The organism is Streptomyces sp. NPDC001822 (assembly GCF_042892135.1).
Lineage (GTDB): Bacteria > Actinomycetota > Actinomycetes > Streptomycetales > Streptomycetaceae > Streptomyces.
The window spans coordinates 54,241-168,877 of the sequence record NZ_JBIATW010000009.1; the positions used below are offsets into that span (position 1 = coordinate 54,241).

General features: G+C 71.2%; 98 protein-coding genes, 3 pseudogenes and 1 riboswitch. Of the genes and pseudogenes, 39 read left to right on the forward strand and 62 right to left on the reverse strand.

All coding sequences use genetic code 11. From position 1 onward, the window contains the following. Positions 1-199 precede the first annotated feature (199 nt). From ACFYY2_RS21485 to ACFYY2_RS21515, 7 genes are all read left to right on the forward strand, one after another. Positions 200-1,459 carry an anion permease gene (locus ACFYY2_RS21485; RefSeq protein WP_388745206.1) on the forward strand — a complete coding sequence of 420 codons (1,260 nt, stop codon included), beginning with the start codon at positions 200-202 and terminating at the stop codon, positions 1,457-1,459. A 12-nt stretch (positions 1,460-1,471) separates the two neighbouring features. Then, positions 1,472-1,696, forward strand: a complete 225-nt coding sequence (locus tag ACFYY2_RS21490; protein WP_388745208.1) for a hypothetical protein — start codon at positions 1,472-1,474, stop codon at positions 1,694-1,696. A 104-nt stretch (positions 1,697-1,800) separates the two neighbouring features. Continuing rightward, positions 1,801-1,996, forward strand: a riboswitch (cobalamin riboswitch). A 107-nt stretch (positions 1,997-2,103) separates the two neighbouring features. Next, on the forward strand, positions 2,104-3,048 hold the full coding sequence (locus ACFYY2_RS21495; RefSeq protein ID WP_388745210.1) for a cobalamin biosynthesis protein: 945 nt from the start codon (positions 2,104-2,106) through the stop codon (positions 3,046-3,048). Next, complete coding sequence (locus ACFYY2_RS21500) at positions 3,045-4,655, forward strand: cobyric acid synthase (protein WP_388745212.1); 1,611 nt, start codon at positions 3,045-3,047, stop codon at positions 4,653-4,655. The genes ACFYY2_RS21495 and ACFYY2_RS21500 overlap by 4 nt, the downstream gene beginning before the upstream one ends. After that, positions 4,652-6,682 (forward strand): putative cobaltochelatase, encoded by a 2,031-nt coding sequence (locus ACFYY2_RS21505; RefSeq protein ID WP_388745214.1) that lies wholly within the window; start codon positions 4,652-4,654, stop codon positions 6,680-6,682. The genes ACFYY2_RS21500 and ACFYY2_RS21505 overlap by 4 nt, the downstream gene beginning before the upstream one ends. Further along, positions 6,682-7,281 carry a cob(I)yrinic acid a,c-diamide adenosyltransferase gene (gene cobO / locus ACFYY2_RS21510; RefSeq protein WP_388745216.1) on the forward strand — a complete coding sequence of 200 codons (600 nt, stop codon included), beginning with the start codon at positions 6,682-6,684 and terminating at the stop codon, positions 7,279-7,281. Before ACFYY2_RS21505 ends, cobO begins: the two co-directional genes overlap by 1 nt. Further along, positions 7,275-8,621, forward strand: a complete 1,347-nt coding sequence (locus tag ACFYY2_RS21515; protein WP_388745218.1) for a cobyrinate a,c-diamide synthase — start codon at positions 7,275-7,277, stop codon at positions 8,619-8,621. The genes cobO and ACFYY2_RS21515 overlap by 7 nt, the downstream gene beginning before the upstream one ends. A gap of 146 nt (positions 8,622-8,767) precedes the next feature. Here the strand turns inward: ACFYY2_RS21515 and ACFYY2_RS21520 are convergent, their stop codons facing one another. Next, on the reverse strand, positions 8,768-9,490 hold the full coding sequence (locus tag ACFYY2_RS21520) for a ZIP family metal transporter (protein WP_388745220.1): 723 nt from the start codon (positions 9,488-9,490) through the stop codon (positions 8,768-8,770). An 80-nt stretch (positions 9,491-9,570) separates the two neighbouring features. On the opposite strand from ACFYY2_RS21520, the gene cobC reads away from it, so the two are divergent. After that, positions 9,571-11,082: an Rv2231c family pyridoxal phosphate-dependent protein CobC gene (gene cobC, locus ACFYY2_RS21525; RefSeq protein ID WP_388745222.1), complete on the forward strand. Its 1,512-nt coding sequence runs from the start codon at positions 9,571-9,573 to the stop codon at positions 11,080-11,082. An 83-nt stretch (positions 11,083-11,165) separates the two neighbouring features. On the opposite strand, the gene ACFYY2_RS21530 is transcribed toward cobC, so the two are convergent. Both ACFYY2_RS21530 and ACFYY2_RS21535 read right to left on the reverse strand, forming a co-directional pair. After that, the gene (locus ACFYY2_RS21530; protein ID WP_388745224.1) at positions 11,166-12,338 is read right to left on the reverse strand and encodes an SCO1860 family LAETG-anchored protein; all 1,173 of its coding nucleotides are present in this window, start codon (positions 12,336-12,338) and stop codon (positions 11,166-11,168) included. A gap of 320 nt (positions 12,339-12,658) precedes the next feature. Then, the gene (locus ACFYY2_RS21535) at positions 12,659-13,759 is read right to left on the reverse strand and encodes an amidohydrolase family protein (protein WP_388745226.1); all 1,101 of its coding nucleotides are present in this window, start codon (positions 13,757-13,759) and stop codon (positions 12,659-12,661) included. 103 nt (positions 13,760-13,862) lie between these two features. Between ACFYY2_RS21535 and ACFYY2_RS21540 the strand changes: the two genes are divergently transcribed. The 6 genes from ACFYY2_RS21540 (at position 13,863) to ACFYY2_RS21565 (ending at position 19,707) form a co-directional block, all read left to right on the forward strand. Beyond that, positions 13,863-14,969: a pyridoxal-phosphate-dependent aminotransferase family protein gene (locus ACFYY2_RS21540; protein ID WP_388745227.1), complete on the forward strand. Its 1,107-nt coding sequence runs from the start codon at positions 13,863-13,865 to the stop codon at positions 14,967-14,969. 337 nt (positions 14,970-15,306) lie between these two features. Continuing rightward, positions 15,307-15,831, forward strand: coding sequence for a diaminobutyrate acetyltransferase (gene ectA, locus ACFYY2_RS21545; RefSeq protein WP_388745228.1), 525 nt, complete (start codon positions 15,307-15,309; stop codon positions 15,829-15,831). Between the two features lie 97 nt (positions 15,832-15,928). Continuing rightward, entirely contained in the window at positions 15,929-17,191 is a 1,263-nt protein-coding gene (gene ectB, locus ACFYY2_RS21550) for a diaminobutyrate--2-oxoglutarate transaminase (RefSeq protein WP_388745229.1), read from the forward strand. 65 nt (positions 17,192-17,256) lie between these two features. Continuing rightward, on the forward strand, positions 17,257-17,655 hold the full coding sequence (locus tag ACFYY2_RS21555; RefSeq protein ID WP_329036165.1) for an ectoine synthase: 399 nt from the start codon (positions 17,257-17,259) through the stop codon (positions 17,653-17,655). Between the two features lie 3 nt (positions 17,656-17,658). Beyond that, positions 17,659-18,552, forward strand: a complete 894-nt coding sequence (gene thpD / locus ACFYY2_RS21560; RefSeq protein WP_388745231.1) for an ectoine hydroxylase — start codon at positions 17,659-17,661, stop codon at positions 18,550-18,552. A gap of 147 nt (positions 18,553-18,699) precedes the next feature. Then, on the forward strand, positions 18,700-19,707 hold the full coding sequence (locus ACFYY2_RS21565; RefSeq protein WP_388745233.1) for a VOC family protein: 1,008 nt from the start codon (positions 18,700-18,702) through the stop codon (positions 19,705-19,707). Between the two features lie 47 nt (positions 19,708-19,754). Here ACFYY2_RS21565 and ACFYY2_RS21570 read toward each other — a convergent pair whose 3' ends face one another. Both ACFYY2_RS21570 and ACFYY2_RS21575 read right to left on the reverse strand, forming a co-directional pair. Continuing rightward, positions 19,755-20,216, reverse strand: coding sequence for a GNAT family N-acetyltransferase (locus tag ACFYY2_RS21570; RefSeq protein ID WP_388745571.1), 462 nt, complete (start codon positions 20,214-20,216; stop codon positions 19,755-19,757). A 145-nt stretch (positions 20,217-20,361) separates the two neighbouring features. Continuing rightward, complete coding sequence (locus ACFYY2_RS21575; RefSeq protein WP_388745235.1) at positions 20,362-21,432, reverse strand: alkene reductase; 1,071 nt, start codon at positions 21,430-21,432, stop codon at positions 20,362-20,364. Positions 21,433-21,577: 145 nt separating this feature from the next. On the opposite strand from ACFYY2_RS21575, the gene ACFYY2_RS21580 reads away from it, so the two are divergent. Next, positions 21,578-22,081, forward strand: coding sequence for a MarR family winged helix-turn-helix transcriptional regulator (locus ACFYY2_RS21580; protein WP_388745237.1), 504 nt, complete (start codon positions 21,578-21,580; stop codon positions 22,079-22,081). A gap of 12 nt (positions 22,082-22,093) precedes the next feature. Here ACFYY2_RS21580 and ACFYY2_RS21585 read toward each other — a convergent pair whose 3' ends face one another. Further along, complete coding sequence (locus ACFYY2_RS21585; RefSeq protein WP_388745239.1) at positions 22,094-23,155, reverse strand: aminotransferase class V-fold PLP-dependent enzyme; 1,062 nt, start codon at positions 23,153-23,155, stop codon at positions 22,094-22,096. A 69-nt stretch (positions 23,156-23,224) separates the two neighbouring features. After that, the gene (locus ACFYY2_RS21590; protein WP_388745241.1) at positions 23,225-23,953 is read right to left on the reverse strand and encodes a DsbA family oxidoreductase; all 729 of its coding nucleotides are present in this window, start codon (positions 23,951-23,953) and stop codon (positions 23,225-23,227) included. A 312-nt stretch (positions 23,954-24,265) separates the two neighbouring features. Here ACFYY2_RS21590 and ACFYY2_RS21595 point away from each other — a divergent pair. Both ACFYY2_RS21595 and ACFYY2_RS21600 read left to right on the forward strand, forming a co-directional pair. Further along, positions 24,266-24,637 (forward strand): annotated as a pseudogene (locus ACFYY2_RS21595) (GAF domain-containing protein); the annotation flags it as partial. 76 nt (positions 24,638-24,713) lie between these two features. Next, positions 24,714-25,097 (forward strand): annotated as a pseudogene (locus ACFYY2_RS21600) (PP2C family protein-serine/threonine phosphatase); the annotation flags it as partial. A 38-nt stretch (positions 25,098-25,135) separates the two neighbouring features. Here ACFYY2_RS21600 and ACFYY2_RS21605 read toward each other — a convergent pair. Then, positions 25,136-25,570: an ATP-binding protein gene (locus ACFYY2_RS21605; protein WP_388745242.1), complete on the reverse strand. Its 435-nt coding sequence runs from the start codon at positions 25,568-25,570 to the stop codon at positions 25,136-25,138. 100 nt (positions 25,571-25,670) lie between these two features. Between ACFYY2_RS21605 and ACFYY2_RS21610 the strand changes: the two genes are divergently transcribed. Beyond that, positions 25,671-26,531, forward strand: a complete 861-nt coding sequence (locus ACFYY2_RS21610) for a Scr1 family TA system antitoxin-like transcriptional regulator (RefSeq protein WP_388745244.1) — start codon at positions 25,671-25,673, stop codon at positions 26,529-26,531. Then, positions 26,528-26,725 (forward strand): DUF397 domain-containing protein, encoded by a 198-nt coding sequence (locus ACFYY2_RS21615; RefSeq protein ID WP_388745246.1) that lies wholly within the window; start codon positions 26,528-26,530, stop codon positions 26,723-26,725. The genes ACFYY2_RS21610 and ACFYY2_RS21615 overlap by 4 nt, the downstream gene beginning before the upstream one ends. An 85-nt stretch (positions 26,726-26,810) precedes the next feature. On the opposite strand, the gene ACFYY2_RS21620 is transcribed toward ACFYY2_RS21615, so the two are convergent. Both ACFYY2_RS21620 and ACFYY2_RS21625 read right to left on the reverse strand, forming a co-directional pair. Beyond that, positions 26,811-27,425, reverse strand: coding sequence for a DUF1349 domain-containing protein (locus ACFYY2_RS21620; RefSeq protein WP_388745248.1), 615 nt, complete (start codon positions 27,423-27,425; stop codon positions 26,811-26,813). After that, positions 27,422-28,942: an aldehyde dehydrogenase (NADP(+)) gene (locus ACFYY2_RS21625; RefSeq protein WP_388745250.1), complete on the reverse strand. Its 1,521-nt coding sequence runs from the start codon at positions 28,940-28,942 to the stop codon at positions 27,422-27,424. The genes ACFYY2_RS21620 and ACFYY2_RS21625 overlap by 4 nt, the downstream gene beginning before the upstream one ends. Before the next feature lie 168 nt (positions 28,943-29,110). Here ACFYY2_RS21625 and ACFYY2_RS21630 point away from each other — a divergent pair, with 168 nt between their 5' ends. The 3 genes and pseudogenes from ACFYY2_RS21630 to ACFYY2_RS21640 all read left to right on the forward strand — a co-directional run bounded on the left by ACFYY2_RS21630 (position 29,111) and on the right by ACFYY2_RS21640 (position 31,686). Continuing rightward, complete coding sequence (locus ACFYY2_RS21630; RefSeq protein WP_388745252.1) at positions 29,111-29,881, forward strand: IclR family transcriptional regulator; 771 nt, start codon at positions 29,111-29,113, stop codon at positions 29,879-29,881. A 4-nt stretch (positions 29,882-29,885) separates the two neighbouring features. Further along, positions 29,886-30,359, forward strand: coding sequence for a GNAT family N-acetyltransferase (locus tag ACFYY2_RS21635; RefSeq protein WP_388745254.1), 474 nt, complete (start codon positions 29,886-29,888; stop codon positions 30,357-30,359). A 99-nt stretch (positions 30,360-30,458) separates the two neighbouring features. Beyond that, positions 30,459-31,686: pseudogene (locus tag ACFYY2_RS21640) on the forward strand (penicillin-binding transpeptidase domain-containing protein). Between the two features lie 403 nt (positions 31,687-32,089). Here the strand turns inward: ACFYY2_RS21640 and ACFYY2_RS21645 are convergent. After that, positions 32,090-33,001 carry a ribosome-inactivating family protein gene (locus ACFYY2_RS21645; protein WP_388745256.1) on the reverse strand — a complete coding sequence of 304 codons (912 nt, stop codon included), beginning with the start codon at positions 32,999-33,001 and terminating at the stop codon, positions 32,090-32,092. Positions 33,002-33,840: 839 nt separating this feature from the next. Between ACFYY2_RS21645 and ACFYY2_RS21650 the strand changes: the two genes are divergently transcribed. Further along, positions 33,841-34,353 (forward strand): SigE family RNA polymerase sigma factor, encoded by a 513-nt coding sequence (locus ACFYY2_RS21650; RefSeq protein WP_388745258.1) that lies wholly within the window; start codon positions 33,841-33,843, stop codon positions 34,351-34,353. 59 nt (positions 34,354-34,412) lie between these two features. On the opposite strand, the gene ACFYY2_RS21655 is transcribed toward ACFYY2_RS21650, so the two are convergent. The 13 genes from ACFYY2_RS21655 to ACFYY2_RS21715 all read right to left on the reverse strand — a co-directional run bounded on the left by ACFYY2_RS21655 (position 34,413) and on the right by ACFYY2_RS21715 (position 50,077). After that, positions 34,413-35,531 (reverse strand): dienelactone hydrolase family protein, encoded by a 1,119-nt coding sequence (locus tag ACFYY2_RS21655; protein ID WP_388745260.1) that lies wholly within the window; start codon positions 35,529-35,531, stop codon positions 34,413-34,415. Positions 35,532-35,650: 119 nt separating this feature from the next. Next, on the reverse strand, positions 35,651-36,973 hold the full coding sequence (locus ACFYY2_RS21660; protein ID WP_388745262.1) for a polysaccharide lyase family 1 protein: 1,323 nt from the start codon (positions 36,971-36,973) through the stop codon (positions 35,651-35,653). A 120-nt stretch (positions 36,974-37,093) separates the two neighbouring features. Beyond that, the gene (locus ACFYY2_RS21665) at positions 37,094-38,428 is read right to left on the reverse strand and encodes an ABC transporter substrate-binding protein (RefSeq protein ID WP_388745264.1); all 1,335 of its coding nucleotides are present in this window, start codon (positions 38,426-38,428) and stop codon (positions 37,094-37,096) included. Positions 38,429-38,717: 289 nt separating this feature from the next. Next, positions 38,718-40,340, reverse strand: a complete 1,623-nt coding sequence (locus ACFYY2_RS21670; RefSeq protein ID WP_388745266.1) for a glycoside hydrolase 43 family protein — start codon at positions 40,338-40,340, stop codon at positions 38,718-38,720. Further along, entirely contained in the window at positions 40,337-41,164 is an 828-nt protein-coding gene (locus ACFYY2_RS21675) for a PmoA family protein (RefSeq protein WP_388745268.1), read from the reverse strand. Before ACFYY2_RS21675 ends, ACFYY2_RS21670 begins: the two co-directional genes overlap by 4 nt. Continuing rightward, positions 41,161-42,333 (reverse strand): Gfo/Idh/MocA family protein, encoded by a 1,173-nt coding sequence (locus ACFYY2_RS21680; RefSeq protein ID WP_388745270.1) that lies wholly within the window; start codon positions 42,331-42,333, stop codon positions 41,161-41,163. The genes ACFYY2_RS21675 and ACFYY2_RS21680 overlap by 4 nt, the downstream gene beginning before the upstream one ends. Positions 42,334-42,376: 43 nt before the next feature. After that, positions 42,377-43,294: a carbohydrate ABC transporter permease gene (locus tag ACFYY2_RS21685; protein WP_388745272.1), complete on the reverse strand. Its 918-nt coding sequence runs from the start codon at positions 43,292-43,294 to the stop codon at positions 42,377-42,379. Further along, entirely contained in the window at positions 43,291-44,229 is a 939-nt protein-coding gene (locus ACFYY2_RS21690) for a carbohydrate ABC transporter permease (protein WP_388745273.1), read from the reverse strand. The genes ACFYY2_RS21685 and ACFYY2_RS21690 overlap by 4 nt, the downstream gene beginning before the upstream one ends. A gap of 123 nt (positions 44,230-44,352) precedes the next feature. Continuing rightward, positions 44,353-46,098, reverse strand: coding sequence for an L-arabinonate dehydratase (gene araD / locus ACFYY2_RS21695; RefSeq protein ID WP_388745275.1), 1,746 nt, complete (start codon positions 46,096-46,098; stop codon positions 44,353-44,355). Continuing rightward, positions 46,095-46,997 carry a dihydrodipicolinate synthase family protein gene (locus ACFYY2_RS21700; RefSeq protein WP_388745573.1) on the reverse strand — a complete coding sequence of 301 codons (903 nt, stop codon included), beginning with the start codon at positions 46,995-46,997 and terminating at the stop codon, positions 46,095-46,097. The genes araD and ACFYY2_RS21700 overlap by 4 nt, the downstream gene beginning before the upstream one ends. A gap of 50 nt (positions 46,998-47,047) precedes the next feature. Beyond that, a complete protein-coding gene (locus ACFYY2_RS21705) occupies positions 47,048-47,704 on the reverse strand; it encodes a GntR family transcriptional regulator (protein ID WP_388745277.1) in 657 nt (218 codons plus the stop codon). 232 nt (positions 47,705-47,936) lie between these two features. Continuing rightward, a complete protein-coding gene (locus ACFYY2_RS21710; RefSeq protein WP_388745279.1) occupies positions 47,937-49,121 on the reverse strand; it encodes a hypothetical protein in 1,185 nt (394 codons plus the stop codon). Next, positions 49,118-50,077: a 5-dehydro-4-deoxyglucarate dehydratase gene (locus tag ACFYY2_RS21715; RefSeq protein WP_388745281.1), complete on the reverse strand. Its 960-nt coding sequence runs from the start codon at positions 50,075-50,077 to the stop codon at positions 49,118-49,120. The genes ACFYY2_RS21710 and ACFYY2_RS21715 overlap by 4 nt, the downstream gene beginning before the upstream one ends. Before the next feature lie 330 nt (positions 50,078-50,407). On the opposite strand from ACFYY2_RS21715, the gene ACFYY2_RS21720 reads away from it, so the two are divergent. From ACFYY2_RS21720 to ACFYY2_RS21730, 3 genes are all read left to right on the forward strand, one after another. Continuing rightward, a complete protein-coding gene (locus ACFYY2_RS21720) occupies positions 50,408-51,217 on the forward strand; it encodes an NAD-dependent epimerase/dehydratase family protein (protein WP_388745283.1) in 810 nt (269 codons plus the stop codon). Positions 51,218-51,540: 323 nt separating this feature from the next. Beyond that, positions 51,541-51,774, forward strand: a complete 234-nt coding sequence (locus tag ACFYY2_RS21725; RefSeq protein ID WP_388745285.1) for a hypothetical protein — start codon at positions 51,541-51,543, stop codon at positions 51,772-51,774. Positions 51,775-51,838: 64 nt separating this feature from the next. Then, the gene (locus ACFYY2_RS21730; protein ID WP_388745287.1) at positions 51,839-53,047 is read left to right on the forward strand and encodes a TerD family protein; all 1,209 of its coding nucleotides are present in this window, start codon (positions 51,839-51,841) and stop codon (positions 53,045-53,047) included. Between the two features lie 138 nt (positions 53,048-53,185). Here the strand turns inward: ACFYY2_RS21730 and ACFYY2_RS21735 are convergent, their stop codons facing one another. From ACFYY2_RS21735 to ACFYY2_RS21765, 7 genes are all read right to left on the reverse strand, one after another. Next, positions 53,186-53,416 (reverse strand): hypothetical protein, encoded by a 231-nt coding sequence (locus ACFYY2_RS21735; RefSeq protein ID WP_014156926.1) that lies wholly within the window; start codon positions 53,414-53,416, stop codon positions 53,186-53,188. A gap of 390 nt (positions 53,417-53,806) precedes the next feature. Beyond that, positions 53,807-55,291, reverse strand: coding sequence for an alkaline phosphatase PhoX (locus ACFYY2_RS21740; protein WP_388745289.1), 1,485 nt, complete (start codon positions 55,289-55,291; stop codon positions 53,807-53,809). A 165-nt stretch (positions 55,292-55,456) separates the two neighbouring features. Beyond that, the gene (locus tag ACFYY2_RS21745) at positions 55,457-56,923 is read right to left on the reverse strand and encodes a hypothetical protein (protein WP_388745291.1); all 1,467 of its coding nucleotides are present in this window, start codon (positions 56,921-56,923) and stop codon (positions 55,457-55,459) included. 275 nt (positions 56,924-57,198) lie between these two features. Next, positions 57,199-58,152 carry an NmrA/HSCARG family protein gene (locus ACFYY2_RS21750; RefSeq protein WP_388745293.1) on the reverse strand — a complete coding sequence of 318 codons (954 nt, stop codon included), beginning with the start codon at positions 58,150-58,152 and terminating at the stop codon, positions 57,199-57,201. Between the two features lie 300 nt (positions 58,153-58,452). Beyond that, positions 58,453-63,075, reverse strand: coding sequence for an NPP1 family protein (locus tag ACFYY2_RS21755; protein WP_388745295.1), 4,623 nt, complete (start codon positions 63,073-63,075; stop codon positions 58,453-58,455). Positions 63,076-63,688: 613 nt separating this feature from the next. Continuing rightward, a complete protein-coding gene (gene dapD, locus ACFYY2_RS21760; protein ID WP_388745297.1) occupies positions 63,689-64,687 on the reverse strand; it encodes a 2,3,4,5-tetrahydropyridine-2,6-dicarboxylate N-succinyltransferase in 999 nt (332 codons plus the stop codon). Then, positions 64,684-65,910 carry an MFS transporter gene (locus tag ACFYY2_RS21765; protein ID WP_388745299.1) on the reverse strand — a complete coding sequence of 409 codons (1,227 nt, stop codon included), beginning with the start codon at positions 65,908-65,910 and terminating at the stop codon, positions 64,684-64,686. The genes dapD and ACFYY2_RS21765 overlap by 4 nt, the downstream gene beginning before the upstream one ends. Before the next feature lie 88 nt (positions 65,911-65,998). Between ACFYY2_RS21765 and ACFYY2_RS21770 the strand changes: the two genes are divergently transcribed. Further along, positions 65,999-66,877 carry a winged helix-turn-helix transcriptional regulator gene (locus ACFYY2_RS21770; RefSeq protein ID WP_388745301.1) on the forward strand — a complete coding sequence of 293 codons (879 nt, stop codon included), beginning with the start codon at positions 65,999-66,001 and terminating at the stop codon, positions 66,875-66,877. 6 nt (positions 66,878-66,883) lie between these two features. Here ACFYY2_RS21770 and ACFYY2_RS21775 read toward each other — a convergent pair whose 3' ends face one another. Next, a complete protein-coding gene (locus tag ACFYY2_RS21775) occupies positions 66,884-67,432 on the reverse strand; it encodes a TetR/AcrR family transcriptional regulator (protein ID WP_388745303.1) in 549 nt (182 codons plus the stop codon). Then, positions 67,432-67,752, reverse strand: coding sequence for a DMT family transporter (locus ACFYY2_RS21780; RefSeq protein WP_388745305.1), 321 nt, complete (start codon positions 67,750-67,752; stop codon positions 67,432-67,434). Before ACFYY2_RS21780 ends, ACFYY2_RS21775 begins: the two co-directional genes overlap by 1 nt. A gap of 161 nt (positions 67,753-67,913) precedes the next feature. On the opposite strand from ACFYY2_RS21780, the gene ACFYY2_RS21785 reads away from it, so the two are divergent. Then, positions 67,914-69,071, forward strand: coding sequence for a hypothetical protein (locus tag ACFYY2_RS21785; RefSeq protein WP_388745307.1), 1,158 nt, complete (start codon positions 67,914-67,916; stop codon positions 69,069-69,071). 48 nt (positions 69,072-69,119) lie between these two features. Here the strand turns inward: ACFYY2_RS21785 and ACFYY2_RS21790 are convergent, their stop codons facing one another. From ACFYY2_RS21790 to ACFYY2_RS21835, 10 genes are all read right to left on the reverse strand, one after another. Next, positions 69,120-69,485, reverse strand: a complete 366-nt coding sequence (locus ACFYY2_RS21790) for a VOC family protein (protein ID WP_388745309.1) — start codon at positions 69,483-69,485, stop codon at positions 69,120-69,122. 95 nt (positions 69,486-69,580) lie between these two features. Further along, positions 69,581-70,975: a hypothetical protein gene (locus tag ACFYY2_RS21795; RefSeq protein WP_388745311.1), complete on the reverse strand. Its 1,395-nt coding sequence runs from the start codon at positions 70,973-70,975 to the stop codon at positions 69,581-69,583. A gap of 157 nt (positions 70,976-71,132) precedes the next feature. Then, positions 71,133-71,471: a metal-sulfur cluster assembly factor gene (locus tag ACFYY2_RS21800; RefSeq protein ID WP_014156915.1), complete on the reverse strand. Its 339-nt coding sequence runs from the start codon at positions 71,469-71,471 to the stop codon at positions 71,133-71,135. Continuing rightward, positions 71,468-71,923 (reverse strand): Fe-S cluster assembly sulfur transfer protein SufU, encoded by a 456-nt coding sequence (sufU, locus tag ACFYY2_RS21805; protein WP_327119797.1) that lies wholly within the window; start codon positions 71,921-71,923, stop codon positions 71,468-71,470. Before sufU ends, ACFYY2_RS21800 begins: the two co-directional genes overlap by 4 nt. Positions 71,924-71,945: 22 nt before the next feature. Further along, positions 71,946-73,214, reverse strand: coding sequence for a cysteine desulfurase (locus ACFYY2_RS21810; protein ID WP_388745314.1), 1,269 nt, complete (start codon positions 73,212-73,214; stop codon positions 71,946-71,948). Continuing rightward, positions 73,211-73,975: a Fe-S cluster assembly ATPase SufC gene (gene sufC, locus ACFYY2_RS21815; protein WP_388745316.1), complete on the reverse strand. Its 765-nt coding sequence runs from the start codon at positions 73,973-73,975 to the stop codon at positions 73,211-73,213. Before sufC ends, ACFYY2_RS21810 begins: the two co-directional genes overlap by 4 nt. Positions 73,976-73,982: 7 nt before the next feature. Continuing rightward, complete coding sequence (locus ACFYY2_RS21820) at positions 73,983-74,300, reverse strand: bifunctional 3-phenylpropionate/cinnamic acid dioxygenase ferredoxin subunit (RefSeq protein ID WP_097867842.1); 318 nt, start codon at positions 74,298-74,300, stop codon at positions 73,983-73,985. Between the two features lies 1 nt (position 74,301). Continuing rightward, positions 74,302-75,483, reverse strand: coding sequence for a Fe-S cluster assembly protein SufD (sufD, locus tag ACFYY2_RS21825; RefSeq protein ID WP_388745318.1), 1,182 nt, complete (start codon positions 75,481-75,483; stop codon positions 74,302-74,304). Positions 75,484-75,550: 67 nt separating this feature from the next. After that, a complete protein-coding gene (sufB, locus tag ACFYY2_RS21830; RefSeq protein ID WP_327119774.1) occupies positions 75,551-76,972 on the reverse strand; it encodes a Fe-S cluster assembly protein SufB in 1,422 nt (473 codons plus the stop codon). Beyond that, a complete protein-coding gene (locus tag ACFYY2_RS21835) occupies positions 76,969-77,718 on the reverse strand; it encodes a helix-turn-helix transcriptional regulator (RefSeq protein ID WP_388745320.1) in 750 nt (249 codons plus the stop codon). The genes sufB and ACFYY2_RS21835 overlap by 4 nt, the downstream gene beginning before the upstream one ends. Positions 77,719-77,952: 234 nt before the next feature. On the opposite strand from ACFYY2_RS21835, the gene ACFYY2_RS21840 reads away from it, so the two are divergent. The 3 genes from ACFYY2_RS21840 (at position 77,953) to ACFYY2_RS21850 (ending at position 80,708) form a co-directional block, all read left to right on the forward strand. Continuing rightward, a complete protein-coding gene (locus ACFYY2_RS21840) occupies positions 77,953-78,879 on the forward strand; it encodes an ABC transporter ATP-binding protein (RefSeq protein WP_388745322.1) in 927 nt (308 codons plus the stop codon). Next, complete coding sequence (locus tag ACFYY2_RS21845; protein ID WP_388745324.1) at positions 78,876-79,643, forward strand: ABC transporter permease; 768 nt, start codon at positions 78,876-78,878, stop codon at positions 79,641-79,643. The genes ACFYY2_RS21840 and ACFYY2_RS21845 overlap by 4 nt, the downstream gene beginning before the upstream one ends. 81 nt (positions 79,644-79,724) lie before the next feature. Beyond that, positions 79,725-80,708, forward strand: a complete 984-nt coding sequence (locus ACFYY2_RS21850) for a heme A synthase (protein WP_388745326.1) — start codon at positions 79,725-79,727, stop codon at positions 80,706-80,708. A 92-nt stretch (positions 80,709-80,800) separates the two neighbouring features. On the opposite strand, the gene ACFYY2_RS21855 is transcribed toward ACFYY2_RS21850, so the two are convergent. Then, a complete protein-coding gene (locus ACFYY2_RS21855; protein WP_388745328.1) occupies positions 80,801-81,166 on the reverse strand; it encodes a hypothetical protein in 366 nt (121 codons plus the stop codon). Positions 81,167-81,261: 95 nt separating this feature from the next. Further along, the gene (locus ACFYY2_RS21860; protein ID WP_388745330.1) at positions 81,262-82,215 is read right to left on the reverse strand and encodes a heme o synthase; all 954 of its coding nucleotides are present in this window, start codon (positions 82,213-82,215) and stop codon (positions 81,262-81,264) included. Positions 82,216-82,526: 311 nt separating this feature from the next. Here ACFYY2_RS21860 and tkt point away from each other — a divergent pair, with 311 nt between their 5' ends. From tkt to ACFYY2_RS21890, 6 genes are all read left to right on the forward strand, one after another. Continuing rightward, on the forward strand, positions 82,527-84,614 hold the full coding sequence (gene tkt / locus ACFYY2_RS21865; protein ID WP_388745332.1) for a transketolase: 2,088 nt from the start codon (positions 82,527-82,529) through the stop codon (positions 84,612-84,614). A 34-nt stretch (positions 84,615-84,648) separates the two neighbouring features. Beyond that, the gene (gene tal, locus ACFYY2_RS21870) at positions 84,649-85,767 is read left to right on the forward strand and encodes a transaldolase (RefSeq protein ID WP_388745334.1); all 1,119 of its coding nucleotides are present in this window, start codon (positions 84,649-84,651) and stop codon (positions 85,765-85,767) included. Positions 85,768-85,772: 5 nt separating this feature from the next. Continuing rightward, positions 85,773-87,305 carry a glucose-6-phosphate dehydrogenase gene (zwf, locus tag ACFYY2_RS21875; protein ID WP_388745336.1) on the forward strand — a complete coding sequence of 511 codons (1,533 nt, stop codon included), beginning with the start codon at positions 85,773-85,775 and terminating at the stop codon, positions 87,303-87,305. Further along, a complete protein-coding gene (opcA, locus tag ACFYY2_RS21880) occupies positions 87,302-88,333 on the forward strand; it encodes a glucose-6-phosphate dehydrogenase assembly protein OpcA (RefSeq protein WP_388745338.1) in 1,032 nt (343 codons plus the stop codon). Before zwf ends, opcA begins: the two co-directional genes overlap by 4 nt. After that, positions 88,330-89,112, forward strand: coding sequence for a 6-phosphogluconolactonase (gene pgl / locus ACFYY2_RS21885; RefSeq protein WP_388745340.1), 783 nt, complete (start codon positions 88,330-88,332; stop codon positions 89,110-89,112). Before opcA ends, pgl begins: the two co-directional genes overlap by 4 nt. A 212-nt stretch (positions 89,113-89,324) precedes the next feature. Beyond that, the gene (locus tag ACFYY2_RS21890) at positions 89,325-90,377 is read left to right on the forward strand and encodes an aldo/keto reductase (protein ID WP_388745342.1); all 1,053 of its coding nucleotides are present in this window, start codon (positions 89,325-89,327) and stop codon (positions 90,375-90,377) included. 53 nt (positions 90,378-90,430) lie between these two features. Here the strand turns inward: ACFYY2_RS21890 and pgi are convergent, their stop codons facing one another. From pgi to uvrA, 12 genes are all read right to left on the reverse strand, one after another. Beyond that, on the reverse strand, positions 90,431-92,083 hold the full coding sequence (gene pgi / locus ACFYY2_RS21895; RefSeq protein ID WP_388745344.1) for a glucose-6-phosphate isomerase: 1,653 nt from the start codon (positions 92,081-92,083) through the stop codon (positions 90,431-90,433). Between the two features lie 155 nt (positions 92,084-92,238). Next, positions 92,239-92,574, reverse strand: a complete 336-nt coding sequence (locus tag ACFYY2_RS21900) for an RNA polymerase-binding protein RbpA (protein WP_078598194.1) — start codon at positions 92,572-92,574, stop codon at positions 92,239-92,241. Between the two features lie 109 nt (positions 92,575-92,683). Next, a complete protein-coding gene (secG, locus tag ACFYY2_RS21905; RefSeq protein ID WP_327119744.1) occupies positions 92,684-92,920 on the reverse strand; it encodes a preprotein translocase subunit SecG in 237 nt (78 codons plus the stop codon). 137 nt (positions 92,921-93,057) lie between these two features. Further along, positions 93,058-93,846 (reverse strand): triose-phosphate isomerase, encoded by a 789-nt coding sequence (tpiA, locus tag ACFYY2_RS21910; RefSeq protein ID WP_388745347.1) that lies wholly within the window; start codon positions 93,844-93,846, stop codon positions 93,058-93,060. A 6-nt stretch (positions 93,847-93,852) separates the two neighbouring features. Continuing rightward, complete coding sequence (locus tag ACFYY2_RS21915; RefSeq protein WP_388745349.1) at positions 93,853-95,064, reverse strand: phosphoglycerate kinase; 1,212 nt, start codon at positions 95,062-95,064, stop codon at positions 93,853-93,855. Positions 95,065-95,175: 111 nt separating this feature from the next. Continuing rightward, positions 95,176-96,186 (reverse strand): type I glyceraldehyde-3-phosphate dehydrogenase, encoded by a 1,011-nt coding sequence (gap, locus tag ACFYY2_RS21920; protein ID WP_104789935.1) that lies wholly within the window; start codon positions 96,184-96,186, stop codon positions 95,176-95,178. A gap of 800 nt (positions 96,187-96,986) precedes the next feature. Then, on the reverse strand, positions 96,987-97,976 hold the full coding sequence (gene whiA / locus ACFYY2_RS21925) for a DNA-binding protein WhiA (RefSeq protein ID WP_327119736.1): 990 nt from the start codon (positions 97,974-97,976) through the stop codon (positions 96,987-96,989). After that, on the reverse strand, positions 97,967-99,001 hold the full coding sequence (yvcK, locus tag ACFYY2_RS21930) for a uridine diphosphate-N-acetylglucosamine-binding protein YvcK (RefSeq protein WP_388745352.1): 1,035 nt from the start codon (positions 98,999-99,001) through the stop codon (positions 97,967-97,969). Before yvcK ends, whiA begins: the two co-directional genes overlap by 10 nt. Beyond that, positions 99,001-99,972, reverse strand: coding sequence for an RNase adapter RapZ (gene rapZ, locus ACFYY2_RS21935; RefSeq protein WP_388745354.1), 972 nt, complete (start codon positions 99,970-99,972; stop codon positions 99,001-99,003). Before rapZ ends, yvcK begins: the two co-directional genes overlap by 1 nt. Further along, on the reverse strand, positions 99,969-102,023 hold the full coding sequence (uvrC, locus tag ACFYY2_RS21940) for an excinuclease ABC subunit UvrC (RefSeq protein WP_388745356.1): 2,055 nt from the start codon (positions 102,021-102,023) through the stop codon (positions 99,969-99,971). Before uvrC ends, rapZ begins: the two co-directional genes overlap by 4 nt. Positions 102,024-102,138: 115 nt before the next feature. Beyond that, complete coding sequence (locus tag ACFYY2_RS21945) at positions 102,139-102,567, reverse strand: Rieske (2Fe-2S) protein (protein WP_388745358.1); 429 nt, start codon at positions 102,565-102,567, stop codon at positions 102,139-102,141. 238 nt (positions 102,568-102,805) lie between these two features. After that, a complete protein-coding gene (uvrA, locus tag ACFYY2_RS21950) occupies positions 102,806-105,826 on the reverse strand; it encodes an excinuclease ABC subunit UvrA (RefSeq protein WP_388745360.1) in 3,021 nt (1,006 codons plus the stop codon). Positions 105,827-106,001: 175 nt separating this feature from the next. On the opposite strand from uvrA, the gene ACFYY2_RS21955 reads away from it, so the two are divergent. Next, a complete protein-coding gene (locus ACFYY2_RS21955; protein ID WP_388745362.1) occupies positions 106,002-106,691 on the forward strand; it encodes a maleylpyruvate isomerase family mycothiol-dependent enzyme in 690 nt (229 codons plus the stop codon). Between the two features lie 10 nt (positions 106,692-106,701). After that, positions 106,702-107,358, forward strand: coding sequence for an MBL fold metallo-hydrolase (locus ACFYY2_RS21960; protein WP_388745364.1), 657 nt, complete (start codon positions 106,702-106,704; stop codon positions 107,356-107,358). Positions 107,359-107,424: 66 nt separating this feature from the next. Here ACFYY2_RS21960 and ACFYY2_RS21965 read toward each other — a convergent pair whose 3' ends face one another. The 5 genes from ACFYY2_RS21965 to ACFYY2_RS21985 all read right to left on the reverse strand — a co-directional run bounded on the left by ACFYY2_RS21965 (position 107,425) and on the right by ACFYY2_RS21985 (position 114,485). Beyond that, positions 107,425-108,423 carry a TerC family protein gene (locus tag ACFYY2_RS21965; RefSeq protein ID WP_388745366.1) on the reverse strand — a complete coding sequence of 333 codons (999 nt, stop codon included), beginning with the start codon at positions 108,421-108,423 and terminating at the stop codon, positions 107,425-107,427. Between the two features lie 265 nt (positions 108,424-108,688). Next, a complete protein-coding gene (locus ACFYY2_RS21970) occupies positions 108,689-110,635 on the reverse strand; it encodes a TerD family protein (RefSeq protein ID WP_388745368.1) in 1,947 nt (648 codons plus the stop codon). 106 nt (positions 110,636-110,741) lie between these two features. Continuing rightward, positions 110,742-111,320: a TerD family protein gene (locus ACFYY2_RS21975; protein ID WP_329036306.1), complete on the reverse strand. Its 579-nt coding sequence runs from the start codon at positions 111,318-111,320 to the stop codon at positions 110,742-110,744. Positions 111,321-111,452: 132 nt separating this feature from the next. Continuing rightward, complete coding sequence (gene uvrB / locus ACFYY2_RS21980; RefSeq protein WP_388745371.1) at positions 111,453-113,573, reverse strand: excinuclease ABC subunit UvrB; 2,121 nt, start codon at positions 113,571-113,573, stop codon at positions 111,453-111,455. Between the two features lie 39 nt (positions 113,574-113,612). After that, a complete protein-coding gene (locus ACFYY2_RS21985) occupies positions 113,613-114,485 on the reverse strand; it encodes an MHYT domain-containing protein (RefSeq protein ID WP_388745373.1) in 873 nt (290 codons plus the stop codon). Positions 114,486-114,637 lie beyond the last annotated feature (152 nt).

The following is a 114,637-nucleotide window of genomic DNA, read 5'->3' on the forward strand; positions in this document are numbered from 1 at the left end:
CCGGGCGTTACGGGATCATCCGAACCGGCCGGAGGCCGGGCGCCGCAACGGCGACGGCCGCTCGGCCCGCCTCGCACGCACACAAGCGGAACCGCCGCGCACGCTTGGGGTCACCACGCCGCCCTGCCCAGTTCACCTTCCGTTCACCAAGGTTGCTTACGTTCCACGTGCCAATGACGTCGAACGATTGCCTGGGTAAATGGAACACATCACGCTGCTGCTCGCGATTGTGATCGTGACAGCTCTCGTGTTCGATTTCACGAACGGTTTCCACGACACCGCCAACGCGATGGCCACGACCATCTCGACCGGCGCCCTCAAGCCCAAGACAGCGGTGGCCATGTCCGCCGTTCTCAACCTCGTCGGCGCGTTCCTCTCGGTGGAGGTCGCCAAGACGATCTCCGGCGGGATCGTCAGCGAGGACGGCCTCAGAACCGAGGTCATCTTCGCCGCGCTCGTCGGCGCCATCCTGTGGAATCTGCTGACCTGGCTGGTCGGCCTGCCCTCCAGTTCCTCCCACGCACTCTTCGGCGGCCTCATCGGCGCCGCGGTGACGTCGGCCGGCTGGTCCTCGATCAACGGCGGCACCGTCGTCACGAAGGTCCTGCTGCCCGCGGTCGCCGCGCCGCTCGTCGCCGGTATCGCCGCGCTGCTGGCGACGAAGCTGACGTACCGCCTCAACCGGAAGATCACCGACGAGGCACAGCTGAAGTCGACCGCCAAGGGATACCGGGCCGGGCAGATCGCCTCCGCCGGTCTGGTCTCGCTCGCCCACGGCACCAACGACGCGCAGAAGACCATGGGCATCATCACCCTGGCCCTGGTCACCGGCGGCGTCCTCGCCCCCGGTTCGAACCCCCCGGTCTGGGTCATCACCGCGGCCGGTATCGCCATCGCCCTGGGCACCTACCTCGGCGGCTGGCGCATCATCCGCACCATGGGCAGCGGACTCACCCAGCTCCGGCCGCCGCAGGGCTTCGCCGCCCAGACCAGCGCGGCCACGGTCATCCTGGCCTCCTCGCACCTCGGGTTCTCCCTCTCCACCACGCAGTCCGTCTCCGGTGCGGTCATGGGTGCGGGGCTCGGACGCAAGGGGGGTGTGGTCCGCTGGTCCACCGCCACCCGGATGTTCGTCGCCTGGGGCCTGACCCTGCCGGCCGCCGGTGTGGTCGGCGCGGGCGCCGAGCTGCTGACCAAGCAGGGCTCCTGGGGAGTCGCCGTGACGGCCGCCCTGCTGGTCGCGGGTTCCGGCGCGATCTGGATGCTCTCGCGGCGCAAGCCGGTCGACCACACCAACGTCAACGCGGCCGACGAGGCCGCCGAGGAGCCCGCCGGTGTCGTCACGACGGCCATCGCGGCCGTCACCCCGCCGCCCGCGGGTGTGCCCGTCCCGGAACTCAAGACCACCATCCCCGCCCCGGACACCCAGGCCGACCCGGCCCGGCCGGCCACGGTGTAAGGACGCATCCGCATGAAAATCGACTGGGCGGCTCTCGCCTCCGTCTTCGGGATCAGCCTCGTGGTCACCGTCGCGCTCGTCGGCCTCTTCACCCTCGGCATCACCGGCCTGGCCAAGCAGGTGCGGACGGGCCAGGGCGGCGGCGGTTCCCACGCCCTGGCGCGCACCGGCGCGTACGCCTGCTTCGCCGTGTGCGCGGCGGCGGTCGCGTACGGGATCTACCTGATCGTCGCCTGACCCCCTCGGGCACCCCTCCGGGCCGGACACACCGTGTGTGTGTCCGGCCCGGTGTGCGTCCGGCCACACTGAAGCCTCGCAGGTCAACAGCAGGTTGACGGGCCTTCACGGGGCGTGGTGGACTGCCGGAGCCATTTACGGCGGCAGAAGAGGAAGCCGGTGCGAATCCGGCGCGGTCCCGCCACTGTCACCGGGGAGCAGTCCTCCACACGGAAGTCACGGCCCGCCACCGCGGGCTGGAAGGCCGGAGGACCCGCGGATCCGGAAGCCAGGAGACTCTCGTCGCCGGTCACGTCGAACCAGGGCGCGGACCCTGAGTGAGGACATCTGCCATGCCCGGCCGCCGTGCGTCCCTGCCCGCACCACCCGTGACGACGTCCCTCCGAGGCGCGACGGACCTCTGATCCGTGCGAGCCGACCGCATCTTCGCGTACGGCGCCGCCGCGGGGCTGATCGGCGACCTGCTGCTCGGTGACCCCCGGCGCGGCCACCCGGTGGCCGCCTTCGGGCGGGCCGCCGCGGGCGCCGAGCACCGCCTGTGGCGCGACCACCGGGGCTGGGGGGCCCTGCACACGCTCGTCTGCGCGGGCGGTGCCACGGCCGCCGCCGGGCTGGCGGCCCGCGCCGTGCGGAACCGTCCCGCGGCCGCCGTGGCACTGACCGCCGCCGCCACCTGGTCCGTCGTCGGGGGCACGTCGCTGGGCCGTGAGGCCCGGGCCATCGGCGGAGCACTGGAGGCCGGGGACATCGAGCTCGCCCGGGAGCGGCTGCCGCATCTGTGCGGCCGCGACCCGCAGGCGCTCGACGGGCCGCAGATCGCCCGGGCGGTCGTCGAGTCCGTCGCCGAGAACACCTCCGACGCCGTCGTGGGGGCCCTGGTGTGGGGCGCGCTCGGCGGGGTGCCCGGACTGATCGGTTTCCGGGCCGTGAACACCCTCGACGCCATGGTGGGGCACAAGTCGCCCCGCTACCGGCGCTACGGCTGGGCGTCGGCCCGGCTCGACGACCTCGCGGGCTGGCCCGGGGCCCGGCTCACCGCCGCGCTCGCGGTGGCCGCCGGGGGCCGTCCGCGCGAGGCCGTCCGTGCCTGGCGCTCGGACGCGGGCAGGCACCCGAGCCCCAACGCGGGCCCGGTGGAGGCCGCGTTCGCGGGGGCGCTCGGCGTACGCCTGGGCGGAACCCTCGCCTACGGCGGGCGGGTCGAGCACCGGCCGGTGCTCAACGGGGAGGCCGGCCGCGAGGTGCGGGTCACCGACATCGAACGTGCGGTGCGGCTGTCGCGCCGGGTGAGTGTGCTGGCCCTCGGCGTGTGTGCGGCGGCGCGGGCGGCCATGGGACGGAGGGGCGTATGAGCGGCGGACTGCTGGTCGCGGGCACCACCTCGGACGCGGGCAAGAGCGTCGTCACGGCGGGGATCTGCCGGTGGCTGGTGCGCCGGGGGGTGAAGGTCGCACCGTTCAAGGCGCAGAACATGTCGCTGAACTCCTTCGTCACCCGGGAGGGTGCGGAGATCGGCCGCGCCCAGGCGATGCAGGCGCAGGCCGCCCGGGTGGAGCCGTCGGCCCTGATGAACCCGGTGCTGCTGAAGCCGGGCGGCGACCGCTCCAGCCAGGTGGTCCTGATGGGCAGGCCGGTCGGCGAGATGAGCGCCCGCGGCTACCACGGCGGTCGGCAGGAAGCCCTGCTGGGCACCGTCGTGGACTGCCTGGAGCAGCTGCGGAGCACCTACGACGCCGTGATCTGCGAGGGGGCGGGCAGCCCCGCCGAGATCAACCTGCGGCGCACGGACATCGTCAACATGGGCATCGCGCGGGCCGCGCGCTTCCCGGTGGTGGTGGTCGGGGACATCGACCGGGGAGGCGTGTTCGCCTCGTTCTTCGGTACGACGGCGCTCCTGAGCGCCGAGGACCAGTCGCTGGTCGCCGGTTACCTCGTGAACAAGTTCCGCGGTGACGTGTCGCTGCTGGAGCCCGGCCTCGACATGCTGCACGGGCTCACGGGGCGGCGGACCTTCGGCGTGCTGCCGTACGCCCACGGGCTGGGCATCGACGAGGAGGACGGCCTGCGGGTCTCGATGCGCGGCACCGTGCGCGAGTCGGTCGTGGCGCCGCCGCACGGCGAGGACGTGCTGCGGGTCGCGGTGTGCGCCGTACCGCTGATGTCGAACTTCACCGACGTGGACGCGCTGGCGGCCGAGCCCGGTGTGGTGGTGCGGTTCGTGGACCGCGCGGAGGAACTGGCCGACGCGGACCTCGTGATCGTGCCCGGCACTCGGGGCACCGTGAGGGCGCTGGCGTGGCTGCGCGAGCGCGGGCTGGCGGACGCCCTGAAGCGGCGGGCCGCCGAGGGGCGGCCCGTGCTGGGGATCTGCGGCGGTTTCCAGGTGCTGGGCGAGCGCATCGAGGACGACGTGGAGTCGCGGGCCGGTGTGGTGGACGGGCTGGGGCTGCTGCCGGTACGGGTCCGCTTCGGCCGGGAGAAGGTGCTGGACCGGCCGGCCGGGTCGGCACTGGGTGAGCCCGTCGAGGGGTACGAGATCCATCACGGGGTCGCCGACGTGCGCGGCGGCGAGCCGTTCCTGGACGGCTGCCGGGTGGGCGCGGTGTGGGGGACGCACTGGCACGGCTCGCTGGAGAGCGACGCCTTCAGACGCGCGTTCCTCGGCGAGGTCGCCCGGGCGGCCGGACGGCGGTTCACCGCGGCCCCGGACACGAGTTTCGCGGCGCTGCGGGAGGAACAGCTCGACCGGCTGGGGGATCTGATCGAGGAGCACGCGGACACGGACGCGTTGTGGCGGCTCATCGAGGAGGGGGCTCCGGCAGGACTGCCCTTCGTGCCGCCGGGCGCGCCCGCGCCGGTCGCCGCCCGCACTCCGGCGGCGGGGCCGCACTCCCCCGGGGACGCCCCGGCCCCGCCGCACGCCCGGACCGAAGTACATGTGACCGAGGAGGCCCTGTGAGTACGCCGTATCCCTTCACCGCCATCGTCGGGCAGGACGATCTACGGCTCGGTCTGCTGCTCAACGCCGTCAGTCCCGCCGTGGGCGGGGTGCTCGTCCGGGGGGAGAAGGGCACCGCGAAGTCGACCGCCGTGCGCGCGCTCGCCGCGCTCGTGCCGGAGGTCCCGGTGGTCGCCGGGTGCCGGTTCTCGTGCGACCCGGGAGCGCCCGATCCGGCGTGTCCGGACGGCCCGCACGGGGCGGGGACCGGCGTGTCGCGTCCCGCGCGGACCGTGGAGCTGCCGGTCGGCGCGTCGGAGGACCGGCTCGTCGGGGCGCTCGACATCGAACGGGCCCTCTCCGAGGGCGTGAAGGCGTTCGAGCCGGGACTCCTCGCCGACGCGCACCGCGGGATCCTGTACGTCGACGAGGTCAACCTCCTGCACGACCACCTGGTGGACCTGCTGCTCGACGCGGCGGCCATGGGCGCGTCGTACGTCGAACGCGAGGGCGTGTCCGTGCGGCACGCGGCGCGTTTCCTGCTGGTCGGGACGATGAACCCCGAGGAGGGCGAGCTCCGGCCGCAGTTGCTGGACCGCTTCGGGCTCACCGTCGAGGTGGCCGCGTCGCGCGAGACGGACGTGCGGGTCGAGGTCGTGCGCAGGCGGCTGGCGTACGACGACGACCCGGCGGGCTTCGCCGCGCGGTGGGCGGGTGAGGAGACCGCCCTGCGGGAGCGGATCGCCGCCGCGCGCGCCCTGCTCCCCCGGGTGGTGCTCGGGGACGGCGCGCTGCGCCAGATCGCGGCCACGTGCGCGGCGTTCGAGGTGGACGGGATGCGGGCGGACATCGTCATGGCCCGTACCGCCACCGCGCTGGCCGCGTGGGCCGGCCGCGAGGAGGTCGTGGCGGACGACGTGCGCCAGGCCGCGCTGCTGGCGCTCCCCCACCGGCGGCGCCGCAATCCCTTCGACGCGCCGGGCCTGGACGAGGACAAACTGGACGACACGCTCCGGGACGCGGACCCCGGCACGGACGGGCACGACGACGACCCGGACCCGGACGGACCCGGCGGCGGCGTGCCCCCGCAGGGCGGCGGCCCGGACGGCGGGGGTGCTGACGGCGGGGACGCCGACGGTGGCGGTTCCGACGCGACGGGCCCGGAGGAGGCGGACGGCGGAAGGGCGCCCGCGCCCGCCGGGGGTGGCGGGGAGCAGCGGCCGGTGCGGTCGGGCGAGCCGTTCCGCACGAAGATGCTGAGCGTTCCCGGGCTGGGCGAGGGCGCGGCCGGGCGGCGTTCCCGGGCGCGTACCGAGCACGGGCGCACCACCGGGTCGCGGCGGCCCGAGGGCGCCCTGACGAAGCTGCACCTGGCGGCCACCGTGCAGGCGGCCGCGCCGCACCAGCGGGCGCGGGGGCGGTCGGGGCGCGGGCTGATCGTGCGCCGGGACGATCTGCGGCAGGCGGCACGGGAGGGCCGGGAGGGCAATCTCGTGCTCTTCGTCGTGGACGCCTCCGGGTCGATGGCGGCCCGGCAGCGGATGGGCGCCGTGAAGGGCGCGGTGATGTCGCTGCTGCTGGACGCCTACCAGCGCCGGGACAAGGTCGGTCTGGTCACCTTCCGGGGCAGGGACGCCGAGGTGGCGCTGCCGCCGACCTCGTCGGTGGACGCGGCGGCAGCGCGGCTGGAGTCGCTGCCCACCGGCGGGCGCACCCCGCTGGCGGCCGGGCTGCTGAAGGCGCACGACGTGCTGCGGGTGGAGCGGCTGCGCGACCCGTCGCGGCGGCCGCTGCTCGTCGTGGTGACGGACGGCCGGGCGACCGGCGGCGTCGACCCGCTGGCACTGGCGGCGCGGGCCGGGCGGCTGCACGCCTCCGAGGGCACCGCGTCGGTCGTCGTGGACTGCGAGGCCGGGTTCGTGCGCCTCGGTCTCGCCGCACAGCTCGCCCGGGATCTGGGAGGCAGCGCGGTCACGCTCGACGAGCTGCGGGCCGACTCGATCGCCGGGCTGGTCAAGGACATCACTGCTGCCGGGAGGGCCGCGTAATGCCACAGGGACAGCCGGTATCGGTACCGGACGACGGACTGACGACTCGTCAGCGACGCAACCGTCCGCTGCTGTTCGTCCACACGGGCGTCGGCAAGGGGAAGTCGACCGCCGCCTTCGGGCTGGCGCTGCGGGCGTGGAACCAGGGCTGGCCGATCGGGGTGTTCCAGTTCGTGAAGTCGGCGAAGTGGAAGGTCGGCGAGGAGAACGCGCTGAAGGTGCTCGGAGCGAGCGGCGAGGGCGGCAGCGTCGACTGGCACAAGATGGGCGAGGGCTGGTCGTGGGTCCAGCGGGACAATCAGCTGGACAACGAGGAGAAGGCCCGCGAGGGCTGGGAGCAGGTCAAGCGCGACCTGGCCGCCGAGACGTACAAGCTCTACGTGCTCGACGAGTTCGCCTACCCGATGCACTGGGGCTGGATCGACACCGACGAGGTCGTCGAGGTGATGCGCGACCGCCCGGGGACGCAGCACGTGGTGATCACCGGGCGCAACGCCCCGCAGAAGCTGATCGACGCCGCCGACCTGGTGACCGACATGTCGAAGGTCAAGCACCCGATGGACGCCGGCCAGAAGGGCCAGAGAGGCATCGAGTGGTGAGTGTTCCTCGTCTGGTCATAGCCGCGCCCTCCTCGGGCAGCGGCAAGACCACGGTCGCCACGGGTCTGATGGCCGCCTTCGCGGAGCGCGGCCTCGCCGTGTCCCCGCACAAGGTGGGGCCCGACTACATCGATCCGGGCTACCACGCGCTGGCGACCGGCCGCCCGGGTCGCAACCTCGACGCCTACATGTGCGGACCGGATCTGATCGGCCCGCTGTTCGCCCATGGGGCGAGCGGCTGCGACCTGGCCGTGGTCGAAGGCGTGATGGGTCTGTACGACGGGGCGTCCGGGCAGGGCGAGCTGGCTTCGACCGCCCAGGTGTCCAAACTCCTGCGGGCTCCCGTCGTCCTGGTCGTCGACGCGTCCTCGCAGTCCCGCTCCGTCGCCGCCCTGGTCCACGGTTTCGCCTCCTGGGACCCGGAGGTGCGGATCGGCGGGGTGATCCTCAACAAGGTGGCGTCCGACCGTCACGAGGCGCTGCTGCGCGAGGCGCTCGACGAGTCGGGGCTGCCGGTGCTCGGAGTGCTGCGGCGGGCTCCACAGGTGGCGACGCCGTCCCGCCACCTGGGGCTCGTCCCGGTGGCCGAGCGCCGGACCGACGCGCTCGACGCCGTACGGGCCATGGGCGAGCGGGTGCGCGAGGGCTGCGACCTGGACGCCCTGATGGCGCTGGCCCGTACGGCGCCCGCCCTGCCGGGTGAGGCGTGGGAGCCGCAGGCGCACCCGGCGCCGCTCACCCGCCCGGTGGTGGCCGTCGCGGGCGGGGCGGCGTTCACGTTCGCCTACGCGGAGCACGCCGAGCTCCTGACGGCCGCGGGCGCGGAGGTCGTCGCCTTCGATCCGCTGCACGACGAGAAGCTGCCCGCGGGCACGGCGGGGCTGGTCATCGGGGGCGGCTTCCCCGAGATGTACGCGCCGGAGCTGTCGGCCAACGAGCCCCTGCGCCGGGCGGTCACCGCACTCGCGGCGTCCGGTGCCCCTGTGGCGGCCGAGTGCGCGGGCCTGCTCTATCTCGCACGCGAACTGGACGGGCGCCCGATGTGCGGGGTGCTGGACGCCTCGGCCCGGATGTCCGAGAGGCTGACGCTCGGCTACCGGCAGGCGGTCGCGGTGTCCGACAGCGTGCTGACCGCGGCCGGGACCCGGATGCGGGGCCACGAGTTCCACCGGACGGTGCTGGAGCCCGGGTCCGGGGAGAACCCGGCCTGGGGGCTGCTCCAGCCGGAGCGGCGAGTCGAGGGCTTCGTGCAGGGCGGCGTGCACGCGAGCTACCTGCACACGCACTGGGCGGCGGAGCCCGGTGTCGCCCGGCGCTTCGTGGAGCGGTGCGGGGGGTGAGTCCGGCCGGTCGCCGCCGCGAAGCGGCAGGGGAGGTGAGCCGGGCGGGCCGCCGCCGCCGGGGAGCGGTGCCGGGGGCGAGCCCCGCCGGTCGCCTTCGCCTTCGCCGTCGACGCCGGGGAGCGGCGTCGGAGGGGGCGGCGGGGTCACTCCGCGATGCCGACCACCAGCCAGATGAAGCCCACTCCCGCGACGGTGCACAGCAGCGTGGAGCGGGCCGGGTGGTCGTGGTGCGCCTCGGGGAGGATCTCGGCCGCCGCGAGGTAGAGGAGCACTCCGCCGAAGAAGCCGAGATAGCAGCCGAGCAGTTCCGCCGGAAGGGTGAACAGCAAGGTCGTCGCGGCCCCCAGGATCGGGGCGAGGGCGTCCGCGAACAGCATCAGGAGCGCCTTGCGGCGGTCGTTCCCGTAGAGGCTGGTGATCGTGTACGTGTTGAAGCCGTCGGCGAAGTCGTGGGTGATGACGGCGAGCGCGACGGCCGCCCCGATCCCGCCGCCGATCTGGAAGGCGGCGCCGAGCGCGATGCCGTCCATCAGGCTGTGACCCACCAGCGCGGCCGCCGCCGTGAGACCGACCTGCGGTACCCGTTCCTCGCTCGCCCCGTGTGCCGCCTGGCGTACGGCCAGGGACCGCTCGACGACATGGGCCGTCAGGAACCCGCCCACGAAGAGCAGGAGCGCCGCGGGAACCCCGAAGACGTGCTCTCCCGCGGCCTCGATCGCCTCGGGCAGCAGATCGAGTCCGACCACCCCGAGCATCAGCCCGCCGGCGAAGCCGAGCACGAGGTGGCGGCGGTCGCTGACGCGCTGCGCGACCCAGCCGCCCGCCAGGGTCATCAGGAACGCGCCGAGCGCGACGAATACCGCCATGGGCCCTTGCTAGCGGATCGACCCCGTCCTCCGCACCTCAGGCTCCCCTCACCCGTGTCTCCCGGGAAGGGCGCCCTCCGGTGAACCGGTCCGCGCTCGTCGTGGGGGTCGGTGCCCGCCGGGGCGCCTCTGCCGAGGAGGTGGCCGGGCTGATCCGCGGGACGCTGGAGGCGGCCGGTCTCGCGGCCGAGGACGTGGCAGAGCTGGCGACGCTGGACACCAGGGCGGCCGATGCGGGGGTCGCCGGCGCCGCGGCACGGCTGGGTGTACCGCTGCGGTCGTACTCGGCGCGGGAGCTGGCCGCGGTCGCGGTGCCGAATCCCTCGGCCGCACCGCGTGCCGCCGTGGCCACCGGTTCGGTCGCCGAGGCCGCCGCTCTCATGACCGGCGGGGAACTGCTCGTCCCCAAGCGGAAGTCGGCGTCGGTGACCTGTGCGGTGGCCCGCCGGAACCCGATGTCCGGAACCCGGGCATCGACGAATGGCGCCCGGCCGTCCACCATGGCTGCCATGCTCCCCCCCACGAAGCACGTCGAGAACACCGGCCCCGATCTGAGGCACCACGGTGACGCGGAGATACGCGGTCAGGATCTGACCGACCTGGCCGTGAACGTACGGACCGGCACACCCCCGGACTGGCTGCGCGAGCGCATCGCCGCGTCGCTCGGTTCCCTGGCCGGCTATCCGGACGGGCGGCAGGCCCGTGCGGCGGTGGCCGCACGCCACGGTCTGCCCGAGCAGCGGGTCCTGCTCACGGCGGGCGCGGCCGAGGCGTTCGTGCTGATCGCCCGGGCCCTTCCGGCCCGCCGGCCGGTCGTGGTGCATCCGCAGTTCACCGAGCCCGAGGCGGCCCTGCGCGCGGCGGGTCACGAGGTGGGGCGGGTGCTGCTGCGCCCGGAGGACGGCTTCCGGCTCGATCCGGCGGCCGTGCCCGAGGACGCGGACCTCGTGGTGGTCGGCAATCCGACGAACCCGACGTCCGTGCTCCATCCGGCCGCGGTGCTGGAGGAACTGGCCCGGCCCGGGCGGACGCTGGTCGTCGACGAGGCGTTCATGGACGTCGTCCCGGGTGAGCGGGAGGCCCTGTGCGCGCGCCAGGACATCCCCGGCCTCGTGGTGCTGCGGAGCCTGACCAAGACGTGGGGCCTGGCGGGCCTGAGGATCGGTTACGTGCTGGCGGATCCCGCGACGACCGCCCTGCTGCAGGAGGCCCAGCCGCTGTGGCCGGTGTCCTCGCCGGCGCTGGCGGCCGCCGAGGCGTGCATGGAACCGCGCGCGCTGGTGGAGGCGGCGGACGCGGCGGACCGGATCACGGTGGACCGGGCACACCTGCTGGCCGGGCTCGCGGAGTTCAGCGAGGTGACGGTCGTTGAGCCGGCCGCGGGGCCGTTCGTGCTGCTGCGACTGGAGCGCGCGGACGAGGTGCGTGAGCTGCTGCGCTCGCGGGGCTTCGCGGCGCGGCGCGGGGACACCTTCCCGGGGCTGGGCAGCGAGTGGCTGCGGCTCGCCGTGCGCGACCGCGTGACGACCAACCGGTTCCTGCAGGCCTTCGACCTGGCCCTGCAGGGCCTGCCCCGAAGAGCGGCGGGCTGACGGGCGACCCCGGCGGGGAGAGCGGTGTTCCGTCGCGCGGACACCGCTCTCCCCTGGGGGGCTCCCGGTGGGCCGGGGACCTGTCAGCCCCGGGCGCGCCTGCGCGCGATGACCGTCGCCCCGGCCCCGGCCGCCAGCAGGACGGCGGCGCCGCCCGCGATGTACGGCGTCGAGGAACTGGAGCCGGTCTCGGCGAGATCGCCGGTGCCGGCAGCCCGGACCGGCTCGGCGCCGGTCTGCGGCTTCACGTCGACCGGCGCTTCCTGGCCGCCCGTGCCGCTCCCTCCCGTACCGCCCGTACCGCCCGTGTCACCGGAACCCCCCGTGCCGCCCGAGCCTCCGGTGGAGCCGCTGGTCGAACCGCTCGTCGAACCGCTCGTGGAGCCGGCGGTGCCGCCGGTGCCGCCGGTTTCGCCGTCATCGGGGCCGCCGTTCTCCGAGCCTTCGTCCTCGCCCCCGTCGTCCGGTCCCCCGTTGCCGGACCCGCCGTTGTGCTGGCCCCCGTTGTCCTGGCCCCCGTTGTGCGACCCGCCGCCCCTCGGCGTCTCGCACGTCGCCTCGGCGAGCGTGATCTCCCCCTCGACCTCGGCGACGTTCAGCTTCAGCGGGTTCACCGAGACCCGCAGCCGCAGCGCGGTCGCGGCCGCCGTACGCGACGTGGTCGCGGTCTTCGACAGCTCCAGAGTCACCTCGCCGACCCCCGGCACCTCGACCTCCGTGGTGCCGCCGGAGGTCAGCCGGATCCGCTTGCCGAGCACCGACACGTGCCCGAGGACGTTGGACTCCGCGACCGGCTTCCTGCCCACCCGGCAGGTCGCCTTCGAGGTGACCTTCTCGACCTCGATCAGGGACAGCAGCGGGAGTCCCGGCAGGTGGACGCGGGCCTCGGCGACGTTCGTGTATCCCTGGGCCCCGCGCGCGTCCACCGTGGCGTCCGCCGTGGCCACGTCCGCCCTCAGCAGGCGGACGGGGCGGCCCCTCTCGGCGCCGTCGACCTCCACGCTGAGGGCGGTCTTCTCGGCGCTCGCCGGTGCGTGCACCTCGTTGAGGCTGGTCCGGAGCGGCACGTGGACCGACTTGTTCACGAGCGAGACGTCCAGCGCGGCGCGCAGGACGACCGCGCTCGCCTTTCCGTGGCCGCCTCCCGGTGTGGCCGGGGCCGTCGCGGTGGCTGCCTGCGCGGGGACGGCGACAAGCAGGGCGACGGGAGCCGCGGCGACGGCCAGGGCGGCCAGGCGGAAGGTGTTGCTGTTCAAGATGGTGGAACCCCCACATGAGACATGGAGCCGCCGGCGCCGTCCAATGGGGGACATCGCGGGCACCGGTGGCCTCGACTCCGTGAATACTTACGCACGGAGAGTGAACTGGCGGATACCTGAAGCCGGTTCACTCCAAAGGGGGGTTTCCGTGTGCGCATTCGAATCCAACGGCACAGGAGTTCCTCGCCGTCACTCTTCCGACGGCCCGGGCCGCCCGCCGGCCGGCCCGCCGACCACGGGGACGAGATACTTCAACGAGCGGCGGGGCCAGGGGTCACCGCTGGTCAACACGGCGCCCCGCGCGGAGTCAACCCGCGTCAGCCCGTCACCCTTCCATTGAGCACCACCCGGCGCGGGGCCGACAGCACCCTCACGTCCTTCCTCGGATCCTCGTCGTACAGCACCAGGTCGGCGGGGGCGCCCTCCTCCAGCACCGGGCGCCCGAGCCACCGCCGTGCGCCCCAGGCCGTGGCGGAGAGGGCGTCCACCGGCGGGATGCCCGCCTTCACCAGCTCGGCGACCTCGTCCGCGATCAGCCCGTGGGCCAGCGAGCCGCCGGCGTCCGTCCCGGCGAACACCGGGATCCCCGCGTCGTACGCCGCGCGCACCGTCTCGTAGCGGCGGGCGTGCAGCCGGCGCATGTGCGCGGACCAGCGCGGGAACTTGGCCTCGCCGCCCGCCGCGAGGTCGGGGAACGTGGCGATGTTGACCAGGGTGGGCACGATCGCCACACCCCGCTCGGCGAAGAGCGGCACGGTGTCCTCGGTCAGCCCCGTCGCGTGCTCGATGCAGTCGATGCCGGCCTCCACCAGGTCGCGCAGGGCCGCCTCGGCGAAGCAGTGCGCCGTGACCCTGGCGCCGAGCCGGTGCGCCTCGGCGATCGCGGCCTCGACCTCTCCGCGGGGCCAGCACGCCGTCAGGTCCCCGGCGTCCCGGTCGATCCAGTCGCCCACGAGCTTCACCCAGCCGTCGCCGCGCCGCGCCTCCCGGGCGACGTAGGCGACCAGGTCGCCGGGCTCGATCTCATGGGCGTAGTTTCGGATGTAGCGGCGGGTCCTGGCGATGTGCCGGCCCGCCCTGATGATCTTCGGCAGGTCCTCGCGCTCGTCCACCCACCGGGTGTCGGACGGAGATCCCGCGTCCCGGACGAGCAGCGTGCCGGCCTCCCGGTCGGCGAGGGCCTGCTTCTCGCTGGTCGCCGCGTCGACGGGCCCCTGGTGGTCGAGGCCGATGTGGCAGTGCGCGTCGACCAGTCCGGGCAGCGCCCATCCCGTGAGCGTCACGGCGTCGTCCGCGCCCGGCGGCCGCTCGTAGGTGACGCGCCCGTCGACGGCCCAGAGCCCGTCCCTCACCTCGTCGGGCCCGACGAGCACCCGCCCCTCGATCCGCAGCACCGGCGCCACCTCGTGATCACTCATGCACAGCACTGTACGAGGCGGTCCCGACGGGGCCCGGGGAGGTGCTGGGTACCCTCGACGCAGGCGCTGACCGCGCACCGGCCGACCCGAAGAGAGCACCACCGTGACGCACCCGTTCCTCGACCTCGCCCCGCTCACCGCCTCACGTTTCGCGGAGATCGAGCGGCGGGTGGCCGGCCTCCTCGACACCGAGCAGGACGTCGTCATCATGCAGGGCGAGGCGCTGCTGCCCCTCGAGGGCTGCATCCGGGGCGGCGCCCGTCCCGGCTCGACCGCGCTGAACGTCGTCACCGGTCCGTACGGCCAGACCTTCGGCAACTGGCTGCGCGACTGCGGTGCCGAAGTCGTCGACCTCGCGGTCCCGTTCCACTCCGCGGTCACCGCCGAGCAGGTCGAGCGGGCGCTGGCCGAGCACCCGGAGATCGACTTCGTGTCGCTGGTGCACGCCGAGGCCGCGACCGGGAACACCAATCCGGTCGCCGAGATCGGTGAGGCCGTCCGCGCGCACGGCGCGCTGTTCATGCTGGACGCCGTCGCGTCGGCCGGCGCCGAGCCGCTGCTGCCGGACGCCTGGGGCGTGGACCTGTGCGTCATCGGCGCGCAGAAGGCGATGGGCGGGCCGGCCGGCGTCTCCGCCGTGTCCGTGAGCGCGCGGGCCTGGGAGCGGATGGCCGCGAACCCGCGGGCCCCGCGCCAGTCCTACCTCTCGCTGCTCGACTGGAAGGCGCGCTGGATCGACGGCGGCCGTGCGGCGCTGCCGCACGCCCCCGCGCAGCTGGAGATGCTCGCGCTGGAGGCCTGCCTGGAGCGGATCGAGGCGGACGGTCTGGAGAACGTGATCGCCCGGCACGCCTCCGCGGCGGCGGCGACCCGCGCGGGCGCCACGGCGCTCGGCGGCGGGCTGGAGCCGTACGTCCACGAGGCCCGGGACGCGGCACCGGTGGCCACGACGCTGCGCGCCCCGGCCGGTGTCGACGCCTCGGCGCTGGTCGCCCGTGCCCTGGCGGCCGACCCCTCGGTGCCGCTGATCGCGGGCGGCGGGGCGCTCGCCAAGGAGATGATCCGGGTCAACCACTACGGCGCGGAGGCGACCCGTGACGCGGTGGTGTCCTCGCTGGCCGCCCTGGGAGCCGCGCTGGCGGACGCGGGCCGGGAGACCGACCTCGATGCTGCCCGCGAAGCCGTGAAGGAAACCTGGCCCGGCGAATGAATTGCACCGGGTCACCCGTTCGGCCCAATTGACCCATATAAAAGGGGAGCTGCTTTTTCCGGAGCAGCTCCCCGCATTCATCTTCCCGCTCTTCGTATTCCTAAACGCGGGAGTTCGTACGGGGTGGAACCATGCGATCCGGCCGCGTGTCATGGGGGTTACAACGATGTGACCGACCCCACACCAGTTCCGTTATGACCGATAAATTTAGGACAAATGCATTCAAATTTTCACCCAATCCACAGCGGCCCGCGCCCGGGTGATAACACAGCCTCCCTGCTGACCCAACCCCTTCCGGCGATGCAATTTTGATTTTTGCTGGGTAAATTCAATTCGCATGACCGCCGCACCAGCAGATCTTGCCCGTGCCCGAAGCGAATTCCTCAGAATCGACACCCCACGAGTGGAGGACGGAGCCGCGCTCTGGCGCATCGCCCGCGACTCCGAGGTACTCGACCTGAACTCCTCGTACAGCTACCTGCTGTGGTGCCGTGACTTCGCGGCGACCTCCGTGGTCGCCCGCGGCGAGAACGGCGACCCGATCGCCTTCGTGACCGGGTACATCCGCCCCGAACGCCCCGAGACGCTCGTCGTCTGGCAGGTGGCCGTCGACCGCGCCCACCGCGGCAAGGGACTGGCGGCGGCACTGCTGGACGCGCTGACGGCCCGCGTCGCCGCCGAGCAGGGCCTGGCCTCGGTCGAGACGACCATCACGCCGGACAACTCCGCATCCGACCGCCTGTTCACCTCCTTCGCTCAGCGGCACGACGCGCCGCTGGAGCACGAGGTGCTGTTCGACGGCGCGCTGTTCCCCGAGGGAACGCACCTGCCGGAAGTGCTGTACCGCATCGGTCCGTTCTAGGGCCCCCCACCGCCCCTCCGCGCCCCGCCCGGGCGCGGATTCCCGGGGCACCCCCGACCCGCCGCCCGTCACACCCCCCTCGAGCAGGAGATCCGCTGTGACCATCACCCCGCCCGCACTGAGTGTCTTCGAGAGCCTTGAGTCGGAAGTACGCAGCTACTGCCGCAGCTGGCCCGCGGTCTTCGACCGCGCGCAGGGCGCCCGGCTCACGGACGAGGACGGCCACTCCTACCTGGACTTCTTCGCCGGTGCCGGATCGCTCAACTACGGCCACAACAACCCGGTGCTGAAACGCGCGCTGATCGACTACATCGAGCGCGACGGCATCACCCACGGCCTGGACATGGCGACGACGGCCAAACGGGCCTTCCTGGAGACGTTCGAGAACGTCGTCCTGCGCCCCCGCGACCTGCCCTACAAGGTGATGTTCCCCGGCCCGACCGGCACGAACGCCGTCGAGTCGGCGCTGAAGCTCGCCCGCAAGGTCAAGGGCCGCGAGTCCGTCGTGTCCTTCACCAACGCCTTCCACGGCATGTCGCTCGGCTCGCTCGCCGTGACCGGCAACGCCTTCAAGCGCGCCGGCGCCGGCATCCCGCTGGTCCACGGCACCCCGATGCCGTTCGACAACTACTTCGACGGCCAGGTGCCCGACTTCCTCTGGTTCGAGCGTCTTCTGGAGGACCAGGGCTCCGGGCTCAACAAGCCCGCCGCCGTGATCGTGGAGACCGTGCAGGGCGAGGGCGGCATCAACGTCGCCCGCGCCGAGTGGCTCCGCGCGCTGCAGGACCTCTGCCACCGCCAGGACATGCTCCTGATCGTCGACGACATCCAGATGGGCTGCGGCCGTACCGGCGGCTTCTTCTCCTTCGAGGAGGCCGGCATCGTCCCGGACATCGTCACCCTGTCGAAGTCGATCAGCGGCTACGGCCTGCCCATGTCGCTCTGCCTCTTCAAGGGCGAGCTGGACATCTGGGAGCCGGGCGAGCACAACGGCACCTTCCGCGGCAACAACCCGGCCTTCGTCACCGCCGCCGCCACGCTCGACGCCTACTGGGCCGACGGGCAGATGGAGAAGCAGACCCTGGCCCGTGGCCAGCAGGTCGAGCAGACGCTGCTCGCCATCTGCGGCGAGGACGCCACCGCGCAGTTCCGCGGCCGCGGTCTGGTGTGGGGCCTGGAGTTCACCGACCCCGCGCGCGCCTCGGCCGTTTGCGCACGCGCCTTCGAGCTGGGTCTGCTGCTGGAGACCTCGGGCCCGCAGTCCGAGGTCGTGAAGCTGCTGCCGCCGCTCACCATCACCCCGGAGGAGCTGGACGAGGGCCTGCGCACGCTCGCCCGGTCCGTCCGTGAGACCGCCTGAGCGGGGTACACGCTCCCCCGGAAGGCACCACTGAGCAGGACAGAAGAGAAAGGCACCATCCCACCGTGATCGTCCGATCTTTCAGCGACATCGAGAACACCGACCGGCACATCAAGTCCGCTTCAGGTACCTGGGAGAGCAAGCGCATCGTGCTCGCCAAGGAGAAGGTCGGCTTCTCGCTGCACGAGACCGTGCTGTACGCCGGCACGGAGACGTCGATGTGGTACGCCAACCACATCGAGGCCGTCCTGTGCACCGAGGGCGAGGCCGAGCTCACCAACGAGGAGACCGGCGAGACGCACTGGATCTCCCCCGGGACGATGTACCTGCTGGACGGACACGAGCGCCACACGCTGCGGCCCAAGACCGACTTCCGCTGCGTGTGCGTCTTCAATCCCCCCGTCACCGGACGGGAGGACCACGACGAGAACGGTGTATACCCGCTGCTGACAGAGGAGGGCTGAACCATGACCACCGACGTACGCACCGACCTGTACCCCTCGCGGGGCGCCGCCGAGATGACCACTCCCCGCCAGGACCCGGTCATCTGGTCCGCGCCGGGCGCGCCGGGGCCCGTCTCCGCCAAGGACCTCCAGGGCTTCGAGGAGAACGGGTTCCTCACCGTCGACCAGATCGTCACCCCCGGCGAGCTGAGCGTCTACCAGGCGGAGCTGGAGCGTCTCATCTCCGACCCGGCGGTCCGCGCCGACGAGCGCTCGATCATCGAGCCGAAGTCGCAGAGCGTGCGGTCGGTGTTCGAGGTGCACAGGCTCAGCGAGGTCTTCGCGAAGCTCGTCAGTGACGAGCGCGTGGTGGGCCGGGCCCGCCAGATCCTCGGTTCCGACGTGTACGTCCACCAGTCGCGGATCAACGTCAAGCCGGGCTTCGGGGCGTCGGGCTTCTACTGGCACTCGGACTTCGAGACCTGGCACGCCGAGGACGGCCTGCCGAACATGCGGACCGTGTCCGTCTCGATCGCGCTGACCGAGAACTTCGACACCAACGGCGGGCTGATGATCATGCCCGGCTCCCACAAGTCGTTCGTCGGCTGTGCGGGCGAGACGCCGAAGGACAACTACAAGAAGTCCCTCCAGATGCAGGACGCCGGCATCCCGTCCGACGAATCGCTGACGAGGCTGGCCGACCGGCACGGCATCAGGCTCTTCACGGGCAAGGCCGGTTCGGCGACCTGGTTCGACTGCAACTGCATGCACGGCTCGGGGGACAACATCACCCCGTACGCGCGCAGCAACGTCTTCATCGTGTTCAACAGCGTGGACAACACCGCGCAGGAGCCCTTCGCGGCTCCGGTCCGCCGGCCCGAGTTCATCGGGGCGCGCGACTTCACGCCGGTGAGGTAGACGGCAGGACGCTTCGGAGGGGCGGGACGCACCGTGTGCGTCCCGCCCCTCCGCCGTGCGTCCGCCCCGACGGCCTCCACCGGTCCTCCGGGGCGCGGTGCCTTCAACTCGCTGGACCCAAGGGCCCGGTGCCGGGAGGGTGGGCCCATGACCTCACTCGTACAGCACATCACCGTCGACTGTGCCGACGCCTACAAGCTCGCGGGTTTCTGGGCCACGGTGCTCGGTTCCTCCGTGTCCGACGACGACGAGCCCGGTGACCCCGAGGCGCTCGTCGAGACGCCGGGGGCCGCGCTGCTGTTCATCACGGTGCCCGAGACGAAGAGCACGAAGAACCGCATCCACCTCGATCTGCGCCCCGAGGGTCGGACCCGCGACGAGGAGGTCGAACGGCTTCTGGCGCTGGGGGCCACGCTCGTGGGCGACCATCGCAGGCCCGACGGCAGGGGTTGGGTGACGCTGGCCGATCCCGAGGGCAACGAGTTCTGCGTGGAGCTCGGTGCGCCGGAGCGCGCCGCGCTGACCGGAGCCCGGCCGCCGGTCACCGCCGACGACGTGGCGCTGGCGGTGCGGCTCGCGGTCGACACGCTCGTCCGTTCCCCGGCGGACGACTGGCGCGTCCCGGCGGGGACGCTGGAGTGGGACTGCTGGGAGACCGTGGAGCATCTGAGCGACGACCTCTTCGCCTACGCCGTCCAGTTGGGTGGGCGCACGCCTCCGCGGGACCGTGAGGTGCCGTACCGCTACGCGGCCCAGCGCGAGGGGGGTCCCCGGAACTCGGTCTTCGCGAACCCGGAGGCGGGGATCCCCGGGCTGCTCCAGACGCTGGAGACGAGCGGCGCCCTGCTCACCGCGATGGTGCGGACGACCCCCTCGCACGTGCGGTCCCACCACGTGTTCGGGCTCTCCGATCCTGAGGGCTTCGCCGCGATGGGAGTCGTCGAGACGCTGGTGCACACCCACGACGTCGCGGCCGGTCTGTCGCTCGCCTGGTCCCCGCCCCAGGACCTCTGCGACCGGGTGCTCGCCCGGCTCTTCCCGGACGCCCCGGACGACGAGGACCGGTGGGCCGTGCTGCTCTGGTCCACCGGCCGTGCCGGCCTGCCGGGCCGTGACCGTGTCACCTCGTGGAGGTGGCACGGCGCACCCCTCTAGCCGTCGGCGGTGCGGGCCCCGCGGCCCCGCTCGCACGCCGGACCGTCTCAGCGGACCCGCAGGGCCAGCACCTGCCCCGGCCAGGTTCCGGCCAGGAAGGTGTCGGTGGGCACGAAGCCGTTGCGCTCGTAGTACGCCACCAGTTCCCCGCCCCCGCCCGCCCAGCAGTCGACGCGCAGCAGCCCGACGGCGGCCCGCCGGGTCTCCTCCACGGCGTGGGCCAGCAGGGCCGCCCCGATCCCCCGACCCGCGTGCCGCCGGTCGCTGACCAGCAGGCGTACGTAGAGCTCCGGCTCCCCGGCGGCCGCGATCGGCGTCTGCGGGCTCGGCCCGGAGTCCAACACCAGGGCCCCGGCGGGTACGCCGTCGAGTTCGGCGACGTACGGCCGGCTCAGGGTCGTGTAGCCCTCCACCCGCTCGGGGCCGCCGGGTATCCGCGAATACGGGGTCGTGCCCCACTGTTCGGTGTTGCCGCGGGCGTTCATCCAGGCCACCGCGGAGTCGAGCATGTCCAGGATGGCCGGTGCGTCCGCCGGGCCGCCCGGCCTGATCCGTATGCCGTGCTCCGTGCGGCCCGTCGTGCCCCGCCCCGCGTCCTGCGTCGAGTCGTCGTCCACGGCCGCAGTCTGCCACGGGGGGCCGGGGCGGTTTCCGTCAGACGGCGTCCAGTGCCGGGTAGTCGGTGTAGCCCTTGGCGTCGCCCCCGAAGAACGTCGAGGGGTCCGGGGTGTTGAAGGGGCCGCCGGACTTCAGCCGGGCCGGCAGGTCCGGATTGGCGAGGAACAGGGCGCCGTAGGAGATGAGGTCGGCGATGCCGTCGTCGATGACCGTGTGGTGCTCGGGTCCGGTGGGTCCGCCGGAGAACACGTTGATGACGAGCGTGCCCGTGTAGCGCTTGCGCAGCGCGAGCGTCAGTTCGCGGATGTCGGTCTGCTCGAGCAGGTGGAGGTAGGCGAGTCCGAGCGGTTCGAGTTCGGCGACGAGCGCGGTGTAGACGGTGTCGGGCTCCGGCTCCTCGATGCCGTTGTAGGGGTTTCCCGGGGAGATGCGCAGCGCGGTCCGCCCGGCCCCGATCTCGGCGACGACCGCCTTGACGACCTCGACGGCGAATCGGAGGCGGGCCTGCTCGGACCCGCCCCACTCGTCGGTGCGCAGGTTCGTGTTGGGCGCCAGGAACTGGTGGATCAGGTAGCCGTTGGCACCGTGCAGTTCGACGCCGTCGAAGCCGGCGTCGATCGCGTTGCGCGAAGCGGTGACGAAGTCGCCGATGGTGGCGCGGATCTCGGCGTCGGTCAGTTCGCGCGGCTCCACGAAGTCCTTCGGGCCGTCCTGTGTGTAGAGCTGACCGGGCGCCGTCACCGGGGATGGGCCGACCGGCGTCAGCCCGTCCGGCAGGAGTACGGGGTGTCCGATCCGGCCCGCGTGCATGATCTGGGCGAAGATCCGGCCGCCCGCGGCGTGCACGGAGTCGGTGACCTTGCGCCAGGAGGCGACCTGCTCCGCGCTGTGCAGGCCGGGAGTGGCCGGGTAGCCCTGCCCGACGGCGGAGGGCTGGATCCCCTCGGTGATGAGGAGGCCCGCGGAGGCCCGCTGGGTGTAGTAGTCGGCCGTGAGGTCGGTCGCCGTAGCGCCCGCACCGGCCCTGCTCCGAGTCATCGGGGCGAGCACGATCCGGTTGGAGAGGTGCGTTCCGGACAGGTCGACGGGATCGAACACGGTGGTCATGGAAGCCTCCGGGGAATTTATATGGTCGGCCAAGTAATCGACCGTGCGCCACTGTAGCCGATTGATTGGCCGACCAAGGTAAAGTTCACACAGAAGCCACGGGACCGGCATGGAACCGGCGGCGGCACCCTCAGGAGGAGTCCCGATGACGGCCGAACAGACAGCCCCCGCCGACCCCGCCTGTACCGGGGGGCTGCCGGGCGCGGCCCTCGGCGGCCCGGTCAGCCACGCGGTCTCGCGCATCGCCCGGCTGCACCGGACGACGGCGGGCAGGCTGCTCAGGGGGATCGGCCTCTACCCGGGGCAGGAGTTCGTGATGATGCACCTGTGGGACAACGGGGCCGTCCGCCAGTCCGATTTGATCAAGGCCGTGGAACTCGACCCGTCCACCGTGACGAAGATGCTCCAGCGCCTCGAACAGGCCGGGCACGTGAGCCGGCGCCCCGACCCCGACGACCGGCGGGCCGTACTGGTCGAGGCGACGGACGCGAGCTGCGGGCTGCACCACGCGGTGCGGGACGCCTGGTCGGATCTGGAGGAGCGCACCCTCGCCGGGCTCGGCGCGGACGAGCGCGTCGAGCTGACGCGGCTGCTCGCCAAGGTGGAGGCGAACCTCTGCGGGGACGACGGGGACTGCCGGACTCCGTGACCCCGCCCGGCGTCAGCCGGAGAGCACGTCCAGCGCGCGGTCGACGTCGGCCTCGGTGTTGTAGAGGTGGAACGAGGCCCGCAGATTCCCCGCCCTGGCCGAGATCATGACGCCCGCCGCGGCGAGCTCCGGTTCCCGGTGGCCCAGACCGGGCACCGCGACGACGGCGGAAGCGCCGGGCACGGCCTCGTGCCCGATCGACGCCAGCCCTTCGCGGAACCGGGCGGCGAGCCCGGTCGCACGGGCGTACAGCGCCTCCGACCCGATCTCGTGCAGCAGGCCCAGCGACTGCTCGGCTCCGTGGTAAGCGAAGAACGCCACCGCCGCGTCGAAACGCCGCGCGTCGACGGCGAGCCGCCCGACCGGCCCGTAGGTGCTGTTCCAGCGGTCCTCGGCGGCCACCCAGCCCGCGTAGAGCGAGGGGAGGGCCGGCTGCGCCTCCTCGGTCACGGTCAGGAACGACGTGCCCCGGGGACACAGCAGGAACTTGAAGCCGCCGGTGACGGTGTAGTCGTACGCCGCCGCGTCCAGCGGCAGCCAGCCCGCCGACTGGCTCGCGTCGAGGAGCGTCCGGGCCCCGCAGGCGGCGGCCGCGGCACGGACCGCGTCCAGATCGGCGATCCGGCCGTCCGCCGACTGGACGGACGAAAAGGTGACGAGCGCGGTGCCGGGGCGCACCGCGTCGGCCAGCTCCTCCAGCGGGACGTACCGCATCTTCAGATCGCCGCGCACCGCGAACGGGCTGACGACGGAGCTGAACTCCCCTTCCGGGGCCAGGACTTCCGCCCCCGAGGGCAGCGACGCCGCGACGATCCCCACATGGGCGGCGACGGAACCGCCGACGGCCACCCGGTCGGGGCCGACACCGGCGAGCCGGGCGAACCCGGACCTGGCCGCGTCCACCGCCTCGAAACTGCCCGCACCGGCCGGACGGCCCGCCGCGTTGTCCTCGGCCAGCGCCAGGACGGCCGCGACGGTCCGGCGCGGCAGGATCCCGCAGCTGGAGGTGTTGAGGTAGGTGGTCTCGGGGGCGAACTCGGCGGCTGTGACCTGGTCGATCGCGGGAGTCTCCATGACTCCAGCCTGACCGCCGCCCAATCCGGCGTCAATCACGTCGGGTTGGGCGGCGGTTCCAAGAAGTGCTTATGCCTGGGCGCCGCGCGCGGGGACCTCGCACGCGCCGTCCGTGTCACAGACGGCGCCGTCCTCGCCGAGCGGGATGAGGGCGCTGACCTCGCGGTCCTTCCACGCCTGCTCCAGCGCCCGCGCGAAGACCTCGGACGGCTGGCCCCCGGAGATCCCGTAACGGCGGTCGAGGACGAAGAAGGGCACGGCGTTGGCACCGAGCTCGGCCGCCTCGCGCTCGTCCGCGCGCACGTCGTCGGCATACGCCTCGGGGTCGGCCAGCACGGCGCGCACCTCGTCGGCGTCGAGACCCGCCTCGACGGCCAGGCCGGCCAGCACCGTGTCGTCGAAGACCGACCGCTCCTCGGCGAAGTTCGCCCGGTAGGCCAGGCTCAGCAGCTCGTCCTGGCGCCCCCGGGCCTTGGCGAGGTGCAGCAGCCGGTGGATGTCGAAGGTGTTGCCGGTGTCGCGCCCCTCGGTGCGGTAGCCGAGCCCCTCGGCCTGGGCGTTGGCGGCGACGTTGGCCTCCATGCCCCGCGCCTCCTCGGGGGTGCGCCCGTACTTCTGGGCCAGCATGTCGATCACCTGCTCGGTGTCGCCCTTGGCGCGGCCGGGGTCGAGCTCGAAGGAACGGTGCACCACCTCGACCTCGTCGCGGTGGGCGAACCCGGCCAGGCCCTTCTCGAAGCGGGCCTTGCCGATGTAGCACCACGGGCAGGCTATGTCGCTCCAGATCTCGACGCGCATGACTCTTACTCTCCAGCTCTGCTGTGACCGGTGCGGAGGCCGCCTCCGCCGCCGGTCCAACGTCTGCCCCGGCCTGCTGATTCCCGGGCGCTCCGGTGCCCGGCAGGCGGGCCGGCAGCCACGGCTGTGCGAATTCAGCGTGTCCGTTCCGCTGCGTCGCGCGCGGCGCAGCGGGAGTGGTGAGAGGAATAGATCCTGACGGAAGAGGAGAAGGCGAGACGTGCGCTGGTCGCGGAGATGCGCCTGCGCCTGGAGAAATTCCCCCGCGCCGAGGACCGCAGGCTCGGCAGGTTGGTGGAGGACCTCCTCGCGATGAGTGCCGATCTGGACAGGGCCACGGTGCTGCAGCGCGTGGTGGAGGCGGCTGCCCGAGCGGTCGACGCCAGGTACGGCTCGCTGGGGGTGCTCGACGAGGGGGGCACCTTCACGGAGCTGTACACCGCGGGCGCAGAGCCCGGCATGCGCGCCGCCGTGGGGCACCTGCCGCACGGTGAGGGTCTTCTGGGTCACCTGGTGCGCGAGCCCTCGCCGATCCGGGTGCCGAACGTGGCCGCTGATCCGCGCAGCGCCGGATTTCCCCCGGGCCATCCGATCATGCACAGCCTCCTCGGTGGCCCCATCCGCATCCGGGACACCGTCTACGGCAACCTCTATCTCACTGATCGCCGGGACGGACAGCCCTTCAGCAAGGCGGACGAGGACCTGCTGACCGCGCTGGCCAACGTCGCGGGGGCCGTGATCGAAGGGCTCCTGGCGGCCGCGCTGGACCAACGCGGGTCGCCCTACGCCACTCGTGCTCACCCCTGCTGGGAAAGCGGCCTACCTGGATCCGAGCGAAGCCCAGGGAATCATGAGCGGCGTCGACCCCGATCAGGCCCAGCCCGAGCACACCCACACCCTCGAACCCGGCACCACCCTGCTGCTCTACACCGACGGGCTGATCGAGGACCCCCTCGGCCCCCTGACCGAGTGCCTGGACTCACTCGCGAGCCTTGCGGAGTCACTGGCCGGCGTACCTCTGGACCGGCTGTGCGACAGGATCATCAACGCGCGGCCCGCCGGCCCGCACCGCGATGACGCCGCCCTCCTGGTCCTTCGTATCCCGGCGGCCCCTCGAGCCTCGGCGAGAACCAGTGGTCTCTGACTCCCGGGCACCCGGAACGAGACTGAACGGCGTCGGGGTCAGGGCCCGCCCACGGAGATCTCGGCCCACACCGTCTTCCCGGACGGCGGGAAGGGCCGCACGCCCCAGTCAGCCGCGAGCTCGTCCACCACCAGCATCCCGAGGCCGTCCCCCGAGCGGACGGGCAGGCGCTCCCCGCGCGGATCGGTGACCTCGATCCTGATCCCGCCGCTCGGCAGCCGCACGAGCGCGAGCCGGAAGCCCCGCCCCTCCAGGCGCCCGTGCCGTACGGCATTCGAGGCCAGCTCCGCGACCACGAGGGAGGCGGAGTGGGTGGCTTCGTCGTCCCGGAACCATCCCCACGCGACGAGCTGCTCCACCGCCAGCAGGCGCCCGAGCCGGGCACCTCGCCGGGTGGCGCTGAGCAACTGCGTGAACTGCGGGGCCCGGGCCACTGTCTGTTGCATGCCGAGGTGTACGGATTCACTCTTCACGCCACTCAGCGTGGCCCCGTGACCGTACGCTTACCAGGGGTGATCGCGGTACGTGACGAGCGTGTACCGGTACCCACGACGACGGGTACCGGAGGTACCGGTGGTTCTGGAGAGCACGGTCCGCGACGACGACGGACCGGACGAAGCGGCGTCGGACCTGTTCCGGGTCGTCGGCCGCCAGATCCGGCTGCTCAGGGAGCGGGCGGACCTCACCCAGCGGGAGCTGGGTGAGCGGCTGGGATACAGCGAGGACCTGATCCGCTCCCTGGAGCGGGGCCGGCGCACGGCTCAGCCGGAGTTCCTGGACGCGGCGGACGAGTTGCTCGGGGCGGGCGGGCTGCTGCGCGCGGCCAAGGAGGACGTCACCCGGGCGAAGGCACGGGCGCGGGTGAGGCATCCGGCGTGGTTCCGGGACTACGCGCGACTGGAGGCGGACGCGGTGGAGATCAGCTTCTTCAGCACGCTGACCTACCCGGGCCTCCTTCAGACGGAGGGGTATGCGCGCACCACGTTCATGTCACGCCAGCCTCTGCTGGACGAGGCGACCATCGAACAGCGGGTGAGTGCGCGGCTGGCACGCCAGGAAACGCTCACCAGGTGGCCTTCACCGATGGTCAGTGCGGTCATCGACGAATCCGTACTGCGCAGATCGGTCGGTGGACACGAGGTCCGCACCGGTCAGCTCACGCACATGCGGTACCTCGCCGGGCTTCGCAGCACGACGATCCAGGTGCTCCCCATGGGCTGCGAGGACCATCCCGCCCTGGAGGGACCGTTCGTCCTGCTCACACCCAAGGGAGGGCAGCCGCTCGCGTATCTGGAGGTGCAGAGTACGAACAGACTGGTCACCGACGCGGAGGAGGTACGTATTCTGGCCGCACGATACGGAAGCATTCGCGGCCAGGCTCTGAGTCCTCGCGAATCCCTGGCGCTGATCGAGGAGTTGGCGGGAGAGAGATGAGCGGCGAACTCAAGGCGGCCACCGAGCCGGTCTGGTCCAGGAGCAGCTACAGCGCCGGCGACGGCGGCGAGTGCGTCGAGGTCGCCTCCACCGGGCACGCCGTCCTCGTCCGCGACTCCAAGGACGTCACCCGCCCCCACCTGACCGTCTCCCCCGCCCGCTGGGCGCACTTCGTGCGGTACGCAGCCCGCTGACCGGGCGTGGCGGGGCTTGCGGCCGGGGCCCGGAGTCCGTTCGGAACTCCGGGCCCCGGCCGCACGCCGTACCGCGTACCGCGGGTCAGCTGCCGTCGCGCTGGCCGGCGGGGCCGGTGGGCCGGTAGGCGATCCGGTCGAACGACACCGCGCAGCCCTCGCCCGTGGGCGACTGGACGAGGAAGCCGACGCGGGCCGCGGCGCGCTCCTGCTCCGTCCCGAGGGTGAAGACCCGGACGAAGGTCCAGTGTTCGCCGTCCTCGGAGGCGTGGAAGGCGAACGCGCCGCCGGTGCGGCTGAGACGCAGCCAGTGCGTGTCCCCGTCCACGACCGCGGAGTTGACGTCGTCGGACTGGCCGCGGGTGACGACGGTGCAGACCGTGGGGCGCTCCGGCGAGAGTTCCAGGCAGAGCTTCGCCCACTCCCGCTCGCCGACGTGGAGGTAGAGCACGCCCGCGTCGAACGCCGCGGCAAAGCCGACGCGCACCCGCGCGATGAGCTGGAAGTCGCCCTCCGGCACCGCGCCCAGCAGGCGCGGCGCGTCGGAGGCGGATTCCAGCGCTTCCCCGCCCGGCGGGACGAATCGGTCCTGCTTCGCGCCCGCCGTGCCGCTCAGCACGCCGTTCTCGTACGTCCAGCCGCCGTCGGGGCCGTGGGGCTCCAGGCCGAAGGGCAGTTCGGGGATCGTGACGGTCGTCATGCGCTCCGCCCGTCCACCCGGCGCGGCAGGCCCTGCGGGTTGTCCTCGCGCAGCTCCGGCGGCAGCAGTGCCTCGGGCGTCGACTGGTAGCTGACCGGACGCAGCCAGCGCTCGATGGCGGTGGCGCCGACCGAGGTGGAGGTGGACGTGGTGGCCGGGTAGGGGCCGCCGTGGTGCTGGGCGGGGGCGACGGCGACGCCGGTCGGCCAGCCGTTGACCAGGACGCGCCCGGCCAGCGGGGTGAGCTCGGCCAGCAGCCCGGCGGCGCTCCCGTCGGCCTCCTCCGTGGCGATGTGGAGGGTGGCCGTGAGGTTGCCGGGCAGCCGGGAGAGCACGGCGGTGATCTCATCGGCCGAGTCGTAGCGCGCGACGACGGTGACCGGGCCGAAGCACTCCTCCAGCAGCGCGTCGTGCGGGCCCTCCTGGGCGAGCCGCTGCGCCGGGACGGTGAGGAAGCCCGGGGAGACGGTGTGTTCGCCGCCCGCGCCGGGGGTGACCGGGGCCTCGACGTCCGGGAGGGCGGCCCGCTCGGCCACACCCTGGACGAAGGCGTCGCGCATCCGGTGGTCGAGCATGACTCCGGCGCCGGTGCCGCTGACGGTCTCGGTCAGGGACTTGAGCAGCTGGTCGCCCGCCGCTCCGGACGGTGCGAACACGAAGCCGGGCTTGGTGCAGAACTGCCCCGCGCCCATGGTCATCGAGCCGCCGAGGCCGGCACCGATCTGCTCCGCGCGCTCGGCGGCGGCGGCCTCGGTGACGACGACGGGGTTGAGCGAGCCGAGCTCCCCGTGGAAGGGGATGGGCGCGGGGCGGGCCGCGGCCGCGTCGAAGAGGGCCCGGCCGCCCCGGATGGAGCCGGTGAAGCCGGCGGCGGAGACGAGCGGGTGCTTGACCAGCTCGACGCCCGCGTCGAAGCCGTGCACCACGGTCAGGACGTCCTCGGGCAGGCCGTGGTGTGCCGCCGCCCTGCGCAGGATCGAGGCGCAGAGTTCGGAGGTGGCCGGGTGGTCGGGGTGCGCCTTGACGACGACCGGGCAGCCCGCGGCGAGGGCGCTCGCGGTGTCACCGCCGGGGACGGAGAAGGCGAGCGGGAAGTTGCTGGCCGCGTAGACGGCGACGACGCCGAGCGGGATCTTGTAGCGGCGCAGGTCCGGCCAGGGCGGGGTCCTGCTGCCGTCCTCGTGGTCGATGTGGATGTCGAGGAAGGCACCTTCGTCGACGACCTCCGCGAAGGCGCGCAACTGGGCTACGGTGCGGGCGAGTTCGCCGGTGAGCCGGGCCGGTCCGAGCGCGGTCTCCGCGTCGGCGGCCTCGACGACGTGCTCCTGGGCCTCGGCGAGGAGGTCCGCGGCGGTACGCAGGAACGCGGCGCGCACGGTGCGGTCGGCCAGCGCGCCGCGCACGGCGTGCGCCGCCCGGACGGCACGGTCGACCTCCTCCGCTGTAGCCTCCACCGCGACCTGCTCACGCGGGTTCCCCGTACGGGGGTCGACGCTCCAGACTGGTGCTGCTGCCACCGTGTTTCCTTCCGGTCCACTGCCACACGAGGGAAGTTGTTCGGTATTCTGAACAGCGTTCCTGATCGTGAATACACGGGAACTCTATTTCCGGGTCTTCGGTGTTGGCAAGAAGTCGCAGGGTCGTACAAGCGGGGTCGTACAGGACGGCTGGAAGGGGCAAGAGGCATGTCGGTTGCCGAGTCTGGTGGAGCGCAGGTCAAGTCCGCTGTGCGGACGGTGGAGCTCCTCGAATACTTCGCGGGACGGCCCGGTATGCACTCGCTGGCCGCCGTGCAGGAGGCCGTGGGCTATCCCAAGTCCAGCCTTTACATGCTCCTGCGCACGCTCGTGGAGCTCGGCTGGGTGGAGACCGACGCGACGGGCACGCGGTACGGCATCGGTGTACGCGCGCTGCTCGTGGGGACCTCCTACATCGACGGTGACGAGGTCGTCGCCGCAGCCCGCCCCACTCTGGACCGGCTCTCCGACGACACCACGGAGACCATCCACCTGGCCCGGCTGGACGGGACGAACGTCGTCTACCTCGCCACCCGGCAGTCCCAGCACTACCTGCGCCCCTTCACCCGCGTCGGCCGCCGGCTGCCCGCCCACTCCACCTCGCTCGGCAAGGCCCTGCTGGCCACCCACAGCGACGAGCAGGTCCGCAAGATGCTCCCCGAGACGCTTCCCGCCCTGACCGAGCACACCATCACGGACCGCGAGAAGCTGATCGAGGAGCTGCACGCCGTCCGCGAGCAGGGCTATGCGGTGGACCGCGAGGAGAACACCCTGGGGTTGCGCTGCTTCGGCGTCGCGATCCCCTACCGCACCCCCGCGCGCGACGCGATCAGCTGCTCGGTGCCGGTCGCCCGTCTCACCCCCGCACACGAGCAGATGGTCAAGGACGCCCTGTTCGACGCCCGCGACCGCCTCACCCTGGCGACCCGGAGACTCTGAGGACATGCACGTCACCCTGCGCGAGGTACGGGACGGCGACCTGCCCCTGTTCTTCGAGTTCACCAGCGACCCGGAGGCGGTCAGGATGGCCGCCTTCACCAGTGCCGACCCGTCGGACCGGGCGATGTTCAACGCCCACTGGCAGCGCATCCGGTCTGCCGACACCGTGACCATACGCACCGTGCTCGCCGACGGAGCGGTGGTGGGCAGCGCCGGCGTGTACGGGACGCCGGACGAGCGCGAGGTCACCTTCTGGATCGACCGGGCGCACTGGGGCCGCGGGCTCGCAAGCGCCGCGCTGCGGGCGCTGCTCGACGCCGTACCGGAGCGTCCGCTGCACGCGCGGGCCGCGGCCGACAACGCGGGGTCCCTGCGGGTCCTGCGGAAGTGCGGGTTCGTCGTGACCGGTACGGACCGGGGGTATGCCGAGGCCAGGGGCGAGGACACGGACGAGGTGCTCCTGCGGCTCGACGCCTGAGCGCACGTCCCGGACCCCCGGGGGCCGGAGCGTGAGAAAGCGGTGAGAAGGGACACGAACGGGAACGGCGCCGGAGGTCCCGTTCGTCTCCCGAGCGGGATGAACAAGACGATCAGGCGCGCCTCGGCCTTCTGCCTGCTCATGGTTCTCGCACTGCTGGTGCGGGCGACCTGGGTGCAGGGGTACGAGGCCAAGGCGCTCGCAGACGACGAACACAACCGGCGGAACACGATCGCGCAGTACGCGCAGCCGCTCGGGGACATCATCGTGGCCGGCTCCCCGGTCACCGGTTCGAAGGAGACCCGCGGCGACGACCTCCGTTACAAGCGCACCTACGACGACGGCGGGCTGTACGCGTCGGTCACCGGTTACAGCTCGCAGGCGTACGGCGCGACGCAGCTGGAGGGCATCTACAGCCATGTGCTCGACGGCACCGACGACCGGCTCAAGAACCCCACCGACCTGATCACCGGGAAGCAGACCTCCCCCGGAGACGTGGTGACCACCATCGACCCCGCCGTGCAGAAGGCCGCCGCGAAGGCGCTGGGCGACGACCGCGGCGCCGCCGTCGCCATGGACCCGGAGACCGGGCGGATCCTCGGGATGGTCTCCTCACCCTCGTACGACCCCTCCGACATCAGCGGCACGTCGGACGGCGACGCCTGGCAGAAGCTGCTGGCCGACAAGGACAAGCCCCTGGTCAACCGGGCGCTGCGGCAGCCGCTGGCCCCCGGGTCGACGTTCAAGCTGGTGGTGGCCGCGGCGGCGCTGGAGAACGGACTGTACGACTCGGTGGACCGGCCGACGGACAGCCCGAACCCCTACACCCTGCCGGGCACGTCCACGGTCCTGAGGAACGAGAGCGCCTCCGCCCCCTGCGAGAACGCGACGCTGCGGACGGCCCTCCAGTACTCCTGCAACAACGTCTTCGCGAAGGCCGCGGCCGACCTCGGCCAGGACAAGGTGAAGGCGATGGCGGACGCGTTCGGCTTCGACACCGAGAAGCTGGACGTGCCCGTACGGGCGGCGCAGAGCGTGTACCCGGCCGGCATGGACAAGGCGCAGACGGCGCTGACCGGCATCGGCCAGTTCGAGGTGACCGCGACCCCGATGCAGATGGCGATGGTCTCGGCTGCCCTGGCCGACGGCGGCGAGCTGGCCGCGCCGCACATGGTCTCCAAGGTGACGGACTCCGACGGTTCCACCGGCAGGCAGGTCCGTGGCGGTGGTCGTGGAGGACTCGGGTTCGGCCCGCTCCGAGGTCAGCGGCAACGGCCTGGCCGCCCCGATCGCGCAGAAGATGATGAAGGCGGCCCTGAAGGACTGATCCCCGCCGCAGCCAGTGGCCCTTCGCGGCCGTCGACGGGTTCATGCTCGCCGCGTGGTCGGCGAGCCGGCGAGCATGGGCTACCGGTACGGGGAGTACGACCGGGCGGACAGGTGCAGGACGGCCATGAGCGACGCCGGTCGGCGTACGTGAGCAAGCGGCCCGGGGTGGCTAGGCCGTCCCGGGCCGCTTGCTGTCGTCGCGTTCGACGGTGCACCCTGAGTGCCTCCGCCGGCGCCGCTCTTGTCTCTGAGTCGAATGCCAGGGCCGAGTTCCGGGCGAGCTGTTCTCCACCCGGGCCGGACAGCCCTTGACTCTTCCGCTCGGAAGCGGGTGTGAACGGTGTGCGACGCGGTACTTCAGCGGCGAGACGCGGACCGATCAGAGCGGTATCCGATCCGGTTCAGAGTTCGTCGTGCGACCACTGCCCGCTGTTGCCGGCATCCGGGATGGCAGTGATCCTGAAGAGCATGATGGCGATGCGGGAAGCTACATCGGCCCAGTTGTTCCAAGCCACCTGGCCGGTCGTAACGATTCCCGGTGTCTGTGCATTGTTTGTCACGGACCACCCGAAAGCCGAAGCCTGACCCCATCCGTTTTCAAGGTTCGACTGGTAGGCAGTGATGCCGGCAGGGCGGTCGGCGTTCACCATTGCGCTCCTGAACACACCGGTGATGTCGTAGAAGCGTGCCGCCTCGGACGTCATCTGAATCATGAGGAACAAGGAGCGGGCAGTGTAGGTCTGCTGACTTCCGTTGTTCTGGCCGCCGGTGGGGTTCGTCACCCGCGCCAACTGCCTCACGGATCCGACGATGTCTGCCCAGTTGTGCTGGAAGGTGCCACGGTCCCTGCCGGCAGAGGCGGTGAGGCTGGTATAGCCCCCTCCGAAGTAGAGGGTTTGGACGGCACCATTGGACTGGTATCCCGACGCACTGAGCCGATCGGCAAGGCTGAACCGGTTGTCATTGAACTGCCAAGTCTGGTTGGCGTTGTTCGTGAACCCCAGAACATACAGATTCTGAGGATCGATCCACAGGCTGATCTCCTGCTGCTCGTCGGTCAGGCGGAGACTGAGACGGATCAAGCCCTGGTTGTTGTACTGGGAGAGGTAGGTGTTGCCGCGGAAGTGGCTGCCACCGCCGTCTGAAGCCGCCACGCGGAGACTGTCGATCAACGCTTGGTACTGGTTCTGTTGGCCGGAGTTCGGCGTCCCGAGGTTCATGTACAAGTGAGTGATCTGATTCTGCCCGACGGCCGCTGAGGCTGTTGCCGCCCCTGCCGTGACCGAGACACCGGCTGCCAGAATCGTTGCCACGATGAGTGAGACAAGCAGCTTGACTCTGCGGCTTATTCGCGCGCGGATTTGCATTTCTGCGAAACCAATTTCTGTTCGTGGATCTGCATGCCTCACGAGGAAAGGCATGCAATGCGTCCGGAGACTGTCCGGAATAGAGCTGGCACCTCGAAACTCCAGTCGGGCTCTGCCGCTGGCAGGGATTTCCCGACACGGCCACCTGCCGCCGCTCACTCAACCTTGCCCTCACTGGCCTACAGGGGGCGCCGCCACAGAGGGGCTACAGGCCCTAATTCGACCAACCCGGGCACACAGGTGTCGTCACCCGGAAGTTCGCCGAACTAGTTGCTCGGTAAATAACCTAGCATCTGGATTGTTGTCGTAAGCCAGATCTCGATGTTGTGTCGACCACACCGGCCCCAGGGAGGGAATGCGGACCTTCGGGCCCAAGTGGCCCTCGCCTAGATGCAGAACAGAACATGATCCTTTTGCCCAGGTCCTGCCGCGGCAGGCCGGCGCCGTACTCGGACGGAAGGCGGCCGACCATCTTCACCGCGATTACCGGCCGGAGAGGGAAGTCAGCCCTGCAACCAGTCCGGATCAAATGATCTCCGGGAGGTGGTTGCCGACGACTATGACCGGCAGGGCTCTCCTCGTAGCGTGACGATCCCCGGATGGGTAACCGGATTGTTCACCCGTCACGGGGGTTCAGGTTTTCGCGGTGTTGCGCCTTACTGGGAGCCGCACCCGCGTCGAAGTGCTTCCGCGGTGCGCGTCGGCACGATCCCGCCCCGCGGACCGAGCCGGGAACGTACACAGCCCTTCGAGCGCCCAGGCTCCAGTGCAGGAAAGAGGTACCCGTGGGCAAGGTCGTGGACGACGGCGCTTCCGCCGAGTTCCAGGCGTTCTTCGAGGCGTACTACGTCGAACTCGCCCGGCTCGCGCACCTGCTGACGGGTGATGCCGATGGCGCGGACGATCTGGCCGCCGACGCGCTGATGGCGCTCTGGCACCGCTGGGAGCGGGTCAGAGGAGCCGACCACCCGGCGGCCTACGCCCGGGGGGTCGTCGCCAACCTGGCCCGCTCCCGCGTCCGCGGCGCGGTGCGGGAGCGGCGGCGGATCGCGCTGTTCTGGGCACCGCTCGGCGCGGGCGACGGCCACGCGACGGACGGACCCGACGTCCCGGCCGTGGTGGACGTGCGGGAGGCGCTGCGCCGGCTGCCGTTCCGCAAGCGGGCGTGCGTGGTCCTGCGCCATGCCTTCGACCTGTCCGAACGGGACACCGCCCTGGTGCTCGGCGTCTCGCTGGGCACGGTGAAGAGCCAGACGTCCCGGGGCGCGGCGGAACTCCAGCGCCTGCTCGGGCCGTAGTCCCCGGCGGGCCGCGGGCCGGCGGACCGGAGGAGGACCGTGACGGACGCGTCCTTCGCCTACTCGGGGGGTCGCGACGCCGGACCGGACGGGTCCGCGGCCCGGAGCCAGGTGTCCAGCCACGCGTGCACCGCGTCCTGCATGGCCCCGGTGAAGACGTGGCCGGTGTCCGGCCACACCGTGGTGGTGAGCCGGTCACCCGCCCCCTGGGACTCCCAGACGGCCCGCAGCTTCGCGTACGCCGCGGCCACCCCGGCGGCCGGGAACAGGGCGTCCAGGGCGCCGGAGTGGAAGAGCGCGGGCTTGGGGGCGGCCAGGGAGGCCACGTCCGGGATGTCGAGGTGGCGGTGCAGGCCGGGGTGGAGCATGAAGTACGCCGACTGCCCGCGCAGGGTGTTGTTCCCCGGAACCATCATGTCCTTGAGCCCCGTCATCCAGCAGACCGCCGCCGCCGCCCGCACCCCGTCGTAGAGGGCGGACAGCTGCCAGGCCCGGTAGCCGCCCATGGAGAAGCCCAGTGCGCCGACCCGGTGTTCGTCCACCTGGGGCAGCGAGGCGAGGAACGCGGCGGCGCGGATGTCCTCGTGCGCGGCGAGCCCCGCGAGCGAGGTCCCCAGCTGGAACAGGTTGGCGGCCAGCGCCTGCTGGTCCTCGTGGGCGAGCGGGCCCCTGTCGCCCCAGCCGAGGGTGTCCACGGCGAGTACCGCGTAGCCCCGGGCGGCCAGGTCGTCGCCGATGAACCTGCCGTCGTAGTACCGCTCCACCCAGGCGGTGGCCCGGGCCAGGCGCTCCGGGCGGGAGCGCGGCCGCACGGTCTTCTCCCGGCCGATCGCGAACTCCGCCCCGTGGTCGTGCAGGAGCAGCACGGCCGGGAAGGGCCCCGTCCCGTGGGGCACCAGCAGCGAGCCGCGGGCCCGTGCGTGGCGGCTGAGGGCGAACTCCACGGTGCGCCCGGTGTACGAGCCGGCGGAGTACGCGTCGTACGTCACCGGGTCGAACGGGGTGGTTCCCGGGCCGGGCGGCTCCAGCAGCGCCTCCCCGGCCCTGGCCCGGGCCGCCGCGCGCCAGGCGGGGAAGTCGTCGGCCCCCGCCCTCTCCCAGGACAGGGGGAAGGTCAGTTCGTCCTTGAGCCGCCCGTGGAAGGCGGGGAGCACCCGGTGGGCGATTCCGGGGATCACGCGGTCAGGGGCTGGGGTCTGCTGGGCACGGCTGAGCTCCTCGCGTCGGAGTGCGGGCCGGAGCGGCGCCTTCCGGGGTGGTGGAAGGGTGCGGTGCCGCTCCGGCCGGCCTGGGTGGGTCAGTGGCTCAGCGGCTTGCCGGCTCCGGCGGCGAGACCCACCAGCACGGGGACGGCGAGCGGGTGGTCGGTCCGCGTGCGGAGCGTCGGCGTCCAGCCGGCGCCCTCGGTGAGCTGCTCGGCGGGCACGCCCGCGTTGTGCACGGCGATCAGGTCGGTGCGCCGGCCGTTGACGTAGTTGTCGCCGGCGGTCAGCGAGGACTCGGACCACTTCTTCAGGATGGTCGCCCTGTCCAGGCCGGCGGGCACGGTGAAGGCGTTGTGCTCCGCGACGAGCTTCGACTCCGCGCCGATGCCGTAGGAGTAGCCGTAGGGGGCACCCGGGCTCACCACGAAGTGGTTGTTGTACGAGTCGACCTGGCCGAACCGGACGCGGGGCGCGCGCTCCTTCACGTCCTTGAAGAGGTTGTGGTGCAGGGTGACGCGGAGCCTGCCCCGGTCGGTGGCCCCGGCACCGTCGCTGTTGCCGATGAGCATCGTCTTGTCGTGGTCCTTGAGGACGTTCCAGGACACAGTGACCAGGTCGGCGCCGCGCACGATGTCGAAGAGTCCGTCGTGCTGCTGGAACACCTGCCCGAAGTAGTGGGGCTGGCCGGCGTCGGGGCGGTCTCCGTCGCCGAAGGTGTTGTGGTCCACCCAGACGTGGCGGGAGCCGTACACGACGAGGTTGTCGTACTCGCTGTTCCAGGCGCCGTGGTCCCCGTCGGTGGGGTCCCACTGGGGGAAGCAGTCGTAGGTGTCCTCGAAGGTGATGTTGCGGATGATCACGTTGGAGACGTTCTTCACCTGGAGACTGGCTCCGACGATCGTGGCGCCCCTGCCGACGCCGACGAGCGTGGTGTTGGAGGGGACGTCGACGTTGACCGCGGCGGCCTGCAGCTTCGCGGAGGCGGCTCGGGCGTCCTCCAGCGGGCCCGCCGGGACCTCGTCGGTGCCCCACACCGCGGGGTCGTAGGCGGCGAGGTACTTCTCCAGCGTGTAGCCGTCCTGCTGGTAGGCCTCGCAGCCGATCGGGGTGCCGTCGGCGTCGGAGTTGCCGTGGACCGTGCCGGCGATCCTGACGATCTTGGGCGCGTCCCCGGCGTCCTCGAAGGCGGCGACGAGCTCCGCCCGGTCGGTCACGGTGTAGACGTGTTCGGGGGTGGCCTGCGAGCCGCCCGTGGTGGAGCCCTCGGCGGCGGCCCAGCCGTCGCCGGCGGGGAGGACGGCTCGCTCGATTCCCTTGTGGGAGGCGGCCTGGGCGGGGACGGTGACGGCGAGGGCGAGCGACGCGGCGCCCATCGCGACGGCGAGGGCTCGGACGTGTCTCCTGCGTGCGGGCATGGCGGATCCTTCACTGTCGTAGGGGGAGGAAGAGGGCGCGGAAAGGGGACCGGCGGGGGCGGGTGGCCCGGGCCGCCGCCGGTCCCCGGTCGCCGGGGTGCCGGGCGAAGGGGCCGTGGCTCAGCCTTCGCCCCGCTCCTTCCACTCCTTCTGGGCGGCGTTCAGCTCGTCGGCCATCGTGTCCAGGAACGCCTTGGCCGTGATCTTGCCGAGGAGCAGCTTCTGGAACTCCGGCTCGTTGTCGGCCTTGCTGATGTTGTTCCAGTCCGGGAGGTAGTAGGGCAGGTCGACGATGGTGGTGGAGCCGTCGGTGAGGGCCTTCGCGGCGAGCGCGGTCGGTTCGGCCTCGGAGATCCACGGGTCCTTCGCCGCGTCGGTGTTGGCGGGGATGGCCCCGGCGGACTCGTTCCACGTGCTGTTCGCCTCGTGCGACGCGGCGAACTCGATGAACTTCCAGGCCGCGTTCTTGTTCTTGCTCGACCGGAAAAGACCCAGCCCGTCGACGGGGTTGGACACCTGGACGCGCTTGCCGCCGTCTCCGACGGGTGCGGGTATCCCGGCGAACTTGCCCTCGCCCAGCGCCTTCAGGTGGTCCTGGTAGGAGCCGAGGTTGTGGCTGAGCATGCCGATGGTGCCGGTGTCCCACTGCGCGACCATCTTGATGAAGTCGTTGTTGACGTCGGCCGAGGGTGTGGTCCTCTTGAACAGCGCGGCGTACTTCTCCAGGGCGGCGATGTTCTTCGGGTCGTTCAGGGTGGTGGTGTCGCCGTCCCAGAAGTCCGTGATGCCGGTCTGCCCGTAGATCGCGTCCAGGGCCTGGGCGATGGAGCCCGCGCCGCCGCGGATGGTGTAGCCGAACTTGTTGTTCTTCGCGTCGGTGAGCTTGTCGGCGGCCTCGTAGAACCTGGGCCAGGTGGTGGGCGCCTCCAGACCCGCCTGTTCGAAGAGGTCGGTGCGATACCAGAGGGCGCCGTTGTTCGCGGAGGTCGGCACGGAGTACAGGTCGTCGCCCCGGCCGGCCGCGTTCCTGACGCTCTCGGTCATCCCCTCGACGAGCTTGCCCTTCAGCGGTGACTTCTCCAGCCGGTCACCGATCGGCTCCAGGGCGTCCTGCGAAACGATGTTGGCGAGGTAGGCGGTGCTGACGCCGCCCACGTCGGGCAGCCCGCCGCCGGCGATGGCCGTGTCGTACTTCGACTGGACGTCGGCGATCGGGATGGGGACGTACTTCACCTCGATGTCCGGGTTCTTCTTCTCGAACTCCTTGATGATCTCGGTCCAGACGGCGGTACGGGGACCGCCGTTGTTGTCCCAGAAGGTGATCTCACCCTTTCCGCTGCCCTCCGTGCCCGAGCTGCTTCCGTCGTCGCCGCAGCCGGTGGCCGCGAGGGCGAGCACCGCCGTGAGGGAGACCGCGGTCGCGGTACGCCCCCGGAGCGTCTTCGAGATGGTCATGTCGGCTCTTCTCTCTCGGATCTCTCGGAATGTGTGCCGGTGCGTGGGGGGTGTCGGTAGCGCGTGTGGTACGGCGCGGCACGGGGCTGTTCGCCCGGCGCCGCGTCCCGGTCACGGACTCCGTCACGTCGGTCGCCGGATCCGGTGAGCAGGGGGATGCGCCGCCGCTCCGCCCGGTGCGGCGGGCCGGTGACGGCCCATGGCGGCGTCGAAGGCCGCGATCGGTGTTCTCGCTCCGGTGCGCTCGGTACGGAGATGCGTCATTGCGGCTCCTCTACGGCGGTGCGGGTCAGGAGGTGCGAGGTCTTCCAGTGGTGCGAGGCCCTTCGGTGGTACGCGGTCCTCCGGTGGTACGCGGTCCTCCGGTGGTGCGCGGTCCTCCGGTGGTGCGGAACGCGGTGAAGCCGGCCGTCCCGGACGGCCCCGTGCCGGCCGGTGCCGTGGCGAAGAGCCCCAGCAGCGCGCCGACCCAGCGCCACGGCGTGGCGGCGAAGACCTGGCCGGACGGCCGGAATCCGGAGCCGTCGCGGGTGTCTGCGAAGAAGCGGCAGCGCGCGCCCCGGGACACCTCGATGCGGACCTGGACGGTGGCGCCGGGCGCGGGGCGGGAGTACTCGGCGTCCCGTTCGTGCTCGGCGACGGATTCGGCGTAGCGGTGCACGAGCCGCGGTGTCCCGTCCGGCCCCGCCTCCAGGCCGATCCAGGAGAAGGCGTCCCCGAGCACGGCGAGTCCGGCCTTGGCGCCCGGCTCGCGGGTGTTCAGGGTGATGCCCGTCGTGACGGTGAACTCCTCGGCGGGCAGGCGTTGCACCAGGACGTTGGGCAGGGCCCGCAGATCGTGCGCGTACGCGGTCCGCACGCAGCTGAGACGCAGCCCGTCGCCGGAGTGGCCGACCGTCCAGCCGGGGCGGGGGTTGGCGGTCCACTGCCACTGGCGGCCGTAGCGCCCGCCGGGGAAGTCGTCGCTCGACGCCGGGGCCTCGACCGGCTGTTCCGGGGCCTCGGGCCGGGGGTGGGTGCGCACGGGTTCGCCGTCGCGGCCGATGACCGGCCAGCCCTCCCCGTCCCAGCGCATGGGCTGGAGGTGGACGACGCGGCCGTACGCGCCGCGGGACTGGAAGTGCAGGAACCAGTCCTCGCCCCCGGCGGTCCTGACCCAGCCTCCCTGGTGCGGCCCGTTGGTCTCGGTGTCTCCCTGCGCGAGGACGACCCGTTCCTCGTACGGGCCGGTGAACGAGCGGCTGCGGAAGGCGCCCTGCCAGCCGGTCTCCACTCCCCCGGCGGGAGCGAGGATCCAGAACCAGCCGTCGTGCCGGTGGAGCTTGGGACCCTCCAGGGTGAACCAGCCAGGGATCGTGTCGGCGTCGACCAGGGTGGTGCCCTCATCGAGGAGTTCGCGGCCGTCCGGGCTCATCCGGTGACCGGTGAGCCGGTTCTTGACACCGGACCGGGACTTGGCCCAGGCGTGGACCAGATAGGCCTCGCCGGTCTCCTCGTCCCACAGCGGGCAGGCGTCGATCAGCCCGCGGCCCGCCTTCAGGAGGTGCGGGGTGCTCCACGGGCCGCGGACGTCCTCGGCGTTGATCTGCTGGATGCCGTGGTCGGGGTCTCCCCAGAAGATCCAGAAGCGGCCGGCGTGGTGGCGCAGCGAGGGTGCCCACACCCCGCGGTCGTGGCGGGGCACCGCGAAGTCGGCCTCGGGTTCGAGCCGTTCCAAGGCGTGCCCGACGAGGCTCCAGTTGACCAGGTCGCGGGAGCGGAGCAGGGGCAGCCCGGGGACGCGGCCGAAGCTGGACGCCGTGAGGTAGAAGTCGTCCCCGACGCGCACGACGTCCGGGTCGGACCAGTCGGCGTTCAGGACCGGGTTGCGGTAGGTGCCGTTCCCGAGGTCCGCCGTCCAGGGTCTGCTCACGCGGTCGTCGCCGCCCTGCGCACGTGGGCGGCCGCGGCGTCCCGGTCGAGGCGGCCGTCGGCGACGACGGTGACGACCCGGCGTACGACGGTGGCTCCGGCGGGGACCTGGAGGCGGTGGTGGGCGGCGAGGGAGGAGCCGACCCCTGGGTACTGGGCGGTGCGCACGAACCACGGGTCGCGGCGGGTCTCCTCGGTCACCCCCGCGAAGACGAGCGTCCAGCCGTCCCCCGCGAGGGCCAGCCAGTCGGCGGTCCTGCCGTGCACCGCCTCCTCGCCCTCGTGGGTTGCGCTGAACACGGCCGGCGGCTCGGCCTCCTTGGGGGCGCGCCAGAAGAATCCGCCGTATCCGGCACCCGGGCGGCCGTTGGTCGCGGGGCTGCCGAGGGAGATGTCGGTGCCGCTCCGGTTGGTGAGCGAGAAGGAGAAGTCCAGGGCCCAGGCGGTGGCGGAGAGTGCGCTCACGGCGACGGTGCGGTGCTCACGCAGGAGTTCGGCGCCGTCGGCCTCCCAGCTGAGTTCCTCCACGAAGCCGTCCGGGTCGCGCAGCTTCCACCCGAGGTGGCGCTGCGCCCCGTGGTTGTCGAGCTCGGTCGGGCCCCGGTCCCTGACGAAGGTGCGCCCGCCCCAGAAGTTGTGACCGGCGACGTCGGGGACGGCGACGGACGCGCCGAGGTGGTGGACGTGGTCGGCCGGGCGCACCTCGGTGACGGGGGTCCCGGCGAGGGTGGTGACGGGGTGGAGGTACGGGCGGCTGTCCGCTCCCGGCCCGTAACCGTAACGGCCCACGGTGCGTCCGGCGCACTGGAGCAGTGCGGTGGTCATGAAGTGCTCACCTCGCTGGGTCGCGCCCAGGGGGCGCCTAGTTCGGAGAAGAGGCTGAGGGTGTCGGCCGCTGCGGCGACCGTCCGGTCGATGCCGCGCACGATGCGCCGTACGCCGTCGCCCGTGCCGGAGGGCTCGGTGCGCCAGGCGCCGGAGGGCAGGGCGACCGGCTCGGGGGCGGTGCGCACGGCTTCGAGGACCCGCATGAACGCGCCGGTGCGTTCGGGGGGCACAAGCAGGGGGGTGTCCCGCAGGAGGTGGTCGACCAGGTTCTCCAGGAGGTCGGTCCGCCCGTGCACGGCCTCCTCGGGGCCGTGTCCGGCGCGCTGCACGAGGACCCGGTCCTGCTTGTACCAGAAGGTGACGCGGCCCCGGTCGCCGTGGACGATGACGTACGGTTCCCCGGCCTCCTCGGCGCAGAGGGTGACCGCGACGGTCACCGGCAGCCCCGCGGCCGTGGCGACGCGGACGCAGCTGGTGTCGTCGGACTCGATGTCATGGGCCCGGAACAGCTCGGTCTCGATGGACGCCACGTCCTCGGCGGCACCTGCGCCCGCGAGTTCGAGCGCGGTGGCGACGGCGTGCGCGAGCGGGTTGGTGAGCACCCCGTCGACGACGTCGGTGCCGCCCATCCTGCGGCGCCCGGCCCAGGGGGCCCGCCGGAAGTAGGCGTCGTCGCGCACCCAGGCGCCGGCGGCGCCGACGCCGCGGACGGTGCCGATCGCCCCGGACCGTACGAGCTCCTTGACGGCGGGCACGGCGTGCGAGCCGAGGGACTGGAAGCCCACCTGGCAGGCGATTCCGGCCTCGCGCACGCCTGCGGCCATGCGCGCGTAGTCGGCCCAGGTCGCGGCGGGCGGCTTCTCCAGGAGGAGGTGTACGCCCCGGCCCGCGGCGGTCAGGGCCAGCGCGGTGTGCGTGGGGATGGGGGTGCAGATGACGGCGGCGGCGGCCCCGGTGGAGTCCAGGAGCGCCCCGAAGTCGGTGGACTGCTCGGGCATCTCGCCCGCGAACGCGTCGAGTTCGCCGCCGGTCAGCGGGTTCAGTTCGCAGATCCCGGCCAGTCTGACGATGCCCTGGTGCTGGAGCCTGCGGATGTTGGCGAGGTGCCAGCGGCCGTGGCCGCGGGCTCCGGCCAGGACGACGGGGAGCGGTGTCGTCGGGCTCATCGTCCGCCCTCCCCGCTCCGGTGCGGCTTCGAGGTCATGTCCGTCATCCCTTCACGGCGCCGGCGCTGAATCCGGTGATGAGCCACTTCTGGATGAAGGCGAAGACGATCACCACGGGCACCGCCGCGATGACACCGCCCGCGGCCAGCGCGCCCAGGTCGACGCTGTCGGCGCCGATCAGGGTGTTGAGGCCGACCGGGATCGTCTGCTTGTCCTGCTCGCTGAGGAACATCAGGGCGAACAGGAAGTGGTTCCAGCTGTGGACGAAGGCGAACGAGCCGACGGCGATGAGACCGGGGCGCAGCAGCGGCAGGACGACCGCGCGGAACGCCTTGAAGCGCGAGCAGCCGTCGACCCAGGCGGCCTCCTCCAGCGAGACCGGCACGTTCTTGATGAATCCGCTGATCAGGATGATCGAGAGGGGGAGCTGGAAGACGGTCTCCGCGATGACCACGCTCCCGAGAGAGTTGATCATCCGGAGGTTCTTGAAGATCTCGAAGAGCGGCACGAGCATCAGGGCGCCCGGGATGAACTGCGAACAGAGCAGGGCCAGCATGAAGGCGCCCTTGATCCTGAAGTCGAACCGGGCCAGGGCGTAGCCGCCGGCCAGCGCGACCAGGGTCGTGGCGATCAGGGTCGCGACGCCGACGATCATGCTGTTCTGGAAGAAGAGGGCGAAGCTGCGCTCGTTCCAGACCTTGGAGAAGTGGGCCCCCGTCATCGGCCAGGGCACCAGCGAGGTGGAGCCGGCGGGCCGTACGGCGAAGAGGAACATCCAGTAGAACGGGACGAGCGTGAAGAGCAGGTAGACGCCGAGCGGCAGGTAGATCTGCCAGCGCGGTACGTCGTCGAAGGCGCGCTCGCGCCCGGTGCGGCGATTGGCGGAGGGCGGCGGGGTGTCGTCCCCGGCGGCCGGTCCGGGGGTGCGGGTGCGGTTCTTCTCCGCGAGTGCGGCAGTCACTTGTGGTCGCCTCCGAACTTGCTCAGGCGCAGATAGACGATCGAGCAGAAGAGGAGGATCACGAAGGCGACGGTGGTCAGCGCGGAGGCGTATCCGAAGTCGTGGCCCTCGATGCCGGTGTTGGCGACGTAGAGCGGCAGGGTGGTGGTCTCGCCCGCGGGTCCGCCGCCGGTGAGGGTGTAGAGGAGGTCGACGTTGTTGAACTCCCAGACGCCGCGCAGCAGGGTGGCGAGGATGATCGCGTCGCGCAGGTGGGGAAGCGTGATGTGGAAGAACTGCCGCATCCGGCCCGCGCCGTCGACGGACGCCGCCTCGTACAGCTCCTTGGAGACGGACTGCAGGTCGGCGAGGATGAGGATGGCGAAGAAGGGCACTCCGCGCCAGAGTTCGGAGACCGTGGCCGCCCAGAAGACGGTGCCGGTGTCGGAGAGCACTGAGGTGCCGTACTCGCCTATCCCGGCGTCCGCGAGGTAGCGGCTGAAGCCCGTCGAGGAGTTGTAGAGCAGGATCCAGATGGTGCTCGTCAGCACACCGGACACGGCCCAGGGCGAGAAGACCATCGCGCGGGAGACGCCGCGCCCGATGAAGCTCTGGTTGACGATCAGGGCGAGCGCGAGGCCGAGGGCGAGCTGCAGGGTGACCTGGGTGACGACCCACTGGGCGCTGAACCCGAGCGTCGGCCAGAACTGGTCGTCCTCGGTGAAGATCCGGGTGAAGTTGTCGAAGCCCGCGAAGCCGTTCCGCCACGGCTTGGTGACGTTGTAGTTCTGCAGGCTGTAGTAGAAGACGCTGATCACCGGGTAGGCGATGAAGCCCAGCATGAGCAGGCCCGCGGGCGCGATCAGCAGGTACGGCAGGCGGCGCGGGCTCGCCGGACGGCGCTTGGGCCCTTTCGCCTCGGGGGGCGGTGTGGCCACGGCTGCGACTTGGGCCATGACACGTCTCCGATCTGTGGGAAGTGCTGGATGTGCCGTACGTTCGGTGCATGGTGCAAGCGCTTACCGCATGCCGTTCGGTATCCCGGACGAGGCGGTGCGCGGAATTCTCTGCGGCCTGTCTCAGCCGGCGTACGGGTCGGGCACGTCTCCCTGCCGGGCCAGGAACGCGAAGTCGCAGCCGGTGTCGGCCTGGGTGATCTGGTCCTGGTAGAGCGCCCCGTAACCGCGCCCGTACCGCGCGGGCGGCTCGGTCCATCCGGACCTGCGCGACGCCAGCTCCTCGTCGGTCACGTCGAGGTGGAGCAGCCGCGCCTCGACGTCCAGGGTGATGAGGTCACCGGTGCGGACCAGGGCGAGCGGTCCGCCGACGAAGGACTCGGGCGCGATGTGCAGGACGCAGGCCCCGTAACTGGTGCCGCTCATGCGGGCGTCGGAGAGCCGCACCATGTCCCGGACCCCTTGCTTCAGCAGGTAGTCCGGGATCGGCAGCATGCCGTACTCGGGCATGCCGGGGCCGCCCTTCGGCCCGGCGTTGCGGAGCACCAGCACGTGGTCGGGGGTGAGCGCCAGGGCCGGGTCGTTGATGGTGCGCTGCATCTCCCGGTAGTCGTCGAAGACGACCGCGGGGCCGGTGTGGCGCAGCAGGTGCGGTTCGGCGGCGATGTGCTTGATGACGGCGCCGTCCGGGCAGAGGTTGCCGCGCAGGACCGCGACTCCGCCCTCCTGCGCCAGCGGGTTGCCGCGCTCCCGGATGACGTCGGCGTTGTGGACGAGCGCCCCGTCGAGCTGTTCGCGCAGGGTGGCGTGGGCGACGGTGGGGCGGTCCAGGTGGAGCACGTCGGTGAGCCGCGCCAGGAATCCGGGCAGTCCCCCGGCGAAGTGGAAGTCCTCCATCAGGTATTTCCCGCCGGGGCGGAGGTTCGCGAGGACGGGGACGGTGCGGGCGATGCGGTCGAAGTCGTCCAGGGTGAGCTTCACCCCGGAACGGCCGGCCATCGCGATCAGGTGGATGACGGCGTTGGTGGAGCCGCCGAGTGCCAGGACCGTGGCGACGGCGTCCTCGTAGGCCTCCGCCGTCAGGATCTTCGACAACGTGAGCTGCTGCCACACCAGTTCGACGATCCGGAGGCCGGAGTGCGCGGCCATCCGGTCGTGACCGGAGTCCACGGCCGGGATGGACGAGGCACCCGGCATCGTGACGCCGAGTGCCTCGGCGGCGGCCGTCAGGGTCGAGGCGGTGCCCATCGTCATGCAGTGGCCGGGCGACCGGGCGAGCCCGCTCTCCAGTTCGGCCATCTCGCAGTCGCCGATGAGCCCGGCCCGCTTGTCGTCCCAGTACTTCCACATGTCCGTGCCGGAGCCGAGGACCGCGTTGCGCCAGTGGCCCGGCAGCATCGGCCCGGCGGGCACGAACACGGTCGGCAGGTCGACGGACGCGGCGCCCATGAGCAGCGCCGGGGTGGACTTGTCGCAGCCGCCCAGGAGCACGGCCCCGTCGACGGGGTAGGAGCGCAGCAGCTCCTCCGTCTCCATCGCCAGCATGTTGCGGTAGAGCATCGGGGTGGGCTTCTGGAAGGTCTCCGAGAGTGTGGAGACCGGGAACTCCAGGGGGAAACCGCCCGCCTGCCAGACGCCGCGCTTCACCGCCTGGGCGCGCTCGCGCAGGTGCACGTGGCAGGGGTTGATGTCGGACCAGGTGTTCAGGATCGCGATGACCGGCTTGCCCAGGTGCTCCTCGGGGAGGTAGCCGAGCTGCCGGGTGCGGGCGCGATGACTGAACGAGCGCAGCCCGTCCGTGCCGTACCACTGGTGGCTGCGCAGCGCCTCGGGGGCGATCCTGCTCTCCCGGGCGCCGGTGCCGGTCATATCGACCACCCGGCGGCCAGACCGGCGACCTCGGCGCGCCGGTCTTCGGGCAGGACCCGGCTCGGGGCGCGGACGTCGCGGCGGCAGAGCCCGAGCGACGCCAGGGCCTCCTTCACGACGGTCACGTTGTCGGCGGACTGCCGGTCGGCGCGCAGGTCCTCGAAGCGGCGGATCTGTTCCCACACCTTCATGGCCGCGAGGTAGTCGCCCGCGCGCAGCGCCTCCAGCATCGCCAGCGAGACGCCGGGCGCGACGTTGACGAGTCCGGAGGTGAACCCGGTCGCGCCGGTGGCGAAGTAGGAGGGTGCGTACAGCTCGGCGAGCCCGGCGATCCAGACGAACCGTTCCAGACCGGCGTCCCGCGCGAAGGCGCCGAACCGGGCGGCGTCGGGGACGGCGTACTTGACGCCGATGACGTTGGGGCAGCTCTCGGCGAGCTCGGCGAGCCGTTCACCGGCGAGCAGCGGGTTGCGGATGTACGGCACGACCCCGAGCTCCGGCACGGCCTCCGCGACGGCCCGGTGGTAGTCGACCCAGCCGTCCTGCGAGATGTACGGGTGCACCGGCTGGTGCACCATGACCATCTCCGCCCCGGTGTCCCGGGCGTGCCGGGCGGCGGCGACGGCCGTGGGCACGTCGTGGCCGACGCCCGCCAGGACGGTGGCGCGCCCCCTCGCCTCCTCGGCGGTGAGCTCGGTGACGGCGCGCCGCTCGTCGGGGGTGAGCGCGTAGAACTCACCGGTGTTGCCGTTCGGGGTGACGATGCGGACGCCGCCGTCGAGGAGCCGTCTCAGCAGCGCGCGGTGCGCCGGGACGTCGATGGTCCCGTCCTCGGCGAACGGGGTCACCGGGATCGCAACGACGTCTGCGAGGGCCGCCTTCAGCGGGGAGAAGTCCATGCGGACCGGCCTTTCGTCGAGGTGCTGGTGTGTCTGGTCCAGCGGGTGGTTCACGCCGCGTCGCCCCCGTCCTCGTCGTCGGGGAAGGCGCGGCGCACGAACGATGCGATGTGGTCGTGCAGTGCGCCGGCCGCGGCCGGCGCGTCGTCGGCGAGGGCGAGCCGGAGGATCTCCCGGTGCTCGGCCGCCTCCCGCTCCCAGGACGGGACGGCCGACCAGGCCACGGTCGACACCAGGGCGGCCTGGTCACGGATCTCGTCGAGCATCCGGCCGAGCAGCGGGTTGCCGCAGGGCAGGTACAGAGCCCGGTGGAAGTCCCGGTTGGCCAGGGACCTGTCGGCCTTGTCGATCGCCGAGTCGGCCCGCTCCAGCGCCTCCTGGGCGGCCTCCAGCGAGGCCTTGCGAAGCACCGTGCGGCGCAGCGCCTCGGGCTCCAGCAGCAGGCGTACGTCGTAGACCTCGCGGGCCATGGCCGCGTCCACGAGCCGCACGGTGGCACCCTTGTACTGGCTCATGACGACGAGCCCGGTGCCGGCGAGCGTCTTGAGGGCCTCGCGCACGGGAGTCTTCGACACCCCGAACTGGGCGGCGAGTTCGGTCTCCACGAGCGCCTGTCCCGGGCTCAGCTGCGCGGTGAGGATCGCGTGCTTGATCGCCTCGAGCACGTACTGGGTCCTGGACGGAATCGGGGCGGGCGCAAAGGTCATGGGCAGGAAGCTCTCACATCTCGCGTATCGCGTCTCATATATGACGTACGAAGTACGACGCGATGAAGCTAGAGCGGTGCGCATGTTTCGTCAACGCTTCTGACAGAAGAAGTTGCGCGAGGACCTGTGCGGGCGGGTTCCCGGATCTCCCGGGCCCGCCCGGAGAACGGCGCGGCGCAGGACCCGGCCGCTCGCCGGGTCCTGCGCCTGGGGTGGGTGTGCCGGAAGGGGATCAGCCGCCGCGGATCACCGACAGGGCCCCGGCCACGGCCTCCAGGTCCGGGCCGGAGGCGAGGCCCGCGTGGTAGAGGCGCAGTTCGGTCGCGCCGAGCGAGGCCGCGTGGGCGGCGTCGGCGGCCAGCGTGCCGGGGCTGCCGCCCATGCCCGTGACCACGTTGAAGTTCGCGGCCAGCACGCCCGCCATCCCCTTGAAGGGTCCGAGGACCGCTTCGCGGGCCGCGTCGCCTCCGGCGCAGGGCAGCACGACACCGTCCGCCGCGGCCAGGATGTGCGAGGGTTCCACGCCGACGTTGGCGCCGGTGCGGTACGGCGCCGGGTCGGCGTGCAGCAGGACCTGGAAGCCCGGCCCGGGGGCGGCGTCCCGCACCGCCCGGACGGCGGCCTCCTGGAGGCCGCGGGCGACCCGGCCGCGCCACCGGAGCGTGGCGTCGGCGAGGGCGGGGCCGAGCAGTTCCCCGACCGCCGCCCAGCCGGACCCGCCGTCGCCCGCGCCGGCCCAGACGGGTTCCATGGCCCGGTGCACGGCGGCGCGCAGCTCGGCGGCGTCCACTCCGGCGGAGCCGTATCCGATCCGGCAGTCGTCGCAGAAGCAGAGGGACATCAGGTACTGCGCGGCGTCGCCGAGGCCGACCCCGGCGGTCTTGTCGTGCGCGTGCAGGTGCGCGAAGCCGTACCAGCCGCAGGACTCGAGTTCGGTGCCCGACGTGCCGGGGCGGACAGCGGCCTCGGCCGCCAGCTCCACCAGGTAGTCGCGGACGGCGGGCCGGGCGATGCAGGGGGCCCAGGGGTAGCGGTCCCCGTAGGCGTTGACCACCGAGGTGCCGGGGTGCTCGGCCCCCAGTCGCGAGTTGTGGGCGAGGACCACCCAGGAGTGGACCCGCAGCCCGGCGTCGGCCAGGGCTTCGGCCGCCTCGGCGTACGGGTCGTCCCCCGGCACCCACGACTGCGGGAACGGGCGCAGCCCGCGTCCCGCCCAGCGCGCCGCGTCGGGCGGGTAGAGCACCGCCGCGTGCTCGGCCGTGACGATCCTCCGGCCGGGGTGCCGCGGCGTCAGGGCCCGGGTGGAGTGGTAGGCGGAGGCGAGTGTCACCTGCTCGACCCCGAGCGCGGCCAGCCGGTGGGCGGCGCCGGGGTCCCCGACGACGTCCCAGGGGTACACGAAGGCGGAGGCCCTCACCTCGCCTCCCTCGCGACGTACTTCTCCAACAGGGCACGGCCGTTCGCGATGATCGCGCCCAGCTCCTCGACGTGCGCGGCCGGGGGTTCGGTGAGCGGGGTGCGGACGGGCCCGGCGTCCAGGCCCTCCAGCCGGACCCCCGCCTTCACGAGGGACACCGCGTAACCGTGGCCCTTGGCGCGCAGTTCGACCAGCGGCCGGTAGAAGTGGTCGAGCAGCGCGCCGGCCAGGTCGTCGTCCCCGGACTCCAGCGCCCGGTAGAAGGCGAGGGCGATGTCGGGGGCGAAGGCGAAGACGGCGGAGGAGTAGAGGGTGACGCCGATGCCCCGGTAGGCGAGGCCGGTCAGTTCGGCGGTGGGCAGCCCGTTGAAGTAGAGGAAGGCCTCGCCCGGCAGCTCCGTGCGTACGGCGCTGACGATGCGCTGCATGAGGTCGAGGTCGCCGTGCCCGTCCTTGAGGCCGATGATCCCGGGGGTCCCGGCCAGGGCGACGACGGTCTCCGGGGTGAAGACCGCGTTGTCCCGCTGGTAGACGATCGTCTCCAGGGAGGTGGCGGCCGCGAGCGCGGCGTAGTGCGCCAGCAGCCCCTCCTGACCGGCGACGACGAGGTAGGGGGGCATGGCGAGGAGTCCGTCGGCGCCGGCCTCCTCGGCGAGGCGCGCGTAGCGGACGGCGAGCGCCGTCCCGTAGCCGGCCCCCGCGACGACGGGCACCCGTCCGGCGGTCTCCTCCACGGCCGCCGCGACGACGAGCCGGAACTCCTCGGGGGTCAGCGCGTGGAACTCGCCCGTGCCGCAGCAGGCGAAGACGGCCGCCGCACCGGCGTCGACACCCCGGCGCACGTGGGCACGGAACACGTCGAGGTCGACGGAGCCGTCCGGTCCGTATGCGGTGACGGGGAAGAAGAGCGGCCCGGCGGCGTCGGTGAGCCGGGCGGCGAGGGGGGCTGAGGTCACGGGCGCTCCCTGAGCAGATTCAGGCGTGCACAATTATGATCGACGTACATATTTCTGAACACTGCCACGCTAAGCCAGCCGCTCGGCGCGGGTCAAGACGAGAACACCCAACCCCGGGGCTGAGCAGTGGAGTCGGCGCGACACTTGACGCGATCGCCCACGACTTCCTAGCGTGTCCACGCATGTGAATGCCGTCCATGGACCGGACACTCTCGGGCAGTTGCCTCATGCCCGCGCGCCACGGCGCACCCCGTTGCCCGCACACCGGGCGGCACAGGCCCGCGCCCCGTCCGCCCGCGCGCACCGCGCCCGCACCGAGGAGATGCCCGTATGCCAGCTCCCCGCACCGTCCTGCTCACCGGCGCCGCAGGCGGCCTCGGCACCCTGATGCGCGGGCTGCTCCCCGCATACGGCTACGACCTCCGGCTCTTCGACCTCACGCCGATCGAGGGCGAACCCGGCGCCGTCACCGCCGATCTCGGCGACAGGGACGCGCTCCGGGAGGCCGTGCGGGGTGTCGACGCGGTCATCCATCTGGCGGGCATCTCCCTCGAAGCGTCGTTCGACAGGATTCTGCACGCGAACATCGAGGGGACCTACAACCTCTACGAGGCGGCGCGCGAGGAGGGCGTCCGGCGCATCGTGTTCGCCTCGTCCAACCACGCCGTCGGATACACCCCGCGCCCGGCCCCGGGGGACCCGCTGATCCCCGTCGGGACCCCGCGCCGCCCCGACACGTTCTACGGCCTCTCGAAGTCCTTCGGCGAGGACCTCGCCCAGTTCTACTGGGACAAGCACGGCGTGGAGACCGTGTCGGTGCGCATCGGCTCCTGCTTCATGGAACCGACCTCGGTGCGGATGCTGTCGGTGTGGATGAGCCCGGGCGACGGGGCGCGCCTCTTCCACGCCGCTCTGACCGCCGAGGACGTGGGGCACACCGTGGTCTACGGCTCGTCGGCCAACACCCGCCTGTGGTGGGACCTGTCGACGGCCCGCGCCCTCGGCTACGAGCCGCAGGACGACTCCGAGCAGTACGCCGCCGGGCTCGTCGCCGAGCACGGCGAGCTGGACCCGGACAACCCCGAGCACGCCCGCGTCGGCGGCCACTTCGTGACGAATCCTCCGCTCTGGCCCCATTGAGCCGCGTTCCCGGTGGGTGCGGCAAAAGCGCCGGGCCACGCCGCACCTCCGGACGCGCGGACGTACAACCCGATCACCTATGTGGACAAGTCGACCACGCACTACGTGCACCCGGCGGCTCCCGACAGTGCGGAGCGCTGCTTCTGGCTCGACGCCGTGGACACCAGCGGCAACTCCCACTGGCAGTGGACCAGGGAGGCAGAAGCGCGGGGCGGGGACCGACAGGCTCCCCGCCCCGCCCGTCCGACGCGGGCGGGCGGGGGCGCCACCGGGGCTCGTAAAACGACGCGACGGGCCGCGGCCCGGGCGGGCACCATACGGCCATGCCGAAACCCTCCGGATTCCAGTACGAGCAGCACGGCGACGCGAGCGTCACCATCACCCACCACGGACGTGCCGCAGGCACCCTGCGGGGCGCCCGGGCGGAGAAGTTCCTGGCCGAAGTGGCCTCGGGGGACGCCCAGCTGGTCATGGCGCGCTGGACGGGCGCGTACAGGCACGGCAACGAACGCACCGCCCGCGACCACCCGCGCAACCGTGCCCGCGGCGGCCGCTGAGCCGTACGGAGCAAACGGCCGAAGGTAAGGGAACGGCAAAGCCGGGTCGTTCGTTACCTCGGTCATGACCGCAATGACCCCCGGCTCGAACATCCCTCTCTCCGCCGTCCGCGTGGCGGTGGACGTCGCCGCCCCCGCGCGGCTCGACGTCTCGGGCCTGCTGCTCACCGCCGACGGCAAGGTGCGCTCCGACGACGACTTCATCTTCTACAACCAGCCCTCGGGCCCCGGTGTGACCTACCGCTCCGGCGGGGGTTCGGCACCGGACGCGATCGTGGTGGACACCACGGCGGTCCCCCCGGGCATCGAGAAGATCGTCGTGACGGCGAGCCCCGACGCGGCGGGCCAGACCTTCCGGGGCGTGGAGCCCACGGCCACCGTGCGCAACGCCGACGACGGCAGTGTGATCGCCACCTTCACCCCGCCGCAGCTGGGCGACGAGACGGCGCTGGTGGTCATCGAGGTCTACCTGCGCAACGGCGCCTGGAAGGCCCGCGCGGTCGGCCAGGGGTATGCGAACGGCCTGGCCGGCATCGCGACGGACTTCGGCGTCACGGTGGAGGAGCCCGCGGCCGCGGCGCCGCCGGCCCCGGTGGCGGCGCCCCCGGCACCGCCGACGGCCGCTCCCCTGGACCCCCGGATCGCTCCCCCGGTACCCGCGGCACCGTCCGCGCCGCCCGCGCCCGCGGCCTCCGGCAGGATCAACCTGGACAAGGGCCGGATCAGCCTCCAGAAGAACCAGACGGTGTCCCTGGTCAAGGGCGGGAAGCCGCTGCTGTCCCGGGTCAAGATGGGCCTCGGCTGGGAGCCGGCGTTCCGCGGCAAGGACATCGACCTCGACGCCTCGGTGATCGCCTACGGCCCTGACCGCAAGCACCTGGACAGCTGCTACTTCGGCAAGCTCTCCATCCTGAACGGCGCGATCAAGCACTCCGGCGACAACCTCACGGGCGAGGGCGCGGGCGACGACGAGGTGATCGTCGTGGACCTCGGCCGGATCCCCGCCGAGGCGACCGGCCTGGTCTTCACGGTCAACTCGTTCACCGGGCAGAAGTTCAGCGAGGTCGCGAAGGCTTATTGCCGGCTGATCGACGCGGCCACCGACGAGGAGCTGGTCCGCTTCGACCTGACCGGCGCGGAGCCGCAGACCGGCGTGATGATGGCCAAGCTGATCAAGCAGTTCTCCGGTGAGTGGGAGATGACCGCCATGGGCGAGTTCGTGAAGTCGCGGACCGTCCGGGGCATGGTCAAACCGGCGGCCAAGGCCCTGTAGCCCCAGCCCGTCACCCGGCGCCGGGACGGCGCCTCGGGTGCCCCGGAAACGGCTTCCGGGGCACCCGACGGGTTTCCCCTCAGGTGCCCCGGATCCGGAGAGTCTCCGGTCGGACGCGTTGCGTGCTCGTCCTCCTCCTCAGAGCTTGGTCAGCTTGGAGTACGGGCTCAGGATCCTCCCCTGTCGCCCCGAGAAGTCGATGAGCACTGCGTCGTTGTCGCCCTCGACAGCGAGGACTCGTCCGAGTCCGAACTGGTCGTGCGACACCCTGTCGCCCACATCGAAGCATTCGACCGGTGGGGCCGCCTGGGCCGGGCGGTTGAAGGGACTGGAAGGCAGGTGACGCCGGGAACCGGCTGACTGTTTCATTACGGTCGAGTATGCGCCCTGTAAGCCCCCGACGCCATGCCCGACCGCTCCGGAGCGGTCAGTAGTGCCGGATTCGTAATCAGCGGTTCCGGGCCGGGCCCGGGTCCCGGCGGGCCTGCGGCCGGGGGGAGCGCGCGGGACGCCGCACCGCGAAGACCCCCGAAGGTGTGGCTGCTCACGCCCGGCGCAGGCCGGTGCCGGACCACCCCGCCGCGCGCGTCCGGCCCGGCACGCGGGCCCCCGCCCGCGAGGCCGTGGACGGACTCGGACGGCCGGCCCCTCCGCCACCCGCCCGGCCCCCGGCTTCGCGCCGGCCCGTACGCGAGGCGGAGCACCGGCCGTGGGCGGCGCGCCGGGGACCCGTCACGCGCCGCCCACGGCCGTGACGGGTCAGTGCTTGTGGGGCTGGCGCTTCCACGGGCCGGTGATGGCGAGCATGATGCCCGGCGTCTGGATGTTGGCGAAGAGCGTCTTTCCGTCCGGCGAGAAGGTGACCCCGGTGAACTCGCTGTACGACGGCTCCTGCTCCGTGCCGGCGTTCAGCTCGTTGCGGGCGATCGGGTAGGTGCGGCCGCTCTCGGTCGCGCCGAAGAGGTGCTGGACGCCCTCCCCGTCCTCGGCGATGACGAGACCGCCGTAGGGCGACACGGTGATGTTGTCGGGACCGTCGAGCGCGCCGTCCTTCGACGGGTCCGCGTTGACGCCGAGGAGCACCTTCAGGGTCAGCGTGCGGCGCTTGGGGTCGTAGAACCAGACCTGGCCGTCGTGCGCGACCGGGCTCTCGTCGCGGGCGAACGAGGAGACGATGTAGGTGCCGCCGTCGCCCCACCACATGCCCTCGAGCTTGCGGGCACGCGTCACCTGGCCCTCGGAGAACTGCTTGCGCACGGAGACGGTCTTCGCGTCACGGTCGGGTACGTCGACCCAGTCCACCCCGTAGACCGTGCCGGTCTTCGTGGCGCGGGACAGGTCGTCGACGAAGGTGCCGTTCTTGTCGAAGCACCGGGTGGCCTGCAGGACGCCCGCGTCGTCGGCGAGGGTGCGCAGCTTGCCGCGGCCGTGCGTGAAGCCGTGCGGCGGCACCCAGCGGTAGAGCAGTCCGTTGGGACCCGACGCGTCCTCGGTGAGGTAGGCGTGTCCGAGCCTGGGGTCGATGACGACGGCTTCGTGGGCGTACCGGCCGAACGCCTTGACGGGGCGCGGGTCGCGGTTGGCCCGCTTGTCGTAGGGGTCGACCTCGAAGACGTATCCGTGGTCCTTGAGCAGGCCGTTCTTGCCGGCCTTGTCCTCGGTCTCCTCACAGGTCAGCCAGGTGCCCCACGGCGTGCTGCCGCCCGCGCAGTTGGTCGAGGTGCCCGCGATGCCGACCCACTCGGCGGTGCGGCCGTCACGGCGGGTCTCCACGACGGTGCAGCCGCCGGCGGCGACGGGGTCGTAGACGAGGCCCTCGGTGAGCGGCACGGGGTGCTCCCAGCCGGCCCGGGTACCGCTCAGCTCGTGGTTGTTGACCAGGAGGGTGACACCGCGGGCACCCTCGAAGGCGGCGGTGCCGTCGTGGTTGGAGGGGGTCGGCTCCCCCGTCTCCAGCTTCGTGACCCCGCTGTGGGTGATGACGCGGTACGAGAATCCGGCCGGCAGCGCGAGGAGGCCCTTCGGGTCGGGCAGCAGCGGACCGTAACCGAGCTTCCCGCCGTGGTCGTGGCCGTGCCCGCCATGGCCGTGATCGTCATGACCGTGATCGTCGTGGCCGTGGCGCTCGTCCTCGGCCGCCAGGGCGCCCGGCGCGGTGGCCAGCGCGCCCACCGCGCCGGTCAGGGCGATACCGGCGCCGGTCAGAGCGGACTGTCTGGTGAATTCCCTGCGGGTGAACGACATCGACGACTCCTGTTGCACGACCGGGTGAGCTGGCGCGTACACGCTCCACCCGTCGCACCAACAGGAGTTGAACGGCGCACGACGCCGGGCGGACCTGTACGCCAAGCCGAACCGCGTTTGCGTACAAAGCGGTTGGGCCCGCCCGGCCCGAAATCGCCCCGCAGCTCAGCCGTTGCCGCGCGAGCGGGCCTTGAACGCCGCCTTGCGGGCGTCCTTCGCGCTCTTGCGGTCGCGGTGCAGCCGTCCCATCGCCTCCAGCACCTCGGCCGTCGCGGGGTGGTCCACCCGCCACGCCTCGTCGAAGAACCCGCTGTGCTGGCCCGAGAGACCCTCGACGAGCTCCTGGAGCTCGTCCATGTCGCCCTCGGCGTCGAGCTGCGCGGCGATCGTGTCGACGGCGAGCCAGAAGATCATCGGCTCCGGGGGTGCGGGCACGTCGGCCGCACCGCGTTCCGCCAGCCAGACCCGCGCGAGGCCGCCGAGCTCGGGGTCGTCGAGCACCGCCCGGACCGCGGGCTCCGCCCCGGCACCGGCGAGGGCGAGCGCCTGCTGGCAGTGGAGCCTGCGCAGCGGGGCGCGCCGGTCGGCGCCGCGCGCCGCGTCCAGGAGCTCCGCCGCGGCGACCCGCGCTCCGTCGGCCCCGCGACGGTCGAGCCACAGCCCGGTCTCGGTGCGCGCGGCGTCCTCGGGATAGTGGGCGATGCCGTCGAGCAGGGCGTCGGCGCCCTTGTCGGCGAGGTCGCCGACCGCCGGGGCGTCGACTCCGGCCTCCAGCATCCGCTCGCGGACGCCGTAGAGGCCGAGCGGGGTCAGCTTGACCATGCCGTAGCGGGTCACGTCCTCGTCGTCGACGGGCGGCGAGGACTCCTGCCCCTCCTCCGTCAGCAGGGTCTCGTCCACCGGCACGTACTCGACGATCCCGATGGGCTCCAGGACCCGGAACTGGTCGTCCAGCCGCATCATGGCCTCCGACACCTGCTCCAGCACGTCGTCGGTGGGCTCGTCCATGTCGTCGGGCACCACCACGGAGGCGGCGAGGGCCGGCAGCGGTACCGGGGCGTCGGCGGGCCCGGTCTCCGACAGGGTCAGCAGGTAGAGGTTTCCGAGCACCCCGTCGAGGAGGTCGGCCTCGGCCTCCGGGTCCCAGTCGAGGGCGTCGAAGTCGACGCTGCCGTCCTCGCCGATGAGGTCCGCGAAGTCGTCGAAGGCCGGGGCCGTGGCGTCCGCGTGGACGGCGTCCAGGCCGTCGAGCCAGATCGAGAGGACGTCCTGCGGGGATCCGGAGGTCAGCAGGGCCAGGTTCTCCCCGGCGGTGACGGTGCCCTCCGCCGTCCCGTCCTCCTCCTCGTCCTGCGGGTCCTCCACGTCCACGAGTCCCGTGTCGACGGCGAGGCGCCACGCTTCGCTCGCGTAGGCCGCACCGTCCTCGTCCGCCGCGAGACCGAGAAGCTCCGCGGCCTCGGGCAGCTGAGCGTCGACGAGTTCGCCGCCCGCTCCGACCCGGGTCGCGGGTCCCGCCCAGCGGGCGAGCCGGACGGCGCGGACGAGCAGCGGAGCGGCCAGCGCGTCCCGTGCCAGCTCGGCCTCGGTGTGCAGCCGCACCGGCGGCAGGGTGGGGCGCTCTGCGGACATCTGGGGGGTCTCCTCGGGGCGTTCGCGGGATGCGTGCGGGGCGGACACCGTGCCATCGGGTCCGGGCCGCCGCGGCCCAGCGTAGACGCATTTCGTCCCGTGCCGCCCGGTTCCGCCGAGGGCCGCCACGGCACGTGCGGCCACGGCCGGTGAGCAGCCATGGAGGGCCGGGCCGTGGGCCACCACCCCGGCAGGCCGACCGGCCCGGGATCCGGTCCGCTTCGGACGGGGAGCGGCCATGGACCCGGCAGGATCGCCGCCCCGTGGTGCGGCGCTCAGGCGTTGAGCGCGCGAAGGGCGTCCCGGTTCTTCCGGATCCAGGCCTCGTAGCTTTCCAGCCGGGGGGTGAGGTCGCGGGTCCGTTCGATGTCCCGCAGCTCCGCGGCCTCCGACCGCTCGGCGAGGAACTGGAGCCCGTTGGAGACCGCGACCGCGTGCGGGATGGGCAGAGCCCGGAACTCGGGCCAGCTGTAGGGCTGGTAGGTGACCTTCTCGCCGACGGCCTCGGAGAGCATCTCGGCGAGCCCTTCGCCGGTGACGTGTTCCGCCGCGATGGCCACCGTCTCACCGATCCAGTCACCGGGGGCCTTGAAGATGAGGTGCACCGTGCGGCCGATGTCCTGGGCCCCGATCACCACCATCTTGCGATCGGCGATGGGAATGGAGAGGACCAGCTCGCCCTGCGGGTTGCGGACGGGGCCCATGCCGAGGAAGAGCGTCTCGTGGAAGAAGGGCAACCGCAGACAGGTCGTGGGCACCTGCAGTTCGGCGAAGATCGCGTCCGCGGAGGCCTTCACATCGAAGTGAGGCGCCGTGTAGCCGCCCTCGACCCTGGGAACCGTGTCACCGGCGCCCTCGAAGTGGGGCCGGGTGTCCTCCAGGGTCGACCACACCACGTGGCCGACACCGGCGGTCCTGGCCGCTCGCGCCGCGTTGGCCGCCTGCTCGAACTCCCTGACGTGCCGGGGCCTGGCCGCTTCCTGCTCAGCGCTCAACGGGGCCCAGAAATCCGTGACGACGAAGGCGCCGTGCGCTCCTGCGAAGGCCCGGGCCAGGCTGGACTCATCGTCCAGATCGGCTTCGACGACCTCCACGCCGCGCGCCACGAGCTCCTTCGCCGCGCGCGAGTCCGAGTTCCTCGTCAGGGCACGCACCACGAACGGGCTGTCGGGATCGGCGAGGACCGCGTCCACCAGGGCCCCGCCCTGCTTGCCCGTTGCCCCGACCACGGAAATGATCTTCTTGCTCTCCACCCGAACCCCAATTAGTTGACGAAACAAGTACTTTGGAGTGTACAGGCCTCCACCCGAAGGGCAACGGCCCGCGAGCGGGAGAACGACCACGCCCGCCCGCGTGCCCTCCTCGGCACTGCGGACACACCTTCCCCGCTCCCGCGGCCCGCTCGCGGCGACGGACGGCGCGGCACGGCCCGCGAACCACTGCAGCCCGCCGGTCGCGGTGCGACCGACGGGCTGCGCGGGTTCACGGCGAAGCGGTCGCCGTCACCGTCCAGTTCTTCTGACAGGCCATCAGCCGCGTGTCATCGCGAAGACGTGCAGGGTGGGCGTGTCGGGCAGGGCGGTGTAGCTGACGGTCGGCAGCTTGACGCTGACCGGCGTCTTGCCGGACTGCAGCGGCACCCCGACGTAGTAGACGTACGCGGATCCGTTGTACGTCTGATTGCCCTGGCGGTTCTGGTAGGCGGAGCTGACGGCCACGTCACCGTCGCCGCCGAACCAGTCGGCGCTGCTCAGGCTGAACGGCTGGCTGGTTCCGTCGGAGTAGGAGACGGTTCCGACTCCGCCTGCGGGTCCGTAGCTCGCCGAGACCAGGAACCCGAGGGTGCTGCCCCGGGTGCCGTTGACGGCAACGGTCTGACCCGAGGCGATGGCGTTGTCGGGCTTACCGAACGTACGGGTGCCGTCGGTCCCGGTCACACCGGCACTGGAGGGCCAGGTGAAGCCGATACCGGAGTGGGTGACGGTGGAACCCGGCTTGGCGCCCGCGGTGGCGAGTGCCTTCGCGGAGAAGCTGGCCCCACCGCCGTCCAGGTCGCCCAGGTCCGTGGCGGTGTCCTGAGTGACGGCGATGTTGTTGAAGACCGACGCGAGGCCGGGTGCGGCCTTGCCGAGGCCCATGGCGTAGACGTGCAGTGCGGGCGTGTCGGGCGCCGTCGCGGCACTGGCGTCGGGCAGCGTGACGCTGACCGGTGTCTTGCCGGACTGCAGCGGCACCCCGGCGTAGTAGACGTACGCGGATCCGTTGTACGTCTGGTTGCCCTGGCGGTTCCGGTAGGCGGAGCTGACGGCCACGTCACCGTCGCCGCCTGACCAGTCCGGGCTGCTCAGGCTGAACGGCTGGCTGGTCTTGTCGGAGTAGAGGATGCTCCCCTTTCCGCCCGCGGGACCATGGCTCGCCGAGACCAGGAATCCGAGACTGTTGCCGGTGCCCTGGACAGCGATGGTCTGACCGTGTGCGACGGTGTTGTCCGGCTTGCCGGTGCCCGCGCTGGAGGGCCAGTTCAGGACCACACCGCTGTGGGACACGGCCGAACCCGGGGTGACCCCCACCGTGGCGAGTGCCTTGGCGGAGAAGCTGGCCCCGCCGCCGTCGAAGTTGCCGGCTCCGGTGGAGGTGTCCTGGGTGACCGACACGTTGTCGAAGGTCGAGGCCAGGGACTGCGCGGGGGTGGGAGTGGGGATCTGCTCGACGACGGTGTCGAGGTAGGCGACGCCCTGGGCGGCGCTGAGGCCCACCAGATGCTGTACGTCGATCCTGCCCCACTCCTTGGAGACCACCTTGGCCAGGGACGCCGTGCCCTGCTCGTCGGCGGCGGCCCCGATCCCCTCGATGAGGGAGTCGGCCGCGTCGAGTTGGGACTGGGTCATGATGACCGTGTCGGCCTTGTCCGTGCCCACCGCCTTCAGCACGGGCGACCAGGCCTGGATCGTGCGCACGAACTGCTCCATGAGCGGACCGTCGAGATTCAGTGTGCTGTTGACGTCGTCCCTGTTGTCGAGGAAGAGCTTCTCGTAGTAGTTGACGGAGGGGGAATCGGAGACTGCGCCGAGCTCGTACATGTGGATCAGCGAGCCGGCGACGTCCTCGAGCGAGGCACCGTCGGACGACAGCGCCCCGGAGTTGCTGTAGACCTGCTCCAGGGTCGAGCAGTGGATGACGAGTCCGCCGCCGACGTTGCAGCCCGCGGGCCGCTCGTCCGGGGTGTTCGCCGTGATGCCGACTTCGTTCTCCCAGACCGTGCTGGTCACGGAAGCCTGACGGGACGCCGGACCGTAGAGGTCGGAGGCAGCGGTCGCCATGGCCGTCCCGGCATCGGCGAACGTCGACGTCGGGGCGAGGTACTGCGTCATCGCCCGCCACAGGATGTTCGCCGTGGTGTCGGGGTCCATGAGAGCGGACATGCGGTAGAACGCGTAGTTCGGAATGCCGCTGTTGGTGTGGACACCGCCCTGGTCGAAACAGGTCTGGGTGTACGCACTCATGTGCCGCGGCTGACCGTAGACGGTGGGGTCGGCCATGGACCGGAAGGGCGCGTGCACCTTCATGTCGGAACCCATCAGCCAGTCGTTGGATCCCTTCGCCGCCCGCTCGGTCATCTCACCGAAGAAGTCGGAGATGCTCTCGTTCAGTGCCCCGGACTGGAATGCGTACTGCAGTCCTGCGGTGAACTGGGTGACGCCGTGCGCCATCTCGTGACCGGAGACGTCCTGCGACAGCATGCCGTCGCCGTACGTCATGTACGAGCCGTTCCAGAATGCGTTCACATAGTTCGTGTCGTAGTGCACATATGAATGCAGCTCCCCGCCGTTGCCGTCTATGCTATTGCGTCCGAACTTCTCCCTGAAGTAGTTGTAGACCACGCCGCTCTGGTTGTAGGCGTCGTCCGTGTCGGCGTCGCCGGTGGCCGGGCCACCCTCGTCCCTCACCCGCGCGGCTCCGGACGAGTTCGTCCCGTGCTTCATGTCGAAGACCGCTCGGTAGAGGTTCTCCGGGTGGTTCGGCGGGACGCCCGGGGAGTCTTGGTCGGCGATGTAGAGGAACGGGAAATTCTCGACGTTCCTGCAGTTCTGCCCTGTGTCGGGCAAGCCTTCGCACTCGTAGTGCCGCGGGATGGCCGCAATGAGGTTCTCCGGGAACTGCGGGTCCTTGATGGCTATCGTGGCTTTGCCGAAATTGTGATTGAAGAGCTTGTCCCGCAGGCCGCTGGGGAATCCGTTGTAGGAGACGAGCGCCGGACGCCGCCAGTTGTGATAGTGGTTCTCCGGGGGCTCATCGCCCGCGTTGGCGAGGCGGAAGTTGTGGGTCTGGGCGCCGTCCTTCTGGTAGACGACCTTGGGGTGGGTACCGTCCCAGAGGACGTCACTGGCCAGGTGGACGTGGTATCCGCCGTGCGCAGATGTGGACACGTACTCCGCCCGGTCGTCCTTCACCCAGACCGCGACGTGTTCCCAGTCGTGGGTGTGCCCCACATCGGCGACGTTCTCGACCGCTACGTCCTTCTCGAAGTAGTAGTCGTAGAGGTAGACGCACCAGCCCATGTTGCAGCGCTGCCGGGAGTACGCGTTGGTGTTGTCCAGGTCGGACTGGTCCCGGCAGTCACTCGAGGTGGTCGTGTTGTTGTGCTCGAGCCCCTGGGCGATGGTTCCGTCCGGACCGATCGCCGGGACGTTGTAGCAGCCGTCCGTGTCGTAGTCGACGTCCGGGGCCCACTTGAGGTCGTTCGCGGTGGCGTTCTGCGGCAGCGCTCTCGGCGGTTCGGCAGCGGCGGCCTCGGCCGTCTCGGTGAGGGGCTGGACCCCGACGATGACTCCCTTGCGCAGGGCGTCGACGAAGACCCGCTCGCTGAAGCCGCTCTTGTCCATCACGTCGATCTGCCAGGCCAGGGCCGAGGGGCTCTTGAACCCCTTGGCCGGCGAGCCCGGGTAGACCACCAGCGAGGGAGACGCGGTCGTTCTGGCGTGCTGCATCGTCTTGCCGGCGACCGTGACCGCGTCCTTCGAACGCACCGTCGGAACCGTCGACGCCGGGGGAATCAGGTCGGGGCGAAGGCCGTTGGTGACGGCGGTCACCGTCTTGTTGTCGCGGTCCAGGTGCACGCCCAGCCGGGCGTTGTACACCCGGACGCCGTCGATCGACTGGTCGTACCAGACGTGGTGTCCACCGGTCGGGTCGGGCTGCTCGACGCGGCCGGTGCCCTTCGACAGCATGCCGTCGGTGTCCGTGACTCCGAAGAGCTTCGCGTGCGTGTGGAGCCAGGCGGGAACGCCACGCCCGGCGAGCGGGCTGCGCAGACCGCCCAGCGTCGACGGAGTGCCCGTCTGCGGGTTGTTGGCCACGTCGAGCTCATGGCCGGCCTCGCGCTCCAGGTCCTTCAGGGCGTCCGGGACACCTGAAGCACGCCACTTCTGCGGCGGGCCCTGCGGGTACGGCGAGTCCGCTGCCGCGGTGCCCGCGGAGACGAGCGAGGCGACCACCGCGACCGCGATGGTGACCGCCGTCCCGCGCACGGCGCGCTGCCGGGCGGCCCGCACGGACCGGTACGAGCGTCGCTCCGCACCGGGGTAAAAACGCACGATGACGCCGCCGACCGCCAGCGCCCAGCCGGCCGCGGCCACGACGGCCCAGACCGTCGACGTCGACAGCTCCATCGCGGCGGTCGCGCCCGGCTCACGGGTCGCCACCTGGGCCAGCCCCGCGAGGAAGGCATAGGAGGCCGCCGAGGCGGTCAGCAACTGCCACTTCGGGAGTGCGAGAGCACGTGCCGCGGCGGCGACGAACCACCCGAGCACGGCGGTGCCGAGCAGCGGCCCCATGCCTACGAGGAGCAGCTCGGAGCGGTGCTCGAACACCCAGGGGGCGGTGATGTGGCCCGAGAACGGCGCCATGCGCCACCCGACCGGCACCCCGGAGCCGGCCACGAGTCCGGCCACGGTGCCCGAGAGGTCGGTGGCGAGGTGTTTCGCCACGAGCACGTCGAAGTACGTGCCGCTGTGCGCGATCACGACGCGCAGGGCCATCTGCACCGCCGCGAACGCCGAGAGCAGCCCCGCCGCGCCGGCGACCAGCGCGGCACCGGCTATGTGCCAGCCTCTTCGGAGGAACTCTTGTCTTCGGAGAGATTCTTGTCGCAACTGACTTCCCTGATCAGGACTCCGACTGTCTCGGAGCATGCCAAATAGGGCGAACCCTTGGTGTGTGTGTCCTCGCCTCTGCACTCCGGCCTGCGATGAGAGGTGGGCGCCGCCCGTTACCGGCAGCACCCCGGTCGACAGGGGCGTCCGGAAGTGGATCATGGAGGACAGCCAGGACCGTAGCCCATTCGGTTGACGCGACAAGCAGAATCGATGCGTGACGTCGGTCACAAAACCGTCTGGGCCCCGCGCCAACGGGCGGCGCGCGGCACGGTGTTCACCGTGGTGACCGGGGCCGCGGAAGAGAACACGCTGCCCGACCTGCACTGCGGCACGGCGGTCCGGCCTCTCGCACGGACCGCTCCGCCCGTCCGGGTGCGTGCGCGGGACCGGCTCGACCGCCTGCGCCCGGCATCGACGTCCGGAGATGAAAACGTCAGAGCGCGGACGGCAGGGACCGTCCGCGCTCATTCGACTCGCCGGTGGAGACGGCCCACGCGACCACGGTCCTCACTCGGACCGGGCCGCGCGGGCCGTCTCCACCGGATCTCCCGTCCCGTGCCCGCCCCGACGGCGAGTGCGCGGCGAAGTGGACGTGACGGGAACGCTGTTCCTAGTTGTGGCTGTGGAGCACGTCGTTGAGCCCGCCCCACACCGCGTTGTTCGGGCGGGCCTCGACGGCGCCGGAGACCGAGTTGCGGCGGAAGAGGATGTTCGAGGCGCCGGAGAGCTCGCGGGCCTTGACGACCTGTCCGTCCGGCATCGTGACCCGGGTCCCTGCCGTGACGTAGAGCCCCGCCTCGACGACGCACTCGTCGCCGAGCGCGATCCCGACCCCGGCCTCCGCGCCGATCAGGCAGCGCTGCCCGATGACGATGCGTTCCTTGCCGCCGCCGGAAAGCGTGCCCATGGTGGACGCGCCGCCGCCGATGTCGGAGCCGTCGCCGACGACGACGCCCGCGGAGATGCGGCCCTCGACCATGGAGGTGCCGAGGGTGCCCGCGTTGAAGTTGACGAAGCCCTCGTGCATCACGGTCGTCCCGGCGGCCAGGTGCGCCCCGAGCCGCACCCGGTCGGCGTCGGCGATCCGCACGCCCTTGGGCGCGACGTAGTCCGTCATCCGGGGGAACTTGTCGACCGAGGTCACCTGGAGGTGCAGGCCCTCCGCGCGGGCGTTGAGCCGGACCGTCTCCAGGTCGTCGACGGCGACCGGGCCCAGCGAGGTCCAGGCCACGTTGGCGAGGAAGCCGAAGATGCCGTCGAGGTTCTGCCCGTGGGGCTGCACGAGGCGGTGCGAGAGCAGGTGCAGCCGCAGGTAGGTGTCATGGGCGTCGAGCGGCTTGTCGTCGAGCGAGGAGATGACCGTGGACACGGCGACGACCTCCACCCCGCGGCGGGCGTCCACGCCGATGGCCCTGGCCGCACCCTCGCCGAGGCGGTTCACCGCCTCCTCGGGGCTCAGGCGCTGGGTGCCGGCGGGGCCGGGCTCGGCGGTGAGCTCGGGGGCGGGGAACCAGGTGTCGAGGACGGTGCCGTCACCGGCGATGGTGGCGAGGCCGGCGGCGACGGCGCCGGTGGTGCGGGCGGAGCCCTGGGAAGTCGTGTCGGTCATGACCTGAACCTAGCCGCCCGGGGCCCGCGCGGGCGAACCGGTCTCATCGTCCGGGAGGGTTCACGCATACGGCGCGCGGCCAGTACGGCGACGCCCGCGCCGCACGCGAGAACCGCGCACAGGGGCCAGAGCAGGGCGGGCGAGGCGGCGTACAGCGCGCCCCCGAGGGGCGGTGCGAGGACCTGGCCGCTGATGGAGGCCCCGGCGTAGAGGCTCTGGAAGCGGCCCTGGGCGTGGTCGGGTGCCTGGTCGGCGACGTAGGCCGTGGCCGTCGTCTTGTAGAGGATCTCGCCCGCGGTCAGGGACACCATCATCGTCACGGCGAACAGGGCGCCCGCCCCGGGTATCAGCACGGCGTACCCGAGTCCCACCAGCAGGAGGCCCGCGCCCACGACGGTGAGGGGCGCCCGTCGGCGCAGCAGGTGGGCGGCGGGGAGTTCGAGGCAGAGGATGACGCCTCCGTTGACGGCGATCAGCCATCCGTAGAACTGGGTGCTGTGGCCGTGGTCGGCGAGGAAGACCGGCAGTGTGGAGTACTGCTGGCGGTAGACGAGGTCGACGCAGACGATCGCGGCGAGCAGCACGAGCACCGCGGGCCGGGCCCGGAGTTCGCTCCACAGCCCGGGGGCCCGCGGGTCGTGCGCCGGCCGCGAGTGCGCGGTGCCCCGGGCGGGCAGGACGGCGGCGGCGTAGGCCGCGAAGAGCAGGGTGCCCAGGCCGTCGGCCAGGAAGAGCCAGTCGTAGGAGTACCGGCCCGCGACCAGCGCACCGAGCGGCGGTCCGACGACGAAGCCGCCGTTGGACGCGAACCGGGTGAGGGCGAAGCTCTGGCGGCGGGCGCCGGACGGGACGGAGACCGCGACGAGTGCGGCGTTCGCCGCGCGGACGACCCCGGAGGCGTACTGCGCGAGGGGCAGCACCGCGTAGAGGGCCGGGAGGGGCAGCGCGGGAAGGACGACGAGCGCGGCGCCGCTCACGCAGGCGCCGGTCAGGAGCATCCGCCGGTGGCCGTACCGGTCGCCGAACCAGCCGCCGGTGAAGTTCCCGGCGACCAGGCCGAGTCCGCCGACCCCGCTGATCACGCCCGCCTCGGCGACGGACAGGCCGCGCGGCCCGGTGAGGTAGACGAAGAGGTAGACGAAGGTGAAGCTGACGAGGGCGTTGAGGAACACACCGAGCGCCAGGAGCCGCACCGTTCCCGGTATGTCGCGCAGCATGCCCATCCCGTGCCCCCCGGCAGTGAGTTCCCTTTGGGAACGGACTATGGCAGTGTCACTCCCCGCCGGTCAACCGAGAAGAAGGGCGGACACCGTGCCCCAGCGCACCAGCCTGGCCGACGCCGACTGCGCGATCGCCCAGGCGCTCGACGTCGTGGGCGACTGGTGGACCCTGCTGATCGTGCGCGACGCCGCGCGTGGCGTGCACCGCTTCGACGCGCTCCAGCGGGAACTGGGCGTGTCACGCAAGGTGCTGACGGAGCGCCTGCGTCTCCTGACGGACGCCGGTGTGCTGTTCCGGCAGCCCTACCAGGACCGCCCGGTCCGCCACGAGTACCGGCTGACCCCGCGCGGTCGCGCCCTGCTGCCGGTGCTGATCGCGCTCCAGGACTGGGGTGACACCTGGGTGCTCGGAGAGGGGGAGACCATGGCGACGGCCGAGCGGGACTCCGAGGAGGCGGGGCGCGTGCGGGCCCTGGTGGGCACCCGGCTGCCCGCACTCGAACTTCCCGCCGACGAGGGCGGGTTCCGCGATCCCGTCGCCGCCACCCCGTACACCGTCCTGTACTGCTTCCCCAGCGCGTACGCCCGCAGGGACGCCTATCCCCCGGGCTGGGCCGGGATTCCGGGGGCGAGCGGCTGCACCCTGGAGTCGTGCACCTACCGCGACCTGCTGGCCGAGTTCACCGCGGCGGGGGCGACGGTGCACGGCGTGTCCACCCAGCGCTCCGACGAGCAGCGGGCGTTCGCGGAGAAGGAGGGACTGCACTTCCCGCTGCTCTCCGACGCCGGGCTGACGCTCACGGCGGCGCTGCGGCTCCCGACGTTCCGCGTGGCGGGCGTGAGGCGGCTGAAGCGGCTGACCCTGGTGGTCGACCGGGACCGCACCGTCGTCGAGGCCCTCTACCCGGTCACCGACATCGAGGCGAGCGTGCGTGCGGCGCTGGAGGCGGTGCACCGGGGCCGCGCCTGAGCCCGCTCAGCAGCGGGACCCCGCAGCGACCCTCGACAGCATCTCCCTGGTGTACGCGCCGTCGAAGTCGCCCCCGGTGAGCAGGACCTGGAGGCTGATGCCGTCCATCAGGGCGACGAGCGCCCGGGCGGTGGCCGCGTCGGTGCGCCGGGCGATGACCTCGGCGAGTCCGTCGGCCCACTCCGCGGCGACCGGCCGCAGGGCGGGCCTGCGCAGGGCGGCGAGGTAGAGCTCGTACTCCAGCTCCATCGGCCCGCGCCCGCCGGCGAACCATTCCTCCAGCAGCCGCGTCAGCTCGTCGGCGAGGGGGACCTGAGGGTCATCGAAATACGCGCTCTCGCGCACGGTCCGGGCGAAGTTCTCGTTGCACCGGCGCAGGGCCGCCACCAGCAGTTCGTCGAGCGAGGCGAAGTGATAGGTCGTCGAGCCGAGGGGCACGTCGGCCTCGGCCGCGACCGTGCGGTGACTGAGTCCCGCGATGCCTCGGTCCGCGACGACGCGGATGGCGGCCTCGATGATGCGTTCGCGCCGCTCGGGGTCGTACCTGCGGGCCATCAGTGCGCACCCCCGAGGTTGAGGACGACGACCCCCGCGATCACCAGAGCGATGCCCGCGAGTCTGAGGAGGCTCGCGGACTCGCCCATCCAGAGGATGCCGATCACGGCGATCGCGGCGGTGCCCGCGCCCGCCCAGATGGCATAGGCGGTGCCGATGGACAGCGTCTTGAGCGTCTGGGCGAGCAGGGCGAAGGCCAGCACGTAGCCCACGACCGTCACGACCGAGGGCCAGAGCCGGGTGAAGCCTTCGCTGTACTTCATGGCCGTCGTCCCGGCCACCTCCGCCGCGATGGCCGCGGCCAGCAGTCCGTATCCCATGTGTACCAGCGTACACATCGTTGCGTACGACCGTACGCAACTCCGGCGTACCCGTCCGGCGACCGGCCGGGGACGGCTTTCCGGGTCACCTCGGGACGCTACGGTGTGCGCACCGGTACGACCGGATGATGATCGGATTACGACAACACAACGGAGTGGCAGTGGCGCAGGACGCAGGGTGGGGCGGCGGCGCATACGGGGGCGCACCGTACGGCGGAAGTCCGTACGGGGGACCTCCGGGATGGGGCGGCTGGGTACCCCCGCCGAAGCCGGGGGTGATACCGCTCGCCCCTCTGAAGCTGGGGGACGTTCTGAACGGGGCGTTCTCGACCATGGGGAGGTACTGGAAGCAGCTGTTCGGCATGGCCGGCGCGCTGTACGGGGGCGCGGCGCTGGTGATGGCCGCGGCGGTGGCCGTGGCGTACTCCGCCGTCGCGCACCACATGACCGAGCTGACCTCGCTCGGCTACGGAGAGGACCCCACGTCGACGGACGTCGTGCCGCTGGTGATCGCGGGTGGCGTCCTGGTGCTGCTGGGCATCGTGGTCATGTCGGTGGTCTCGGGTCTCATGTACGCGGCGGTGCCCGCGGTTCTCCAGGAGGCGGTGCTCGGCCGGCCCGTCGCGTTCGGGACGGTGTGGCGCCGGGCCTGGGCCCGCGTCACACCGGTGATCGGCGCCCTGGTCCTCACGGCACTGATCGTGATCGTGCCGATGGTGCTGATCCTGGTCGCCTTCATCGGCGTGATCATCAGCCTGGTCGCCATGGACGACGGCGGCGGCAGCGCCGGTTCCGTCACGGCGATCACGCTGGGCGTCATCGGCGCCCTGGCGACCGGGCCGGTGGCCGCCTGGCTCTGGATCAAGTTCTGCCTGGCACCGGCGGTCGTGGTCTTCGAGGGGCAGCGTCCCCTCGCCGCACTGCGCCGCTCGGCCCAGCTGGTCCGCGGCGACTGGTGGCGGATCTTCGGCATCACGCTCCTGGCGGGCCTGATGGCTTCCACGGCCGGCTACTTCATCCAGATGCCGTTCTCGGTCCTCGGCGTCTTCCCCGGCATGATCGGCACGGCGTCGCTCGACGACGACCCGAGCGCGGCTGCCGTGATCGTCGCGGTGAGCGGTTACCTGGTCGCGGCGCTGCTGGGACAGCTGGTGGGCCAGATCATCTCGACGACGTTCCCCCAGCTGGTGACCGGCCTGCTGTACGTCGACCGGCGCATCCGCACGGAGAACCTGGGCCCGGTCCTGGCCGAGGCCGCCGGCGCTCCGGCACCGCCGCCCCCTCCGCCGCCCCACGCGGGCGGTGTCCCGCAGGAGTGATCCGCGGCCCGGCCCCCGTCCGCGTCCGTCGCGTGCGGGGCCGGGCGGTCAGTCCAGCAGCGTCTTCTTGGGCCGGAGCACGCAGAACTCGTTGCCCTCCGGATCCGCCAGCACCACCCACGTGACGTCCTCGCCCTGGCCGACGTCCTGCCGCCGGGCGCCCAGCGCGACGATGCGCTCGACCTCGGTGGCCAGGTCGTCGGGGGAAAGGTCGATGTGCAGACGGTTCTTGGCCGTCTTCCCCTCGGGCACGGGGACGAAGCACATGCCCGGCAGGGCGGTCTCGTCGGCCCCGATGACGATCTCGCCCTCGTCCTCGAAGAGGATCCGCCAGTCCAGCACCCCGCACCAGAAGCGTGCGAGGGACGGCAGGTCGTGGGTGTCGACGGTGAGCTGGTACAAGCGAACGGCCATGCCCGCCAGTCTGCTGGGGGTCTCCCCTGCCCGCAAGAGGCGCAGGCGGGCACGGCCGCTGCCGGCGGCACGCCGGCGCGAGCGGGCTCCGGCGGTCAGTTCCCCACGGTGAACCAGGTGGCCCGCGACTTCTTCCACTCGGCGTGGTCCAGGTCCTTGGCCTCCGTACCGTCCCCGTACAGGTCGGCGGCCCCGGCGTCCGTGATCACGTGCGCCCGCGCACCCGCGACCGTCAGGTCGGGCACCGAGACGACGGCCTCCCAGCCACCCGGGTCGGTGGTGGGCAGCGTCGCCCGCCGGACCGGGGCGTGCCCGGCGACGCCGTCCCAGCTGTAGAGGGCGTACGGGTCGGAGTTGTCGTCCGCCTCCCAGGAACCGGCGACGATCAGGTACTGGTCGGCGGCGTTCTTCCGGATGTCACGGATGGTCAGCCCGCCGAGGTCCAGCTCGATCGGCGTCCCGAAGGCGGCCTTCGCGCCGCTTCCGGTCACCTTGTCGAAGTTGGTCACCGGCACGATCAGGGCCTTGCCGCCCGACTTCGGCGGGACGAGCGGCGCACGGAAGCCGATGTACGCGGTGGTCGTCGACCCGGGCGCGAACTCCAGCCCCTCCACGTTGAATCCGTCGATCTGCTTCGGTGCCTGGCCGTCCTCGGTGCCCGCGGCGAAGCCGAAGCGGTCGCCGTTCGCCTCGTCCCAGGCCACGAGGTCGTCGCGCAGCTTCCGGTACGAGCGGCCGACCGTCAGCTGGGTCGAGGCGCCGGAGCCGGTGACCGTCGTGGTGAACACGGTGTTGCGGTCGGCCTTGTACTCGCCGTCCTTGTTGTTGCCGAGCGAGCCGGTCCAGTAGACGGTGTCCCCGACCCTCGCGGCCCCCTCGATGTCGATCTCCTTGCTCACCCCGAGCTTCGAGGCGACGTCCCAGGTCCGCACGGGCGCGCCGGACACCGTGAGGTCGTACAGGCGCAGGGTGTTGGACTCGTCGTCCGCCACCACCGCGTACCCGCCGCCGACGTCGACGGCCGCCGAGGCGTCGGACGAGCCCGTCACGTAGCGGGTGTCGGCGGAGTTCTGCACGGCGGCCGAGGCGGCGTAGTGCAGCACCTTGGTGGCGGTCTTGCCGCCGAGCCCGGTGACCTTGACGGTGAGGTCCGTGTAACCCCGGGCGCGCGCCGAGACGGAGACCTGACGGGTGGCGCCGGTGCCCGTGACCGTCACGTCGGAGGTCCCGGCGACGGACGACCTGGAGCTCGCCGAGGCGGCCACGGTGAGCGCGGTGGCGTCGGCGCCGCTCTGCGCGACGGTCACGGTGACCACGGGATCGCCCGTCGCGCCGACGGCGCCGGACAGGTAGGAGGACGCGAGGGTGATCGTGGGGGTGCCGTAACTCGCCGCGTGTGCGGGCGCGTTGCCACCCAGCGCGGCGAGTGCGAGGGCCCCGGCCGCGGCGAGGGCCGCCCGGCGGTTCTGGAACGGAAGCTGATGCAGCACTGCGTGCCTCTCGTCGGCGTGGTGTCGACGAGCAGGCTCCGGCCCCGGTGCGAACGCCGTGCACACGTCATACGTACGGAGCACGAACAACGCACGGACGGCCCCCGGCACCACTCGATGTCGAGTGGTGCCGGGGGCCGTCCGTGAACGTCGTGGATCAGACGTTGAAGCCGAGCGCGCGAAGCTGCTCGCGGCCGTCGTCGGTGATCTTGTCCGGTCCCCACGGCGGCATCCAGACCCAGTTGATCCGCAGCTCGTTGACGATGCCGTCCGTCGCGGACTTCGCCTGGTCCTCGATGACGTCGGTCAGCGGGCAGGCCGCCGACGTCAGCGTCATGTCGAGGGTGGCGATGTTGGCGTCGTCGATGTGGATGCCGTAGATCAGGCCCAGGTTGACGACGTCGATCCCCAGCTCGGGGTCGACCACGTCGTACAGCGCCTCGCGGACCTCCTCCTCGGAGGCCGGCTTGGTGGTGAGAGTCTCGTTCTCGCTCATGCGGTCTTCCCTTCGGACAGCGCCTGCGCCGTCGCGTCCTTCCACGCCATCCAGCTCAGCAGCGCGCACTTGACCCGGGCCGGGTACTTGGAGACGCCGGCGAACGCGACGGCGTCCTCCAGCACCTCCTCCATCGCGTCGTCCGGCTCCAGCTGGCCCTTGGACTGCATCAGTTCCAGGAACGCCTCCTGGATCCTCTGCGCGTCACCGAGCTCCTTGCCCACGAGCAGCTCGTTGAGCACGGAGGCGCTGGCCTGGCTGATGGAGCAGCCCTGGCCCTCGTAACTGACGTCGGCGATGGTCTCGCCGTCGTATTTCACGCGGAGCGTGATCTCGTCGCCGCACGTCGGGTTGACGTGGTGCACCTCGGCGTCGCCGTCCCGCAGGCCACGCCCGTGGGGGTGCTTGTAGTGGTCCAGGATCACTTCCTGGTACATGGAGTCAAGCTTCACCAGTCAACCCTCAGCCGCTCGTCTAACCGAAAAAGTTCCGCACGTGCTCGAGCCCGTCCACCAGGGCGTCGACCTCGGCGGGCGTGGAGTACAGATAGAACGACGCTCGCGTCGTCGCAGGAATTCCGTACCGCAGGCAGACCGGGCGGGCGCAGTGGTGTCCGACCCGGACGGCGATGCCCTGTTCGTCGAGCACCTGCCCCACGTCGTGGGGATGGATGTCGCCGAGCGTGAAGGAGATCGTCGCGCCCCGGTCCTCGGCCGTCGCCGGTCCGATGATCCGGAGGTCCGGGACCTCCAGGAGCCTGCGCACCGCGTACTCGGTGATCGCCTGCTCGTGGCGGTGGATGTTCTCCATGCCGATCGAGGTGAGGTAGTCCACCGCCGCGCCGAGGCCGACGGCCTGCGCGATCGGGGGCGTGCCCGCCTCGAACTTGTGCGGAGCCGGTGCGTAGGTCGACGAGTGCATCGACACCGTCTCGATCATCTCGCCGCCGCCGAGGAACGGCGGCAGGTCCTCCAGGAGCTCCTGCCGTCCCCACAGGACACCGATGCCGGTCGGGCCGACCATCTTGTGACCGGTGAAGGCCACGAAGTCCGCCTGCAGCGCCTGCACGTCGAGCACCATGTGCGGGGCGGCCTGCGAGGCGTCGATGCAGACCAGCGCGCCGACCTGCTGGGCGCGCCGGATGATCTTCTCGACCGGGTTGACCGTGCCCATGATGTTGGAGACCAGCGTGAAGGAGACGATCTTCGTCTTCTCCGTGATGATCTCGTCGATGTTCGACAGGTCGAGCCGGCCGTCGTCCGTGATGCCGAACCACTTGAGCTTCGCGCCGGTGCGCTGCGAGAGCAGCTGCCACGGCACGATGTTGGAGTGGTGCTCCATCTCGGTGGTGACGATCTCGGTGTCGCTGTCGACCCGGTAGGGCTCATCCGCCCAGCCGAGCATGTTGGCGACGAGGTTGAGCGACTCCGAGGCGTTCTTGGTGAAGATCACCTCGTTGCGGCTGGGTGCGTTGATGAAGGCGGCGACCTTGTCGCGGGCGCCTTCGTACAGCGCGGTGGCCTCCTCCGCGATGGTGTACACACCGCGGTGGACGTTGGCGTTGTGCCGCTCGTAGTACTCACTGAGAGCGTCGAGGACCTGGCGCGGCTTCTGCGAGGTCGCCGCGCTGTCCAGGTACACGATCTTCTTGCCGTCGTGGACCGTGCGGTCCAGGATCGGGAAGTCCTTGCGGATCGCCTCGGTGTCGAGGAGGCCGGAGAGCCCCTGTCGGGCGTCAGTCACGCGGAAGCGCCACCCTTCACATATGCCTCGTAGCCCTCGTTCTCCAGCTTGTCGGCGAGCTCGGCGCCACCGGACTCGGCGATGCGGCCGTTGGCGAAGACGTGCACGAAGTCGGGCTTGATGTAGCGGAGGATCCGCGTGTAGTGCGTGATCAGCAGGGTGCCGACCTCGCCGCGGTCGCGCACCCGGTTGACGCCCTCGGACACGACGCGCAGGGCGTCGACGTCGAGGCCGGAGTCGGTCTCGTCGAGGATGGCGATCTTCGGCTTGAGGAGCTCCAGCTGGAGGATCTCGTGGCGCTTCTTCTCACCGCCGGAGAAGCCCTCGTTGACGTTGCGCTCGGCGAAGGCCGGGTCCATCTGGAGCTCGGCCATCGTCTCCTTGACCTCCTTGACCCACGTCCGCAGCTTGGGGGCCTCGCCGCGGACGGCGGTGGCGGAGGTGCGCAGGAAGTTGGAGACCGAGACCCCGGGGATCTCGACCGGGTACTGCATGGCGAGGAACAGGCCGGCGCGGGCCCGCTCGTCCACGGACATCTCCAGGACGTCCTCGCCGTCCAGGGTCACCGTGCCACTCGTGATCGTGTACTTGGGGTGACCCGCGAGCGAGTAGGCGAGGGTGGACTTGCCGGACCCGTTCGGGCCCATGATGGCGTGCGTCTCGCCCTGCTTCACGGTCAGGTCGACGCCCTTGAGGATCTCCTTCGTGGCGTTGTCGGCCTCGACGGAGACGTGCAGGTCGCGGATTTCAAGCGTTGCCATGGGTGACTCAGGACTCCTGGGTGACGGAGACGAGCACATCGTCCCCTTCGATCTTGACGGGGTATACGGGGACGGGGCGCGTCGCGGGAAGACCGGACGGCTTGCCGGTGCGGAGGTCGAAGCTCGATCCGTGCAGCCAGCACTCGATCGCGCAGTCCTCCACCTCGCCCTCGGACAGCGAGACGTTCGCGTGCGAGCAGATGTCGTTGATCGCGAACACCTCGCCCTCGGTCCGGACGACGGAGACCGGCGTGCCGTCGAGCTCCACCCGCTTGGGGGTGTCGTCCTCCAGCTCGCTCAGCGCACACACTTTGACGAAGGCCATGTCAGACCGACGCCTTCAGCTCGGCCTCGATCTTGTCGAGGAGCCGGTCCTCGACGTCGGGGAGGCCGATCTGCTGGACCAGCTCGGCGAAGAAGCCGCGCACGACGAGCCGGCGGGCCTCCTCGGCCGGGATGCCCCGGGACTGCAGGTAGAACAGCTGCTCGTCGTCGAACCGGCCGGTCGCCGAGGCGTGGCCGGCGCCGACGATCTCGCCGGTCTCGATCTCCAGGTTCGGCACGGAGTCGACCCGGGCACCGTCGGTCAGAACCAGGTTGCGGTTCATCTCGTAGGTGTCGGTGCCCTCGGCGGCCGCCTGGATGAGCACGTCACCGATCCACACGGCGTGGGCGCCGTCGCCCTGCAGAGCGCCCTTGTAGGCGACGTTGGACTTGCAGTGCGGGGCGTTGTGGTCGACGAGGAGGCGGTGCTCCTGGTGCTGGCCCTTGTCGGTGAAATACAGCCCGAACAATTCGGCCTCGCCGCCGGGGGCCGCGTAGGCGATCCGCGGGTGCAGGCGGACCAGGTCGCCGCCGAAGGTGACGACGATCGACTTGAAGGAGGCGTCGCGGCCGACCAGCGTGTTGTGCTGGGCGACGTGGACGGCCTTCTCGTCCCAGTCCTGGACGGAGACGACGGTCAGCTTCGCCCCGTCGCCCAGGACGTATTCGACGTTGGCTGCGAGCACGGCGTCACCGGTGTGGTCGATGACGACGACGGCCTCGGCGAAGGCACCCAGCTCGATGACCTGGTGGCCGTAGGCCACACCGCCCTGGCCGTGCACGGCGATCCGGATCGGCTCGCTGAGCACGGCCTCCTTGGCGACGGTGACGACCGAGGCGTGCTGGAAGGACGAGTACGCCTGGGCGGCGACCCGGTCCACCGGGGTTCCGGCCCTGCCGAGCCGCTCGTCGTCGCGGCCGACGGTCTCGACCGTGACGCCGGAGGGCGCCTCGATGACGACCTTGACGCCGTCACCGGTGGCGACGGCGGTGCCGTCGTGCAGTCCGCGCAGCCGCTCCAGCGGCGTGAAGCGCCATTCCTCCTCGCGGCCGTGCGGGACGGGGAAGTCCGCGACGTCGAAGGACGGAGGGGCGCTCATGCGCGTGGCGACGGTGGACTCGGCCGCCACCGCGATGGACCCGGCGGTGGTGGAGCCCGCCGGAATGTTCTGAGCCTCAGCCATGGCTGTCGTAGTGCTCGCTTTCTCAGTCAAGAACTCTCGGGGACGATCGGCGGACGGCGGGGCCGTACTAGCCGACCGAACCCTCCATCTGCAGCTCGATCAGCCGGTTGAGCTCGAGGGCGTACTCCATCGGCAGCTCCTTGGCGATCGGCTCGACGAAGCCGCGCACGATCATCGCCATGGCCTCGAACTCGGTCATGCCGCGGCTCATGAGGTAGAAGAGCTGGTCCTCGGAGACCTTGGAGACGGTCGCCTCGTGCCCCATCGACACGTCGTCCTCGCGGACGTCGACGTAGGGGTAGGTGTCGGAGCGGGAGATGGTGTCCACGAGCAGCGCGTCGCACAGCACGTTGGACTTGGCGCCGGGCGCGCCCTCGCCGATCTCGATCAGACCGCGGTAGGAGGTGCGGCCGCCGCCTCGCGCCACCGACTTGGAGACGATGTTGGAGGAGGTGTTCGGCGCCATGTGCACCATCTTGGCGCCGGCGTCCTGGTGCTGGCCCTCGCCCGCGAAGGCGATGGACAGGGTCTCGCCCTTGGCGTGCTCGCCCATCAGGTAGACGGCCGGGTACTTCATGGTGACCTTGGAGCCGATGTTGCCGTCGACCCACTCCATGGTCGCGCCCTCGTACGCCACGGCACGCTTGGTGACGAGGTTGTACACGTTGTTCGACCAGTTCTGGATGGTCGTGTAGCGGCAGCGGCCGCCCTTCTTCACGATGATCTCGACGACCGCGGAGTGCAGGGAGTCCGAGGAGTAGATCGGCGCGGTGCAGCCCTCGACGTAGTGGACGTAGGCGTCCTCGTCGACGATGATCAGCGTCCGCTCGAACTGGCCCATGTTCTCCGTGTTGATACGGAAGTAGGCCTGGAGCGGGATCTCGACGTGCACGCCCTTCGGCACGTAGATGAAGGAGCCGCCGGACCACACGGCCGAGTTCAGCGAGGCGAACTTGTTGTCACCGACGGGGATGACGGTGCCGAAGTACTCCTTGAAGAGCTCGGGGTGCTCCTTCAGCGCGGTGTCGGTGTCCATGAAGATGACACCCTGCGCCTCCAGCTCCTCGTTGATCTGGTGGTAGACGACCTCGGACTCGTACTGCGCGGCGACACCGGCGACCAGGCGCTGCTTCTCGGCCTCGGGGATGCCGAGCTTGTCGTACGTGTTCTTGATGTCCTCGGGCAGGTCCTCCCAGGACTCCGCCTGCTTCTCCGTGGACCGCACGAAGTACTTGATGTTGTCGAAGTCGATCCCCGACAGGTCCGAGCCCCAGTTCGGCATGGGCTTCTTGCCGAACAGCTTCAGACCCTTGAGCCGGAGGTTGAGCATCCACTCCGGCTCGTTCTTCTTCTCCGAGATGTCGCGGACGACAGCTTCGGACAGGCCGCGCTTCGCCGCCGCGCCTGCCGCGTCGGAGTCGGCCCAGCCGAATTCGTACGTGCCCAGGCCATCGAGCTCAGGGTGGGCAGTCTCCGTGGGGAGCGTCATGCGGGGTTCCTCCCGGCCGTGCTTGCGGATGCTGAATGAGTGGTCTGTGAAGTCTGTGGTGCTGTGGGGCTGCTGCGCGGAACGAACGTCGTGCACACCCCGTCGCCGTGGGCGAGGGTGGCGAGGCGCTGTACGTGGGTCCCGAGCAGGCTGGAGAAGAATTCCGTCTCCGCCTCGCACAGCTGCGGGAACTGTTCGGCGACGTGCGCGACCGGGCAGTGGTGCTGGCACAACTGCTCGCCCTGCTGGGGCCCCGGCGCGCTTCGCGCCGTAGCAGCGTACCCGTCGGCCGACAAGGCCTTGGCCAAGGCCTCGGTGCGCGATTCGGGGTCGGCGGCCTCGACGGCGGCGCGGTACGTCTCGGACTGGGCGGCCATCCTGGCGCGGGCGAAGGCGACGAGCGCCTCGTCCCCGGCGGTGTCGGCGATCCAGCGGAGCGCGTCTGCGGCGAGCTTGTCGTAGGACTGGTCGAACGCGTCCCGGCCGCAGTCGGTGAGGGCGAAGACCTTGGCCGGGCGGCCGCGGGTCCTGGCTCCGTACACCCGCTGCTCGCGGGCCTCGACGACGTCGTCGGTCACGAGGGCGTCGAGGTGCCTGCGCACGGCGGCCTGGGTCAGCCCGACGCGCTTGGCCAGATCGGCCACCGTGGAGGGGCCGTGATCCAGGATGGAGCGCGCGACCCGGTTGCGCGTCGAGCGCTCACCGGTCGCGAGTTCCTCCTGGGGAGCCTCGCCAACGTATTTCACAACGCCATTGTTGCGTAATTCCTTCGGGCGTGACAACCCACCGTCGGGCCGGGCGCGGTGCCCTTCATCACTTAGGCGTACCTAAGTTGACCTGCGGAAACAGCCGGTCACCGCAGCTCCGCGCAGGTGAGGGCGCTCCCGGCCGGCAGGCCGCCCCGAGGGCCGGGACGTCCGGAAGGCCCGGGAGAACCCGGCGCGCCGGACGCCCGGACGGCCCGCCTAGACTTGCCCGCCATGAGCAGCGAGCCCGTCGTACAGGCCAGGGGCCTTGTCAAGCGGTACGGCACGAAAACGGCCGTGGACGGCCTCGATCTGGAGATCCCGGCGGGCACGGTGACCGCGGTCCTCGGCCCCAACGGCGCCGGCAAGACCACCACGATCGAGACCTGCGAGGGCTACCGGCGCCCCGACGCGGGGACCGTGCGGGTCCTCGGCCTCGACCCCGTCGCCGACGCGGCCGCGCTCCGCCCCCGCATCGGCGTGATGCTGCAGTCCGGCGGCATCTACCCGGGCGCGCGCGCCGACGAGATGCTCCGCCACACGGCCAGGCTCCACGCGCACCCGCTGGACGTCGACGCGCTCGTCGAGCGCCTGGGACTCGGCGGCTGCGGCCGCACCGTCTACCGGCGGCTCTCCGGCGGCCAGCAGCAGCGCCTCGCCCTGGCCATGGCCGTCGTCGGCCGCCCCGAGCTGGTCTTCCTGGACGAGCCGACGGCGGGCCTCGACCCGCAGGCCCGGCGCTCCACGTGGGACCTGGTCCGCGAGCTGCGGGCCGACGGGGTGTCCGTCGTGCTCACCACACACTTCATGGACGAGGCCGAGACGCTCGCCGACGACGTCGCCGTCATCGACGCCGGCCGGGTCATCGCCCAGGGCAGCCCGGAGCAGCTGTGCCGCGGCGGCGCCGAGAACACCCTGCGCTTCACCGGACGTCCGGGGCTGGACCTCGCCTCGCTGCTGAAGGCGCTCCCGGACGGCAGCGAGGCGGCGGAGCTCACCACCGGCGTCTACCGCATCACCGGGACGATCGATCCCGAGCTGCTGGCGACCGTCACCACCTGGTGCGCCCAGAACGGCGTGATGCCCGACGGCATCGCGGTGGAGCGGCACACCCTCGAGGACGTCTTCCTCGAACTGACCGGCAAGGAGCTGCGCGCATGAGCGCCGGTACGTACACCCCGCGCCCCGGCGGCGCACCGCTGTCCCGCATGATCGCCGCCCAGGCGGCCCTGGAGACGCGGATGCTCCTGCGCAACGGTGAGCAGCTGCTGCTCACCGTGGTCATCCCCGCGCTGCTGCTCGTCCTGTTCAGCACGGTCGACGTCGTCGACACCGGCGCGGGCGAGCCGGTCGACTTCCTCGCCCCGGGCGTCCTCGCGCTCGCCGTGATGTCCACGGCCTTCACGGGCCAGGCGATCGCGACCGGTTTCGAGCGGCGCTACGGGGTGCTCAAGCGGCTGGGCGTGTCGCCGCTCCCCCGCTGGGGCCTGATGGCGGCGAAGACGCTCTCGGTCCTGGTCACGGAGGTCCTTCAGGTCGTCCTGCTGGCGGTCATCGCCTTCGCGCTGGGCTGGTCTCCGGACGGCAACCCGTTCGCCGTGCTGCTGCTCCTGCTGCTGGGCACGGTGGCCTTCTCCGGGCTGGGCCTGCTCATGGCCGGGACGCTGAAGGCCGAGGCCACGCTGGCCGCCGCCAACCTGGTCTTCCTGCTGCTCCTGGTCGGCGGCGGAGTGATCGTGCCGCTGGACAGGTTCCCGGACGCGGTGCGGTCGCTGCTCGGGCTGCTGCCGATCTCGGCGCTCTCCGGCGGTCTCAGGGACGTACTGTCGCACGGCGCGGCGATGCCCTGGGGCGACGCGGCGGTCCTGGCCGTGTGGGCGGTGCTGGGGCTGGGCGCCGCGGCCCGGTTCTTCCGCTGGGAGTGAGCGGCCCGGGCCGGGGCGGTGTCCCGGCCCACCCGGGGATGCCACCCCCCTCGTGAAAACATGCACAAGCCGTTCCCTACGATGGGGCGCGTGGAAACCCCCCTCTCCTTCATCGCCAAGCGCTGGACGCCGTCGGTGAGGACCGCCAGGCGCGCCGCGCTCGCCGCGGTGGTGATGAGCGTCTTCATCATCATCACGGGCGGGGCGGTCCGGCTGACCGGTTCCGGCCTGGGCTGCGACACCTGGCCCAAGTGCACCGACGACAGCCTCTTCGCCACCCCCGAACAGGGCCTGCACGGTGCCATCGAGTTCGGCAACCGGATGCTCACCTACGTCCTGTGCGCCGCGGTCGGCTGGGCGATCATCGCGGCCCGTTCCGTGAAGCCCCGGCGGCGCGGTCTCACCCGCCTGGCCTGGTCGCAGTTCTGGCTGGTGATGGGCAACGCCGTCATCGGCGGGATCACGGTCTGGGCGGGTCTGAACCCCTGGTCGGTGGCCGGACACTTCCTGCTCGCGAACTGCCTGCTCACGGTCACCGTCGTCACCTGGGTGCGGATGGGCGAGGGCGACACGGCCCCGCGGCCCCGCGCCCCGCTCCCGGTGCGCCGGCTGGCCTGGGCCGTCGTCGCCGTGACCGTCGTCCTGATCGCGCTGGGCACCACCGTGACCGGTTCCGGCAAGCACGCCGGGGACAGCAGCGACGTGCCGCGCATGCCGTGGGACTGGAGCGACGCCGCCCATGTGCACGCCGTCGCGGCCTGGGCCGTCTGCCTCCTGGCCGTGGCGATGTGGTTCGCCCTGCGCGTCGTGGACGCCCCCGCCGACACCCGCGCACGCTCCCGGGACCTGCTGATCGTGCTGCTCGCGCAGGGCGGGATCGGCTACGTGCAGTACTTCAACGACGTGCCCGGGGTCCTGGTCGGCCTGCACATGCTCGGGTCGTCCCTCATGTGGGTCGCCGTGCTGCGCCTGCTGCTGTCGCTGCGCGAGCGTCCCGCCGCCGGACCGGGTGTTCCCGCGCCGGTGACCACGGGAGACCTGCCGGAGCCCGCCGCCGCGCGCTGACCGGCCACTCCTCCACGGCACGGCCACGGCCCCCGTCCGCCATCCGGCGGGCGGGGGCCGTCGCGCGTACCCGTGAGAAGGCGGCCGGACACTCAGCCCTTGGTGTTGGACGGTCCGCCGACCTGGATGCCGGCCATCCGGGACCACTCGTACGGGCCGGTGCGGACCTTCGCCGCGAAGTCGCCGTCGAAGTCCTCGTGCAAGGTGATGCCGGCCTTGCCCGTGGCGCTCTCCGCCACCGCGTAGGAAGGGGCGACCAGATCACCCCAGGCGCCGTCCTCGCCGACCAGCACGATGCGGGTGCCCGCCTGGCCGAGGTGGGCGAGCTGCCCCTCTGCGCCGCCGTGCGCCCGGGCGAAGGCGCCGATCTGCTTCGCGAGCCTGGCCGCCCTGCGCTCCGCGCGGGCCGCCTTCCTGCTGTCGTCCGACTGGGTCCGGTTCTCTGCCGTCTCTGCCATGGACAGGATGCTACCGACGGGTAGATCAACTGGCGACGGGCGGGGGGCGTGGCTTCGGCCACGTCCCCCGCCCGCCGGCGGAGTGCTGTGCGCGGTTACCGCAGGAAGGGGTCCACGGCCACGGCGACGAAGAGGAGCGAGACGTAGGTGATGGACCAGTGGAAGAGGCGCATCTCCTTGAGCTTGGCGCCCGTCACACCGGACTTGGCCCGGTTCTGCAGGCCGTGCGCCTCCCACAGCCAGAAGCCGCCGGTCAGCACGGCCACCAGCGTGTAGAACCAGCCCGTGTAGCCCAGCGGGGTGAGCAGCAGCGAGACCGCGACCATCACCCAGCTGTAGATGACGATCTGCCGGGCCACCACCCGGTTGGACGCGATGACCGGAAGCATCGGGACGCCGACCCGGGCGTAGTCGTCCTTGACCTTCATCGACAGCGGCCAGTAGTGCGGCGGCGTCCAGAAGAAGATGACCGCGAAAAGAATGACCGCGGCCCACGACAGCGAATTGGTCACGGCGGACCAGCCGATGAGCACGGGCATGCAGCCGGCGATTCCGCCCCACACGATGTTCTGCGCGGTGCGGCGCTTCAGCAGCATCGTGTAGACGACGACATAGAACAGGAGTGCGCCCAGTGCGAGGGCCGCGGAGAGCCAGTTGACGAGCAGTCCGAACCAGACCGTGGAAATCACCCCGAGGGCGATTCCGAAGGCCAGGCACTCGCGCGGACTCACCATGCCGGTGACCAGCGGACGCTGCGACGTACGGTCCATCAGCGCGTCGATGTCCCGGTCGATATACATGTTGAGCGCATTGGCACCGCCCGCGGAGAGATATCCGCCGATGGTGGTGGTCACTACGAGCCAAAGATCGGGCACGCCCTGAGCCGCGAGGAACATCACCGGAACGGTGGTGATGAGCAGCAGCTCGATGATGCGCGGCTTGGTAAGAGCCACAAATGCCTTGACGCGGGCCCCGAACGGGCGATGGCCCACTGGGCTCGGAGTCAAGGCGACCCCTGCGGGTCGGGACTCGACGGCCGTCACGCACACCCCTGACAGAGAAATCCCAGCAAGCTCCGGGCACGGGGACCCGGTAATGACTTGCGCGAACCAGTCCACTGTAGACGTTGGGCATACGCCGCTCTTCGCGGGGGTGGGGTCGTGTTGGGGTGGCGCAGAAGTGAACGACGGCGCTCATACGGGAGGCGAACTCCGCAGGTCGGCCGCACCGTGGAAAGGGCAGAAGTACCCCCTTGCGTCAGGGGTAGGCTCGACAATGCCCGGTGCGGTAACCAGCCACCGGTTCCGGTGCGGTAACCAGTCACCGGTTTACGAACAGTGGAGAGGAGCCCTGACTCAGGGTGAGCACCAAGCCGACCACCACAGACCTCCAGTGGACCGAATTGGACCAGCGGGCCGTGGACACCGCGCGTGTCCTCGCCGCGGACGCCGTACAGAAAGTCGGAAACGGCCACCCGGGTACGGCGATGAGCCTCGCTCCGGCCGCGTACACCCTCTTCCAGAAGGTGATGCGCCACGACCCGGCTGACGCCGACTGGACCGGCCGCGACCGCTTCGTGCTGTCGGCGGGCCACTCCAGCCTGACGCTGTACACCCAGCTGTACCTGGCAGGCTACGGCCTCGAACTGGACGACCTCAAGGCCTTCCGCACCTGGGGTTCCAAGACCCCCGGCCACCCGGAGTACGGCCACACCACGGGCGTCGAGACGACGACCGGCCCGCTGGGCCAGGGCGTCGCCAACGCCGTGGGCATGGCGATGGCCTCGCGCTACGAGCGCGGCCTCTTCGACCCGCAGGCGGCTCCCGGCACCTCCCCGTTCGACCACATGGTCTGGGTGATCGCCGGTGACGGCTGCCTCCAGGAGGGCATCTCGGCCGAGGCGTCCTCGCTCGCCGGCCACCAGAAGCTCGGCAACCTGGTGCTGCTGTGGGACGACAACCACATCTCGATCGAGGGCGACACGGAGACCGCGGTCTCCGAGGACACCCTGAAGCGCTACGAGGCCTACGGCTGGCACGTCCAGCGCGTCGACCAGCTCCCGAGCGGCGACCTGGACCCCGAGGGTCTGTACCGCGCGCTGCAGGCCGCCAAGGCCGAGACGGAGCGCCCCTCCTTCATCGCGGCACGCTCGATCATCGCCTGGCCCGCCCCGAACGCCCAGAACACCGAGGCCGCGCACGGCTCGGCGCTCGGCGACGAGGAGATCGCGGCCACCAAGCGCGTGCTCGGCTTCGACCCGGAGAAGACCTTCGAGGTCTCCGACGAGGTCATCGCGCACACCCGTGAGGCACTGGACCGCGGCCGCGAGGCCAAGGCCGAGTGGGAGAAGGGCTTCGCCGCCTGGCGCACCGCCAACCCGGAGCGCGCGGCCGACTTCGACCGCATCGCCGCGGGCGAGCTGCCCGCCGGCTGGGAGAACGAGCTCCCCGTCTTCGAGGCCGGACACGCGGTCGCCACCCGTGCCGCCTCGGGCAAGGTCCTGCAGGCGCTCGGCGGAGTCATCCCCGAGCTGTGGGGCGGCTCGGCCGACCTGGCCGGCTCGAACAACACCACGATCGACAAGACGTCGTCGTTCCTCCCGGTGGGCAACCCGCTCCCCGAGGCGGACCCGTACGGCCGCACGATCCACTTCGGCATCCGCGAGCACTCCATGGCCGCGGCCATGAACGGCATCGCGCTGCACGGCAACACCCGCATCTACGGCGGCACCTTCCTGGTGTTCTCCGACTACATGCGCAACGCCGTGCGTCTGTCCGCGCTGATGCACCTGCCGGTGACGTACGTGTGGACGCACGACTCGATCGGGCTCGGCGAGGACGGCCCGACGCACCAGCCGGTCGAGCACCTGGCCTCGCTGCGCGCCATCCCGGGCCTGAACGTCGTGCGCCCGGGCGACGCCAACGAGACCGCCATCGCCTGGCGCGAGATCCTGCGCCGCTGGACCAAGGAGTTCGGCAAGGGCGCCCCGCACGGTCTGGCGCTGACCCGTCAGGGCGTGCCGACCTACCCGGCGAACGAGGACGCCGCCAAGGGCGGCTACGTCCTCTTCGACGCCGAGGGCGGCGAGGCGCAGGCTGTCCTGATCGCCACGGGCTCCGAGGTCCAGCTGGCCGTCGAGGCCCGCGACGAGCTCCAGGCCGCCGGCGTCCCGACCCGCGTGGTCTCGATGCCGTGTGTCGAGTGGTTCGAGGAGCAGGACCAGACGTACAAGGACAGCGTGCTGCCGCCGTCCGTGAAGGCCCGGGTCGCCGTCGAGGCGGGCATCGGCCTCACCTGGTACCGCTACGTGGGCGACGCGGGCCGCATCGTCTCGCTGGAGCACTTCGGTGCGTCGGCCGACGCCAAGGTCCTTTTCCGCGAGTTCGGCTTCACCGCGGCGCATGTTGCCGAGGCCGCGCGGGAATCTCTCGCCGCCGCCGCGCGCTGATGCGGACATACGACAAGTAGGAGATGTATTTCTCATGACAGACGCACTCAAGCGCCTCTCCGACGAGGGCGTGGCGATCTGGCTGGACGACCTGTCCCGCAAGCGGATCACGTCCGGCAACCTGGCCGAGCTGATCGACCAGAGCCACGTCGTGGGTGTCACGACCAACCCGTCGATCTTCCAGAAGGCCATCTCCTCGGGTGACGGTTACGAGCAGCAGCTCACCGACCTCGCCGCCCGCAAGGTGACGGTCGAGGAAGCGATCCGCATGATCACCACGGCGGACGTGCGCGACGCGGCGGACATCCTGCGTCCCGTCTTCGACGCGACCGACGGCCAGGACGGCCGGGTCTCCATCGAGGTCGACCCCCGCCTGGCGCACAACACCCTGGCCACGGTCGCCGAGGCCAAGCAGCTGGCCTGGCTGGTGGACCGGCCGAACACGCTCATCAAGATCCCGGCGACCAAGGCCGGCCTGCCGGCGATCACCGAGACCATCGGGCGGGGCATCAGCGTCAACGTGACGCTGATCTTCTCGCTGGAGCGCTACCGCGAGGTCATGGACGCCTACCTGGCGGGTCTGGAGAAGGCGAAGGCCGCGGGCCTGGACCTCTCCAAGATCCACTCGGTGGCGTCCTTCTTCGTGTCCCGCGTGGACACCGAGATCGACAAGCGGCTCGACGCCGTGGGCAGCGACGAGGCCAAGGCCGCGAAGGGCAAGTCCGCCCTGGCCAACGCCCGTCTGGCCTACGAGGCGTACGAGGAGGTCTTCGCGGGCGACCGCTGGGCCGCCCTCGACAAGGCGCACGCCAACAAGCAGCGCCCGCTGTGGGCCTCCACCGGCGTGAAGGACCCGTCCCTCAAGGACACCCTGTACGTCGACGACCTCGTCGCCCCGAACACGGTCAACACCATGCCGGAGGCCACGCTGAACGCGGTCGCCGACCATGGCGAGATCACCGGCAACACCGTCGCCGGCGCCTACGACCAGGCACGCGCCGATCTCGACGCCATCAAGAACCTCGGAGTCAGCTACGACGACGTCGTGCAGCTGCTCGAGGACGAGGGCGTCGAGAAGTTCGAGGCGGCCTGGAACGACCTGCTCAAGTCGACCGAGGCGGAACTCCAGCGCCTCGCTCCTTCGAAGGGCTGACCACCTTGTCTGGTGTTCCCGGAGCCAACCCGCTCCGTGACGCCCAGGACCGACGGCTCCCGCGCATCGCGGGACCGTCGGGTCTGGTGATTTTCGGCGTCACGGGCGATTTGTCCCGTAAAAAGCTGATGCCCGCTGTCTACGACCTGGCCAATCGCGGCCTGCTGCCACCGGGCTTCTCGCTCATCGGCTTCGCGCGCCGCGACTGGGAGGACGAGGACTTCGCCCAGGTCGTGCACGACGCGGTCAAGGAGCATTCCCGCACCCCGTTCCGCGAGGAGGTCTGGCAGCAGCTCAGCCAGGGCATGCGGTTCGTGCAGGGCACGTTCGACGACGACGTCGCGTTCGAGACCCTGAGGGCCACGATCGAGGACCTCGACAAGGCACAGGGCACGGGCGGCAACTTCGCCTTCTACCTGTCCGTGCCGCCGAAGTTCTTCCCCAAGGTCGTCCAGCAGCTCAAGAAGCACGGGCTGGCCGACCAGAAGGAGGGCTCCTGGCGGCGGGCCGTCATCGAGAAGCCGTTCGGTCACGACCTGGCGAGCGCGCAGGACCTCAACCAGCTGGTGCACGACGTGTTCCCGCCGAACGAGGTCTTCCGCATCGACCACTACCTCGGCAAGGAGACGGTCCAGAACATCCTGGCGCTGCGCTTCGCCAACACGATGTGGGAGCCGATCTGGAACAGGTCCTACGTCGACCACGTCCAGATCACGATGGCCGAGGACATCGGCATCGGCGGCCGCGCCGGTTACTACGACGGCATCGGCGCGGCCCGCGACGTCATCCAGAACCACCTGCTCCAGCTGCTGGCGCTGACGGCGATGGAGGAGCCCGGCTCCTTCCACCCCAAGGCCCTGGTCGCCGAGAAGCTCAAGGTGCTCACGGCGGTGGAACTGCCGGAGGACCTCGGCAAGCACACGGTGCGCGGACAGTACGCGCACGCGTGGCAGGGCGGCGAGGAAGTGCTCGGCTATCTGGAGGAGGACGGTATCGACCCCAAGTCGAAGACCGACACCTTCGCCGCGATCAAGCTGACGATCAACAACCGCCGCTGGGCGGGCGTGCCGTTCTACCTCCGTACCGGAAAGCGGCTCGGCCGCCGGGTCACCGAGATCGCGGTCGTCTTCAAGCGGGCGCCCTACCTGCCCTTCGAGTCCGGCGCGACGGAGGAGCTGGGCGGAAACGCCCTGGTCATCCGGGTGCAGCCGGACGAGGGTGTCACCGTGCGCTTCGGCTCCAAGGTGCCCGGGACCTCCATGGAGGTCCGGGACGTCACCATGGACTTCGCCTACGGCGAGTCCTTCACGGAGTCCAGCCCGGAGGCCTACGAGCGGCTCATCCTCGATGTCCTGCTCGGTGACGCCAACCTCTTCCCGCGTCACCAGGAGGTCGAGCTCTCCTGGAACATCCTCGACCCGATCGAGGAGTACTGGGACAAGCACGGCAAGCCCGCCCAGTACCCGGCCGGCACATGGGGCCCGGCAGAGGCGGACGAGATGCTCGCACGCGACGGACGGAGCTGGCGCCGGCCATGAAGATCGATCTCACGGAAACCACGTCCAGCAAGATCAACCAGGCGCTGGTGTCGGCCCGCCGTTCCATCGGCAGCCCGGCCGTCGGCATGGTGCTCACCCTGGTCATCGTCACCGACGAGGAGAACGCCTACGACGCGCTCAAGTCGGCGACGGACTCCGCGCGCGAGCACCCCTCGCGGATCATCGTGGTGATCAAGCGGGTCAGCCGTTCGCCGCGTTCGCGGCGCGACGCGCGCCTCGACGCGGAGATCCGGGTCGGTTCCGACTCGGGCTCCGGCGAGACCGTCGTCCTGCGTCTGCACGGTGAGCTGGCGAACCACGCCCAGTCGGTCGTCCTGCCCCTCCTGCTGCCGGACGCCCCGGTCGTCGTGTGGTGGCCCGAGGACGCTCCCGCGCACCCGGCGAAGGACCCGCTCGGCGCGCTCGCCCAGCGGCGCATCACCGACACCTACTCGGCCGAGCACCCTCTCGACGAGCTGTCGGTGCGTGCGGCGACGTACCAGCCGGGCGACACCGACCTGGCCTGGACCCGCATCACCCCGTGGCGCTCCATGCTGGCGGCGGCACTCGACCAGCTGCCCGCCCAGATCATCTCGGCCACGGTCGAGGGAGAGTCGGACAACCCCAGCTGCGAACTGCTGGCCATGTGGCTCGCGGACCGGCTCGGTGTCCCGGTGGAGCGCACCCTGTCCGGCGGCCCGGGTCTGACGGCCGTCCGGATGGAGACCAAGAGCGGTGTCATCGTCCTGGACCGGGCCGACGGTTCGCTCGCCACGCTGTGCATGGTGGGTCAGCCGGACCGTGCCGTGGCCCTGAAGCGGCGGGAGACGGCGGAACTCCTCGCCGAGGAGCTGCGGCGCCTGGACCCGGACAACATCTACGAGTCCGCGGTCAAGTTCGGTGTGGAGCGCCTCGGCGGTCCCGCGGAGGCTTCGTCCGTCGGGTCCGGCAGCAAGCAGTCGGCCCCGACCGGTGCCGCGGCGCCCGCCGCGAAGAAGGCGGCGGCCAAGAAGGCGGCGTCGAAGTGAGTGCACCGCAGCTCGTCGTGCACCGCGACAAGGAGCTGATGGCCCAGGCCGCGGCGGCCAGGCTGATCACGAGGATCGTGGACGCCCAGGCCGCCCGCGGTCAGGCCTCGGTGGTGCTGACCGGCGGGCGCAACGGCAACGGTCTGCTGTCCGCCCTCGCCGACTCGCCCGCCCGGGACGCGATCGACTGGTCGCGGCTCGACCTGTGGTGGGGGGACGAGCGCTTCCTGCCCGAGGGCGACCCGGAGCGCAACGTCACGCAGGCCCGCGAGGCCCTGCTGGACAAGGTGGAGCTGGACCCCTCCCGGGTCCACGCGATGCCGGCCTCCGACGGACCGTACGGCGGCGACGCCGACGCGGCCGCCGCGGGGTACGCCGCCGAGCTGGCGGCAGCGGCGGGCCCGGAGGACCACGGGCCCGTGCCGACGTTCGACGTGCTGATGCTGGGCGTCGGCCCGGACACGCACGTCGCGTCGCTCTTCCCGGAGCTGCCGGCGGTGCGGGAGACCGAGCGCACCGTCGTCGGTGTGCACGGTGCTCCGAAGCCGCCGCCCACCCGCGTCACGCTCACGCTGCCCGCCATCCGCGCGGCGCGCGAGGTGTGGCTGCTGGCCGCGGGTGAGGACAAGGCGGAGGCGGCGGAGATCGCGCTGTCGGGTGCCGGGGAGATCCAGGCCCCGGCGGCCGGGGCGTACGGCCGTGGCCGCACGCTGTGGCTGCTGGACGCCGCGGCGGCCTCACGGCTGCCACGGGCGCTGTACCCGCCGGCTTCGGCGTAGCACGAGTCACGGCAGAGGCCCGGCCCGCTCCCAGGAGCGGGCCGGGCCTCTGCCGTGGACGGGTCCCGTATCGAGCCTGGACCTCAACACCGCTTCCGGCGAGGGGTGTTCGTGAGGCGGAGTGGCCCGCGGAACCTGCCGACGGCCTTGTGGTCGAGTGCACTCCAGCTCCTAGACTGACGGGCCCGACCAGCCAGCGACGGAGCACACGCATGCGCTATCGAGTACTCGGCAGGACCGGCATCGAGGTCAGTACCCACTGCCTCGGCACGATGATGTTCGGCTCCATGGGCAACCCCGACCACGAGGACTGCGCGCGCGTCATCAACACCGCGCTCGACGCCGGCATCAACTTCGTCGACACCGCGGACATGTATGCGGCCGGGGAGAGCGAGCAGATCGTCGGAAAGGCCCTCAAGGGCAGGCGCGACGACGTCGTGCTGGCCACGAAGGTGCACTTCCCGCTGGGCGAAGGACGCAACCGCAGCGGCAACTCGCGCCGCTGGATCGTCCGGGCCGTCGAGGACAGTCTTCGGCGCCTGGACACGGAGTGGATCGACCTGTACCAGGTGCACCGCCCCGACCACACCACCGACGTCGAGGAGACGCTGTCCGTCCTCGGCGACCTGGTGACGGCGGGGAAGATCCGTGCGTTCGGCTGCTCCGCGTTCCCCGCCGAGGACCTCGTCGAGGCCCATCACGTGGCCGAGCGGCGCGGGCTGATGCGTCTGCGTACGGAGCAGCCGCCGTACTCGATCCTCGCGCGCGGCATCGAACGGTCCGTGCTGCCCACCGCCCAGCGGCTGGGCATGGGCGTGCTGACCTGGTCACCGCTGGCTTCGGGCTACATGTCCGGCGCCTACCGCGAGGGCCGGCCCGCGGATCTCACCACCGGCCGCGCGAGGCACACCCCACACCGCTTCGACCCCGCCGTACCGGGCAACCCGGAGAAGCTGGCAGCGGTCGAACAGCTCGCCCTGCTCGCGGAGGAGCTGGGCCGCACCCTGCCGGAACTGGCGGTGGCCTTCCCGCTGGCGCACCCCGCCGTCACATCGGTGATCATCGGTCCGCGCACCATGGACCAGCTCACTTCACTGATCGAGGGAGCCGGCCTGATACTCGACGACGCGGCCCTCGACCGTATCGACGAGATCGTGGCACCGGGCACCGACCTCTACCGGGCCGACGGAGTCTGGCAGCCGCAGTCCCTCACCGAGAAGGCGCACCGCAGGCGCCCCGCCGGAGAACGGGCGGCGGCGGACTGATCCGGGGAGGGGGCGGCAGGAGCCCCGCCGCCCCCTCCCCGTGGCCGGACGGCTCAGCGGCCCCGCAGCGAGCGGTAGGTCGACACGAGCGCCGCGGTGGAGCTGTCGAGCTGCTCCCCGCCGGTGCCCTCGGTCAGCACGGGCTCGATCTTCTTGGCGAGGACCTTGCCGAGCTCGACGCCCCACTGGTCGAAGGAGTCGATGTTCCAGACCGCGCCCTGGACGAACACCTTGTGCTCGTACAGCGCGATCAGCTGGCCGAGCACCGACGGTGTGAGCCGCTCGGCGAGGATCGTGGTCGTCGGGTGGTTGCCGCGGAAGGTCTTGTGCGGCACGAGCTCCTCGGGCACACCCTCCGCACGGACCTCCTCGGGCGTCTTGCCGAAGGCGAGCGCCTGGGTCTGGGCGAAGAAGTTGGCCATGAGCAGGTCGTGCTGGGCGATCAGCCCGGGCAGCAGGTCCTGGACCGGCGTCGCGAACCCGATGAAGTCGGCCGGGATGATCTTCGTGCCCTGGTGGATCAACTGGTAGTAGGCGTGCTGCCCGTTGGTCCCGGGGGTGCCCCAGACGACCGGGCCGGTCTGCCACTCGACCGGATTGCCGTCCCGGTCCACGGACTTGCCGTTGGACTCCATGTCCAGCTGCTGCAGGTACGCGGTGAACTTGGACAGGTAGTGGCTGTAGGGCAGGACCGCGTGTGCCTGGGCGTCGAAGAACTGGCCGTACCAGACGCCCAGGAGCCCCAGCAGCAGCGGTACGTTCTCTTCGGCCGGCGCCGTGCGGAAGTGCTCGTCGACGAGGTGGAAGCCGTCGAGCATCTCGCGGAACCGCTCGGGCCCGATGGCGATCATCAGCGACAGGCCGATGGCCGAGTCGTAGGAGTAGCGTCCGCCGACCCAGTCCCAGAACTCGAACATGTTGGCCGTGTCGATGCCGAAGTCCGTGACCTTGTCCGCGTTGGTGGACAGCGCCACGAAGTGCTTGGCGACGGCCTCCTGACCGGCCTTCAGCCCGGTGAGCAGCCAGTCGCGCGCCGAGGTGGCGTTCGTGATGGTCTCGATCGTGGTGAAAGTCTTGGACGCGACGATGAACAGCGTCTCGGCCGGGTCGAGGTCGTGGACGGCCTCGTGGAGGTCGGCGCCGTCGACGTTCGACACGAAGCGGACGGTCAGCGAGCGGTCCGTGAAGGAGCGCAGCACCTCGTAGGCCATGGCCGGTCCGAGGTCGGAGCCGCCGATGCCGATGTTCACGATGTTCTTGACCGGCTTGCCGGTGTGACCGGTCCACTCGCCGGCCCTGACCCGGTCGGCGAACTCCGCCATCCGGTCCAGCACGGCATGCACGGCCGGCACGACGTTCTCGCCGTCGACCTCGATCACGGCGTCGCGCGGGGCGCGGAGCGCGGTGTGCAGGACCGCGCGGTCCTCGGTGGTGTTGATCTTCTCGCCGCGGAACATCGCGTCCCGCAGGCCCGCCACTCCCGTGGCGGCGGCGAGGTCGCGCAGCAGACGCAGCGTCTCGTCGTTCACCAGGTGCTTGGAGTAGTCGATGTGCAGGTCGCCGACCCTGAGGGTGTAGGCCGTCCCACGGTCCGGCGCCTGCGCGAACAGCCGGCGCAGATGCGTGTCGCCGAACTCCTCACGGTGCTTGCCGAGCGCCGCCCATTCGGGCAGCTGGCTGAGCTTGGTCCGGCTCTTTGCGTTCATCCCTGAATTCGCCCACTTCTTCTCGTGCCTGCAACCTTCCCCGCTGCATCTCCAACCTAATTGATCAGGCGGTTATGCCCGGGCAGCGGCAGGCTGGAGAACGGCACAAGAACTCCGGCCGGGCACCCAGGGGGTGACCGGCCGGTGGACAACTTCTAGATCTCGCCGCGGAGTTTCGCGAGGGCTTCGGCGAGGATGGCTTCGCCGTCCGCGTCGCTGCGCCGTTCCCGTACGTACGCCAGATGCGTCTTGTACGGCTCGGTGCGGGGCGGGGCCGGCGGGCTGTCCCGGTCCTGTCCGGCCGGGAAGCCGCAGCGCGGGCAGTCCCAGGTCTCCGGTACCTGCGCGTCATGGGCGAAGCTCGGCTGCGTCTCGTGCCCGTTCGAGCACCAGAAGGAGATGCGGAGACGCGGCGCGGACTCGCCTCGCTCGGCCTCCCCCATCGGCCCCGCTCCGACCCGGCTTCCCCGGATCGCGTTGCCACTTGCCACGGTCGTAACTCCCTGCGTGATGGTGCTCGAAGATGCCCCAGTCTACGTAAGGCCCAACGCGCGTCCAGTGAAAGGAGTTACACCCTCACCGGGAATCGCGGACGACGGGTCAGCTGTCCAGTTTGATCAGCAGCGCCAGGACGACGATGCACGCGAACCAGGACAGACCGACCACCACGGTGATGCGGTCGAGGTTGCGCTCGGCGACCGACGAGCCACCGACGGAGGACTGCATTCCGCCACCGAACATGTCGGAGAGGCCGCCACCCTTGCCCTTGTGCATCAGCACCAGCAGCATCAGCAGCAGGCTGAAGACGATCAGGGCGATCTCGAACGCCAAAATCACGGCTGGTCCCTACTTTCCGGAATTCCTTGGTCTGCATGTACGAACAGCGGGGGCCGGGGGTGTACCCCCCTCGGCCCCCGCAAGGGTACGACGGATCCGCTCCACCGCATACTCACAGGTGGCGGAAGCGGACGATCCTACTGGTCGCGGAAGCGGACGATCTTGACGAACTCGTCGGCGTCGAGAGCGGCACCACCGATGAGGGCGCCGTCCACGTCGGGCTGCGCCATGATGGCCGCCACGTTTCCGGACTTCACCGAGCCGCCGTACTGGATGCGGACGGCGTCGGCCAGCTCCTGCGAGTAGAGCTCGGCGAGCCGGCGGCGGATCGCTCCGCAGACCTCCTGCGCGTCCTCGGGGGTGGCGACCTCGCCGGTCCCGATGGCCCAGACCGGCTCGTAGGCGATCACGATGGACTCGGCCTGCTCGGCGGGAACGTCCTTGAGGGCGCCGTCGAGCTGGGCCAGCGTGTAGGAGACCTGGTCACCGGCTTTGCGGACGTCCAGGCCCTCGCCTACGCAGAGGATGGGGGTCAGGCCGTGCTTGTAGGCGGCCTTCACCTTGGCGTTGCAGACCGCGTCGTCCTCACCGTGGTACTGGCGGCGCTCGCTGTGGCCGACGGCCACGAACGTGCACTTCAGCTTGGCGAGCATGGAGCCCGAGATCTCGCCGGTGTACGCACCGGAGTCGTGCGCCGAGAGGTCCTGCGCGCCGTACTTGATCTTCAGCTTGTCGCCGTCGATCAGCGTCTGCACCGACCGCAGGTCGGTGAAGGGCGGCAGGACGGCGACCTCGACCGCGTCGTAGTCCTTGTCGGCCAGGGCGAAGGCGAGCTTCTGGACGTGCGCGATGGCCTCGAGGTGGTTGAGGTTCATCTTCCAGTTGCCCGCCATGAGCGGCGTGCGGCCTTGTGCGGAAGCAGTCATTGAGGGTCAGTCCTCCAGTGCGGCGAGGCCGGGAAGCGTCTTGCCCTCGAGGTATTCGAGGCTGGCACCGCCACCGGTCGAGATGTGTCCGAATGCGTTTTCGTCGAAGCCCAGGATGCGGACGGCGGCCGCGGAGTCCCCTCCGCCGACGACGCTGAAGGCCGGGGAGTCGAGGAGCGCCTGGGCGAGGGCGCGCGTACCCCCGGCGTAGTCGGGGTGCTCGAAGACGCCCATGGGGCCGTTCCAGAAGACGGTGGCCGCGTCGGCGAGCTTCGACGCGTACAGCTTGCGGGTCTCGGGCCCGATGTCCAGGCCCTCCTGGTCGGCAGGGATGGCGTCGGCGGCGACCGTGGTGGGGTTCGCCGGGGCCTTGGTCTTCAGGTCCGGGAACTCGCGGGCGACCAGGACGTCGACGGGGAGCACGAACTCCACGCCGAGCTCCTCGGCCCGCTTGAGGTAGCCCTGGACGGCGGGGACCTGGTCCTCCTGGAGCAGCGAGATGCCCACCTCGTAGCCCTTGGCCTTGAGGAAGGTGTACGCCATGCCGCCGCCGATGAGGATGCGGTCGGCCTTCTCCAGCAGGTGGTCGATGACCCCGAGCTTGTCGGAGACCTTGGCGCCGCCGAGAACCACGGCGTACGGGCGGGCGACGTCCTCGGTGAGCTTCTTCAGGACGCCGACCTCGGTGGCGATCAGACCGCCGGCCGCGTGGGGCAGGCGGGCCGGGAGGTCGTAGACCGAGGCGTGCTTGCGGTGGACGGCGCCGAAGCCGTCGCCGACGTAGACGTCGGCGAGCTCGGCCAGCTGGTCCGCGAAGGCGCCGCGCTCGGCGTCGTCCTTGGAGGTCTCACCGGCGTTGAAGCGAAGGTTCTCGATGACGGCGACCCGGCCGTCGGCGAGCCCGGCGACCATGGAGCGGGCGGACTCCCCCACGGTGTCGGTCGCGAAGGCGACCTCGGCACCGAGCAGCTCGCCCAGGCGCGCGGCGGCGGGCGCCAGCGAGAAGGCGGGGTCCGGGGCACCCTTGGGGCGGCCGAGGTGCGAGGCGACGACGACGCGGGCGCCGGCTTCGGCGAGCCGGGCGACCGTCGGCAGTACGGCGCGGATGCGGCCGTCGTCGGTGATCGTGGTGCCGTCCAGCGGCACGTTGAGGTCGGCGCGGACGAATACCCGCTTGCCGGCGACCCCTTCGTCGAGAAGTTCGTCGATCGTCTTCATCTGTTAGCGGTACTCCTTGGAAGGACGGATGAGTACGCAAGGGGCTCGGACGGCGCCACGTCGCGCCGTCCGAGCCCCTTGCTCACATCGAGATGCCTGCCGATCCGAGGATCAGAGCTGGCCGCCGACGAAGACGGTCAGGTCGACGAGGCGGTTGGAGTAACCCCACTCGTTGTCGTACCAGCCGAGGATCTTAACCGAGTTGCCTTCCTGGACCATCGTCAGGGAGGAGTCGAAGGTGCAGGACGACGGGTCGCCGACGATGTCCGAGGACACGATCGGGTCCTCGGTGTAGGTCAGGAAGCCCTTGAGGTCGCCGTCGTCGGACGCCTTCTTGAACGCGGCGTTGACCTCGTCCTTGGTGACCTCGCGCTGCAGGGTGACGACGAGGTCGGTGGCGGAACCGGTCGGGACCGGGACGCGCATCGCGATGCCGTCGAGCTTGCCCTTGAGCTGCGGGAGGACCAGCGCGGTCGCCTTGGCGGCGCCCGTCGTGGTCGGGATGATGTTCTCGGCGGCGGCGCGGGCGCGACGCAGGTCCGAGTGCGGGAAGTCCAGGATGCGCTGGTCGTTCGTGTACGCGTGGACCGTCGTCATCAGACCCTTGACGATGCCGAAGTTCTCGTCGAGGACCTTGGCCATCGGCGCCACACAGTTGGTGGTGCAGGAGGCGTTGGAGATGACGTGGTGGTTTGCCGCGTCGTACTTGTCCTGGTTGACACCCATCACGATGGTGATGTCCTCGTCCTTGGCCGGAGCCGAGATGAGGACCTTCTTGGCGCCACCCGCGATGTGCTTCTCGGCGTCGGCCTTCTTGGTGAAGATGCCGGTCGACTCGATCACGATGTCGACGCCCAGCTGACCCCAGGGGATGTCGGCCGGGTTGCGCTCGGAGAGCACCTTGATGGTGTGGCCGTCGACGGTGATGGTGTCGGCGGTGTGGCTGACCTCTGCCTTGAGCCGACCCAGGATGGTGTCGTACTTCAGCAGGTGGGCAGTGGTCGCGGTGTCACCCAGGTCGTTGACAGCCACGATCTCGATGTCCGCACCCTGCTCCAGCAGCGCGCGGAAGTAGTTACGACCGATGCGGCCAAAGCCGTTGATGCCTACGCGGATCGTCACGAACCGATCTCCTCGTTAGGAACGCCGGTTTCGATGCCGGCGAGTTTTATTAGGGATGTCCCCGACCGCCTCCGACCCTACCTCTCCCAAGGCCCGGGAGTGACATCGAGTGGAGGGGCGCGGAGAGGGAGTTGCCTACTCCCCGGTAGGAGCCGCCACCTCCGGTTCCGGGCGGGCATCGACGGCGAAGCCGGCACCTCAGACGGTCACCAAGCGTCAACACCCCCCGCCCGAGCGACCCCTTGCCGTGCGGAGTCCGGCGCGGGGCACAGCGGCTCACCGTCACCGGCAGTCACCGGGGCGGGCTCGGGCCCCGTGGACGCCGACTGCGGCACGGCGTTCGGCAATGCCGCCGGGGTGCCTGTTTTCCGCCGTAAGAGGATTCGGCCCGGAGTCGTGCGCTCAATTGTGCGGACGGGCTCTCAATGGATGAATTTCCCGCCGCAGCGCCCTTTTGGCGTGCACGGACCTGGGGGGCGCGCGATCTTAAACGCTCATTCTCGCGGGGCCGCGCTCAATCGATGGACTCGGTCCTTTCGGCCAATTCCGCTCACCGCTTTACGGGTGGACGACGGACCGGCTCCGGCGGGGTTTACCGACTGGTGGCGCTACCCGGGGACGCGCGGCCCGCCCCCAAGTCCGCCCCCCAAGTCCGATGCCGTCACCGGCGGCCGCTCCTGCGCCCGGTGCGTGTGCGTGCGCCTGTGCGAGACGGTGAGGACCTCGGGCGGGCCCGGGTCCCGGCCGACGTCCTCACCGTCTCGCGCCGCCGCTCCCGTGCGGGCGGCGTGTCACCGTTCTCAGCCGACGAGGCCGTCGGCCATCTCCTCGCTGAGCGTCGCCTCCGTGCCGGGGATCCCGATGTCCTGGGCCCGCTTGTCGGCCATCGCGAGCAGGCGCCGGATCCGGCCCGCCACCGCGTCCTTGGTCAGCGGCGGGTCCGCGAGCGCGCCCAGTTCCTCCAGGGAGGCCTGCTTGTGCTCCATGCGCAGCCTTCCGGCGGCGGCCAGGTGCTCCGGGACCTCCTCGCCCAGGATCTCCAGCGCGCGTCCCACCCGGGCTCCCGCGGCCACCGCGGCACGGGCCGAGCGGCGCAGGTTGGCGTCGTCGAAGTTGGCGAGCCGGTTGGCCGTGGCGCGGACCTCGCGCCGCATACGGCGCTCCTCCCAGGCCAGCACCGACTCGTGGGCGCCGAGACGGGTCAGCAGCGCGCCGATGGCGTCACCGTCACGGACGACGACACGGTCCACGCCTCGCACCTCGCGGGCCTTGGCCGCGATGGAGAGCCTGCGCGCGGCCCCGACCAGGGCGAGCGCGGCCTCCGGACCGGGGCAGGTCACCTCGAGCGAGGAGGAGCGGCCCGGCTCCGTGAGCGAGCCGTGTGCGAGGAAGGCGCCACGCCAGGCCGCCTCGGCGTCGCAGGTGGCCCCCGAGACCACCTGCGGCGGGAGACCGCGGATCGGGCGGCCTCGGCCGTCCACCAGGCCGGTCTGGCGGGCCAGCTGGTCACCTCCGGCCACCACGCGCACCACGTAGCGCGAGCCGCGGCGCAGTCCGCCGGGAGCCATCACGATGAGCTCCGAGCTGTGCCCGAAGATCTCCAGGATGTCCCGCTTGAGCCGACGGGCCGCCATCGCGGTGTCCAGCTCGGCCTCGATCACGATCCGGCCGCTCACCAGGTGGAGCCCGCCCGCGAACCGGAGAATCGCCGAGACCTCTGCCTTTCTGCAGCAGGTCCGGGTCACGGGAAGCCGAGAGATTTCGTCCTTCACCGCTGGCGTCATCGCCATGGGCCGATCCTTCCATGCATCCGAAAAATACGGTCGTACGCGGCGGCCAACAGCTCCGGATCGTGAATCGGAACGCCGTCGGGTGAGGCCACGGGGGCCAGCTCGACCGCGGCTCCGAGCCGCTGGGCGGCGTCGGCGAGGGACTCGCGGTCGGGCACGGCGGCCTCGTCGGCCAGCACCACGTCCATGGCGAGTTTAGGGGCGTGTCGTCCCAAAACCTCCAAATGACGCTGCGGTGAGAAGCCATCTGTTTCACCGGGCTGCGGTGCGAGGTTCAGCGAGAGGACCTTACGCGCCTTCGTGGTCACCAGTGCGTCGAGCAGTTGTGGCACCAGGAGGTGCGGAATCACGGAGGAGAACCAGGATCCCGGCCCCAGCACCACCCAGTCCGCGTCGAGGACCGCGGCCACCGCCTCCGGTACCGCCGGCGGGTCGGCGGGAACGACGTGGACGGACTGCACCTCGCCCGGGGTCAGCGCCACGGTCGCCTGACCTCGCACGGTGGAGACGTCCTCGGGGAGGCCGGGGTCGTGTCCCCGTACCAGGGCCTGGAGCTCCAGAGGGACGGCGGACATCGGCAGCACCCGGCCGTGGGCTCCGAGCAGCTTGCCGACGAGGTCGAGGGCCTGCACGTGGTCGCCCAGCTGTTCCCACAGGGCGACGATGAGCAGATTGCCCACCGCGTGCTCGTGCAGGTCGCCCTTGGACTCGAAGCGGTGCTGGATGACCTGGGACCACGTGCGGCCCCATTCGTCGTCGCCGCAGAGCGCCGCGAGCGCTTTGCGCAGGTCGCCGGGCGGCAGCACACCGAGCTCCTCGCGGAGCCGGCCGCTGGAGCCGCCGTCGTCGGCGACCGTGACCACGGCCGTGAGATCGCCGGTGATCCGGCGCAGCGCCGTCAGGGACGCCGACAGCCCCATCCCGCCGCCGAGGGCGACGACCTTGGGCTGTGCGCCGCGCTTGCGGCCGGAGAGGGCGGCCGTGGCCCTGCTCAGACGCCGCTGACGCAGATTGCGACCGGCCACTACTCGCGCCCCATGTCCCGGTGGACGAGGACGGTCTCGATGCCTTCGGTGGACAGCCGGGCGGCCAGCTTCTCCGACATCGCCACGGAGCGGTGCTTGCCGCCCGTGCAGCCGACGGCGATGGTGACGTAGCGCTTGCCCTCGCGGCGGTAGCCGGCGGCGATGAGCTGCAGGAGTTCTGTGTACTGGTTGAGGAACTCCTTGGCGCCGGGCTGGTCGAAGACGTAGTCGGACACTTCCTCGTTGAGCCCGGTGAACGGACGCAGCTCCGGTACCCAGTGCGGATTCGGCAGGAACCGGCAGTCGACGACGAGGTCGGCGTCGACGGGCAGGCCGTACTTGAAGCCGAACGACATCACCGTCGCACGGAGCTCCGGCTCCTCGTCCCCGGCGAACTGGGCGTCCATCTTGGCGCGCAGCTCGTGGACGTTGAGGCTGGAGGTGTCGATGACGAGGTCGGCGTCACCGCGCAGCTCGCGCAGCAGGTCCCGCTCGGCCGCGATGCCGTCGACGATCCGTCCGTCGCCCTGCAGCGGGTGGGGGCGGCGGACGGATTCGAACCGGCGCACGAGGGCGTCGTCGGAGGACTCCAGGAAGACGATCCGCCGGGTGACGCTCTTGGCGGCCAGGTCGGCGAGCGACTCCCGGAGGTTGTCGAAGAAGCGGCGTCCGCGTACGTCGACGACGACGGCGATGCGGGCGACGTTGCCCTGGGAGCGGGCGCCGAGCTCCACCATGGTGGGGATCAGCGCGGGGGGCAGGTTGTCGACGACGAACCAGCCGAGGTCCTCCAGACACTTGGCGGCGGTGCTGCGCCCGGCGCCCGACATGCCGGAGATGATGACCAGCTCGGGGATGGCGGGCGTGGTGGTCCCGGTCGTCTCCGTGGTGTTTCCGCTTCCCGTACTCACGTGTACCGCTCCGTCTGCTCGGTCGCCTTCGTCCTGGCGTTCATGCGCGTGCTCGGTCATGTCGTGCCGTCCCCGTCGTCCTCTTCAATGATCTCTCCTGTGGCGGTGTTCACGGCGGGTGCGGCGGGGGCCGCCGTGGCGAGGGCTGCGGCCACCGATTCCGCCGTCCTGCGCCCTATCCCCGGGACCTCGCAGATCTCGTCGATTGTGGCCTGCCGCAGCCGCTTCACGGAGCCGAAGTGCTTGATCAGCGCCTGCTTGCGGGTCTCGCCGAGCCCGGAGACGTCGTCGAGCGGGCTGCTGCGGATGCGCTTGGCCCGCTTGGCCCGCTGGTAGGTGATCGCGAAGCGGTGGGCCTCGTCCCGGATGCGCTGGAGGAGGTAGAGGCCCTCGCTGGAGCGGGGCAGCACCACCGGGTCGTCGTCGTCCGGCAGCCAGACCTCTTCCAGTCGCTTGGCGAGACCGCACACGGCGATGTCGTCGATGCCCAGCTCGTCCAGCGCCCGCTTCGCGGCGGCGACCTGGGGCTGTCCGCCGTCGACGACGACGAGCTGCGGCGGGTAGGCGAAGCGCTTGGGGCGGCCGTCGTCCTCGCGGGGCTCCTCGGGCGGCGGTGCGCCCGCCGGGTCCGCGCCGTTCACGGTCGGTTCCGTCCCGGGGGCGGGGGCGGGGCCGGTGGGCGCCGGGGTCTCCTCCCACTCCCCCGTACGCTCCTTCTCCTGGAGGTACCGCTTGAAGCGGCGGCCGATGACCTCGTGCATCGACCGGACGTCGTCCTGCCCCTCGAAGCCCTTGATCTGGAAGCGCCGGTACTCGCTCTTGCGTGCGAGCCCGTCCTCGAAGACGACCATGGACGCGACGACGTCGTCGCCCTGCAGGTGCGAGATGTCGAAGCACTCGACGCGCAGCGGCGCGGTGTCGAGGCCGAGGGCCTCGGCGATCTCCTCCAGGGCGCGTGACCGGGTCGTGAGGTCCGAGGCGCGCTTGGTCTTGTGCAGCCCCAGCGCCTGCTGGGCGTTGCGCTGGACCGTGCCCATCAGGTCCTTCTTGTCACCCCGCTGCGGGATGCGGAGGCTGACCTGGGAGCCTCGCCGGCCGGCGAGCCACTGGGACACGGCGTCGGGGTCCTCGGGGAGCGCCGGGACGAGCACCTCCTTGGGGACGGAGTCGCCGGTCTCCTCGCCGTACAGCTGCTGCAGCGCGTGCTCGACGAGGCCGGCCGTGTCGACCGCCTCGACCTTGTCGGTGACCCAGCCGCGCTGGCCCCGCACCCGCCCGCCCCGGACGTGGAAGATCTGCACCGCGGCTTCGAGCTCGTCCTCCGCGACGGCGATCAGGTCCGCGTCGGTGGCGTCGGCGAGGACCACGGCGCTCTTCTCCATGGCCCGCTTCAGCGCGCCCGCGTCGTCACGGAGCCGGGCCGCCCGCTCGTACTCCATGTCCTCGGCCGCCTGCATCATGTCCTTCTCCAGGCGGCGGATGTACGTCCCGGTGCGGCCCGTCATGAAGTCGCAGAAGTCCTCGGCCAGTTCCCGGTGTTCGTCCGGGCTGACGCGGCCGACGCACGGTGCGGAGCACTTGCCGATGTACCCGAGGAGGCAGGGCCGGCCCGTGCGCTCGGCGTTCTTGAACACCCCGGCGGAACACGTCCGGACGGGGAAGACCCGGAGCATCAGGTCGACGGTCTCGCGGATCGCCCAGGCGTGCCCGTACGGACCGAAGTAGCGGACGCCCTTCTTCTTGGCCCCGCGCATGACCTGGACGCGCGGGAACTCCTCGTTGAGCGTGACGGCGAGGTAGGGATAGCTCTTGTCGTCGCGGTACTTGACGTTGAACCGGGGGTCGAACTCCTTGATCCAGCTGTACTCCAGCTGCAGCGCCTCGACCTCGGTGGAGACCACGGTCCACTCGACGGACGCGGCCGTGGTGACCATCGTGCGGGTGCGCGGGTGCAGGCCGGCCAGGTCCTGGAAGTAGTTGGCCAGGCGCTGGCGCAGGTTCTTGGCCTTGCCGACGTAGATCACCCGGCGGTGATCGTCGCGGAACTTGTAGACCCCCGGGGAGTCGGGGATCTGTCCCGGCTTGGGGCGGTAGCTGGAGGGGTCTGCCATGTCTCACACCCTACTTGCGGGCGGTGACACGGCGGCATTTCCGTGACACCGGTGACCGCCGGCACCCGGGCCCCGACGTGTCCGCGGGCCCCGCCGCGGGGCGCGACGGCTCCCGTCAGGCGTCGGGGCCGGCGACGAGCCGTCCGCCCTCGACCTTCACCGGAACCGCGGGCAGCGGGACGGTGGCGGGCCCCTGTACGGCCTTGCCGGTGGTGACGTCGAAGCGGCTGCCGTGGCAGGGGCAGTTGCCCACGTTGTCCTCGACCTTGTCCAGCAGGCAGCCGGCGTGGGTGCACTGTGCGCTGAACGCCTTGTACTGACCGGCGGCGGGACAGCTGACGACGACCCGCTGTTCCCGGTAGAGCTTCGATCCGCCGACCGGAATCTCGTCCGGGGCGCCGAGTTCCACGGGCGCGGTGGGCGTCGGCGTCTGCGCGTGGCCGAGCTTCGACTCGGTCGAGCAGGCGGCCACTCCCAGCCCTGCGACGCCGACGAGCGCGGCGCCCTTCAGCACGGTACGGCGGGGGGCGGGCAGGCCGGACATGCGGTCTCCACTGGTCGGGGGGACAGAGGGCCGCCGTATCCGTCCGGGGCACCGGGTGCCGCGGACACGGGCACGGGCCGCGCCTGGGGGCATGGGCGACAGACCCGACGATACCGGCGGAGAACGACGGCCTTCCCACCGGCCCCGCCCGCCCCGCGCCCGCCCGGCACCGGACACGGTCCGCCCCCGGCACCGGGGGCCGCCCCTCGGTGCCGGGGGCGGCCCCGTGCGCGCGGTGTCAGGCCTTCCGCGTGCGGGTGGCCTTCTTCCCCGCGGGCTTGCCGCCCGCCGTCTTCGCGGTCGTCCTCGCCGTGGCCGTCCGGCGGGCGGTGGCCGTCTTCGCGGCCACCGCCTTCTTCGCGGCCGCCCTGCCGGCCGGCTTGCGGGCGGCAGGCACCGTGGCGTCGGCGACCCGGTCCGCGCCGAGGACGTCCTGGAGGAACTTCCCGGTGTGGCTGGCGGGCACCGAGGCGATGTGCTCGGGGGTGCCCTCGGCGATCACGAGACCACCGCCGCTGCCGCCCTCGGGGCCCATGTCGACGACCCAGTCGGCGGTCTTGATGACGTCGAGGTTGTGCTCGATGACGATCACCGTGTTGCCCTTGTCGACCAGGCCCGACAGCACCGAGATGAGCTTGCTGATGTCCTCGAAGTGCAGACCGGTCGTCGGCTCGTCCAGGACGTAGACCGTGCGGCCGGTGGAGCGCTTCTGCAGCTCGCTCGCCAGCTTCACCCGCTGCGCCTCACCGCCGGAGAGGGTCGGCGCGGACTGGCCGAGCCTGACGTAGCCGAGGCCGACCTCGTTGAGCGTGCGGAGGTGGCGGGCGATCGTCGGGACGGCCTCGAAGAACTCCAGGCCCTCCTCGATGGGCATGTCCAGCACCTCGGCGATGGACTTGCCCTTGTAGTGGACCTCCAGCGTCTCCCGGTTGTAGCGCGCACCGTGGCAGACCTCGCACGGGACGTACACGTCGGGGAGGAAGTTCATCTCGATCTTGATCGTGCCGTCACCGGAGCAGTTCTCGCACCGGCCGCCCTTGACGTTGAAGGAGAAGCGGCCCGGCAGATAGCCGCGGACCTTCGCCTCCATGGTCTCGGCGAACAGCCTGCGGACGTGGTCGAACACACCGGTGTACGTCGCCGGGTTGGACCGGGGCGTGCGGCCGATGGGCGACTGGTCCACGTGCACGACCTTGTCGACGAGGTCGTCGCCGTCGACCCGGGTGTGCCGCCCGGGGACCGACTTGGCACCGTTGAGCTCGCGCGCCAGGTGGGTGTAGAGGATGTCGTTGACCAGGGTCGACTTGCCCGAACCCGACACGCCCGTGACGGCCGTGAGCACGCCGAGCGGGAAGGAGACGTCGATGTCCTGGAGGTTGTTCTCCCGGGCGCCGTGCACCGTGAGCCGGCGCTTCGGGTCGACGGGACGCCGGACGTCCGGCATCTCGATCGTCCGCCGGCCCGAGAGGTACTGCCCGGTGATCGACTCCTTGTTGGCGAGGAGTTCCTTGAGCGAGCCCGAGTGGACGACCTTGCCCCCGTGCTCGCCGGCGCCGGGGCCGATGTCGACGACCCAGTCGGCGACCTTGATGGTGTCCTCGTCGTGCTCGACGACGATGAGCGTGTTGCCCATGTCCCGGAGACGGACCAGGGTCTCGATGAGCCGGTGGTTGTCGCGCTGGTGCAGCCCGATGGACGGCTCGTCCAGGACGTAGAGCACGCCGACGAGACCGGAGCCGATCTGGGTGGCGAGCCGGATGCGCTGGGCCTCTCCGCCGGACAGGGTGCCCGCGGCACGGTTCAGCGAGAGGTAGTCGAGGCCGACGTCCACGAGGAACCTCAGCCGCTCGTTGACCTCCTTGAGCACCCGCTCGGCGATCTTCTTGTCGCGGGCGTTCAGCGTGAGGCGGCCGAGGAACTCGGCGCACTCGCTGATCGACATCGCGGCGACCTCGGCGATGGACCGCTCCATCACGGTGACGGCGAGCACCAGGGGCTTGAGCCGGGTGCCTTCGCACGTCGGACAGGCCACCTCGCGCATGTAGCCTTCGAGCCGCTCCCTGCTGGAATCGCTCTCGGCCTCGGAGTGGCGCCGCTTGACGTACTGCACGGCGCCTTCGAAGCGCGGGGTGGTGTAGGCGCGCTCGCGGCCGTACCTGTTGCGGTAGCGCACCTCGGTCTGGATCTTGTGGCCGTGGAGCAGGGCCTTCTTGGCGCGCTGCGGAAGTCCGGCCCAGGGGATGTCCGTGCGGAAGCCGAGGGCCTCGGCCAGCGCGTTGATCTGGCGCCCGAAGTACTCCTTGGTGTGGCCGTGCGACCAGGGGTGGATGGCGCCCTCGTCCAGGGACTTGTCCTCGTCCGGGACGATGAGCTCCGGGTCCACCTCCATCCGCGTGCCGATACCCGTGCAGTCGGGGCAGGCGCCGAAGGGCGAGTTGAAGGAGAAGGAGCGGGGCTCCAGCTCCTCGAAGGAGAGGTCGTCGTACGGGCAGTAGAGGTGCTCGGAGTACATCCGCTCACGCTCGGGGTCGTCCTGCTCGAGGTCGACGAAATCGAGGACGACCATGCCGCCCGAGAGGCCCAGCGCGGTCTCGACGGAGTCGGTCAGCCGGCGCTTGGCGCTGTCCTTCACCGTGAGGCGGTCGATGACCACCTCGATGGTGTGCTTCTCCTGCTTCTTCAGCGTGGGCGGCTCGGAGAGCTGGATCGTCTCGCCGTCCACCCGGGCCCTGCTGTAGCCCTTGGTCTGGAGGTCCGCGAAGAGGTCGACGAACTCGCCCTTGCGCTCGCGCACCAGCGGGGAGAGGACCTGGAAGCGGCTGCCCTCGGGCAGTCCCAGCACCTTGTCCACGATGGCCTGCGGCGACTGGCGCGAGATCGGCCGGTGGCACTCGGGGCAGTGCGGCTTGCCGATCCTGGCGAAGAGCAGCCGGAGGTAGTCGTACACCTCGGTGATCGTGCCGACCGTCGAGCGCGGGTTGCGCGAGGTCGACTTCTGGTCGATGGAGACGGCGGGCGAGAGGCCTTCGATGAAGTCCACGTCCGGCTTGTCCATCTGGCCGAGGAACTGGCGGGCGTACGAGGAGAGGGACTCCACGTAGCGCCGCTGCCCCTCGGCGAAGATCGTGTCGAACGCGAGGGAGGACTTGCCCGATCCGGACAGCCCGGTGAAGACGATGAGGGAGTCACGGGGCAGGTCGAGCGAGACGTTCTTCAGGTTGTGCTCGCGCGCGCCACGGACGATGAGACGGTCGGCCACGCCGGTCCGCACCTTTCTGGAGAGAAGTGGGGGAACTGAGCCCCCGTCCCAGGGTATGGGGGGCGCCACAGCGATGTACGAAGCTTTCGACTCCGAGCGTATAGCACGCACATTCGATTTACGGACGACCGCAGACACCTTCACCCGAACGAGTGTCGGAGGCTACGCTCGGCGCATGATCGACCATGCGCGTGACCTGGAAGCTGTACGTGAAGCGACCGATCGGCTGCTCAGTGCCACGGGCAAGAGGGACGACGGATTCCTCGCCGGAGCGTCGCGCCTGCCGGGCTGGAGCCGCGGTCATGTTCTTGCCCACCTGTCACGTAACGCCGACGCCCTCGTAAATGTTCTCCAGGGGCGTCCGATGTACGCGAACAGCGAAACCCGGGACGCGGACATCGAGAGGGACGCACCCCGTCCGCTCGACGAGCAGCTCGCCGATCTGCGCGGGAGCGGCGAGGCCTTCCTTGGCGCGGCCGCGGCGCCGGCCGACTGGTCGCGCACGGTCACACTGCGCAACGGCGTGACGGACTCCGCCTCCCGGATCCCCTTCCGCAGGTGGGTGGAGGTCGAGCTGCACCACGTCGACCTCGGGGGCGGCTACGAGCTGGAGGACCTGCCGGAGGAGTTCGTCGTCCGGGAGAACGACTTCCTCGCGGAGCGGTTCGCCGGGCACCCCGGTGTCGTCGCCACCACGGCCGTCACCGAGGACGGCCGGATCTGGACCACCGGCGGCGGCGCCGACGGCCCCGCGGTCACGGTCAGGGGCAGCGCCACGGACATCCTCGGCTGGCTCTGCGGACGCCGCGACGGCTCCGCACTCACCGCCGGAGGCGGGAGCCTCCCCGCACTGCCTCCGCTATAGGCTGCGTCACATGACGTACAGCGGAGCGGTAAGGGTCGGCGGGCCCGCGGACGTGCACGAACTGACGGATCTCATGATCTCGAAGGTCGCCGTCGGGCCGATGAACAACAACGCGTATCTGCTGCGCTGCCGGAACACGGGTGAGCAGCTCCTGATCGACGCCGCCGCGGAGGCCGGGATCCTGCTGCGCCTGATCGGCGAGGACGGCATCGCGTCCGTCGTGACGACACACCGCCACGCCGACCACTGGCAGGCCCTGGCCGAGGTGGTCGCCGCCACCGGGGCGCGCACGTACGCCGGAGAGTTCGACGCCGAGGGGATCCCCGTCCCGACCGATGAGCCGGTCGAGGACGGCGGCACGATCCGGGTCGGCACCGTCACGCTGACCGCCAGGCACCTGACGGGCCACACCCCGGGTTCCATCGCCCTGGTCTACGACGACCCCCACGGCGCCCCGCACCTCTTCACCGGGGACTGCCTCTTCCCCGGCGGGGTCGGCAACACGCACAAGGATCCCGAGGCGTTCGCGAGCCTGCTCCACGACGTGGAGACCAAGCTCTTCGACCGGCTGCCGGACGAGACGTGGGTCTACCCGGGGCACGGGCACGACACGACGCTCGGAGCCGAGCGTCCGCACCTGCCGGAGTGGCGCCTGCGCGGCTGGTGAGGCGACGGGAACGCCGGACGGCCGGGCACCCCCTGGGGGCCCGGCCGTCGGCTTGTCCGCCCGGCGCTACTTCCGCGCGCCGACGTTCTCGTTGCCGTCCTCCTTGGCGGCCTCCTCGGCCGCCGTCTTCTTCCTGGTGGCGATCAGGCTGGTGATCGTGGTGATCACCAGGACGCCGCAGATGACGGTGAGGGAGAACGGGATGGAGATCTCGGGGACGTGCACCCCGGACTCGTGCAGCGCGTGCAGCACCAGCTTGACCCCGATGAATCCGAGGATCACCGACAGGCCGTAGCTGAGGTGGACCAGCTTCTTCAGCAGGCCGCCGATGAGGAAGTACAGCTGCCGCAGACCCATCAGCGCGAACGCGTTGGCCGTGAACACGATGTACGGGTCCTGGGTCAGGCCGAAGATCGCGGGGATGGAGTCGAGCGCGAAGAGCACGTCGGTGGTGCCGATGGCGAGCATGACCACCATGAGCGGGGTCATGACGCGCTTGCCGTTGTTCCGGATGAAGAGCTTGGTCCCGTGGTACCGGTCGGCCACACCGAAGCGGTGCTCGATCGACTTCAGGAGACGGTTCTCCTCGAACTCCTCGTCCTCGTCGTCGGCCCGCGCCTCCTGGATCAGCTTCCAGGCGGTGTAGATCAGGAACGCGCCGAAGATGTAGAAGACCCACGAGAAGTTGGCGATGACCGCGGCGCCGGCGGCGATGAAGATCGCGCGCAGGACCAGGGCGATCAGCACACCGATGAGGAGCACCCGCTGCTGCAGGTGGGAGGGCACCGAGAACTTCGCCATGATCAGGACGAAGACGAAGAGGTTGTCGACGCTGAGCGACTTCTCGGTGATGAAGCCGGCGAAGAACTCGCCGGAGGCCTGGCTCTCGCCGAAGACCAGCAGGCCGAGCCCGAAGAGGGCGGCGAGCGCGATCCAGACGACGGTCCAGATCCCGGCTTCCTTGGTCGACACGTCATGGGGCTTGCGCCCGATGAAGAAGTCGACGGCGATGAGGGCACTCAGACCGAGAATGGTCAGCACCCAGAGAGTCCATGAAACGTCCACTGCGCCTCCGGCAGTTCGCTACGGCTATAGATCAGCGTCGTCGCTGCCGGAGGTCTCTTCCACCCGGGAGCGCGGGCTGCGCGCCGGGCCGGCGCCCCGGGACCGGTCACAGTCCGTACTGACGGGAACGCCGCGATCGGGAGTACTCCCCTCCGCACCAAGAACAGTACATGAAGCACCAAGAAACGGTAAAGTCCTCGCCAAGCCATGATCAAAGTGCCTGGTCAGGGGCGAGTGAGACAGGACCCGCGGACGGGTACGGCCGTCAGCGGCGGCCGTCGCGCCGGGCCGCCGCCACCAGCGCGAGGACCTGTTCCAGGACGCGGCTGCCCCGAGGAGTCCTGAGGGGCTCGTACGTCCACGCGTGCCCCACCCAGGGGTCGGCGAGGTGGTCGTCGGCCACGGGGGTGACGCGCAGCAGGGAACGCCACAGGGGGTCGAGCACCGGGCCGTAGGCGCGGGCGTCCTCCCGGTCGGCGACCATCATCAGGTGCACGCCCACCGACGGGCCCTCGTCCGCGAGATAACGCAGCTGGGTGACGCCACGGTCGTCGAAACCGTGCGGGAAGTCGTTGACGATCAGCAGCTGCTCACCGGGGTCCAGGTCCGGCGGCAGCGAGTCGGCGGCGCCGGCCCTGATCGCCATCTGCACCAGATCCACGCGCCGGGTGAGATGCGCGAGCACCGAGGACACGCCCGCCGCGCCGGCCGCGGGCGGGCCGTCGAGGGCGCCCGAGGCGACCAGGGGCGCGAGAGCCCCGGCGCCGGACCCCGCCGGGTCGATGACGTGGACGGAGAACTCGTGGGCGGGATGGACGGCCAGGAGCCGCGCCGCCAGGGCGGCCGCGGTCTCCATCGCGAGCCCGCGCAGCCGGTCCCCGCCCACGGCCGCCGCGGCCTGGGAGGCGGTGCGGCCGCTGTCGATCCAGATCCCCCGCTCCAGCGGCAGCCGCACCAGCAGCGGGATGCGCAGGTCGACGCACTCGGGAAGGTGGAGGTCACCGATGCGCAGTGCCATCGGGATCTCCATGGGAACGCGGTAGGCGTGCCAGACGGGGTTGTCCCAGCCCGCGTACGCGGCGGGCAGGGCCGGCTCGACGACCGCGGACTCGGCGGCCAGCTGGGCCAGGTCGCGGTCGAGAGCCTCGCGCGCCCGGGCGGTCAGCTCGTCGCGCTTGGCCATGGCCTCCGCGCGGGCCCGGTCGCCCGTGCCCCCGATGCGGCTGCGCGGATCGGACAGGGTCCGTTCGAGCTCCTGGTCCATGCGGGACTCGGCGAAGTCGACGGCGCTGCGGTGGGCGGCGACAGCGCGGGCCAGGTCCTCGAACATGCCCCAGATCTGGTTGTAGAGGCGCTCGTCCATGGACCAGCCCGTGGCGTCGCCGGCGACGGGCCGCGCGGGCTGTCCGGGCGCGGCCGGCGGCGCAGCCGGAGGGGCCGGGGGCGGGGCGGAGGTCTGACGGCGCGGGTGCGCGTAGTCGATGGGCCCGCCGGAGGCCGCGTCGGCGCCCTGCGGGGCCGTGTGCTCGCCCGGCGGGACGGGCGACGGACCGGGCACCGGGGCGGCCGGCGGGGTGCCCCCCGCGGCCGGCACGGGGCCTGCGGGGTGGCGGACCCGCTCACCCTCCGGGGTGCGCGGCGGGGGCGCCACGGAGCGGGCGAGCCCGGAGGCCACCGCCTCCTGGATGGAGGCGGCCAGCTCCGCCGCCTCGGGAAGGCCCTGGTCGGCGAGCATCCCGGCGAGTCCCGCGGCGTATCCCTGGCCGACGGCACGCACCTTCCAGCCGCCCTGGCGGCGGTACAGCTCGACGGCGGTCACGGCCGACTCGCTGTCCAGTCCCGTGAGGGTGAACGTGGCGATCTCCGTGCCGTCGAGTCCCGTGACGGCGACGAACGGCGCGGCGACGGCGCCGAAGCGGCCGGGCCGTCCGGCCCCGAGGGGCAGCGCGAGGAGGACGGTGACGCGGTGCACCGCGTCGGGCAGGGCGTCGAGGTCGACGGCCAGCCGGTGATCGGCCGCCGCCTGACGCGACACCTCCAGTCCCGGCAGCCGGTGCGCACCGGGATGGGCGATCCACTCGACGCCGCGTACCGTGCCCTGCTCGTCCCCGAGTGTGGCCCCCGCGACGACGGGCGAGCCCGCGGACACCCTGATCTCCAGACGTGTCCGGGGCAAGGCGTGGTTCTGACCCCGGACCAGCTCGGCCGTCATTGCCCTGTCCCCTCGACGTTCGATGTGGAGCCCTGCCATGGGCGCAGCTCCCGGCGGCCGTTGCCTCCGGGAGCTGCTCGTACGGATGGTGCGGGTCGGGTGCGCCCTACAGGTGCGGCAGGATCGCCGGCATCAGGTCCTGGAAGGTCCGGCCGTTGGCGGGGTTCCCGAGGGCGGTCATCTGCCATCCGGCGCCGGAGCGGTGCACCTTCGCCATGATCTGCGCCGTGTACTGGCCCCCGCCGTCGAGCGTGTAGCGGGCGAGCTCCTGGCCGTTGGTCTCGTCGACGATGCGGCAGAAGGCATTCTGCACCTCCTGGAACGTCTGGCCGGTGAAGGAGTTCACCGTGAAGACGATCTGGTCGATGTGGACCGGGACCCGCTGCAGGTCCACGAGGATGGCCTCGTCGTCGCCGCCCGAACCCGCGCCGCCGACCAGGTTGTCGCCGGTGTGCTTGACCGAGCCGTCGTCGCTGACGAGGTGGCGGAAGAACACGACGTCCACGGGCTGCTTGTCGGCGAAGAGGACCGCCGAGGCGTCGAGGTCGATCTCCCGGGTGCGCGAACCGAACAGCCCGCGGCGCGGGGCCGCCTGCCAGCCGAGCCCCATCCGTACCGCGGTCAGGGTCCCCCCGTCGCTCTTCTGCAGGCTGATGGCCTGGCCCTTGGTCATGTTGACCGTCACGCGCTGTCCCCTCTCCGCTTGCCCCGCAACCATCGGTGTGCGGCGTCCCCGCACCCTAGCCAGTCCGCCGGGGCGAGAAGCAGTGGTAGGCCGTTTTTGTGTCGGTCCTGCAACACTGCGTGCCCCACCCGGTCAGGCCAGCCCCGCCTCCCTCATCTGGCGCAGCTCCTTCTTGAGTTCCCCCACCTCGTCGCGCAGGCGCGCGGCCACCTCGAACTGCAGGTCGGCGGCGGCCGCCCGCATCCGGTCGGTCATCTCCTCGATGATCCCGGCGAGTTCGGCGGCGGGACGGTCGGTGACCGCCGCGGCACCCTTCTTCGCCCTGCCGCCCGCGGCGGCCTTGCCTCCGAGCGAGGGGACGGGCGCCTTGGTGTCCTTCGCCTGCCGGTAGCCGCTGCCGAGCAGCTGCTCGGTGTCGACCTCCTCGCGGGCGATGGAGGCGACGATGTCGTTGATCTTCTTCCGGAGCGGCTGCGGATCGACGCCGCGCTCGGTGTTGTAGGCGATCTGCTTCTCCCGGCGGCGGTTGGTCTCGTCGATCGCCTGCGCCATGGCCGGGGTGATCTTGTCGGCGTACATGTGGACCTGCCCCGAGACGTTACGGGCGGCGCGGCCGATGGTCTGGATCAGCGAGGTGCCCGAGCGCAGGAAGCCCTGCTTGTCCGCGTCGAGGATGGCCACGAGCGACACTTCCGGCAGGTCGAGGCCCTCGCGCAGGAGGTTGATGCCGACCAGGACGTCGTACTCGCCGGAACGCAGCTCGCGCAGCAGCTCGATGCGGCGCAGGGTGTCGACGTCGCTGTGGAGGTAGCGGACCTGGATGCCGAGTTCGAGGAAGTAGTCGGTGAGGTCCTCGGACATCTTCTTCGTGAGGGTGGTGACCAGGACCCGCTCGTCCTTCTCCGTCCGCTTGCGGATCTCGTGGACCAGGTCGTCGATCTGGCCCTCGGTGGGCTTGACCACGACCTCCGGGTCCACGAGCCCGGTGGGCCGGATGATCTGCTCGACGAACCCGTCCCCACGGGACAGCTCGTACTTCCCGGGGGTGGCGGAGAGGTACACCGTCTGGTTGATCCGGCCCAGGAACTCCTCCCACTTCAGCGGGCGGTTGTCCAGGGCCGAGGGCAGCCGGAAACCGTGGTCGACGAGGGTCCGCTTGCGGGAGGCGTCGCCCTCGTACATCGCCCCGATCTGCGGCACGGTCACGTGGGACTCGTCCAGGACGAGGAGGAAGTCCTCGGGGAAGTAGTCGAGGAGGGTGTTGGGGGCCGTGCCCGGCAGGCGGCCGTCGAAGTGCATCGAGTAGTTCTCGACGCCGGAGCAGGTGCCGATCTGGCGGAGCATCTCGATGTCGTACGTGGTGCGCATGCGCAGCCGCTGGGCCTCCAGCATCTTGCCCTGCTTCTCCAGCTCGGCGAGGCGCTGCTCCAGCTCCTGCTCGATGCCGGTGACCGCCTTCTCCATGCGCTCGGGGCCCGCGACGTAGTGGCTGGCGGGGAAGACGTGGAGCGACCGGTCCTCGCTGATGACCTCGCCGGTGAGCGGGTGGAGGGTCGACAGCGCCTCGATCTCGTCGCCGAACATCTCGATGCGGACGGCGAGCTCCTCGTACACCGGGAAGATCTCGATCGTGTCGCCGCGGACCCGGAAGGTGCCACGGGTGAACGCGAGGTCGTTGCGGGTGTACTGGATCTCGACGAAGCGGCGGAGCAGCGCGTCGCGGTCGATCTCGTCCCCGACCTTGAGCTGGACCATCCGGTCCACGTACTCCTGCGGGGTACCGAGGCCGTAGATGCACGAGACGGAGGCGACGACGACGACGTCGCGCCGGGTGAGCAGCGAGTTGGTGGCGGAGTGCCGCAGCCGCTCGACCTCCTCGTTGATCGAGGAGTCCTTCTCGATGTAGGTGTCCGACTGCGGGACGTACGCCTCGGGCTGGTAGTAGTCGTAGTACGAGACGAAGTACTCCACGGCGTTGTTCGGGAGGAGCTCGCGGAACTCGTTGGCCAGCTGGGCGGCGAGCGTCTTGTTCGGTGCCATGACCAGGGTGGGGCGCTGCAGCTTCTCGATCATCCACGCGGTCGTGGCCGACTTGCCCGTACCCGTCGCGCCGAGGAGGACCACGTCCTTCTCGCCCGCGCGCACGCGCCGGTCCAGCTCGGCGATGGCCGTGGGCTGGTCACCACTGGGCTGGTAGGGACTGACGACCTCGAAAGGCGCCACGGAACGTTCGATCTTCGAGACTGGCCGCATGCAACCACGGTACGGCCACCCTCTGACAACGGCGGCGGATCAGCGCTCGCGCGACTGCCGGTATCCCCGGCGCGAGGCGGTCTCGTAGGGGCGCGGGGGGCGGGGCTGGACGGGGATCGACGTCATGTGCACGCCGCGCCGGGGAGCGAGCCCGGCCGGCCCGGCGGCCTCTCCGGGGCCGCCGGTCACCACGAGGGGGTCGATCATCACGACCACGGCCGCCAGCAGCAGGAAGCAGCCGGGCCCGACCATCATCGGCAGGAGCAGCGAGGTCGGGGCCTCGCCCGGGGGCGCCGCCGCGGCTCCGGGGTGCAGGTGGACGACGAGCGCCGCCATGCCGGTGTAGTGCATGCCGCTCACGGCCACGCCCATGACCACGCTGGCGCCGAGGCTGGGGAGGAAGCCGTGGATGGAGACGGCCGCCCACAGGGCCGCCGTCGCCGCGACCACGGCGATGACGACGGAGAGCGAGACGGTGAGGGTGTCGTAGGCGAACTCGCCGTCGAAGTTCATTCCGGCCATGCCGAGGTAGTGCATCGAGGCGACGCCGAGGCCGGTGATGGTCCCGCCGGTGACCAGCGCCATGCGCGTGGCACCCCGGTAGCCGACGAGGAAGATGCCGATGCCGACCATCAGGATCGCCACGGCGAGGCTCGCGTAGGTGAGGGGCCGGTCGTAGGTGACCGGGGCCTCGCGGACGGTGAAGCCCAGCATCGCGATGAAGTGCATCGTCCAGATGCCCGAGCCGATGGACGTCGCGCCGAGGGCCAGCCAGCCGGCCCTGGCGACGCCGCGGGTGCGCAGGGAACGCGTGGTGCAGCGCAGACCGAGGGCCGCGCCCAGGCAGGCCATGACGAATGCCGTCAGAGGCGTCACTAGGCCGTAGGTGAATCCGTCAACTGTGCCCTGCATGCGTGTACGCCCTTCGCGGTGGCCCGGGTTCGGGGGTGACCCTAAAGGGCAAGGCCCGGCAAGCAAACATAAGAACGGCATTTTATCCGGCCCCGGAGTCCCTCCGGTTCCGGTCCCGACAATCCGTTCACATCATGACCATCACCGGCCCG

What these genes read in the sequence shown, in the direction of transcription:
- sufB (WP_327119774.1), bottom strand. Translation starts at nt 76,972, where the DNA reads ATGACGCTCCCCACGGAGACTGCCCACCCTGAGCTCGATGGCCTGGGC.
- uvrC (WP_388745356.1), bottom strand. Translation starts at nt 102,023, where the DNA reads ATGGCAGACCCCTCCAGCTACCGCCCCAAGCCGGGACAGATCCCCGAC.
- ACFYY2_RS21630 (WP_388745252.1), top strand. Translation starts at nt 29,111, where the DNA reads ATGTCGGTTGCCGAGTCTGGTGGAGCGCAGGTCAAGTCCGCTGTGCGG.
- ACFYY2_RS21485 (WP_388745206.1), top strand. Translation starts at nt 200, where the DNA reads ATGGAACACATCACGCTGCTGCTCGCGATTGTGATCGTGACAGCTCTC.
- thpD (WP_388745231.1), top strand. Translation starts at nt 17,659, where the DNA reads ATGACCACCGACGTACGCACCGACCTGTACCCCTCGCGGGGCGCCGCC.
- whiA (WP_327119736.1), bottom strand. Translation starts at nt 97,976, where the DNA reads ATGGCGATGACGCCAGCGGTGAAGGACGAAATCTCTCGGCTTCCCGTG.
- ACFYY2_RS21500 (WP_388745212.1), top strand. Translation starts at nt 3,045, where the DNA reads ATGAGCGGCGGACTGCTGGTCGCGGGCACCACCTCGGACGCGGGCAAG.
- ACFYY2_RS21745 (WP_388745291.1), bottom strand. Translation starts at nt 56,923, where the DNA reads ATGTCCGCAGAGCGCCCCACCCTGCCGCCGGTGCGGCTGCACACCGAG.
- ACFYY2_RS21780 (WP_388745305.1), bottom strand. Translation starts at nt 67,752, where the DNA reads ATGGGATACGGACTGCTGGCCGCGGCCATCGCGGCGGAGGTGGCCGGG.
- uvrB (WP_388745371.1), bottom strand. Translation starts at nt 113,573, where the DNA reads ATGCGGCCAGTCTCGAAGATCGAACGTTCCGTGGCGCCTTTCGAGGTC.
- ACFYY2_RS21575 (WP_388745235.1), bottom strand. Translation starts at nt 21,432, where the DNA reads ATGACCACCGTGTTCGATCCCGTCGACCTGTCCGGAACGCACCTCTCC.
- ACFYY2_RS21850 (WP_388745326.1), top strand. Translation starts at nt 79,725, where the DNA reads ATGGGGCGCGTGGAAACCCCCCTCTCCTTCATCGCCAAGCGCTGGACG.
- rapZ (WP_388745354.1), bottom strand. Translation starts at nt 99,972, where the DNA reads ATGACCGAGCACGCGCATGAACGCCAGGACGAAGGCGACCGAGCAGAC.
- ACFYY2_RS21590 (WP_388745241.1), bottom strand. Translation starts at nt 23,953, where the DNA reads ATGCGCGTCGAGATCTGGAGCGACATAGCCTGCCCGTGGTGCTACATC.
- ectA (WP_388745228.1), top strand. Translation starts at nt 15,307, where the DNA reads ATGACCGCCGCACCAGCAGATCTTGCCCGTGCCCGAAGCGAATTCCTC.
- dapD (WP_388745297.1), bottom strand. Translation starts at nt 64,687, where the DNA reads ATGACCGACACGACTTCCCAGGGCTCCGCCCGCACCACCGGCGCCGTC.
- ACFYY2_RS21690 (WP_388745273.1), bottom strand. Translation starts at nt 44,229, where the DNA reads ATGGCCCAAGTCGCAGCCGTGGCCACACCGCCCCCCGAGGCGAAAGGG.
- ACFYY2_RS21775 (WP_388745303.1), bottom strand. Translation starts at nt 67,432, where the DNA reads ATGGCCCGCAGGTACGACCCCGAGCGGCGCGAACGCATCATCGAGGCC.
- ACFYY2_RS21535 (WP_388745226.1), bottom strand. Translation starts at nt 13,759, where the DNA reads ATGAGTGATCACGAGGTGGCGCCGGTGCTGCGGATCGAGGGGCGGGTG.
- ACFYY2_RS21565 (WP_388745233.1), top strand. Translation starts at nt 18,700, where the DNA reads ATGACCTCACTCGTACAGCACATCACCGTCGACTGTGCCGACGCCTAC.
- tpiA (WP_388745347.1), bottom strand. Translation starts at nt 93,846, where the DNA reads ATGACTGCTTCCGCACAAGGCCGCACGCCGCTCATGGCGGGCAACTGG.
- ACFYY2_RS21800 (WP_014156915.1), bottom strand. Translation starts at nt 71,471, where the DNA reads ATGAGCGAGAACGAGACTCTCACCACCAAGCCGGCCTCCGAGGAGGAG.
- ACFYY2_RS21680 (WP_388745270.1), bottom strand. Translation starts at nt 42,333, where the DNA reads ATGAGCCCGACGACACCGCTCCCCGTCGTCCTGGCCGGAGCCCGCGGC.
- ACFYY2_RS21960 (WP_388745364.1), top strand. Translation starts at nt 106,702, where the DNA reads ATGACGTACAGCGGAGCGGTAAGGGTCGGCGGGCCCGCGGACGTGCAC.
- opcA (WP_388745338.1), top strand. Translation starts at nt 87,302, where the DNA reads ATGAAGATCGATCTCACGGAAACCACGTCCAGCAAGATCAACCAGGCG.
- ACFYY2_RS21635 (WP_388745254.1), top strand. Translation starts at nt 29,886, where the DNA reads ATGCACGTCACCCTGCGCGAGGTACGGGACGGCGACCTGCCCCTGTTC.
- ACFYY2_RS21725 (WP_388745285.1), top strand. Translation starts at nt 51,541, where the DNA reads ATGCCGAAACCCTCCGGATTCCAGTACGAGCAGCACGGCGACGCGAGC.
- sufD (WP_388745318.1), bottom strand. Translation starts at nt 75,483, where the DNA reads ATGGCTGAGGCTCAGAACATTCCGGCGGGCTCCACCACCGCCGGGTCC.
- ACFYY2_RS21820 (WP_097867842.1), bottom strand. Translation starts at nt 74,300, where the DNA reads ATGGCCTTCGTCAAAGTGTGTGCGCTGAGCGAGCTGGAGGACGACACC.
- ACFYY2_RS21985 (WP_388745373.1), bottom strand. Translation starts at nt 114,485, where the DNA reads ATGCAGGGCACAGTTGACGGATTCACCTACGGCCTAGTGACGCCTCTG.
- ACFYY2_RS21855 (WP_388745328.1), bottom strand. Translation starts at nt 81,166, where the DNA reads ATGGCAGAGACGGCAGAGAACCGGACCCAGTCGGACGACAGCAGGAAG.
- ACFYY2_RS21700 (WP_388745573.1), bottom strand. Translation starts at nt 46,997, where the DNA reads ATGGACTTCTCCCCGCTGAAGGCGGCCCTCGCAGACGTCGTTGCGATC.
- ACFYY2_RS21490 (WP_388745208.1), top strand. Translation starts at nt 1,472, where the DNA reads ATGAAAATCGACTGGGCGGCTCTCGCCTCCGTCTTCGGGATCAGCCTC.
- ACFYY2_RS21660 (WP_388745262.1), bottom strand. Translation starts at nt 36,973, where the DNA reads ATGCCCGCACGCAGGAGACACGTCCGAGCCCTCGCCGTCGCGATGGGC.
- ACFYY2_RS21840 (WP_388745322.1), top strand. Translation starts at nt 77,953, where the DNA reads ATGAGCAGCGAGCCCGTCGTACAGGCCAGGGGCCTTGTCAAGCGGTAC.
- ACFYY2_RS21665 (WP_388745264.1), bottom strand. Translation starts at nt 38,428, where the DNA reads ATGACCATCTCGAAGACGCTCCGGGGGCGTACCGCGACCGCGGTCTCC.
- ACFYY2_RS21580 (WP_388745237.1), top strand. Translation starts at nt 21,578, where the DNA reads ATGACGGCCGAACAGACAGCCCCCGCCGACCCCGCCTGTACCGGGGGG.
- ACFYY2_RS21620 (WP_388745248.1), bottom strand. Translation starts at nt 27,425, where the DNA reads ATGACGACCGTCACGATCCCCGAACTGCCCTTCGGCCTGGAGCCCCAC.
- pgi (WP_388745344.1), bottom strand. Translation starts at nt 92,083, where the DNA reads ATGAACGCAAAGAGCCGGACCAAGCTCAGCCAGCTGCCCGAATGGGCG.
- araD (WP_388745275.1), bottom strand. Translation starts at nt 46,098, where the DNA reads ATGACCGGCACCGGCGCCCGGGAGAGCAGGATCGCCCCCGAGGCGCTG.
- ACFYY2_RS21720 (WP_388745283.1), top strand. Translation starts at nt 50,408, where the DNA reads ATGCCAGCTCCCCGCACCGTCCTGCTCACCGGCGCCGCAGGCGGCCTC.
- ACFYY2_RS21945 (WP_388745358.1), bottom strand. Translation starts at nt 102,567, where the DNA reads ATGTCCGGCCTGCCCGCCCCCCGCCGTACCGTGCTGAAGGGCGCCGCG.
- ACFYY2_RS21570 (WP_388745571.1), bottom strand. Translation starts at nt 20,216, where the DNA reads ATGCTCGACTCCGCGGTGGCCTGGATGAACGCCCGCGGCAACACCGAA.
- cobO (WP_388745216.1), top strand. Translation starts at nt 6,682, where the DNA reads ATGCCACAGGGACAGCCGGTATCGGTACCGGACGACGGACTGACGACT.
- ACFYY2_RS21615 (WP_388745246.1), top strand. Translation starts at nt 26,528, where the DNA reads ATGAGCGGCGAACTCAAGGCGGCCACCGAGCCGGTCTGGTCCAGGAGC.
- ACFYY2_RS21845 (WP_388745324.1), top strand. Translation starts at nt 78,876, where the DNA reads ATGAGCGCCGGTACGTACACCCCGCGCCCCGGCGGCGCACCGCTGTCC.
- ACFYY2_RS21740 (WP_388745289.1), bottom strand. Translation starts at nt 55,291, where the DNA reads ATGTCGTTCACCCGCAGGGAATTCACCAGACAGTCCGCTCTGACCGGC.
- ACFYY2_RS21705 (WP_388745277.1), bottom strand. Translation starts at nt 47,704, where the DNA reads ATGACCTTTGCGCCCGCCCCGATTCCGTCCAGGACCCAGTACGTGCTC.
- ACFYY2_RS21890 (WP_388745342.1), top strand. Translation starts at nt 89,325, where the DNA reads ATGCGCTATCGAGTACTCGGCAGGACCGGCATCGAGGTCAGTACCCAC.
- ACFYY2_RS21520 (WP_388745220.1), bottom strand. Translation starts at nt 9,490, where the DNA reads ATGGCGGTATTCGTCGCGCTCGGCGCGTTCCTGATGACCCTGGCGGGC.
- ACFYY2_RS21915 (WP_388745349.1), bottom strand. Translation starts at nt 95,064, where the DNA reads ATGAAGACGATCGACGAACTTCTCGACGAAGGGGTCGCCGGCAAGCGG.
- sufC (WP_388745316.1), bottom strand. Translation starts at nt 73,975, where the DNA reads ATGGCAACGCTTGAAATCCGCGACCTGCACGTCTCCGTCGAGGCCGAC.
- ACFYY2_RS21675 (WP_388745268.1), bottom strand. Translation starts at nt 41,164, where the DNA reads ATGACCACCGCACTGCTCCAGTGCGCCGGACGCACCGTGGGCCGTTAC.
- ACFYY2_RS21730 (WP_388745287.1), top strand. Translation starts at nt 51,839, where the DNA reads ATGACCGCAATGACCCCCGGCTCGAACATCCCTCTCTCCGCCGTCCGC.
- ACFYY2_RS21790 (WP_388745309.1), bottom strand. Translation starts at nt 69,485, where the DNA reads ATGGCCGTTCGCTTGTACCAGCTCACCGTCGACACCCACGACCTGCCG.
- ACFYY2_RS21970 (WP_388745368.1), bottom strand. Translation starts at nt 110,635, where the DNA reads ATGACGGCCGAGCTGGTCCGGGGTCAGAACCACGCCTTGCCCCGGACA.
- ACFYY2_RS21955 (WP_388745362.1), top strand. Translation starts at nt 106,002, where the DNA reads ATGATCGACCATGCGCGTGACCTGGAAGCTGTACGTGAAGCGACCGAT.
- tal (WP_388745334.1), top strand. Translation starts at nt 84,649, where the DNA reads ATGACAGACGCACTCAAGCGCCTCTCCGACGAGGGCGTGGCGATCTGG.
- ACFYY2_RS21585 (WP_388745239.1), bottom strand. Translation starts at nt 23,155, where the DNA reads ATGGAGACTCCCGCGATCGACCAGGTCACAGCCGCCGAGTTCGCCCCC.
- ACFYY2_RS21765 (WP_388745299.1), bottom strand. Translation starts at nt 65,910, where the DNA reads ATGGGCATGCTGCGCGACATACCGGGAACGGTGCGGCTCCTGGCGCTC.
- ACFYY2_RS21735 (WP_014156926.1), bottom strand. Translation starts at nt 53,416, where the DNA reads ATGAAACAGTCAGCCGGTTCCCGGCGTCACCTGCCTTCCAGTCCCTTC.